At 61.3% G+C, this 114,927-nt stretch carries 102 protein-coding genes (1 of these 102 only partly in view); 45 read left to right on the forward strand and 57 right to left on the reverse strand.

What is annotated here, in order from left to right; all coding sequences use genetic code 11:
* Window positions 1-260: 260 nt before the first annotated feature.
* From B9A97_RS09065 to hsdR, 3 genes are all read right to left on the reverse strand, one after another.
* Window positions 261-1,562 carry a restriction endonuclease subunit S gene (locus tag B9A97_RS09065; protein WP_084364984.1) on the reverse strand — a complete coding sequence of 434 codons (1,302 nt, stop codon included), beginning with the start codon at window positions 1,560-1,562 and terminating at the stop codon, window positions 261-263.
* Window positions 1,559-3,094, reverse strand: coding sequence for a class I SAM-dependent DNA methyltransferase (locus B9A97_RS09070; protein ID WP_084364986.1), 1,536 nt, complete (start codon window positions 3,092-3,094; stop codon window positions 1,559-1,561). The genes B9A97_RS09065 and B9A97_RS09070 overlap by 4 nt, the downstream gene beginning before the upstream one ends.
* A 353-nt stretch (window positions 3,095-3,447) precedes the next feature.
* A complete protein-coding gene (gene hsdR / locus B9A97_RS09075; protein WP_084364988.1) occupies window positions 3,448-6,855 on the reverse strand; it encodes a type I restriction-modification system endonuclease in 3,408 nt (1,135 codons plus the stop codon).
* A gap of 443 nt (window positions 6,856-7,298) precedes the next feature.
* Between hsdR and B9A97_RS09080 the strand changes: the two genes are divergently transcribed.
* The 6 genes from B9A97_RS09080 to B9A97_RS09105 all read left to right on the forward strand — a co-directional run bounded on the left by B9A97_RS09080 (window position 7,299) and on the right by B9A97_RS09105 (window position 13,582).
* Window positions 7,299-8,273, forward strand: a complete 975-nt coding sequence (locus B9A97_RS09080) for an AraC family transcriptional regulator (RefSeq protein WP_084364990.1) — start codon at window positions 7,299-7,301, stop codon at window positions 8,271-8,273.
* 163 nt (window positions 8,274-8,436) lie between these two features.
* Window positions 8,437-10,419, forward strand: coding sequence for a vWA domain-containing protein (locus tag B9A97_RS09085; RefSeq protein WP_179145257.1), 1,983 nt, complete (start codon window positions 8,437-8,439; stop codon window positions 10,417-10,419).
* 100 nt (window positions 10,420-10,519) lie between these two features.
* Window positions 10,520-11,719: a coiled-coil domain-containing protein gene (locus tag B9A97_RS09090; RefSeq protein WP_143530383.1), complete on the forward strand. Its 1,200-nt coding sequence runs from the start codon at window positions 10,520-10,522 to the stop codon at window positions 11,717-11,719.
* Window positions 11,716-12,264, forward strand: coding sequence for a hypothetical protein (locus B9A97_RS09095; protein WP_084364996.1), 549 nt, complete (start codon window positions 11,716-11,718; stop codon window positions 12,262-12,264). The genes B9A97_RS09090 and B9A97_RS09095 overlap by 4 nt, the downstream gene beginning before the upstream one ends.
* Window positions 12,261-12,686, forward strand: a complete 426-nt coding sequence (locus tag B9A97_RS09100; RefSeq protein ID WP_084364998.1) for a hypothetical protein — start codon at window positions 12,261-12,263, stop codon at window positions 12,684-12,686. Before B9A97_RS09095 ends, B9A97_RS09100 begins: the two co-directional genes overlap by 4 nt.
* Before the next feature lie 35 nt (window positions 12,687-12,721).
* Window positions 12,722-13,582: a hypothetical protein gene (locus B9A97_RS09105; protein ID WP_084365000.1), complete on the forward strand. Its 861-nt coding sequence runs from the start codon at window positions 12,722-12,724 to the stop codon at window positions 13,580-13,582.
* 138 nt (window positions 13,583-13,720) lie between these two features.
* Here the strand turns inward: B9A97_RS09105 and B9A97_RS09110 are convergent, their stop codons facing one another.
* The 5 genes from B9A97_RS09110 to B9A97_RS09130 all read right to left on the reverse strand — a co-directional run bounded on the left by B9A97_RS09110 (window position 13,721) and on the right by B9A97_RS09130 (window position 17,736).
* Window positions 13,721-14,488: an ABC transporter permease gene (locus tag B9A97_RS09110; RefSeq protein WP_084365002.1), complete on the reverse strand. Its 768-nt coding sequence runs from the start codon at window positions 14,486-14,488 to the stop codon at window positions 13,721-13,723.
* Complete coding sequence (locus B9A97_RS09115; RefSeq protein WP_084365263.1) at window positions 14,475-15,200, reverse strand: ABC transporter permease; 726 nt, start codon at window positions 15,198-15,200, stop codon at window positions 14,475-14,477. Before B9A97_RS09115 ends, B9A97_RS09110 begins: the two co-directional genes overlap by 14 nt.
* Before the next feature lie 62 nt (window positions 15,201-15,262).
* Window positions 15,263-16,042 (reverse strand): ABC transporter ATP-binding protein, encoded by a 780-nt coding sequence (locus B9A97_RS09120; RefSeq protein WP_084365004.1) that lies wholly within the window; start codon window positions 16,040-16,042, stop codon window positions 15,263-15,265.
* A 40-nt stretch (window positions 16,043-16,082) separates the two neighbouring features.
* On the reverse strand, window positions 16,083-16,784 hold the full coding sequence (locus B9A97_RS09125) for a GntR family transcriptional regulator (protein ID WP_084365006.1): 702 nt from the start codon (window positions 16,782-16,784) through the stop codon (window positions 16,083-16,085).
* Window positions 16,785-16,803: 19 nt separating this feature from the next.
* A complete protein-coding gene (locus B9A97_RS09130; protein WP_084365008.1) occupies window positions 16,804-17,736 on the reverse strand; it encodes an ABC transporter substrate-binding protein in 933 nt (310 codons plus the stop codon).
* 241 nt (window positions 17,737-17,977) lie between these two features.
* Here B9A97_RS09130 and B9A97_RS09135 point away from each other — a divergent pair, with 241 nt between their 5' ends.
* Complete coding sequence (locus B9A97_RS09135) at window positions 17,978-18,841, forward strand: fumarylacetoacetate hydrolase family protein (protein ID WP_244564165.1); 864 nt, start codon at window positions 17,978-17,980, stop codon at window positions 18,839-18,841.
* Between the two features lie 11 nt (window positions 18,842-18,852).
* Window positions 18,853-19,626 (forward strand): cyclase family protein, encoded by a 774-nt coding sequence (locus B9A97_RS09140; protein ID WP_084365012.1) that lies wholly within the window; start codon window positions 18,853-18,855, stop codon window positions 19,624-19,626.
* A 141-nt stretch (window positions 19,627-19,767) separates the two neighbouring features.
* On the opposite strand, the gene menC is transcribed toward B9A97_RS09140, so the two are convergent.
* Complete coding sequence (menC, locus tag B9A97_RS09145) at window positions 19,768-20,892, reverse strand: o-succinylbenzoate synthase (protein ID WP_084365014.1); 1,125 nt, start codon at window positions 20,890-20,892, stop codon at window positions 19,768-19,770.
* Between the two features lie 24 nt (window positions 20,893-20,916).
* Window positions 20,917-21,795, reverse strand: a complete 879-nt coding sequence (locus B9A97_RS09150) for a MurR/RpiR family transcriptional regulator (protein ID WP_084365016.1) — start codon at window positions 21,793-21,795, stop codon at window positions 20,917-20,919.
* A 140-nt stretch (window positions 21,796-21,935) separates the two neighbouring features.
* Here B9A97_RS09150 and B9A97_RS09155 point away from each other — a divergent pair, with 140 nt between their 5' ends.
* Genes B9A97_RS09155 through argE form a run of 6 tightly spaced genes read left to right on the forward strand, consistent with a single transcriptional unit; the run spans window position 21,936 to window position 29,071 of the window.
* Window positions 21,936-23,498, forward strand: coding sequence for an ABC transporter substrate-binding protein (locus tag B9A97_RS09155; RefSeq protein ID WP_210189694.1), 1,563 nt, complete (start codon window positions 21,936-21,938; stop codon window positions 23,496-23,498).
* Between the two features lie 49 nt (window positions 23,499-23,547).
* A complete protein-coding gene (locus B9A97_RS09160; protein ID WP_084365020.1) occupies window positions 23,548-24,471 on the forward strand; it encodes an ABC transporter permease in 924 nt (307 codons plus the stop codon).
* On the forward strand, window positions 24,471-25,343 hold the full coding sequence (locus B9A97_RS09165) for an ABC transporter permease (RefSeq protein WP_084365022.1): 873 nt from the start codon (window positions 24,471-24,473) through the stop codon (window positions 25,341-25,343). Before B9A97_RS09160 ends, B9A97_RS09165 begins: the two co-directional genes overlap by 1 nt.
* Window positions 25,343-26,947 carry a dipeptide ABC transporter ATP-binding protein gene (locus B9A97_RS09170; RefSeq protein WP_084365024.1) on the forward strand — a complete coding sequence of 535 codons (1,605 nt, stop codon included), beginning with the start codon at window positions 25,343-25,345 and terminating at the stop codon, window positions 26,945-26,947. Before B9A97_RS09165 ends, B9A97_RS09170 begins: the two co-directional genes overlap by 1 nt.
* A complete protein-coding gene (locus tag B9A97_RS09175) occupies window positions 26,944-27,894 on the forward strand; it encodes a DUF6963 family protein (protein ID WP_084365026.1) in 951 nt (316 codons plus the stop codon). The genes B9A97_RS09170 and B9A97_RS09175 overlap by 4 nt, the downstream gene beginning before the upstream one ends.
* A gap of 13 nt (window positions 27,895-27,907) precedes the next feature.
* A complete protein-coding gene (gene argE, locus B9A97_RS09180; RefSeq protein ID WP_084365028.1) occupies window positions 27,908-29,071 on the forward strand; it encodes an acetylornithine deacetylase in 1,164 nt (387 codons plus the stop codon).
* Window positions 29,072-29,184: 113 nt separating this feature from the next.
* Here the strand turns inward: argE and B9A97_RS09185 are convergent, their stop codons facing one another.
* The 4 genes from B9A97_RS09185 to B9A97_RS09200 are packed head-to-tail and all read right to left on the reverse strand — an operon-like array spanning window position 29,185 to window position 37,201.
* Window positions 29,185-31,656 carry a hypothetical protein gene (locus tag B9A97_RS09185; protein ID WP_084365030.1) on the reverse strand — a complete coding sequence of 824 codons (2,472 nt, stop codon included), beginning with the start codon at window positions 31,654-31,656 and terminating at the stop codon, window positions 29,185-29,187.
* 40 nt (window positions 31,657-31,696) lie between these two features.
* Window positions 31,697-34,591: a hypothetical protein gene (locus tag B9A97_RS09190; protein WP_143530384.1), complete on the reverse strand. Its 2,895-nt coding sequence runs from the start codon at window positions 34,589-34,591 to the stop codon at window positions 31,697-31,699.
* Entirely contained in the window at window positions 34,588-35,907 is a 1,320-nt protein-coding gene (locus B9A97_RS09195; protein ID WP_084365033.1) for a trypsin-like serine peptidase, read from the reverse strand. Before B9A97_RS09195 ends, B9A97_RS09190 begins: the two co-directional genes overlap by 4 nt.
* Window positions 35,894-37,201, reverse strand: coding sequence for an NADPH-dependent FMN reductase family protein (locus tag B9A97_RS09200; RefSeq protein ID WP_143530385.1), 1,308 nt, complete (start codon window positions 37,199-37,201; stop codon window positions 35,894-35,896). The genes B9A97_RS09195 and B9A97_RS09200 overlap by 14 nt, the downstream gene beginning before the upstream one ends.
* Before the next feature lie 119 nt (window positions 37,202-37,320).
* On the opposite strand from B9A97_RS09200, the gene B9A97_RS09205 reads away from it, so the two are divergent.
* From B9A97_RS09205 to B9A97_RS09220, 4 genes are read left to right on the forward strand one after another with little or no spacing between them, the layout of a single operon-like run.
* A complete protein-coding gene (locus B9A97_RS09205; protein ID WP_084365035.1) occupies window positions 37,321-38,874 on the forward strand; it encodes a hypothetical protein in 1,554 nt (517 codons plus the stop codon).
* A complete protein-coding gene (locus B9A97_RS09210; protein ID WP_084365036.1) occupies window positions 38,864-39,814 on the forward strand; it encodes a hypothetical protein in 951 nt (316 codons plus the stop codon). Before B9A97_RS09205 ends, B9A97_RS09210 begins: the two co-directional genes overlap by 11 nt.
* Window positions 39,815-39,864: 50 nt before the next feature.
* Window positions 39,865-40,512: a hypothetical protein gene (locus B9A97_RS09215; RefSeq protein ID WP_143530386.1), complete on the forward strand. Its 648-nt coding sequence runs from the start codon at window positions 39,865-39,867 to the stop codon at window positions 40,510-40,512.
* Complete coding sequence (locus B9A97_RS09220; protein WP_084365038.1) at window positions 40,509-41,030, forward strand: hypothetical protein; 522 nt, start codon at window positions 40,509-40,511, stop codon at window positions 41,028-41,030. Before B9A97_RS09215 ends, B9A97_RS09220 begins: the two co-directional genes overlap by 4 nt.
* A 129-nt stretch (window positions 41,031-41,159) precedes the next feature.
* On the opposite strand, the gene B9A97_RS09225 is transcribed toward B9A97_RS09220, so the two are convergent.
* The 8 genes from B9A97_RS09225 to B9A97_RS09260 form a co-directional block, all read right to left on the reverse strand.
* Window positions 41,160-42,362, reverse strand: coding sequence for a fatty acid desaturase (locus tag B9A97_RS09225; protein ID WP_084365039.1), 1,203 nt, complete (start codon window positions 42,360-42,362; stop codon window positions 41,160-41,162).
* Window positions 42,363-42,716: 354 nt separating this feature from the next.
* Window positions 42,717-43,631 carry a phosphotransferase family protein gene (locus B9A97_RS09230; protein ID WP_084365040.1) on the reverse strand — a complete coding sequence of 305 codons (915 nt, stop codon included), beginning with the start codon at window positions 43,629-43,631 and terminating at the stop codon, window positions 42,717-42,719.
* Window positions 43,628-46,045: a GcvT family protein gene (locus tag B9A97_RS09235; protein ID WP_084365041.1), complete on the reverse strand. Its 2,418-nt coding sequence runs from the start codon at window positions 46,043-46,045 to the stop codon at window positions 43,628-43,630. Before B9A97_RS09235 ends, B9A97_RS09230 begins: the two co-directional genes overlap by 4 nt.
* Window positions 46,046-46,054: 9 nt before the next feature.
* The gene (locus tag B9A97_RS09240; protein WP_084365042.1) at window positions 46,055-48,496 is read right to left on the reverse strand and encodes a GcvT family protein; all 2,442 of its coding nucleotides are present in this window, start codon (window positions 48,494-48,496) and stop codon (window positions 46,055-46,057) included.
* Complete coding sequence (locus B9A97_RS09245) at window positions 48,493-49,401, reverse strand: choline kinase family protein (RefSeq protein ID WP_084365043.1); 909 nt, start codon at window positions 49,399-49,401, stop codon at window positions 48,493-48,495. Before B9A97_RS09245 ends, B9A97_RS09240 begins: the two co-directional genes overlap by 4 nt.
* On the reverse strand, window positions 49,398-51,422 hold the full coding sequence (locus tag B9A97_RS09250) for an ABC transporter permease (protein ID WP_084365044.1): 2,025 nt from the start codon (window positions 51,420-51,422) through the stop codon (window positions 49,398-49,400). The genes B9A97_RS09245 and B9A97_RS09250 overlap by 4 nt, the downstream gene beginning before the upstream one ends.
* Before the next feature lie 4 nt (window positions 51,423-51,426).
* On the reverse strand, window positions 51,427-52,443 hold the full coding sequence (locus tag B9A97_RS09255) for a quaternary amine ABC transporter ATP-binding protein (RefSeq protein ID WP_084365045.1): 1,017 nt from the start codon (window positions 52,441-52,443) through the stop codon (window positions 51,427-51,429).
* 127 nt (window positions 52,444-52,570) lie between these two features.
* Window positions 52,571-53,518 carry an ABC transporter substrate-binding protein gene (locus tag B9A97_RS09260; RefSeq protein WP_244564172.1) on the reverse strand — a complete coding sequence of 316 codons (948 nt, stop codon included), beginning with the start codon at window positions 53,516-53,518 and terminating at the stop codon, window positions 52,571-52,573.
* Between the two features lie 259 nt (window positions 53,519-53,777).
* Here B9A97_RS09260 and B9A97_RS09265 point away from each other — a divergent pair, with 259 nt between their 5' ends.
* Window positions 53,778-54,533, forward strand: a complete 756-nt coding sequence (locus B9A97_RS09265; protein ID WP_084365047.1) for a DeoR/GlpR family DNA-binding transcription regulator — start codon at window positions 53,778-53,780, stop codon at window positions 54,531-54,533.
* 17 nt (window positions 54,534-54,550) lie between these two features.
* Here B9A97_RS09265 and B9A97_RS09270 read toward each other — a convergent pair whose 3' ends face one another.
* The 10 genes from B9A97_RS09270 to B9A97_RS09315 all read right to left on the reverse strand — a co-directional run bounded on the left by B9A97_RS09270 (window position 54,551) and on the right by B9A97_RS09315 (window position 63,135).
* Window positions 54,551-55,087, reverse strand: a complete 537-nt coding sequence (locus B9A97_RS09270) for a MarR family winged helix-turn-helix transcriptional regulator (protein WP_084365048.1) — start codon at window positions 55,085-55,087, stop codon at window positions 54,551-54,553.
* Window positions 55,087-56,334: an NAD(P)/FAD-dependent oxidoreductase gene (locus B9A97_RS09275; protein WP_084365049.1), complete on the reverse strand. Its 1,248-nt coding sequence runs from the start codon at window positions 56,332-56,334 to the stop codon at window positions 55,087-55,089. The genes B9A97_RS09270 and B9A97_RS09275 overlap by 1 nt, the downstream gene beginning before the upstream one ends.
* A complete protein-coding gene (locus tag B9A97_RS09280) occupies window positions 56,331-56,654 on the reverse strand; it encodes a 2Fe-2S iron-sulfur cluster-binding protein (protein WP_084365050.1) in 324 nt (107 codons plus the stop codon). Before B9A97_RS09280 ends, B9A97_RS09275 begins: the two co-directional genes overlap by 4 nt.
* An 8-nt stretch (window positions 56,655-56,662) precedes the next feature.
* Window positions 56,663-57,892 carry a cytochrome P450 gene (locus B9A97_RS09285; protein WP_244564166.1) on the reverse strand — a complete coding sequence of 410 codons (1,230 nt, stop codon included), beginning with the start codon at window positions 57,890-57,892 and terminating at the stop codon, window positions 56,663-56,665.
* A gap of 21 nt (window positions 57,893-57,913) precedes the next feature.
* Window positions 57,914-58,633, reverse strand: a complete 720-nt coding sequence (locus tag B9A97_RS09290) for an ABC transporter ATP-binding protein (RefSeq protein WP_084365051.1) — start codon at window positions 58,631-58,633, stop codon at window positions 57,914-57,916.
* Window positions 58,626-59,375 (reverse strand): ABC transporter ATP-binding protein, encoded by a 750-nt coding sequence (locus B9A97_RS09295; RefSeq protein ID WP_084365052.1) that lies wholly within the window; start codon window positions 59,373-59,375, stop codon window positions 58,626-58,628. The genes B9A97_RS09290 and B9A97_RS09295 overlap by 8 nt, the downstream gene beginning before the upstream one ends.
* A complete protein-coding gene (locus tag B9A97_RS09300; protein WP_084365053.1) occupies window positions 59,362-60,363 on the reverse strand; it encodes a branched-chain amino acid ABC transporter permease in 1,002 nt (333 codons plus the stop codon). The genes B9A97_RS09295 and B9A97_RS09300 overlap by 14 nt, the downstream gene beginning before the upstream one ends.
* Before the next feature lies 1 nt (window position 60,364).
* Window positions 60,365-61,225: a branched-chain amino acid ABC transporter permease gene (locus B9A97_RS09305; protein ID WP_084365054.1), complete on the reverse strand. Its 861-nt coding sequence runs from the start codon at window positions 61,223-61,225 to the stop codon at window positions 60,365-60,367.
* Between the two features lie 80 nt (window positions 61,226-61,305).
* Complete coding sequence (locus B9A97_RS09310; RefSeq protein ID WP_143530387.1) at window positions 61,306-62,472, reverse strand: ABC transporter substrate-binding protein; 1,167 nt, start codon at window positions 62,470-62,472, stop codon at window positions 61,306-61,308.
* A 201-nt stretch (window positions 62,473-62,673) separates the two neighbouring features.
* Window positions 62,674-63,135: an Lrp/AsnC family transcriptional regulator gene (locus B9A97_RS09315; protein ID WP_084365055.1), complete on the reverse strand. Its 462-nt coding sequence runs from the start codon at window positions 63,133-63,135 to the stop codon at window positions 62,674-62,676.
* Window positions 63,136-63,418: 283 nt separating this feature from the next.
* On the opposite strand from B9A97_RS09315, the gene B9A97_RS09320 reads away from it, so the two are divergent.
* Window positions 63,419-64,159: an aspartate/glutamate racemase family protein gene (locus B9A97_RS09320; RefSeq protein ID WP_084365056.1), complete on the forward strand. Its 741-nt coding sequence runs from the start codon at window positions 63,419-63,421 to the stop codon at window positions 64,157-64,159.
* A gap of 146 nt (window positions 64,160-64,305) precedes the next feature.
* Here B9A97_RS09320 and B9A97_RS09325 read toward each other — a convergent pair whose 3' ends face one another.
* The 4 genes from B9A97_RS09325 to B9A97_RS09340 all read right to left on the reverse strand — a co-directional run bounded on the left by B9A97_RS09325 (window position 64,306) and on the right by B9A97_RS09340 (window position 68,204).
* Window positions 64,306-65,475, reverse strand: coding sequence for a lactonase family protein (locus B9A97_RS09325; RefSeq protein WP_244564167.1), 1,170 nt, complete (start codon window positions 65,473-65,475; stop codon window positions 64,306-64,308).
* Window positions 65,476-65,497: 22 nt separating this feature from the next.
* Entirely contained in the window at window positions 65,498-66,424 is a 927-nt protein-coding gene (kdgD, locus tag B9A97_RS09330; protein ID WP_084365057.1) for a 5-dehydro-4-deoxyglucarate dehydratase, read from the reverse strand.
* 36 nt (window positions 66,425-66,460) lie between these two features.
* Complete coding sequence (locus B9A97_RS09335; RefSeq protein WP_084365058.1) at window positions 66,461-67,432, reverse strand: mannonate dehydratase; 972 nt, start codon at window positions 67,430-67,432, stop codon at window positions 66,461-66,463.
* A gap of 73 nt (window positions 67,433-67,505) precedes the next feature.
* The gene (locus B9A97_RS09340; protein ID WP_084365059.1) at window positions 67,506-68,204 is read right to left on the reverse strand and encodes a FadR/GntR family transcriptional regulator; all 699 of its coding nucleotides are present in this window, start codon (window positions 68,202-68,204) and stop codon (window positions 67,506-67,508) included.
* 136 nt (window positions 68,205-68,340) lie between these two features.
* Here B9A97_RS09340 and B9A97_RS09345 point away from each other — a divergent pair, with 136 nt between their 5' ends.
* The 7 genes from B9A97_RS09345 to secD all read left to right on the forward strand — a co-directional run bounded on the left by B9A97_RS09345 (window position 68,341) and on the right by secD (window position 76,635).
* Entirely contained in the window at window positions 68,341-69,933 is a 1,593-nt protein-coding gene (locus B9A97_RS09345) for an ABC transporter substrate-binding protein (RefSeq protein ID WP_084365060.1), read from the forward strand.
* A gap of 18 nt (window positions 69,934-69,951) precedes the next feature.
* Window positions 69,952-70,980 carry an ABC transporter permease gene (locus B9A97_RS09350; RefSeq protein WP_084365061.1) on the forward strand — a complete coding sequence of 343 codons (1,029 nt, stop codon included), beginning with the start codon at window positions 69,952-69,954 and terminating at the stop codon, window positions 70,978-70,980.
* Window positions 70,977-71,882, forward strand: a complete 906-nt coding sequence (locus B9A97_RS09355) for an ABC transporter permease (RefSeq protein ID WP_084365062.1) — start codon at window positions 70,977-70,979, stop codon at window positions 71,880-71,882. Before B9A97_RS09350 ends, B9A97_RS09355 begins: the two co-directional genes overlap by 4 nt.
* Window positions 71,869-72,720 (forward strand): ABC transporter ATP-binding protein, encoded by an 852-nt coding sequence (locus B9A97_RS09360; RefSeq protein ID WP_084365063.1) that lies wholly within the window; start codon window positions 71,869-71,871, stop codon window positions 72,718-72,720. The genes B9A97_RS09355 and B9A97_RS09360 overlap by 14 nt, the downstream gene beginning before the upstream one ends.
* Window positions 72,717-73,454: an ABC transporter ATP-binding protein gene (locus B9A97_RS09365; protein WP_084365064.1), complete on the forward strand. Its 738-nt coding sequence runs from the start codon at window positions 72,717-72,719 to the stop codon at window positions 73,452-73,454. Before B9A97_RS09360 ends, B9A97_RS09365 begins: the two co-directional genes overlap by 4 nt.
* A 153-nt stretch (window positions 73,455-73,607) precedes the next feature.
* The gene (locus tag B9A97_RS09370) at window positions 73,608-74,033 is read left to right on the forward strand and encodes a hypothetical protein (protein ID WP_084365065.1); all 426 of its coding nucleotides are present in this window, start codon (window positions 73,608-73,610) and stop codon (window positions 74,031-74,033) included.
* Between the two features lie 82 nt (window positions 74,034-74,115).
* Window positions 74,116-76,635 (forward strand): protein translocase subunit SecD, encoded by a 2,520-nt coding sequence (gene secD, locus B9A97_RS09375; protein WP_084365066.1) that lies wholly within the window; start codon window positions 74,116-74,118, stop codon window positions 76,633-76,635.
* Between the two features lie 62 nt (window positions 76,636-76,697).
* Here the strand turns inward: secD and B9A97_RS09380 are convergent, their stop codons facing one another.
* A complete protein-coding gene (locus B9A97_RS09380) occupies window positions 76,698-77,546 on the reverse strand; it encodes a MurR/RpiR family transcriptional regulator (protein WP_084365067.1) in 849 nt (282 codons plus the stop codon).
* 104 nt (window positions 77,547-77,650) lie between these two features.
* On the opposite strand from B9A97_RS09380, the gene B9A97_RS09385 reads away from it, so the two are divergent.
* The 5 genes from B9A97_RS09385 to B9A97_RS09405 all read left to right on the forward strand — a co-directional run bounded on the left by B9A97_RS09385 (window position 77,651) and on the right by B9A97_RS09405 (window position 82,620).
* Window positions 77,651-78,388: a 5-formyltetrahydrofolate cyclo-ligase gene (locus B9A97_RS09385; RefSeq protein WP_084365068.1), complete on the forward strand. Its 738-nt coding sequence runs from the start codon at window positions 77,651-77,653 to the stop codon at window positions 78,386-78,388.
* Between the two features lie 74 nt (window positions 78,389-78,462).
* Window positions 78,463-79,437 carry an ABC transporter substrate-binding protein gene (locus B9A97_RS09390; protein ID WP_084365069.1) on the forward strand — a complete coding sequence of 325 codons (975 nt, stop codon included), beginning with the start codon at window positions 78,463-78,465 and terminating at the stop codon, window positions 79,435-79,437.
* On the forward strand, window positions 79,437-80,207 hold the full coding sequence (locus B9A97_RS09395) for an ABC transporter ATP-binding protein (protein WP_084365070.1): 771 nt from the start codon (window positions 79,437-79,439) through the stop codon (window positions 80,205-80,207). The genes B9A97_RS09390 and B9A97_RS09395 overlap by 1 nt, the downstream gene beginning before the upstream one ends.
* Window positions 80,208-80,291: 84 nt before the next feature.
* The gene (locus B9A97_RS09400) at window positions 80,292-81,854 is read left to right on the forward strand and encodes an ABC transporter permease (protein ID WP_244564168.1); all 1,563 of its coding nucleotides are present in this window, start codon (window positions 80,292-80,294) and stop codon (window positions 81,852-81,854) included.
* 13 nt (window positions 81,855-81,867) lie between these two features.
* Entirely contained in the window at window positions 81,868-82,620 is a 753-nt protein-coding gene (locus tag B9A97_RS09405; protein ID WP_084365072.1) for a 5-formyltetrahydrofolate cyclo-ligase, read from the forward strand.
* A 79-nt stretch (window positions 82,621-82,699) separates the two neighbouring features.
* Here B9A97_RS09405 and B9A97_RS09410 read toward each other — a convergent pair whose 3' ends face one another.
* Genes B9A97_RS09410 through B9A97_RS09425 form a run of 4 tightly spaced genes read right to left on the reverse strand, consistent with a single transcriptional unit; the run spans window position 82,700 to window position 86,500 of the window.
* Window positions 82,700-83,728, reverse strand: a complete 1,029-nt coding sequence (locus tag B9A97_RS09410) for a sulfate/molybdate ABC transporter ATP-binding protein (RefSeq protein WP_084365073.1) — start codon at window positions 83,726-83,728, stop codon at window positions 82,700-82,702.
* A gap of 12 nt (window positions 83,729-83,740) precedes the next feature.
* Window positions 83,741-84,610, reverse strand: a complete 870-nt coding sequence (gene cysW, locus B9A97_RS09415; protein WP_084365074.1) for a sulfate ABC transporter permease subunit CysW — start codon at window positions 84,608-84,610, stop codon at window positions 83,741-83,743.
* Entirely contained in the window at window positions 84,603-85,460 is an 858-nt protein-coding gene (cysT, locus tag B9A97_RS09420) for a sulfate ABC transporter permease subunit CysT (RefSeq protein ID WP_084365075.1), read from the reverse strand. Before cysT ends, cysW begins: the two co-directional genes overlap by 8 nt.
* 14 nt (window positions 85,461-85,474) lie before the next feature.
* Window positions 85,475-86,500 (reverse strand): sulfate ABC transporter substrate-binding protein, encoded by a 1,026-nt coding sequence (locus tag B9A97_RS09425; protein ID WP_084365076.1) that lies wholly within the window; start codon window positions 86,498-86,500, stop codon window positions 85,475-85,477.
* Window positions 86,501-86,877: 377 nt separating this feature from the next.
* On the opposite strand from B9A97_RS09425, the gene B9A97_RS09430 reads away from it, so the two are divergent.
* The 5 genes from B9A97_RS09430 to B9A97_RS09450 all read left to right on the forward strand — a co-directional run bounded on the left by B9A97_RS09430 (window position 86,878) and on the right by B9A97_RS09450 (window position 91,368).
* Window positions 86,878-87,336 carry an RrF2 family transcriptional regulator gene (locus tag B9A97_RS09430; protein ID WP_084365077.1) on the forward strand — a complete coding sequence of 153 codons (459 nt, stop codon included), beginning with the start codon at window positions 86,878-86,880 and terminating at the stop codon, window positions 87,334-87,336.
* Between the two features lie 208 nt (window positions 87,337-87,544).
* On the forward strand, window positions 87,545-88,456 hold the full coding sequence (locus B9A97_RS09435) for a glycine betaine ABC transporter substrate-binding protein OsmF (RefSeq protein ID WP_143530389.1): 912 nt from the start codon (window positions 87,545-87,547) through the stop codon (window positions 88,454-88,456).
* A 70-nt stretch (window positions 88,457-88,526) separates the two neighbouring features.
* On the forward strand, window positions 88,527-89,693 hold the full coding sequence (locus B9A97_RS09440; protein WP_244564169.1) for an ABC transporter permease: 1,167 nt from the start codon (window positions 88,527-88,529) through the stop codon (window positions 89,691-89,693).
* Window positions 89,690-90,628 (forward strand): ABC transporter ATP-binding protein, encoded by a 939-nt coding sequence (locus tag B9A97_RS09445; protein ID WP_084365079.1) that lies wholly within the window; start codon window positions 89,690-89,692, stop codon window positions 90,626-90,628. The genes B9A97_RS09440 and B9A97_RS09445 overlap by 4 nt, the downstream gene beginning before the upstream one ends.
* Entirely contained in the window at window positions 90,625-91,368 is a 744-nt protein-coding gene (locus B9A97_RS09450) for an ABC transporter permease (protein WP_084365080.1), read from the forward strand. Before B9A97_RS09445 ends, B9A97_RS09450 begins: the two co-directional genes overlap by 4 nt.
* A gap of 37 nt (window positions 91,369-91,405) precedes the next feature.
* On the opposite strand, the gene B9A97_RS09455 is transcribed toward B9A97_RS09450, so the two are convergent.
* The 7 genes from B9A97_RS09455 to B9A97_RS09485 form a co-directional block, all read right to left on the reverse strand.
* Window positions 91,406-91,993: an IMPACT family protein gene (locus B9A97_RS09455; protein ID WP_084365081.1), complete on the reverse strand. Its 588-nt coding sequence runs from the start codon at window positions 91,991-91,993 to the stop codon at window positions 91,406-91,408.
* A gap of 52 nt (window positions 91,994-92,045) precedes the next feature.
* On the reverse strand, window positions 92,046-92,402 hold the full coding sequence (locus B9A97_RS09460; RefSeq protein WP_179145258.1) for a hypothetical protein: 357 nt from the start codon (window positions 92,400-92,402) through the stop codon (window positions 92,046-92,048).
* Window positions 92,403-92,729: 327 nt separating this feature from the next.
* A complete protein-coding gene (locus B9A97_RS09465) occupies window positions 92,730-94,397 on the reverse strand; it encodes a flotillin family protein (protein ID WP_084365083.1) in 1,668 nt (555 codons plus the stop codon).
* Window positions 94,398-94,413: 16 nt separating this feature from the next.
* Window positions 94,414-95,043 (reverse strand): OB-fold-containig protein, encoded by a 630-nt coding sequence (locus B9A97_RS09470; protein ID WP_084365084.1) that lies wholly within the window; start codon window positions 95,041-95,043, stop codon window positions 94,414-94,416.
* A 5-nt stretch (window positions 95,044-95,048) separates the two neighbouring features.
* Window positions 95,049-96,182, reverse strand: coding sequence for a PspA/IM30 family protein (locus B9A97_RS09475; protein ID WP_084365268.1), 1,134 nt, complete (start codon window positions 96,180-96,182; stop codon window positions 95,049-95,051).
* Between the two features lie 330 nt (window positions 96,183-96,512).
* Complete coding sequence (locus B9A97_RS09480) at window positions 96,513-97,238, reverse strand: beta-ketoacyl-ACP reductase (RefSeq protein WP_084365085.1); 726 nt, start codon at window positions 97,236-97,238, stop codon at window positions 96,513-96,515.
* Window positions 97,239-97,337: 99 nt separating this feature from the next.
* The gene (locus tag B9A97_RS09485) at window positions 97,338-98,519 is read right to left on the reverse strand and encodes an acetyl-CoA C-acetyltransferase (protein ID WP_084365086.1); all 1,182 of its coding nucleotides are present in this window, start codon (window positions 98,517-98,519) and stop codon (window positions 97,338-97,340) included.
* A gap of 220 nt (window positions 98,520-98,739) precedes the next feature.
* On the opposite strand from B9A97_RS09485, the gene phaR reads away from it, so the two are divergent.
* A complete protein-coding gene (gene phaR, locus B9A97_RS09490) occupies window positions 98,740-99,315 on the forward strand; it encodes a polyhydroxyalkanoate synthesis repressor PhaR (RefSeq protein ID WP_084365087.1) in 576 nt (191 codons plus the stop codon).
* A gap of 85 nt (window positions 99,316-99,400) precedes the next feature.
* Here the strand turns inward: phaR and B9A97_RS09495 are convergent, their stop codons facing one another.
* The 4 genes from B9A97_RS09495 to mtgA all read right to left on the reverse strand — a co-directional run bounded on the left by B9A97_RS09495 (window position 99,401) and on the right by mtgA (window position 101,831).
* A complete protein-coding gene (locus B9A97_RS09495) occupies window positions 99,401-99,808 on the reverse strand; it encodes a hypothetical protein (protein WP_084365088.1) in 408 nt (135 codons plus the stop codon).
* A gap of 165 nt (window positions 99,809-99,973) precedes the next feature.
* Complete coding sequence (rpmF, locus tag B9A97_RS09500; RefSeq protein WP_007604390.1) at window positions 99,974-100,159, reverse strand: 50S ribosomal protein L32; 186 nt, start codon at window positions 100,157-100,159, stop codon at window positions 99,974-99,976.
* Window positions 100,160-100,310: 151 nt separating this feature from the next.
* The gene (locus B9A97_RS09505) at window positions 100,311-100,958 is read right to left on the reverse strand and encodes a glutathione S-transferase family protein (RefSeq protein WP_084365089.1); all 648 of its coding nucleotides are present in this window, start codon (window positions 100,956-100,958) and stop codon (window positions 100,311-100,313) included.
* Window positions 100,959-101,036: 78 nt separating this feature from the next.
* Window positions 101,037-101,831, reverse strand: coding sequence for a monofunctional biosynthetic peptidoglycan transglycosylase (mtgA, locus tag B9A97_RS09510; RefSeq protein ID WP_084365090.1), 795 nt, complete (start codon window positions 101,829-101,831; stop codon window positions 101,037-101,039).
* A gap of 77 nt (window positions 101,832-101,908) precedes the next feature.
* Between mtgA and B9A97_RS09515 the strand changes: the two genes are divergently transcribed.
* From B9A97_RS09515 to B9A97_RS09525, 3 genes are all read left to right on the forward strand, one after another.
* On the forward strand, window positions 101,909-102,823 hold the full coding sequence (locus tag B9A97_RS09515; RefSeq protein ID WP_084365091.1) for a polyprenyl synthetase family protein: 915 nt from the start codon (window positions 101,909-101,911) through the stop codon (window positions 102,821-102,823).
* A 1-nt stretch (window position 102,824) separates the two neighbouring features.
* Window positions 102,825-103,880 carry a histidinol-phosphate transaminase gene (hisC, locus tag B9A97_RS09520; protein ID WP_084365092.1) on the forward strand — a complete coding sequence of 352 codons (1,056 nt, stop codon included), beginning with the start codon at window positions 102,825-102,827 and terminating at the stop codon, window positions 103,878-103,880.
* A 79-nt stretch (window positions 103,881-103,959) separates the two neighbouring features.
* Window positions 103,960-104,601, forward strand: a complete 642-nt coding sequence (locus B9A97_RS09525; RefSeq protein ID WP_084365269.1) for a LysE family translocator — start codon at window positions 103,960-103,962, stop codon at window positions 104,599-104,601.
* 63 nt (window positions 104,602-104,664) lie between these two features.
* Here the strand turns inward: B9A97_RS09525 and B9A97_RS09530 are convergent, their stop codons facing one another.
* From B9A97_RS09530 to B9A97_RS09540, 3 genes are read right to left on the reverse strand one after another with little or no spacing between them, the layout of a single operon-like run.
* A complete protein-coding gene (locus tag B9A97_RS09530) occupies window positions 104,665-104,928 on the reverse strand; it encodes a glycine zipper domain-containing protein (protein WP_084365093.1) in 264 nt (87 codons plus the stop codon).
* 27 nt (window positions 104,929-104,955) lie between these two features.
* A complete protein-coding gene (locus B9A97_RS09535) occupies window positions 104,956-105,111 on the reverse strand; it encodes a DUF3309 family protein (protein ID WP_084365094.1) in 156 nt (51 codons plus the stop codon).
* Window positions 105,112-105,128: 17 nt separating this feature from the next.
* The gene (locus B9A97_RS09540; RefSeq protein ID WP_084365095.1) at window positions 105,129-106,127 is read right to left on the reverse strand and encodes an alpha/beta fold hydrolase; all 999 of its coding nucleotides are present in this window, start codon (window positions 106,125-106,127) and stop codon (window positions 105,129-105,131) included.
* Between the two features lie 732 nt (window positions 106,128-106,859).
* Here B9A97_RS09540 and B9A97_RS09545 point away from each other — a divergent pair.
* Together B9A97_RS09545 and B9A97_RS09550 are read left to right on the forward strand one after the other, a co-directional pair.
* Complete coding sequence (locus B9A97_RS09545) at window positions 106,860-109,982, forward strand: helicase-related protein (RefSeq protein ID WP_084365096.1); 3,123 nt, start codon at window positions 106,860-106,862, stop codon at window positions 109,980-109,982.
* 4 nt (window positions 109,983-109,986) lie between these two features.
* Complete coding sequence (locus B9A97_RS09550; protein WP_084365097.1) at window positions 109,987-110,385, forward strand: RNA-binding S4 domain-containing protein; 399 nt, start codon at window positions 109,987-109,989, stop codon at window positions 110,383-110,385.
* A gap of 18 nt (window positions 110,386-110,403) precedes the next feature.
* Here B9A97_RS09550 and thpR read toward each other — a convergent pair whose 3' ends face one another.
* Together thpR and B9A97_RS09560 are read right to left on the reverse strand one after the other, a co-directional pair.
* Window positions 110,404-110,997, reverse strand: coding sequence for an RNA 2',3'-cyclic phosphodiesterase (thpR, locus tag B9A97_RS09555; RefSeq protein ID WP_084365098.1), 594 nt, complete (start codon window positions 110,995-110,997; stop codon window positions 110,404-110,406).
* Window positions 110,998-111,068: 71 nt separating this feature from the next.
* Window positions 111,069-111,716 carry an arylesterase gene (locus tag B9A97_RS09560; RefSeq protein WP_084365099.1) on the reverse strand — a complete coding sequence of 216 codons (648 nt, stop codon included), beginning with the start codon at window positions 111,714-111,716 and terminating at the stop codon, window positions 111,069-111,071.
* Window positions 111,717-111,795: 79 nt separating this feature from the next.
* Here B9A97_RS09560 and B9A97_RS09565 point away from each other — a divergent pair, with 79 nt between their 5' ends.
* Window positions 111,796-112,509, forward strand: coding sequence for an ABC transporter ATP-binding protein (locus B9A97_RS09565; protein ID WP_084365100.1), 714 nt, complete (start codon window positions 111,796-111,798; stop codon window positions 112,507-112,509).
* Window positions 112,506-114,927 carry the 5' portion of an ABC transporter permease gene (locus B9A97_RS09570; protein ID WP_084365101.1) on the forward strand. The gene runs 122 nt beyond the window's last position, so the window shows 2,422 of its 2,544 coding nt (coding positions 1-2,422); the start codon lies at window positions 112,506-112,508; its stop codon lies off the right edge, out of view. The genes B9A97_RS09565 and B9A97_RS09570 overlap by 4 nt, the downstream gene beginning before the upstream one ends.

Consider the following 114,927-nt stretch of genomic DNA (forward strand, 5'->3'; position numbering starts at 1 on the left):
AATAGGCTCGCATGGCGCTGATTCTCCTTCAAGAATCAGGCCAGTACAATCCGAAACATCATCAAGAATGAGTCAGAGCCAATTTTGCACGCCGATAGGGGGTCAAGTTTGCGTGCCGATTGACAGCGTGTCGCGATCTTTCAGATTCGCTTCTACGCTTTAGTCCCTTGTTTTCCGCATGTCGTGGTCGCAAAACCGCTGCACACTTTTGCGCGACATGCTTTATCAGTTGCCGGGGGTCAAAGTGCTCTCGTAGACCGTCATCTCTTCGCTCCCCGTCCACGTCTGCCCTTCGGCACCGCCTCGCGCTCGGCGCGGATGCGGGCAAGCAGGTGTTCGGCGGGTTCGTCATTTTCGTCCTGGGGGACTAGGTCGCCGCGGAAGGCTTTGGCCAGGATCGCCTCGTCCAGCCGGCCCACCAGCTCCAGCGCGCGCTTTGCCTCTTTCGCCAGCCGGTCGATCCTGGCGAAGGCGGATTCGATGCGGCGGACGATTTCGTCTCGCAATTCAAAGTCTGCATATGGAATTGAAAGCGACAGCAGACTTTTCTGCCCGATGTTTCGCATTGAAAGCTGATTGCCAGACGAAATGTTCATTAGGGCCTCACGCCCCATGGGCGAGCGCAAGTACCACAGTAGCCACGTCTCTACCGGCTCGCGGAACTCAAGCCTGAGGATTTTATCGCTTAGGTACAGGTTGTCCAGTGTATCTCCCACGATGACAACAGCGCCCACCAAATCGATGGTGTTCGCTCGGGAGAAAAGAAAATCGCCTGACTTTATGCGCGTGTCTTCTTCGGGTTCGAAGTCTGACGGAAGCGTCTTTGACTGGTCCGGGCGAAATTCACCCCATGTTACCGCACTCACCTTCACGACGCCTTTCTCATCCCAATGCGGCGGTCTTTCCTCACAACGCAGGTTCTTCCCGGCTTTGATTCGAACGACAAGTTCGCTCAATTCCTTGCGGTCCAGCTCCCCGCTGAACGCCTTGCTGAGCACGGCCTGCTTGTAGCGGGAGACGAGGGTTTCGATGCGGGCGAGTTCGGTGCGGGCGCGGGCGGATTTCGCGTTCAGCGCATCCAGCTTGGCCACGATGCGCTTTTGCTCGGCCAGGGGTGGGAGGGGGACTGGAGCAGCAGAAAAACGCCCCTTATTGATAATTGCCACAGTTGTGGCGGACGAATTCTGCTCTAACCAGTCCTTGATTGTCCGAGACCAGTTGTAAACGAATTCCGGAGTCGCCGCACCGGAAGGCAATATTGCATTGATCTGTTGGTTACATGTGCCAGTCATTCCAACGATGGCTGATTTGCCAAGAATTCCAATGCAAGAAACCAATACCGTCCCCACGGGCAATTCAGGCGCAACGGTAAGCGCCCGCTCATTCACCCGATCCTCGGCTGTGGTGATCACGCCTCCGACGGTCAAGTCGCCAGGCTTGAAGAACGGAACGTCGCCTCCTTCGTAGAAGTTGGCCTCCGATTTCGACGGCGTTTTTCCAGTTACAATGTCTGCAATGCTACCGATTTCTACGACTGTCCACCCCTTCGGCAACTCACTCATTCCGCCGCCTCCGGCAGCTCGTCGCCCAGTTCCGCCACCAGCGCCTCGATCTCCAGCGTCGCGGCCTGAAGGTGGCCGAGGATGGCGGCGGCGATGTCGTCGGGTTCGATCAGGCCTTCTTCGGCCTCGTCCTCCGCCTCGCGCAGCCAGGCGATATCGAGATTATCGCCACGGGCGGCGATGGCCTCGCGGGTGAACTGGCGCCAGCGACCGGCTTCGCCTTCATCCGGGCCACGCTCCTTGCCATATGGGTCTTTGCCAAAGGCTTTTTCGAAGCCTTTGAAATGGGCTTCCGTCAACGGCGTCGTCTTGCCGAATTTCGGCATCTGGGCGCGCAGGTCATAGATCCAGACGGATCGGGTGTTGCCGTTCTCGGTCTTGGCCCTCGTCAGGAAGATGACATTGGTCTTGACGCCCTGGGCATAGAAGATCCCGGTCGGCAGGCGCAGGATGGTGTGAAGGTCACACCAGTCCATCATCATGCGGCGCAGTTCGCGCCCGCGCCCATCTTCGAACAGCACGTTGTCGGGCACAACGATCGCCGCGCGACCACCGGGCTGAAGCGCGCGGATGCAGTGTTCGACAAAGGGAAGCTGGTAGGAGGAGACGTTTGCGGTGACCGAGAGGTCATCGCGGGTCGGCGCGCCGCCTGCCGGGCCGAAGGGCGGATTGGTGAGGATGAGATTGGCGCGGCCAAGACCCTTGCCCTTGTCGGAGAGCGTGTCGCCGAGATCGACATGATCGCCGTCGATATCGTGCAGATAAAGGTTCATCAAAAGCAGGCGCAGCGTACCCGGCACGTTTTCCATGCCGTGAATGGCGTTGCGTTTCTGGAAGTCCTGTTCCTTCTCGCCCAGCGCCAGATAGTCGTCGGTGCGCGCCTTCATGTAGCGATCGGCGGCGATCAGGAAGCCACCCGTGCCGGCGGCGGGATCCTGGATGACTTCGCCGGGTTTTGGCTGCATGAGGCGGACCAGAAGCTCGATCAGCACGCGGGGGGTAAAATATTGCCCGGCGCCGCGCTTGGTTTCTTCCGCGTTCTTCTGCAGCAGGCCTTCATAGAGATCGCCGAACTGGTCGCGCTCCTCGGAGAACCAGTCGAGCTCGTCGATGGCGGTGACCAGCGTCGTCAGGTTCTGCGGCTCGCGCAGGAAGGTGGAGGCGTTGTCGAAGATCTTTTGTACCATCTCCGGCAGCGGACGGGCATCGGCATAACGCTTGCGCTCTTCCGGGGGCGCTCCTTCGCCGGGCGCTGGGATGAGCTCGTCGTCTTTCCCAAGGCGGGTGGCAGAGGAGCCGAGAGCAAGCAGGACGGTACGATAGTGACCGAGCCGGTCAAACGGGTTTTTCGCCATCAAATCCGCCCAGCGCATGCCCTTGGGCAGGCTGCCCGTCTCGCGGTTGCGCTCGGCCATCATCTTCAGAAACAGCAGATAGGTCAGCTCGGTGACATATTGCTGATAGGTGATGCCGTCCTTGCGCAGGACCGTGCAGAGGCGCCAGAGTTTCTGGACGATGGCATTGGCATTCATGGCGTGATTCTCATCTGATCCGGGATCGTGATTGCGGTTGTAGCGGGCATGGCCGGGGGGTCAATGGTGCGGTTGAGGCCTGAGATACAGGCAGCCCGAAACCCCCTCTGGCCTGCCGGCCATCTCCCCCCCACAAAGGGCAATTGCATATGGATTTTGAGCGGCGCACGAGGCGGGGCGCGAAGGGCTGAAGCTGTGCCGGGTGGCCCCCTCATCTCCTCGCATACGCTCGGCACTTCTCCCCGCTGGGGAGAAGAGGCAGCCCGGAACCGCCGCGGCTATCCATATGCGATAGCCCTCCCCCTTGTGGGGAGGGTTGGGAGGGTTCTCCATCCCATTGATTTCGACAGTCGTCATGCCGCGGGCGAGGCCCAGATTGCCTCGTTGAAGGTGTGCAGTACCTCATCCAGCTCGCCGTCGAACTCCTGCGCGATGCGCTTGAAGCCACCCTTGTCGGCAAAGGCGCCCTGGTCCAGCAGGGTCGGATCCGCCACCGGCTTGTCCTTCAAGGCGCGACCGATGCGGCGCAGCCATTCCTTCTGCTTTTGCGTCCAGGGCCTGGAGGCCTCGATCTTGACGATCGCGTTATCGACGCGGGTGGCATAGGGGATCAACGGATCGCCCAAAGCTGCCTGACGCACGAAGCCGATGATATGGGCGGCGATATCCGCATTGCGGGCGCGGCCATAAGCGGCGCGCAGCATGGCCTCGGAATAGTTCTTCTCGTCGAGCAGGCCTGCGAGTTCGGAGAGTTCCTTGCGGGTGAGATCACGCGGGCGCTGGGTGACGGCGATCAACGCCGGGACCTGGTTCATGTTCTCGCGTACGAAGCGTTCGAAACCGGTGATGTAATCTTCCGGCGTCGTGTTCTTGCCAAAAATTTCCTCGATGCGCAGCAGTTCGTCTTCATGGGTGGAGATGACCACGCCATCATTCTTGTCCGTACGCAGAGGGCGGCGTTCGAGCAGTTCGACTGTGCGGGGATGGTCCGTCAGCCACTGCTGCAACTCGGCACCGGAGCGGGTGGAGAGCCGCTGCAGCGCCATGTCGGGGCTTTCGCCCGTATGACGCTCGAAGCTCTCGCGGGTCTCGGCATCCATGCGCTTCACCAGACTGCGCATGCGCACGATGACCTGGGCCGCGACCCACTGCTTATCCTCCTCCGTTTCTGCATTCTGCAGATCCGTGACGAGTTGGCCGAGCGCGATATCCGGCTTCACGACGACCGGGCGCATATCGCTCATCTCCTGCAACTCGGCATAGAGATCGACGGCATCGAAGATGCGGAAATGTTCCTTGCCGATGTCAGGGCAGAGCCGCGTGGCGCGGCCGATCATCTGGTCATAAAGGATACGGCTCTTAACCCTGCGGACGAAGACGAGATTGCAGATGGCGGGCACGTCGACACCTGTGGTGAGCAGGTCGACGGTGACGACATATTTCGGATAGGGGTCGTTCTTGAACTTGAGGATCAGGTCGTCGGCCTTGTCGACCGTTCCGGTGATCTTCGTCACCATGCCATGCGGCACGTTTTCCTTGCCGTATTCCTCCTGAAGCTCCTCGACCAGAAGACGCACGATATCATCGGCATGGGCATCGCGGGCGGCGAAAATCAGCGTCTTGCCGGGCTTGGATGGCGGGATCTCGGTCGCAATCGCGCGGCAGACGATGCGGTTGAAGGCTTCGGAATAGACGCGCTTGTTGAAGTCGGCGAGGTCATAGTTCAGCGATACTTCGTCCGGCAGTTCGAAGAGATCAATCTGGCCCGTCTTGCGGTCGATGATCTCGACCTCCTCACCACCCTCGAAATGAATGCCGGCTTCCGACAGCGCCGTGGTGATGCGCTTCGGCGGCAGGTGATCGTTGAGATAACCTTCGACCACGGCCTGGCGATAGCCATAATGGAAGACGGGGTGGCCGAAGATCTCGCGGGTGTGAAGCGCGGGCGTCGCCGTCAGCGCCACCTTCACGGCGTCGAAGTAATCGAGGATCTGACGATAGGCCGACTGGTAGTCATCGATGTTGCGGAAGCCGATGTCGCTTTCGCGCAGCTCCGCATCCAGCGTGTAGCCGCGATGGGCTTCGTCCACGATGATGCAGTCGAAAGTGCCCGGCGTGGGCCGCTTGGCGGGGTCCGGCTCGTTGAGGATGCGGGCGATCAGCGACTGGACGGTCGCGACCTGCACCTGGTCCTCGTCCTCCGGCAGTTTCTGCTCCAGCCCGGCGACCTTGTAGATCTGGGCGAAGTTCAGCATGCCCTCGATCTCGGTGGTTTCGAGCGCGTCGCTTGTCTGCCGGCCAAGCGCCTTGCGGTCGACGAGGAAGAGGATGCGGCGGAAGCGCTTGTGTTTGAGCAGGCGATACATCAGCGCAATCGCCGTGCGCGTCTTGCCGGTGCCGGTCGCCATCGAAATCAGAATATCGCGCTGGCCTGCGACCACGGCATTCTCGATCGCCGCAATCGCCTCTTCCTGGTAGGGGCGCATCCGGCCCTTGCCAAAACTGTCGTCGGCCAGGCCCTGGGAGGCGGTATCGACATCGGTGGTGAGCTTGTCGATCAGATCCTTCGGCGAGAACCAGCTTGTCATCGGCACGGCGTGGTTGGTCTCGCGCCTGATATCCCGATACCAGATCCCGGATTTTGTCACCCATTGGCGCACATAGGGTCGGCCATTGGTGGCGAAGATAAAAGGCACGCGGAAGGGCTCATCCAGGCCGTGCTTCCAGGGGCCATGCGGATGCACGTCTTCCGGGGACAGCACAATGGTACGGGCATAGCGTTCGGCCTGCTGCAGGGTGGACGGCACATCAACACTCTCGCGCTTGGCCTCGATGACGCCGACGCAGGTGAGGCCGACGAAGAGGGCGTAATCCGCTCGGCCACCGTCCGAGGGCCATTCGGAAATGGCGAGATTGCGGCCTTCCTCCGGTCGGGCACCCTTCTGATAGGTGAGGTGGTCGCTATCGGCTTCCCAGCCGGCATCGACGAGCTGGACGTCGATCAGCCGTCGGGTCTGGCGCTCATCGAGCTCCAGGCTGCTCGCGGCCTCAAGACCGGCCTGCTTGAGCTCCATCTGGATCTGTGCGGGCTGGGCGTCGGCTGCCTTCTGCAGCTCGGCGAGCTTGCGGGCGAGTGCGGCCTGATTGGCCTCCATCTGGACAGCGGTCTGCTCCCAGACGGCACTGTCGGCTGACGCCTGGCGGGCGAGCTCTTCGGCAGCAGCGCGGGCCTTGGCCAGGTCTTCCGCCGAGGCATGGGCGGCCGCCAGCTTCTCCTCCGCTTCCCGGACCTGCGCGCGCAGGGCTGCCAATTCCGCCTGGGTCGCCTGGTCGAGATCCGCAGAGGCTCTGGGCGGGACAAACGGCCCCGGCTTGAAACCCGGATCACGCCCATAGGTTCGGCGATACCAGACGCCCAGCGCTCGGCAGAACTTCAGGGCAGAAAGCGCTTCGGCGGGTGAGCCGGCCAGATTGTGGGTTGCGTCATTGCCGCTTTTGCGGACTGCGTGGAAGATGTCGGCAACCTCACGCGGCAAGAGCTGCTGTATCGCGAGGCGCCGAAGGAGGTCGTTCGTCGTCTCGCGTGCGGCGGGGTCATAGACGCCGGAAAGGGCGGCGATCTCCTTGACCATGTATTCGCCGAACTGACGGCTCTTCATCAGCGAGGTGTTGGCGTCCTCGGCGAAGAAGCGCTCAGCTAGCGTGCCGAGGCGATGCAGCTCCGGGCTGATCTCCTGCAGATGACCAAAGTTTGCCGACAATGCCCCACCCAGATGCTTACCTCTTCGAGATGAACATGCCACACGTTAGGGGAGCAGGTAAACTGGAGTTCTATCAACTAAGTAACGGACTTTGCCCGATAAAGTTGCGGAAACTCTTTCCGAGGACCCCAAGTCAGCGTGCTTTCTTGTGCGACCTCATTCATCCAGCCATTGTGGTGACGATCAAATATTAAACTTGAGTGGCAACCGGCTGCCGCAGAGCTCGGAAACAATCCAAAAACCGGCTGCATCTGGACGCACTTCATGAAAATTGCGCAGACGCCCCATACAATTTTCAGGCTGGGTTCAGCGAGTGAATACTATGAGTATTCCTTCTGCTGGCATTTGCGCCCAACGAATTCATGTTATCCTAATATGCTGATTTCAACTAAAACGGATGCCGACAGTTCCTTCGTACAGTTTTAAGATGAGGCAGGGGTGGCATGAAGCTTCCGATACATGGCCCATATTCTCTGACATGCGATGATGTATTGGGCGTTGATGAACTTTACGAAGCTTATGGAAAGCTGATCGGACATGGATACGTGGTTCATGACCACAATTCTCGGGATCATGTCGGTGAGTTCGAGAACATTTCTGCTCTCGAAGCTTGTGCAACGCGGTTCCAAGGCGGCTCGCGGCGTTTTGACATGTCCGTCAATCACCACGGGCTTGATCTGGTCATTTTGTCATTCGGACTATCCGGACAAGCCTTGCTGTACCGGCAAAATGGCGTGGAATGCGTTGCAAGAAATGGCAGCGCAATCCTGCATACGACCGACGCACCCTTGCAAGCGCAAGTGGACCGCCTCGGAGAGATCATGGCGGTCGCCCTTCCCCGCGAAAAACTCAGATCCATCATCGGCGACAAGGATGCGCTGACACCACGCGTCCTGCCTGCCAACAGCGCGGCGTTCTCCCTCTTTGCAGGGCATGCACGAACCTTCCTGTCACTGGGCATTGCGCCTGATATAGGGCTTGCTCAGCTTGTGGGTGATCAACTCTGCGATCTGGCTGCGCTTGCGCTCGGCGTAAACAGCCGCGGAAGGGAAAAGGTCATGAGCGGAGAGACCTTGAATGACGTCCGCTACAACAAGGCGCTGAGCTATATAACACGCCATGCCTCCGATCAGATGCTCAGCGAAAAGGAACTTGCCCGTCAGCTCGGTCTGTCGACCTCGTCCGTTCGGCAGATATTCGCCCGCAAACAGACCACTCCGGCGCGGGTCATCCGCACGGTGCGCGTTGAGATGGCTGCGAGACTCTTGCTGGATAGCAAGCACAGATCCTCCAAAATAGTGTCCTTGGCATTCGATTGCGGGTTCCAAAGTGTCTCCGCCTTTTACGAGGCCTTTCGCGACCACTACGCCATGCAACCTAGCGAGTTCAGGGCCTCCGTTCGGCAAACTCAGGACTGACAGAATCCGGATTCGTTTTTGATGAAATCCGCACGCCAAGATCGCCGCTCAATGCTAGCGAATGAGAGGTATGCGCTCGCTGCTCGAAGCTGCCTTGGGGTTTCGCATGGAAGGAAGAACGACAAGGGTTTTTGCATTTGCCAAACGCCCGGCATGGCAAGACGTGCTAAGCCTGATAATTGTCGTCGCAGTCTTGTGTCTGGGCGCTCCATTGCGTGGTGCGGCTGCCGAACGAACGCTTCTTCCGGCGAACCGTGGTCCGGTCATCGTCGTTCTCGACGCTTCAGGCAGCATGGCTGCCGCACTTGGCAAGGAAACGCGGCTTGATGCCGCCCGGCGCATTCTTCTCGACACACTCTCACTCTTTCCTGCCGACCGTCAGGTGGGATTGGTCGCTTACGGCCACCGCAGGAAAAGCGATTGCCGCGACATCGAGACGCTCCAAAATCTCGGGCCCGTCGACATCCCCGGCATTCGCGCGGCGTTATCCTCCCTGCGCGCCAAGGGCAAGACGCCGCTTTCTGGTGCGCTGCGCCATGGGGCGCAGCTTCTGCCGCAGGGCGGTGGAACGATCATGCTGGTCAGCGACGGACTAGAAACCTGCCAGGAGGATCCCTGCGCGGTGGCTGCCGCACTTCGCAAGGCGAATGCAGCCCTGGTCATAAATGTCGTCGGTTTTGGCCTGGCGAAGGGCGAGATGAAAGGGCTGAGCTGTATTGCGGAGCAGGGCGGCGGACGGGCCATCGAGACAAGCAATGCCAATACTCTCAAGCAGGCGCTTGAGACCCTGACAGGGCCGGAGACCACGGATGGCACTGTCACGGATAAATCATCGGCCGAGCCCGAACAGAAACCAGTCGATCCGCCACCTGTGACGCCGAAGCCTGTGCTCTTGCGGGCGATGATCGGAAACAACGCCGTCCCCGGCGCTATTCTCTTCACAGTCGTAAAGGCAGGTGGCGAGATAGCCTATTCCGGTAAGGGAACCGAGGTTACGCCCAGCCTTGTTCCCGGCAGCTACACGGTCCGCCTTTCATCCGGAAACGTCCTGGCCGAGAAGGCACTAACGGTGACGGGGGATGTGGACGAACACCATGATATTCCGCTTGATGCCAGCCTTGTTCGCCTCTCTCTGATCGTGGCCAAGGGGCTTGAGATTGCCGATACGGATATAAAGGGTGATCCCGCGTGGACGCTCGTGCCGAAGGACGGACAAGCCCCCGCCGTGCTGGACGCCGTGATTGCGCCGGAAACGCTTCTGGCTCCCGGTCGCTATGAGGTGTTGGCGTCGATCGGAGAGTTCAGGACTTCGACGACAATCAATGCGGTCGCGGGAAAGGATGTGCAGGGGGTCGCAGATCTTAAGCTCGGCAAGATAACACTCGAGGCGGGTCTTCCTGGGGTGGACGCGGTGATTGAAAGCGGCACGGGCCTATCATGGACGCTAGCCAGCCAGGCCGGGCTTCCTGACAAGACGGCCGAGGCCATGCCCCGTCCGACATTCCTCGTTCCGGCCGGCAGCTACACGGCACGGCTGGCTATTGCAGGCGCGGTCATGGACATGCCGGTTCAGGCAGAGGCCGGTGCCACCAAGGTTGCCCGCCTTGATCTTCCCTCCGCAGAGCTTGCGCTGGAGGGCAGCCTCGGCCCCGGTGCACCGAGCTTCACGGACTGGCGCGACGCCACATGGACTGTAAAGCCAGTGCGGCTCATCGGCGATGCGAAGGCCGGTGCCGCGCTGGAAGGCAAGGCCGAAGCTTCGCCTCGCCTGACCCTTTTTCCCGGTGAGTGGGACGTGACCCTGATCTCCGGACAGGCTCAGGCGACGCGGACGCTCTTCCTGCCGCCGGGCGCGAAGATGCAGGAGCGTATCGAACTGTCTGCCGCCCGCCTGGCGATTTCTGCCGCCCCGGACGCTGGAGCGCCGCCGCCGGTGAATGTGCTGATCTCGATCTTCGCCGCGCAGGCCGATGGCGGCTTTGCGGAAAAACCGGTCGTGGAAGTTGGCACGTCACGGGATTATTCCCTCATTCTGCCTACAGGCCGATACCGTATTGATGCCGCCGACGAGCAGGGGCGCAAGGGAACGGCAACGGTCGACCTCGCGCAAGGTCAGTCCTTCGAGACCGGGATCACTCTCAAATGACGAGCGTGGTTGATACCCACTGGACTGCAAGAAACATGAAACTGGCGGACTGTCGTCGCCTCTGCCGGAGAACAACGACCGCCGAACCTGGAGCGATATCATGAAGCGCCTGCTTGTTTTGTTGTGCTCATTTTGCATAGGCGGCGTGGCTTTGGCCGAACCGTCACACCCTGTTCCAACGTGGCCAAAAACCGATTTTTTCGTCATCGAGGAGGATTTTCCTCAAATTCAAGGTGTTGTTGTTGAATATAGCAGCTTTGACGCGAATATGTTTTCTTATGGTCAGATGCTCCAAGACTGGATGAACGACGCAAATGAGAGTTTCGTCTCTCTGGAAGACAAGGTTGAAGCCCTGGAGAATGAAGTCTCCGACCTCAAGCAACGCGTGGCTCAACTGGAAGCGGCCCAGCCTGGCGGCAAGCCTGCGCCCGATCCGCGGATTGACGACCTGATTGCCCGGGTGGAAGCGCTTGAGAAGGCCAAGGGGGAAACCAAAGCGCCATTCAAGGTGGTCAGCGCCTCCGGCAAGACCCTCTTCCAGGTGGATGCCAACGGCTACAGCCTGTTTCAGGGCGCGACCGGTAAGGGCCTGATCGATATCAGCTTTGTCGGCGACGGGGCGGCGATTGCGGGGGCCAGCCCGGATGGCAGCGGCTTTGCGGCCAGTATCGGAGAGAGTGGCGGCATGCTGCAGATACAGAGTGCCGACGCCAAGACCAGTGCGTACGTCGTCGCCAGCGACAAGGCGGGCCTGCATATAAAGGCCGGAGACCGCACCACCGATCTCGCCGCGGATGACGATCTCTTCGGCCTGAAGCTCAGCCAGGGCGAGAAGCCTGCCGCTTCGCTCGGCACCCTGCCTGGCAAGGGCGTGGCGCTGCGTCTGTTCAACGATGCCGCCGAGCAAGTGGTGTCCGCCGGCGCCAATCCGGCCAAGGGCGATGCCGGTATTGTGAGCGTTGGCACGGGCGACAAGACTGCAGCCTGGATTTCAAGTGAGCCTGATGGATCGGGCCTTGCACAGGTATTTGCGCCCGACGGCACCGGCGCTGCAGCCCTGGTTGGCAAGGAGCGGAGCGTGGCCGCCTATAACAAGGCCGGCAATGCCGTCGCCACGATCGGCCAGAGCGACAAGTCCGAAGGCGGGACCTTGGTTGCGCGCAATCCCGGGGGAGAAGGGATTTTCGCTGCCGGTTTCGCATCCGAATATGGTGGGGGCGAAGCCTGCGTCTGGCGCGCCAAGCGCAGCAACACCTTCTGCCTGGGTCTCGGAATGCCCGGCATGGGCGTTGGCAAATGAACGATTTTCGCGACCAGAAAGAGGATCTTGAGCAGATGACAACAAACCGTCCGTCGGCATTTCATGTAGCCGTTCTTGTGCTGCTCGCTGCTCCCGCGGCGCATGCCGCCTCGGATTGCCAGGCTATCTTCGACGCCTATGCCGCGCAGGCGAAAGTTCCTGCCATGCAGAAGACAGTGACGACCCCGGGGATGACCGATGCTGTCCAACTGATCGTGACGCAGGACGCGATGTTCAGCAGGGTCGGTCCCAATGATGCGTGGACGAAAAACGTGATCGATGATGCGATGCGCAAAGTGATGGCCAAGGGCGCGCCGACACCCGAGACGGTCAACCAATGTCGCATAGTAGGGCCCCAGGCTGCCGAGGGCATGGCTGGAACAGCCTATGAGTTTGCCCCGTCTCAAGCCTCTGGCAATGTACCTGGCGAGATGATTACGGTGCTGATCGACGATGAGACCGGTCTTCCCGTATCCGAAAAGGCTTTGAAAGCCGGTACGGTCGCGACGATCGTCTATGACGGCGTGTCGGTGCCGGTACAGTGACCGATGATGTCGGGCAGGAGCGGTCAGAGCCGACGAAGCCGCTGATGCCATTCCATGCCGCATTTCTGGGATTGACGGTCCCGCCTGTGGCGGCAGCGCTTGTCCTTTTTCTTCTCGGCGCCTCGCCGACCGGTTTGCCACTGCTGACAAGTTCGCTGGCACCCGCCTATCTCATCGGGGGCGTGCCCGCTTTTCTGGCGGGGAGTCTTGATGTCGCTCTTGCCCAGAGCGGTTGGGGCGCGGCGGCCCGTCTGGCTGTTGCCGCGGGTTTGGGGTCCCTGGCCGGGATGTTCGTTCTGGCTCCCCTATACCTTGCCGGCATGGTTGCTGGATCTCTGCCGCTCTTGCTGCCACTGGCCTGTGCCGCTGCGGCCGTTTTGGGCCTCGGGTTTTCCATTTTGCTGGCGAGGCTGATCAATTGACATGACGGCGCAACGACGCCGAAAAGGAGGCCTTTATGAAGCTTTGGACGATACACGCACAACTGGCTTCGATGGCACTCGCCATCTGCGTGATGTCCATGGGTCAGCCTGTTCACGCGACCGAGTGCCGGACGGCGTTTCCGGCAGCTGGCGCGCTTCAACCGCCCACCGACACGGATCCTGCGCCATGCGCCGATGCGCTCCTCGCTATTCTTTTCAATCGGTCGGCTCCTCCCGCAGATGCGGAGATCCATGTCCTTAACACGAGCCACGCCCGCGATGCGAACGGGGAGGACAACGCATTCGTCGCCTTTCAGATTGCTTCGCCGGGGCGCCGCCGGTTGTGCACCGACTCGCCCGTGGCGGCAGACATGCAGGTGAGATTCGTAAGAGACCCTGTGGATGGCTGGATCGATCTCGACAGTCGTGGCGGCTTCGATCCGAAGGAATGTGACCAGTGGAGCTACTGGTCCGATCAGGATGTTGCCGACATGGTCCAGCCTCCAAGCTTCAAGGCGCTTTCCACCGCAGAACGTGCTGGTGTGCACGACGTCGGCAGGAATGACCCGGAAAGAAAGGTCCTTCTGGATGCAGTCCGGAACGCAAATGCCGACCTCAACGACCGCGTTCCGATCGTGTTCGTCGTCGACCTCCTGCGCAGCGATGGCAAGACCGCGTATTTCCGCGGAGCGGTGCGGCGCAAAGCGGATGGACGGCCTGTCGATGCCGCGAACTGGGGTCCTTGCGAACAGGATCCGGACACTGCCGTTCTGGAAGCTGTGCTCGAGAAGCGGGCCGGACAATGGCAGGCAGTTAAGGCCAACCGCTGCGCGGACGACGTACTGTTAACGGAGAAGGAACGCTCGCGCTATCGCGTCTTTCTATTGGATCCGTGAAACAACCAACTCTGCAGACCGCAATCCGGTCGTGCGCGATTGCTGACTTGAATCCGTCGGCTGAGGACCAGGGTTGTTCTCCTCTTCAGGCAGCCTGAAGGCAGCAAAACCTGTGCCTGCGCAGCTTGGGGCGTGTTTTCAACGCGCGCTTTGTCGCCATCTGAGAACCCGCGCTTCGAACAGTTGCAGGCACGTGTTTGCCGTGAAGCCGATCACTCCCAGGATGACGACACCGGCGAACAGATTGGGTGTTGCGAAGGATCGCGCGGAGACCAGCAGCCATTGGCCAAGTCCTGTGCGACCGCTCAGCATTTCCCCGACCACGGCAAGAACCAGGGCGACCGTGAGGCCGAGGCGAATGGCGGCCATGATTTCGGGCATGGCCGAGGGGAGCGCGATTTTCGTGAGAAACGCCAGGGTCGACATCTTCAGGCTCTTGGCAAGGTCCCGCAGGGCAGGATCGATGCCGGCGATACCATTGATCGTCGCGAGCATCATGGGCCAGATCGCCCCGAAGGCGATGGCGCCGAGGATCATGCCTTCGGACAGGCCGAAGATGGCAATGAAGACCGGGATCAGCGCCGATGTCGGCAGAGGTCGGATCGCCTCGAGCATCGGTGCCAGATAGGCGCGGGCCCTTTCCGACATTCCGATCAGGCAGCCGAGCGCAATTCCGACGAGACAGGCCAGTCCCCAGCCGACCAGCATGCGCCAGACTGTACTTGCCGTTGAAGCTGACAGTTGGCCACGCGAAAACCCGTTCGACAATGCCTTGTAGGTTGCGGTCGGCGACGGCAGGAATGTCGCGGGCACAAGCCGGGTCACGGACACAAAGTGCCAGAGCAGGATAAACAGCAGCAGGACAGCGACGCTCGCCATCATCATTCCCGGATTAAGCCTGCGCATGGCCAGAACCTTTAGCGCGGGCGGCGGGAATGAGGCGATCCTGACAGGCGAGAAGGACAGCATTCCAAGCATAACCCACCAGACCGATCCACACCAGCAGTGCCAGCATCAGTTCAGGCCGGAAGGTTTGTTGCGCTGCCATGATCGCAGCACCGAGCCCCATGGGGTTCGCGGCAATCTCGGTGGTGATCGCGACGATCAGGGCCACGCCGGCGGCCAGCCTGAGCGCCACGAAGACTCGCCCAGCGATGGCCGGCAGAACCAGTTTCGTTATGGTTTGCCTCGGCGTGAGCCTGAGAACCCTTGCCACATCGAACAGACGGGGCTCAAGATCCCTGACGGCAGAGCGTGACATGATCATCATGGGCCATATCGATGCGAAGGCAACGATTGCGATCTCCATGCGATAGCCGAAGCCGAAGATCATCATCGCGATTGGGAGGATGGCGATTGACGGGACCGGGCGTATCGCCTCGATTGTGACTTCGAGCAGTTGATCCATCAGGCGCGACAAGCCAAAGAGGACGCCAATCGCCAGGCCCAGGGCTCCGCCGATGGCCAGACCTCCAATGGCCGCCAGCAGCGTCTGCAAGGTGGCAATCAAAATCGTCCCGTCGAGAAGCGCTTGAAACAGCGCCCCGGCCACGGCATGCGGCGGAGCAAAGCTCTCACTGCTTGTCGGCCAGACGAGCAGCGAGGCTTCCCAAGTCATCACCAGAATGGCCGGAATCACCCATGGCCTTGGGTCGAAGCCTGAGATTTTGCCGAAATGCGTCAATGCTCCGCCCCCGTGACAAACTCATACAGGGCATGACGGATTTCGAGGAATTGCCGATCTTCCCGTGTCGTGAGTTGGTGACGTGGGCGGGGAAGGGCAATGTCGAAGACCTTTCCGATGCGACCAGGATTTGGCAGGAGCCCCACAACCCTGTCGGACAGATAAATGGCTTCCTCAAGGTCATGGGTCACGAAGTAGATGGTGACGCCGGTGCGGGCGCTCAGCGTCAGAAGCTCGTCCTGAAGGGTCTGGCGCGTCATGGCGTCCAGGGCGCCGAAGGGTTCGTCCATCAACAAGACCTTCGGTTCCTGCGCAAGCGCGCGGGCGATCTGCACCCGCTGCTGCATGCCGCCGGACATCTGGCCTGGATAGCTTTGCGCATGTTTTTCGAGCCCAATCAGGTCAAGCAGGGCGTGGATGCGATCGGGAAATTCAGCCTTGGGAACGCCCATGGCCTCCAGCGCCAGGGCCACGTTGCCATAGGCGGTTCGCCATGGCAGCAAGGCCTTTCCGTAGTCCTGGAAGACGATCGCGACATCTCTCTGGGGCTCTGTCAGCGGCTTGCCAGAGACGGCCACCGTTCCCGATGTTGGCTTCGTCAGGCCTGCCAGAAGCCGCAGACTGGTGGTCTTGCCGCAGCCCGAGGGGCCAACGACCGACAGGATTTCACCTGGTCGAATGTCAAGCGTCAGGTCACCGATGACCGTCCGGGACCCATAGGTCAGGCTGACAGACTGCAATTGCATGCTGCCATGCAATGCCGGGCTGATGTTCATCCTCGTCTCCTGATACTGGTCATGGGTGGGCCGCCGGCTTTCAGGCTGAACTGTCGTCAGCATCGTCGTGCTTGCCGGCGACGGCTTCGAGTGTCAGCGCCAGATGGTTCTCCAGCGCAGCGCTCGCAGCATGGACATCGTTTCCCAGGGCAAGCTCGCTCAGGTATCGGTGTTCTTCGACCGCCTTCACCGGATCCATGCCACCGCGCGCCATGAGGCGCCGATAGCGATAGGCCTGATCGTAGAGCTCCCTCTGCAAGGCGATGAGGCGCGCTGCACCGCAGCCTGCAACCAAAGCGGTGTGAAAGACCTTGTGCGCCTCCTCATAGATATCGATGTTGTCGCTGATCGAACCGGACATGCGCTCGATCGTCCTGATGAGGCGATGGGTTGCGGCAACAAGATTGTCCTCCCATTGCGGAAGCCGGGCTTCCATCGAGAGCTTGAGCGCTGCCGTTTCGATCACGACCCTTGTCCGCGTGAGGTCGACCAGGTCTTCCATGCTGGCCATCGCCACACGAAACCCCTTGTTTCCCTCATTGGTCACCAGACCCTGGGCAGAAAGGCGTGACAGGGCTTCGCGCATGGGTGTCAAGCCGATATTGTAGCGCTTCTCCAGGGTTGGCAGAGCCAGACGCTCCCTTGGCGCCAGTGCCCCGGAGATGATATCGGCCTGGATCAGTCGCTCTGCGCGATCCGCCAGGGTTGAAACGCGATCTTCATTCGGTTGCGGTTGTCGCACTTGGAAGCCCTTTACTGTCTTACCGCTGCAGGATCAGATCGCCGGCGGAGAACTCGTCCGAGATCAAATCCTGCTTCTGCATGACCTGCGCCCACCATTCCAGCTGTTCTGCTGTCAGTTTGGCGTCTGGTGTCGGCAATGCAACCGTCTTCAGTACCTCGGGCGGTAGCTTGACGAAATTGCCGATGGCTTCCCGGGCGTAGTCCGGTTGTGTCAACGTCATCTGGATCGCCTCGTCCATGGCCGCCCGGAAGGCCTTGATCGCCTCGGGATTGGCTTCTGCCCAACTGCTGCTTGCAGCAAAGAACTGGGCGAGTTGACCATCGGGAATACCCTCGAGAAGATTGGCGATCGGCTTGCCTATTCCGGCCCGTTCTATCCGGGACAGGAAGGGGTCGACGGTCACCACGGCGTCGACGGTGCCGTTTTTCAAAACATCGGCCTGAACCGGGAAGGGCGTTTCTGTGTAGGTGATCGCGTTGACGTCAATTCCGGCCTCGATGATCAGGCGTCTGGCCATGATATCAAGCACTGCGGCGATGCCGGGAACACCGAGCGTCTTGCCCTTGAGGTCTGCGAGCGAGGTGATGCCGGAGCCTTCGCGCGCCATGACCCCCACTCGAGATCCGTTTTGCGCTGTCACCGTCATGCCGGACACGCCGCGCAGTTCCAACCCATTCTGAACGGCCTGAATGAAGACTGTGGGCGATATCGTCCCCAGTTGGATGCTGTCGGAGATCAGCGCGGCGGGCAAGGTGGAGTTCACGGCGATCGGAACGAGTTCCACATCCAGCCCATGCTTGTCGAAAATCCCTGCCATCTTTGCAACATAGATGGGCGCTGCTTCGCTGTTCATGGTGTAGCCGATCGCCAACTTCGTGGCGGCTTCAGCGCTTGCGACCGTCAGGCACAATCCGACCAGCGCCGCGGTCAGGCGACGTATCAACTTCATGGCTCATCCTCCTCCGCCTGGCGCTTTGCCAGGGCCTCCCGACGAAACATAGCGGCAAGCTGGACAAATATCAATGTATGATTTATAAAATCATATACGATTTTGCGTGGGAGGAGATTTGATGAAGCTCGTGACATTCAGTTCGGGAGCCCGTGTCCAGCATCTTGGCTGCCTCACAGGCGCCGGAGATGGTATCGTGGATTTGACAGCAGCGGCGCCTGGGGCGGGGTGGAGTTCGTCCATGCTCCAATTGATCGAAGCAGGCGAGCAAGGGCTTGCAGAAGCCAGCGCGGCTCTCGCAGACACCGAGCGAACCGGGCGACATCTCGTGGCGTCCGATCTCGTGACGCTTCATGCGCCTCTTCCGGTCCCTGCCCAGATCCGGGACTTCTCGGTGTTCCCGGACCACATACGCCAGGCACCTTCCGGCATGGCGCGCATTGCCGCGCGACGGAGCGGGAATCTTGCCGCGTTGGAAACGATCAAGCCGCTCGCGGATATCCCGCCCGTTTATCTGCAGCAGCCGATTTACTACATCACCAACCGTTTCAGCGTCGTCGGTCCAGACGCAGACGTGGTTTGGCCGGCCTATAGCCGGATCATGGATTTCGAACTCGAATTTGCTGCCGTCATCGGCCGAAAGGGACGCGACATTGCCCGGGAGGACGCGCTCGCCCATGTGTTCGGCTACATGATTTACAATGATTTTTCGGCCCGAGACACGCAGAATATCGAAATGCAGGGAATGCTGGGGCCGGCCAAGGGCAAGAGCTTTGACGGGGGCAATGCGATGGGGCCATGGCTTGTCACGGCGGATGAAATCCCCGACCCGCAAAATCTGAAGATGTCGGTTCGGGTCAATGGCGAAATCTGGGCCGAGGGGAGTTCCGCAGACATGCTGCATGGCGTTGCCGACATGATTGCCTATGTCTCCCGCCACGAAACCATCTATCCGGGCGAGGTCTTCGGTTCCGGTACGATGGGCAACGGATGCGGTCTGGAAGTGGACCGCTATCTGGCGCATGGTGATGTTGTCACACTGTCCGTCGAGGGGTTGGGTGAACTGTCCAACCGCGTCGTTATGGCAGACGGCAGAGCCGCATAGGAGAGGCTTCCATGCCCAGAATTGTTGATATCTCCGTCGCCATCGACAACGAGACCTTTGCCGATCCGCCGCCGATGCGGCCACGCATCACTTACAAGGCGCATGCCGAAGGGGCGCTGGAGATCGCGGGTCTTTTCCCTGGCCTGAAGCCAGAGGACCTGCCTGACGGGGAGGGCTGGGCTGTGGAAGACCTACGTATCACCACGCATAACGGCACCCATCTCGATGCGCCCTGGCATTTTCACTCGACAATGGATGGCGGGAGCCGTGCGATCACCATCGACGAAGTGCCTCTGGACTGGTGCCTGCGGCCGGGGGTGAAGCTTGACTTTCGGACCTTCCCGGATGGCTATATCGTCCAGGCCGATGATGTCGAGCGGGAGCTTGAGAGGATTGGTCACGACCTGCAGCCTCTCGATATCGTCGTGATCAATACCGCAGCCGGCGCGGCCTATGGCCGACCGGATTATCTGGGACGGGGTTGCGGAATGGGGCGTGAGGCCACGCTCTATCTGCTTTCCCGCGGCGTACGCATCACCGGAACCGATGCATGGAGCTGGGACGCGCCCTTTTCCGCGACGCTCAATCGCTATCAGCAATCAGGCGATGCCTCCATCATCTGGGAGGGGCACAAGGCTGGTCGCGACATCGGCTATTGCCATCTTGAGAAGCTCGCCAATCTGGATCAACTCCCACCCACCGGCTTTACGATTTCCTGCTTCCCGGTGAAGATCAAGGCAGCGTCAGCCGGATGGACACGGGCCGTCGCCATCTTTGATGACTAATGGGACATAGATGGGTGTCGGGCGCCTGCCAATCAAAAGCGTCAATCTATCCGGCGGTCTGGAGGGCCCTGCCATGCCTCATGCAATCTTCAATCGAAAGGTTGTGATCGTCACCGGTGCTGGTCGCAACGATGGTTTGCTTCAAAAGTGGTCCGGCCGAGTTGAGCCGCTCGTGCTCCTACGAAGAGTGCGTTGAAGCATCTCCAGGTCGGGCTGGTATCCGCAACCCTTGCTGTCGGTCACCGTCATCTGACCGGCGGCGGACAATCTGATCGGCGGCGTTGCAAGTTCGCTTGCATAGAGCCGTCCGTCTGGAAAGATGTCTGCCGGATATCCTACCCCCGGCAGCGTGGCCAGGGCCATGGAGGGGCCTTGGCCGACGGCCGATTCCAGCATGCCGCCGATCCAGAAGGGTATGCCACGCTGATGGCACAAGCGGGCGATCTCGATTGCATTGGTAAGACCGCCGACACGGCCGTGCTTGATGTTTATGATGCGGGCCGCGCCCGTATCGATGGCCTTGCGTGCACGATCGACCGAGGTGATGCTCTCGTCGAGGCATATCGGCGTTTCCAGCATGGCCTGCAGTCGCGCGTGGTCTATGAGATCGTCGCTGGCCAGCGGCTGTTCGATCATCGCCAGATCAAGCCGGTCCAGCTCGCGGAACTCGGCGATATCATCCAGCGTGAAGCCCGAGTTGCAGTCGATATGCATCACGGCGTCCGGAAAGGCCTCGCGGACGGCGGCGACCATTGTGACGCCGCTGTCGCGCCGATATTTCAGTTTCACGCGTGGGTAACCTTTATCCAGCGCTGCCGCGACGAGGTCGATAAGCTGGCTTCGATCCGGCTGGACCGGGATATCGGCGCCGACGGAAATCGTCGGGTTCGCGCCGCCAATGGCCTGCCACAGGGGCCGATTTTGCATTCGGGTCGAAAGGTCCCACCAGGCGAGATCAATGGCCGCCTTGGCGAAGTGATTACCCTTGAAAGGGCCGAGACGGTCCTGCAACTCCTGCGGCGTGTTGATCTCCTGGCCCAGCAGAAGAGGCCGGAAGATGTTGGTAATGAGGTGAAAGCAGCCCTCTGCCCATTCCGAGCAGAAGTTCGGATGGGCGTAAGGCGCGCATTCGCCCCAGCCCGTTTCGTCTCCGAACCGCAAGCGAACCAGGACCGTGTCCACCTCGCGCATTTCACCAAAGGCCGTCTTCCAGGGATCGATGAGCGGCATCGCGACATGAAAGACCGAGAATTCGTCAATGCGCATCGTCAGGTTCCCCGCGTCTTGCTTTTAGTTTCCCGCATCCAGTTCACCCAGAAGTTCGCCCAGTTCCTCCAATTGTCTGAGACGCTGGCGCCCCGAATTGCCGGAGGCAATGCTGACCTGGGTGCAGATGTAGTTGATCAGGCTGACCACCCCGACATAGCTGTCGAACAGCGAGGTGCCGCGCACCTCGCAGGGCAGCACCCACTGCGCGAACTTGGTGTTGGTGACGGCCTGGCGGTCGGTGAAATAGGCGATCGGTATCCCACGCCCATGCATCAGTTCCATGAACTTGCGCAGCAGAAGCGGTCGCCTGCGAAAACCGAAGACAAGCAGAAGATCCTGCGGACCGAGATCGCCGGTGTCTTCGATCAGGGTCTGGCCGTCTGATGGCACGAGATCGGTCGAGGGATGCACCAACAGGATCTGCCGGCGCGCATAGGCGGCAAAGAAATAGCTGTTGCGAAAGCCGATGCAGACCACGCGCCGCGCCGCGGTGATCCGCGTCACGACGTCCTTCACGATCTCCGGATCCAGGCGGGCAAAGGTCTCGCGCAGCGTATGGACATCCCGCTCGAGATGCTGATGAAGCGGGTCCCGCTGTTTCTGCTTGGGTGCCAGGCCTGCCGTGAGAAAGATCGGATCGCCTGTCGACTGCGCCTCCCGGATCTCCCGCTGCATGTCCTTGAAGCCTTCATAACCCAGTCGCCGCACGAAGCGGGACACGGCCGCCTTCGAGGCTCCCGCCAGATCGGCCAGTTCCGTGGCCGAACAGAGCAGCACATCGCCCGGATATTCCAGAACCCGGTCTGCAAGCGCACGCTCGCTTCCCGGCATTTCCTCATAATGTGACTTGATACGTCGCTCGATGGAGCGTGGTGCGCTGTCTGCCTGCTCGCTGGTCATGTCCCGTCCCTTTTGTTGATTGAAACAAAAATTTTACTCGATTGACAAGTTAAAATTTCTGCATCAACCATATTGGCGCGAACCGTGCGCTGACTGACGCGCGGATGCAAGGGGAATACAGATCAACTGGGAGTATTCACGTGCAAGCAGATAAGCCGTTTCAGAAACTCACGCTCAGCCTCGCGCTGGGCATCGTCGTGGCCGCATCCTCCCTCCAGGCGGCAACGGCAAAGGATATCGTTTGGGCCCGTTATGGCGACATCGACTCGCTCGATCCGCACCGGGCCACGTCAACGCTCTCGCTCCAGGTCTGGAGCCAGATCTATGACACGCTTCTGGCCACCGACGCCTCGGGCGCGCCGGTGCCAAACCTCGCCAAGAGCTGGGACGTCAGCCCCGACGGGTTGCAATACACGTTCAAGCTGGCGGAGGGCGTAAAGTGCCATGACGGCAGTGCGCTCGACGCAACCGATGTGAAATACACCGTCGACCGGGCTTTCGATGGCGCCAATCCCAGCGTCACCAAGGCCAGCTGGGGTCCAATCTCCAAGGCTGAAGTCGTGGATCCCTTGACGGTGAAATTCACGCTGGCGTCGCCATTCGTGGCCATGATCCCGTTCCTGGCCGACAGCTTCTCCTCTATCCTGTGCGATTCCAATGCCGGCAAGGACGGCTTTGGCAGCACGGTTGCCATCGGCTCCGGCCCGTGGAAGCTGGAGAGCTGGACCAAGGGCGACAAGATCGTGCTCAACAAGAATGCCGACTACGTCAATCATGGCAAGCTGGCCAAGAATCCGGGCGCTCCCTACATGGACCGCCTGGTGATTTCGGTCGTTCCCGAACCGCAGACCCGTCTCGCCGGTCTCAAGACGGGCGCGATCCATATTGCCGAGCCTCCGCTCGACGATGTGCAGGCCCTCAAGGATTCCGGCGAGTTGAAGGTGATCAGCGCCGAAAATACCGGGCAGAACGTGTTCTGGGAATTCTCGGTCCATCGTCCACCCTTCAATGATGAGCGGGTCCGCACGGCGGTTGCTCATGCGACGGACGTCCAGACGGCGCTGACCCTGATCTATGGCGATCTGTCGATGCCCGAACAATGCCCGATTTCGCGCGGGGTTTTCGGCAACGATCAGGAGTTCTGCGCCTCTCACCGGGCCCAGTACGATCCGGAAAAGGCGAAGGCTCTTCTGAAGGAAGCCGGCGGCTGGGGTCCCGACAAGCCGCTCGAGGTCAACATGCTGGTCTGGACCGGCGGCAAGCGTGATCGCCTGGGGGAAGTGTTCCAGGCGCAACTGGCTGAAGTCGGCATCAAGGCCAATATCGAGATCATGGATATCGGCACGATGAACGCCCGCGTCCGTCAGGAAAACGAGAAGAAGGACGGCATCGGCAGCATGGATATGATGACGTGGTCCTGGTACGACCCCGACATCCTCTATGCCCTCTGGCATTCGCCCGGCGCTTATCGCGGCTACACCTCGCCCGAACTCGACGCGATGCTCGAAAAGACCCGGGTGCTGACAAACCCGGAGGAGCGCAAGGCCGAGGTGCAGAAGGTCATGGCCTACCTGTTGGACAAGTCGATCCACGTGCCGCTCTATACACCGGGCTGGGAATGGGTCTTCGCCTTCCGGCCGGAGGTCGAGGGGTTCCAGGTGGCGCCCTTCGTCTATCCGATCTTCAATGACGTGAAGTTTTGAGCATCCCTGCGCGGCACCCCGGTGCCGCGCATCCTCAAGGGGTTGTCCGATGCTAGCCTATCTCTCGCAGCGCCTGGCCATGGGTCTGGCGACCATCTTTGCCGCAACGGTGGCGGTGACGCTTCTCATCCATCTGGTGCCCGGCGATCCCGTGCAGATCATGTATACCCAGAGCCAGGGCACGACCCCTGAGCAACTGGAGGAGATCCGCGCGCGCCTCGGGCTCGATCGACCTGTCCTGGTCCAATATGCGAGCTATGTCGGCCGCTTGCTGCAGGGTGACATGGGCGTGACGATCCGCGGCGAGCAGCCGGTCTTCGACCTGCTATTGGCTCGCCTGCCGAATACATTGCTGCTCGCCTTCAGCGCGATGATGGTGGCGATGCTGATCGGCCTGCCCGCCGGATTCTGGGCCGCCTCCCGGCGCGGCACCTGGACGGACACCGTGATCATGATGACCGCCATTGGCGGGGTCTCCATTCCGCATTTCTGGCTGGGGCTGATCCTGATGATCTGGTTCTCGGTCGATCTTGGCTGGCTGCCGGTCGCGGGTGGCGGTCCGCTCAGCCTCGTGCTGCCGGCGCTGACGCTTGGGCTTTCCAATGCGGCCATCGTTGCGCGCATGACCCGGTCCGGCATGATCGACGTGATGGAACAGGATTTCGTCCGCACCGCCAATGCCAAGGGCCTGCCCAAGGCGATCGTGCAATACCGGCATGTGCTGCGGTCCGGGCTTGTCCCGGTCGTCACGATGATGGGCCTGCAGTTCAGCTACATGATGGGCGGCGCCATCGTCGTCGAGAATATCTTTGCCTGGAACGGCATCGGCCGGCTCGCCATCGAGGCGATCTTCCAGCGCGACTATCCCGTCATCCAGGGCTTTATTCTGGTCTTCGCGACGACAGTCGTGATCGTGATGCTGCTTCTCGACCTGCTCTATGCCTTCATCGACCCCCGGATCAGGAGAAGCTGATGGACGTCGTTGATATCGCCGATGTGCCGCGCCGAATGCCGCGACCGCTCTGGTTGAGGTTGATGCGCAATCCCGGCGGCGCGATCGGCCTGGCGCTCTTGGCTGTGCTGATCCTGGCTGCGCTACTGGCACCCTGGATCGCGCCCTACAGCCCGACAAAACTGGCAACAGGTCGTCCCCTGATGCCGCCGGGTGCGGCGCATCTGCTGGGCACGGACGAACTGGGCCGCGACGTCTTCTCCCGCATTCTCTTCGGCGCGCAACTGACGCTGAAGATCGGCACTGTGGCGGTCTGCATCTCCCTCGTCAGCGGGTTGGCTGTCGGTCTCGCAGCGGCCCATTTCGGCGGTTGGCTTGAAAAGCTGCTGATGCACTCGACCGATGTCCTGTTCTCGTTTAGCGATACGCTGATTGCGCTGGCCTTCGTCGCGGTGCTCGGGCCGAGCCTCACAAATGCCATGATCGCGGTCGGCGTGGCCGCAGTGCCGTTTTATGCGAGAACGGCCTATGCCAGCGCGCTGGCCGAAACCGCCAAGCCCTATTACGAGGGGGCAATCGCAGCCGGTGCCGGGCATGGGCGGCTGATCCTGCGGCATCTGCTTCCCAATATCATGCCGACGATGATTGTCGTGGCGACACTCGGCCTGTCCAATGCGATCCTCGCAGCCGCGGCCCTGGGTTTCCTCGGCCTTGGCGCACAGCCGCCGCAGCCGGAATGGGGGTATATGCTGTCCGCGGGCCGCGACTTCATGAACCGCGCGCCATGGCTGATGCTCTATCCTGGCCTTGCGATCGCGCTCACGGTCTTTGCCTTCAACATGCTTGGCGATGCGCTTCGTGAGGCCATCGATCCGAAATCGGAGGGTCGCTGATGGCCGTGCTGACCATTGAAGGCCTGTCCATTGCCTTCGGCGATACGCCTGTTGTTCAGGATTTGAACCTGAATATCGAGCGGGGGGAAACGCTGGCGCTTGTCGGTGAGAGCGGATCAGGCAAGTCCCTGACGGCCCTTGGCGTGATGGGGCTGCTGCCCAGGCGTGCCAGAAGATCGGAAGGCCGCATTTTCCTTGGCGGCACAGTCATATCGTCGCTGGATGAGAACGGCTTGCGCCGTATCCGCGGCGCACGGATCGGCATGATCTTCCAGGAGCCGATGACCAGCCTGACCCCGGTGCTGACAGTTGAACGGCAGATGACGGAAGCCCTTGTCGTCCACAAGGGACTATCGATCAGCGAGGCCCGGAGCCGCGCGCTGGATATGCTTGCCCGGGCCGGCATCACCGAGGTGGAGCGACGCATGCGGCAATATCCGCATGAATTTTCCGGCGGCATGCGCCAGCGCGTGATGATCGCCATGACCTTGGCGCTCGAGCCGGAGCTCTTGATCGCCGACGAGCCGACAACGGCACTCGACGTGACGGTGCAGGCGCAGATCCTGGACTTGATCAGGACACTCACGAAGGACAATGGCACCAGCCTGCTCTTGATCACCCACGATATGGGCGTCGTGGCTGACATGGCCGATCGCGTCGCCGTCATGCGGTACGGCAGGCTGGTGGAGACTGATACGACAGCCAATATTCTGGCGCGTCCGGAGCAGGCCTACACGAAGCAATTGCTGAGCGCGGTGCCCCGTATGGACGGCCCCGTACGGGACGACCTGGCACAGAGCAAGCCGGTCCCGGCGCTTGAGCTTCGACAGATCGGCCGCAGTTTCCGAGGGCGTGGTTTCCTCTCCGGTTCCGCCACGCATCGCGTCCTGCAGCATGTGTCGCTTGCCGTCGCGGCCGGCGAAACGCTCGCTCTGGTGGGCGAAAGCGGATCGGGAAAATCGACCCTCGGGCGGATCGCGTCCCGGCTCGACCTCGCGCATGAAGGCTCCGTGTGGATCGAAGGGGATGATATCACGGGTCTACGGGGCGGGGCGTTGCGCCGGGCGCGGGCGAAGGTACAGATGATTTTCCAGGATCCCTATGCCAGCCTCGACCCGCGTTTCACCGCCGCCCAGACCCTGTCTGAACCGCTGGCGCTGCATCGCGGCCTGTCGGGCAAGGCGCTACGCACCGAAGCGGCCCGGCTGCTCGATCTCGTCCGGCTTCCCGGCGGGTTGATAGACAGGCTGCCCCATGAGCTTTCCGGCGGCCAGCGCCAGCGCATTGCCATTGCCCGTGCCCTGGCCGCACAGCCGCGGGTGATCATCGCCGACGAGCCGACCTCCGCGCTGGATGTCTCGGTCCAGTCCGCCGTGCTTGACCTGATGCGCGAGATTCAGCGCCAGACCGGCATCGCCTATCTCTTTATCGCCCACGACCTCGCGGTCGTTCGATCGGTGGCGCATCGCGTCGCGGTCATGAAGGCGGGACAGATCGTGGAAATCGGTTCTAACCGCGATGTCATGGACCAGCCGCAGCACCCCTATACGCAAGCCCTGATCGGCGCTGTGCCGAAGCTCGAACCCCGGAGGACAGCCTCATGACGATCGGTATAGGCGCGATGGGACCCAATGCCGGGCTTGCGGTTTTCCGCACCCTGCAGATGGCAGAAAGGATCGGAGAGGGGGCAATCGGAGGCTATGCGGTGTTCGCAGCCATCGATAACGAGGGCAAGGTGCACCGCGCCGAGACGCAGCGCGGCGGAACGACGACACTCTTCACGCGGGGCGAAAAGACCGGTGTCTCGCCGCCGGACGTCATCGCGAGCGCGCCTTTCGCTGCGGTCATGTCCAGCGGACCGGATCGCCCCGCACCCCTGTCTCAGTTTCTGCCCGCCGATGGTGAGGTCGGCCTAGTAACAGGTCACCGATTGCCGAATGGGGCGGGCCTGGATGGTACAAGGTTGAATGACGCCGTCCTGGCCGCGATGGCACAGGGCTTAACGGCAAGTGCTGCGCTCAGGCAGGTGCTTGACGCCAACCCCCAATCGGATGCGGGCATGATTGCGTTGGGGCCACGGCGCGGCATCGATCTTATGAACAGTGCGCGGGTGGCGCAGCGCCCGGATCTCGGGACCGCGCTGCTTGCCGGACCGGACGGCTCGGCGATCGCCATCCTGCACAATGCCATATGGCCGGCCACCACGCTCGCGCCGCTGCTGGCAGAGACGGGCCTTGAATGCATGCTGCGGTCGCAAGCGCCGAGCGGCACCGTCGGCATTCCCGCTGGCATTCCGGTGATGGCTGGTGATCGCGATCGGCTGATCGTCGGTCGCGACGGCATTGCCGAAAGGGTGGAAACGACCGATGCGCGGATCGTGACCGGCCGGCACAATTGCGCTGCGATCTATATCGGGGCGGAGGTCGTCTGCGGCGGTGAGTTGCTTGGCGTCACTGCCGAAGAACCGAATGTTGTTGTGGAGGATGGCCGCATCGTCACCCTCAGTGGGCAGGACCACTTCTCCATCAATTACAGGACAAAAACAAAATGACGGGGAGGAGCCCATGTCCAATCATAAAACGCCTGAAATCCTGGAACGCCTAGTCGGTTTTCCCTCGGTTTTCACGGCGGCCGACTACTCGGCCATCACCGATTTCTCTGTGGCTTATCTCCAGGATCTCGGGTTTTCCGTATACCGGCTGCCGGGCAAGCTTCCGGGACGCGCCGGTCTGTTTGCCAGTCTCGGGCCCAAAGGACGCGGTGGTGTGCTTCTGTCTGCGCATCTCGATGTCGTGCCAGTGGAGGGACAGAACTGGACTTTCGATCCCTTCCGCCTGACGCGCCAGGACGGCAGGCTCTATGGTCGCGGAACGACCGACATGAAGGGATTTGCTGCAGCGGCACTTGCCGCCGCCGCCCGAGCGGCCGAGGGGCCGCCACTGATCAAACCCCTGAAGATTGCCTTGTCTTACGACGAGGAGGCGGGTTGCGTCGGCATGGCGGAGATGATCGGCAAGCTTGATGATACCATCGGCATCCCCGACCGCTGCATCGTGGGGGAGCCTACCTCGATGCGCGTCGCCATCGGGCACAAGGGCAAGAAATCCTATCGCATGCGCTTTTCCGGAAGCGCCGGCCATTCGGCTTCGGCGCCGAATTATGCCAATGCCATTCATCTCGCCGCGGAGGCTGTGGGCATTCTGAGGGGAGTACAAGCCAGGCTGGAGACAACAGGCGCCCGGGACGACGCCTATGACATCCCCTATACAACGGTGCATGTGGGCACGCTATCTGGGGGTACGGCGCTCAACATCGTGCCCCACCATGCCGAGCTTGAGTTCGAGATCCGACATCTGGCAACCGAGACGCACGGCATCATCGATGACATCGCCCGACAGATATCCGATCTGGTCTCGAGATGGCGCATGCGCCATCCATGGGTCGATGTCGCAATCGAGGAGATCAACGCCTATCCGGGCATCGAAACCCCTGATGATGCAGAGATCGTGGGTTGGGCCCTGGCTCTTGGCGGAAGCGGACCCGTGACCAAGGTCAGCTACGGCACGGAAGCCGGCTTCTTTGCCGATACCTGGAAAATTCCCACTGTTGTATGCGGCCCCGGCAATATGGATCAGGGACACAAGCCGGACGAATATGTAGAGGAAACGCAACTGGCCCAGTGCGACGCCATGCTCAGCGCCGTGATCAGGACACTTGCGGCGACATAGAGGCCTCGCCGATTCGGTGGCCGCGACCACCGGCTGACGGAGAGGAAGCCCCGTCCGGAACGCGGGTCGAACGCCAGGGAAGATATCGACGCTGGGAACGCGCTATCCCAGGCCTATAACGGGTCGCTTCCGTCCGCGGTCAGATCCATGATGTCGTCAGGCGGCGACTGCGGCTGCGTGTTCGCCGTATCCTCGCGCGACCCTTGCCTCTCTTCGCCTCTGCGCTGGGACAATAGAAATGAGGCATGGGCGACATGTTCGCTGGAGGGTGCGCCGAGCCGGCCGCTCGCATCCTCCTGGCGTGTGTTCATCCGCTTTTTTATCTCCTCGATCTCCGCCGTCAAAAGGTTTCGGTGCGTGATGTCCTCGTCGGTGGTCCCGAGGACCTTCGCGCGCTCTGCCAGCAGGTTTTCGTACTGGATCTTTAGAGAAGCACGTTCAAGTTGGTTCATGCGTACTGGATCAAGCAGAGAATCGCGCCTCTCGTTCTTGAGAAGCATGTAATCGTCTGACATCAGAACGCGAAGCTCGACGTCTCCGCAGATCAGGCCGAAGTTTTTCTTGATTGTGTTCTGGATTTCTCTCTTGAGCGCCGACCTCGTCGTGCCGTCATATGTGGAGCCTGCCTCCGTCAGACTTTCCATCAAGGAATTCAGCTCTTCCTGGCTGGCATTGAAGAGCTTCCTTTGGACGAAATTGGTCAGGTGATCGCATATCTGTGCAGTGAAGGCTTCCGGCGTCAGCTTGTCCAGGTCCTTGTAGAGCATCCAGACGATCCTTTCGGCGTCACCCGATTCCACGAAGACATAGCCTTTCAACTTGCGGTCGAGGGCAGCGTTTATGTGAAAATGGTCGTCGATCTGGCACTCGAACTCAATTGGTTTGAGGGCGGCGATCAGCCGGCGCAGTTTCTCAAGGTCATTGTCGGCCCTGTGAAAGTGAATGTTATGGAATGTCACGCCGGGATAGCGTTTTGCCAGTGTGTCGCAGATGCGCTCCCTGATCACGTTAGCGCCAGATCTTGTTCCGGGTGCCGAGAGCGTGGGAATGGCCACCTCCCATCTGTTTTGTGTCACGAAATCCGTGAAATAGTCATTGGGGTCGATATGCTGCATTTCGAAGGTGGCCGCTTCTACGGCAAGCTCGATGATCTTTTCCTGGATGAACTCGTCCGGCAAGGCATTCCACTCGCCGCTGTCGGAGCCTGATTGCGGCGTCCCGCCGTAAAGCTTCGACTGATGGTATTCGTTCATGAAAGTCTCGGCGGCCTTGCGGTCATCGAATGAAAGCTCGATGTCCATCGAAAAATGGCCGGCGATTTTTGGATCCGCCGTGCGATAAGCCCGACTTGCAATCGGAACGATGACCGGCTTGTTCCATTTCTGGTTTGGCAGATACGTCCTGCCAATGAAGAGGTCGAGATGAAGACCGATCTCCTTGGCGCGCGCGGAGATGCCTTTCTCAACCTCCTTGCTGTGTTCTGCAACGGCATTTTCGTCGAGATCGACGATGGAAACGCCGGCCAGCCGATGTTTCAGCTCTTGTGTGATTGCATCGTTGAACCAGGCACTTCGCTCGGGTCGGCCTTCCCGATCATAGAGACCGGCTCCATTTTCCGCTATGATAGCAATCGCCTCCGCCCGAAATTCAAGGTCGTAGCCGCGGTTGTCCCGCCAGACAATCGTCTGGTTGAGCTTTTCGCTTCGCGCCGGCGGACTGCTGGCTTCGCTCGTCGGTCGTGCAATCTGCAGATTTGCGACGGAATGCGCGTAGCTTTCCAGATAAGTGTCGAGACGCTGCTTGACCACATCATGCATTTTCTCCGCATCGAACCAGTAATGGCTCAGCAGGAGGTCTTCTTCGCAGGCACGCGCAACCATATCGAAGAGGTTCGTCTTCAGCTTGGCCTCCTCACGCGGCAGGGCAACACTCTCCAGCGTCGATGGTAGTTGGCGTAGCCGCAGGTCGATCATCAGTGGGTAGGTCTTATCGATGCGGTCGCGGAAATAGACGTGTCGATATTCGCCGGGTTCCGTGCGTACGATCTTGTCTGCGGCGACCTCTCGTTCGATATCGAATATGATTTCGACACCGACCCCGAAGCGACTTGATAGATTCGTCTCCAGTTGCTTCTGCCAGGGGCGGCGATTGGCGCCGATGCGCTTGTCTATACTGCCGGTTTCTTTCTTGGCGGACGTCTCAAGAAGGTCGAGAAGCAAGCGCGCGAATTCGCGAAAAAACAGGTCCTCCGGCTCAAGTACCTCGTCGAAATGCTTCTGCGCGATCTCAATAATGCGAGAGCGATCCACGGAGATGCGCAAATGCAGATTGAACTCGGTCTTCTCACGGGTGTGGAAGATCTGTGGTTCGAGGAAATGCTTCACCCGTTGGGCTGCGTTGGTAATCGACCGGTGAAAGCTGCGATGAATGGCTATGCGATGTCGCACTCCAGGTATCAATGCGGATAGGCCGGAGACCGGTTTTCCTTTGCGGTCGAGCGTTACGACATCGAAGCCGAGCGGTGCTTCCTCGCCGTCGCTCAGGGCCCTAATCGCGTTTCTGTATTCCACCTGGGTCTGTTGCATGAGGGCTTCCTGAGTTAGCTTGGTTCAAATCCGCAGCGACCTAGTCCATCTTCCGCCTGCTTCCCAGAAGCTGATGACCCTGAGATTGACCGGCAGCCACACGTTTGCGGAGGAATTCCTCCAGCCTCGCCGCCGCCTCGCGTTTCTGGCTATAAAAGGCGTGAGCCGCCGGATCGGTCTGTCGGACAATTGCGGCAAGCACCGTGCGGTCCAGTGCAGTGACCAGCAGCTTCATGCCGTCAGCCATTCTGGCAATCGTTCCAGGAGAGGCGGTGCGGCAGACACGTTCCAGAAACGCCCTGAACTGTGTGGTGTGTGGGTCGGTCGCGTCCAATGGCTCGACTCCGAAGAGCCGCAGCCGCCAGAAAAGCAGGAGCGCTGGCCAGAACAGCGAATAAAGCTGGACATAGGGTTTGCTCTTAAGCGGTGGGTCAAAATAGTCGGGGCAAGCGGCAAGTTTGGCGGCATAGTCGTCCAGCGAAGCAAGGCCTCTTGCGCCACATTCAACAAGCAGAGTGTTCAGCATGGTGTTGGCCATGCGCTCGAACCCGCGGGTCGCCCAGTACTGTGTTTTCGCCGGAGGTCCGTCGAGAAGCACCATGACAGTGTCGTACAGGCGCCGAGGTGCCTCTTTCGCAGCCCAGTCCTCCCAACTTTCCGCAAGCCAGTTCGATACATCCCGAGCGAAAAAATGGGATGTGACGATGTTTATTCCCTCGCGGAAAATTGCCGGCACACCGGTATCGCCCTCGCCAAAAACCACTGATTCAATCGCTATCCAACGGCGATGCAGCTCGTAGGGCAAAAGGGCAAAATTATTTGGAGGCCAGCGAATATCGTTGCTCAGCAGCATCGACAGGATTTTGTCACGTGCGGTGGCCCAGGCTGGGTGACTGTTCGGCCTGCTTGCCGCGCGAGAGAAGAATGCGAGTAAGCGACATGCCCCGGCACAGCGGGCTTCCGTGTCGCCAATTTTCGGTCGATTGAAGTAAAACAAGATCAGATCGAGGATGAAACTCATCTGCTGCTGTTTGGTGATGGCCTTCTGGACAATGCTTTCGAGCGCGTCATGCTCCTCGGGCCGCGCGTCCTTATCCATAAGGATCATGAACAGTGCCAGCATGACGGCAAGCTGCGAGTTGACGATCTGGTCGAGCACCGCCTGACGCAGATAGGCTCCCTCTTGCTCCATGGATGAGTGCAGTCCGGCGCTCGCCGCCGCCTTTCTGAACTCCGTAAGAAACTCGATAATCGCCTGAGCCACGGCCTGAGCGATTTCTGCCATCAGGTCGAGTGGCGGCTGCTGCGCCTCCCGCGTCGCGTGACCATTTTCCGCTATCTTTTCCTGAATTGCCCGCAGATGCTCTCGCGCGAAAGGCTTTACTGCGCATTCGAGAAGCCACTCGGCAAGTTGCGGGCGGCTGATGCCGGATGGCAGATGGCATTGCAGGGTCGCAATGATACGCACGAGCGGATTGATTTCTCCCGCGCCAAGATCATCAATATCCTTTGCGCCGGCAAGAAGCCGTTTGGTATACTCGATCGCCATGGATGGAGCTCTGGCGCAGATATAGCTTGCAAGCGGGAAGGCTCTCCAACTCTCCGCCAGTTCAATATTGCCTTTGGTGTCGGTTTGTATGTCGTAGGCTCGGCATATGCGGTCGACATGACGGTCGAAGTAGTCCCGAAGGGTTGGCAGTGGTGGCAAGATCTTGTGTTCAGACCCCTGCATGCTGGCAAGCAGCATGACTTCGTCGCGTTCGTCTTTCGTAAGATCAAACAGGCTGATTGGCTCGCCCTCGGGCAGTGATGCGCGGACAATTGCAAGAAAGCGGCCGCTTGCCAGTCCGGTCGCAAAGGCGGCCGAGCATAATAGGCCGCGTTTGATCATGGCGGGTGCCTTGATTCCCTCTCCAAGTACTGTCGCATGAAGTTCGAGGCCGATGGCGTCGTTGGCACGCGCTTCGCTCAACTGCCAAAGATGCTCAAGGCTGAAATTCGTTTCCTTCAATAGCACCTGTAACTTGCCGGTCATTTCGCCTGGCTCGCGGTATCTTGTCTTGGCACCGGCGAATTGAAGAGAACGTCCGACCTCCCGCTGGTCGTCCAAAAAATTCTCCCATGTGCTCTCCGCGTCCAGGCCTCTGACGAGCGCGCGATCGAAATGCGTCGCACGGAAGTTGTTCTGCGCCGCAAGTTGCGCCAGATACGGCAATCCCCAAGGCAGAGACGAAAGGCCAGTTTCACTGTTGACGAGTTGGGAGAGGTGCTGGAGCGGCGGCGGCTCTATGCCGATGATCAGCCGTTTGCCGGCTTGCCGGAGGAATTGCTTGAGCGGGGTGTCGGCATCGTCTCTTGGGATACTTTCCCAAGCCGGCGTGATGGCCCAGTTTGGCAGGACGAGAAGAATGAACTCGCCCTCAAGTTTTTTCGCTCTTACCTCTTCCTCAAGTCGGCCGGCCAGTAGCTCTGGCGTATTTCCGGCTGTTGAGCCAGCCGAAAGCGAGACCGTGTGCATGGGGGCCTCTGGCTCTGTGCCCATTTCTTCAGCAAGCACCGCAAGCGAAACGAAGTCGATTTCTCGCTGGACCACGGCGATGACCGGATCGGGTGCCTGAAGACCGAGACCGTCAGCGGCGGCGGCGATGGCCCGGAGATGCCGCCAGAAATGCAGATCGCGATCGCTGCCCGGCATCATCCGCAATTGCTGAAGCTGTGTGCTCGCATAACGGTCGAAAGTGTCTACCGAATAGAGCTGCGGGGCCGCAGGCTCGCTTTTGGTGGCTGTGTTTTCATCGGTAGGCCCGCCTTTGGGGCGCAGATCCTTGACGCCGAAGCTGAGCCCGCTTGTTTTTTCTGACGATTGTGGCGCGGACGAATCCTCCCCGTATCCCGGGGAAATCGCTGCTGCGCTGTTATCGGTTTCGCCCGTCATTGCGCGGTCGTCCAAACTGGTATCGTCAGCACAGGCCGCAGCAACGCCTTGTAACTTTTTTGAGCCAATGAACCGGGCAGGGCCGTGATGTCCCAACCGGGCCGCTCGGGGTCGGCAAAGGCGAGTCGGCTTCTCCCGTCATCCACGATCCATTCCGGTACACCGGCGGCTGGAAAGATGGCGCCATCATGGGGACGGTAGCGTCGGCTATCCCATTCCGGTGCAAGCACGAGTTCTGGCCGTGCATGATCCGCCAGGTGATGTCGCCCCACCGCGCCGCCGTTGATGTCGGATGGTGGCTGAAGACTATCCTGAGCCTTGCGGTCCGGGATGGAAAACCTCTCGCCCAGCCTCTCTGTGAAAAGCCGGACGACCTCAGATGCCTCATCTATCGTCACGGGCGCAAAAAAGCCCTCGCGATTGAGCCTATTCTGTTGCTTGACCCGATAACCGGTTACGGCATCCAGGTCGGCAAAGGTGAGGGGGCGCGACGCGATGAAACGAATGTGGTTATAGCCATAGCCATCACCATCGCGCTTCGTCTTTGGAAGCGGGATCCAGCGTGTCGCGGTTCGAGCTCTACCGGACAGCGCTTGCAATTCAGGCGTAAGGCCGAAGGTGGCGTTGCCTTGCGGCGCGAAGGCCTCTTCTCCGAGGTGGGATTTTAGGAATTCCAACAGCGTGTCGGCTCGAATGACGCCACACGAGGCTTGCGTACTGCCCCCTTTGGTCAACATGGCAGCTATCTTGAGCCTGCCACCGGCAAATTCCATCATGACCGGGCCACCGCTCATGCCTTCGCTCGCTTGACCGTGAAAGGTACTTCCTCGTGCGGCAAAGACTGCACTGTCGGAGGCCGTGAGTGTCAGTGTCTCGCAGCGTATCGAATAGGCGTTTGCCCGTGTGCGACGGAAGCCCAATCCCGCCGCCGGCAACGCGTTAGTCGCTTCATAGTCTGTCTGAAACTGCGGTATGCGGACCGCATAGGGGGCGGGCGTCGAAAGCCGCAAGAGCGCGAGATCTTCGTTGGCGTGGACGGCGAGGAGGCTCGCCTTACGGGTAATCCCGTCGTAAGGGATAACGTCGACGAAGCGGCGGGCCATTCGATTGCTCAGTTCGGCGTTGTGAAATGCCCCGTCGTTGATATTGGAGAGGGCGCCGGGATCACCGTCCGGATCGGCATAGTCGGCTTTGCTGTAATCCGGATCGACGACATGTGCGCAGGTAAGCACATGGCTTTGTCCGATGAGTATTCCCGAGCCAAAGGCCGATCCCGCACCCGGTTCTATTCTGACCATCAGTTCAATCGGCAGCATCGTCGAGTTTCCGGATCTCACGCATCTTGAGGCGAATACCCGCCGCGATCATCTCCGGACTCAAACCGAGATCGACGGTTTTCAGCATTTCGATCATGAGTGTAAGGCGTTCGCGCTCACTTCCCGCCCTCTCGAGGCGGAAGAGCAATTCATAGGCCTCGAACTGGTCCTGCGTGGCTGCGGTGGCGTCTGCTCCTCGCAGAAATTCGCCGTCTGCGCCTATCGGCATCGGTTGGCGAAGAAATGCCGACACCTTGATCAGTGTCTTGTTCCATACGGAAAGATGGTATTCAGCATAGCGCTGTGCGAGCGTTTCGACCGCATCGCCCGAATAGACCTTCAGGCGTTCGTCGACGCCGGCGAGTGCCTGCCAAACGCCCAGTTCGATGGCGTGGTCGAGGAGGTTCTCAAGGTCAGCGTCAATCTTGATGCGACGTCCGGCGCGGATGAGGAAGCCTTTATGGAGGCTTTTTTCCAGCTGCCTGCGAAAGTCATTCAGGCCGACGATGATCTCCGCCGCGATGGTTTCGATTGATCCGAGATCCGACAACACAAGCCCAAGTCGATGCTCGTCTTCGGGCGCGTTGCGCCGGTCGTCGTCCTGGTCCTTTTCATCCCGTGCGGCGTCAACTGTCTTGCTCTGTCCCCGGATCCACCGCGTGTCTATTGCGTTGGGATTGTGGTCATGGAACGCGTCGCTGACGAGCGCGCCTGCAAAGGAAGCACGATACAGCGTGTTCTTTGTCAGGTAGATATCGCGGTCCGCATTGGCGATGTCGGCAATAGCCTGCAAGTCTGGATTGGTCGTGCGGGCGGCAAGGTTTTCCGGCGAAAATCCGAGCGGATTGAACTTCGCAGCAAGGCCTACTCCGTCGTCAGTGTCATAGGCCTCAGGAAGTTTTGCCATGCTTTCCTTTGCCCAATAAGTCTGCAGTGGCGTGAGAAAGACAGTCGCATATCCGGCCGGCATGGCCGCGCACACGAGGGTCGCCGGCCGACCTCCTCCTGCGCGTTTCAACTTTTCGACGCCAAATTCATACTCGACGCGTTGGTAATACCTGTCTTCAGAACCGTCTATGCCGCGCGGTAAAATGCGTTGGCGGGTCGCGCGGTCGGCCTTCACCTCCTCGCCATAAACCCACCTACCCCGCTCATCCCTGGATATGATCGTCACATCAACGGGGGTCTTATCCAAATTGGAGCCGACAGGGCACATGCCCTGGGTCGATGTCCTGACAATATTGGGATTCCGTGCCGTGAAAAATTGACGGAATTCACCTCTCGAAACACCCATGACGCTCCCATCCTCTAGTTACAATTAAAAATAGATGATGAAAAAAACACAATCAATAGATTGCAAACACAAAATAAACGTTTTACTTGTGTCGAAGGTTTATTCTCGTTTTTGGGTATATGATGCGGCATTTCACCGGCGCGGCTCTCGCCGTGATCTTGGTACCCGTTATGGTGGTTTGGCTGATGTGGTTCGAGCCGTCGCTGGCCCCGACCATGCAGCCGTTGACGCAATCTCCTGCAGCGCTTTACTCCTCCGTCGCGATCTATGTCGTTTTCGTTGCCATGGCGCTCTTCGCTTTCTTCCGCGGATGGCAGAGGGTGCGGCGCGAAGATCAGGTCGTTGCCTTCCTGCGCGCCCAAGTCGACGCACTTGCCGAGGGGGCGTGGCAATATGTTCCCAGCGCAGACGACGCGGTCGCGTCGGGTATCTTCGGCAGCAGGGACGCCGAGCTTCGCCAGCGAACGTCGACGGGGCGGATCGTGTCGCTGCTTCACGCGGATGCACGCTTCTTCCGCTTTGAGCCAGTCCATCTGGCTCTGCGAACTGAGCTGCCAGCCTTGCACGCCCACTCGACGCGCATCGGATCCTATCAGACACTGGCTGTTCGCGCGGGCATCCTAGGCACGTTCTTCGGATTGATCCAATCGCTCAGCAACGTCCAGAACGTATTTATGTGGCGAGGCACCGAGCTTGCCAACAGTCCTAACGCGGCATCACTCAATGCCGAACTCGAAGGCATTCGCGATAACATCGCGGGTCTTATGGGTGAGGTCGTACAAGGCCTGGCCATAGCATTCGGAACGTCCATCGCCGGCCTGATCGCTGCCTTTGTCATATTTTTTCTCGCCGCGCAGGCACGGGAAGATGAACGTCGCCTTGCCGAGGACATTCACGCCATTTGCCAGAGAGTACAGAAGCTCTTCCGCAACCACACCAACCAGAATACCGAGTTGGTGCACACTGCCGACGCGCTACGCGGCGTGATGAAGGAAAACCTCGCCATGCTCTCGTCGGCAAACAAGAGCCTGAACGAGAACGCCACGCAACTATCCGAAACGTCAGGAAAGCTCGGGACGGCGCTCACGGAACCCGTGCAGCTCTTTGCCAGCAACGCGGCAGCGCTCAAGCAATTGCTGGAACAGTCCGCCATTGCCGCCGATGCCGCCCGGGAGGTTTCGGCCTCGCTTTCCACCGCGGAAAAAGGGGCCGCTAAGCGGATGGAGGCAATTGCCACGGAGCTTACAGGGCTCGTCGAGCGTAACCACCGAGATCTTGCCACCGCAATAGAGACCAACAACAAGATGGCGGCCGAAACGGGCAATGCGATAGCCGGTTCGGTGGTCGATGCCATGCGCACGCTTTCGAGCGAGCTTGCCTCCGGCCTGCCGCAAAAACTCGGCGGCGAATTGCAGCAGGAGGTGCTCGCCGGTCTTCTCGCTGAACTGGGCAAGATGCACGAGGCGCATGCAGCTTCTATACGCCAGATCAGCAGCGAAGGTCGCCGTCAGACCCGTATTGCGCTGGCGATGACAGCCATGCTGTTGCTGACCGCTGGCGGACTAGGCTTCTCTCTCCATGGCTATGACGTCGCTGCGCTGCTGCAGGAGGCGATGAATGGGTCAGGCCTTTCCGCACCGGCGGCACCGGAGGCTTACGGCAATGTCCAATGAGGCATTTGACAGTGAGGATCCCTACGGGCCGGGCTCCGACCTGATGATCTCGCTATTTTCGATCGCAATCCTGCTTCTGGGGGTTGTCGGGGTGGGCCAGCAGTTCGGGGATGCCCAGCAGGCGGTTGATGCGCTATCGGCCGCTTCGCCGGCCCCGCCGCCTGTCGTGAACGAGCAGCCGCAACAGAATCCGCCCCTGAAGCTGATATCCCCTGCCGATTTGGCTGAGGAGGCAAGAAAACGTATCGCGGCGGAAACCCGCGCAGCTCAGTTGACGATGGCAGATGCGCAAAACCAGAAGATCATCCATGACATGAACGCCCGTATGGCCAAGATGCAGGATGCGCTGGATGAGGGCCAGAAAAAGCTGGAGGCCTTGCGTGTCCAAAAGCCGGAGGGCCGGCTTGAAATCCTCGCGCATGATTTTCCCATTGCCGGATTGGCTGAGTTTCTGGAAAACCCTTCGGCACTATCGATCTCGCTAAACGCAGCTGATGTCACGACCATACGTTCGTTGACGAGCCCGTTCGTGCCGGGCGCCAACCAGGTCTTCATCGAGACTGCGGTACCGCCGGAGCTCTTTGCATTCATGCCGGCCTCCGTCGACGACCGATTGGCTATCAACCAGATCTATCTTCTGAGTGCCGCAATCGCGCAGGCATATCAGCAGGCTTTCGCCAGGAACGGCGTTCCGCTCGCTTGCATCAGTCTCATTGTGCGCAGTTTCGAAGAGTCGCCTGACGTGCGCCGTCAGGCGCTGGTCGAAGCCTCCGATGCAATCGAAGCATTCTCCGAACTTGCCGCCTTTTACAAACCCATGAGTCAGAGCGAGGCAGGGCGGGCGCTTGCAACCGTCCGAGTTCTGCTGGGTGCGGCAGATGAGCGTCCGTGCGAGGCCGGGACGTTGGAAAATCGGCTCTCCAATCTACAACCTGAATGAGGGGCGAAATGCAGATCAGAAGACTCTTGAAGCTAGCATTGTGTGCGGCCTTGTCGTTGACGCTCGTGTCCTGTGAGACAACAGGGGGCGGCAGTATCAGCAGCAAATCGGGGACACGTTCGCGTCTTGTGGCCCAAACGGACGATTACCGCCGCACGATCGTCGAAGCAGTGTCGGTCGGCGCTGTCGTTGGCGGAGTGGCCACGGCATTGATCACGGCAGCGGCGGGAGGCAGCGGCCGCGACGTAGCGCGAAACGGACTGATCGGCGCGGCCATCGGCGGTGCTGTCGGCGGAATTGCCGGCAAGGATATCGCCGACAGGAAGCGCAGTTACGTGGAGAGGGAGGACTCGCTCAATGCCGTAATACGCCAGGCTAGAGCCAACAACGCCAAGCTTTCCGGGATGGTCTCGACAGCCTCCGCGCTTGTGCGACAGCGCCGCACGGAAGCGGCGGCGCTCAAGAAGGCATCGGCGTCCCAGAGGCAGACCCTCGCCTCCTCGATCAGCGACGACGAGTCGGCTCTTTCTGCCGCGATCGCGGCATCCGAGCGTGAAATCGCTCAGCTGAAGTCGTTGAAAGCGCGCTACAATAACAGTTCTGCCTTCAATTCTCAGATCGGTACGGCCGAAGCGAAGCAGAGGGAATTGATCAATGCCCGGCGGTCATTGACCGACATCAGAGGGCAGGTCCGATGAGGGCAATCTTCTGGAAATTTTGCCTGGTTGGTTTAACCGGCCTCATCCTTTCGGGCTGCTGTAGCAACGTGACCACCGATCCGCGCGAGGGCGGGCTCGCCGGCGGCGTTTGTGGCACGACGACCGGCGCGTATGACCGGCGCCTTGCTGCTCTGGGCGCGCGTGCCGGTTCCCTGCAATCCGCCAATGCCGGACTGCAAGCGCGGCTGGCCAGCACCAACCGCGAAGCAACGTCGTTGGCGCAGGAGATTACGGCCAAGCGGCGGCAACTTGCAGCGGTACAGTCCGAACTGGACAAGCTGCAACGGCTGGCGAGTGAAAAGGAGACGTTGCGGGCCGAAATCACAGGGCTGAAAGCCGAAGCCAGAGCACGTGAAGCCCGGATCATGCAGATCGAAAAGGGGATGCGGTCGGCTGCCAACGACCGAATCCGTGAAGATGCGCGGCGGCAGGCGGAGGGTGTCCCTGTAGACGATCTGCTGAAGCGCATCCGCGATATCCGAGCCGAAGCCCAATAGGGCCTGATATCATGATCTCCGCCAACGGCGGAGGTCAGACTGCTGAAAAACCCGTCGATTTTTGTCGACGGGCCTTTCAGCGACTGAGGGGCGGCTCTCACCGCCCCTTCTGGATTTTGCGTCGTCCCGTCAGGCGCGGGTCTGGAAGCGGGCCTGACGCTCGAGGGTTGTTTCCGGCCCCAGAAGGACCGGCGTTGCCGCCGCAGCGGGTGCCTCTGGCGCGCAGCGATATTCCATCATCCGGAAGATCGTGTTGGTCCAGTCGTCAAACTTGCGGTCGGCGGGCCATGCAAGGTGGTGCCACCCATGCCCGGCCATGCTGCGGTCGAGCACGGCGAGACGCGCCGGCACATCAATGAAAGCGATCTGCGCCACCCATGCCAGCCAAGCCAGCGGAGTGGCCTCTGCCCCCTTCGGCATCAGGTGATAGGCGATGCGCTCGTGGCAGCGTCGGGCCTGATCCTGCAGCTTCGGCGCACCGCCCTTGTGGCCGTAGGTGTGCTTGGTCAGAACCTGCAGCAGGGAGGCCATGTTGTACATCACCGTCCATGGCAGGGCGATCGCGGCAAGCCATGCCGGAAGCGGCAGGATGAAGGCGCTCCCGACAAGCACTGTGAGCATGGCCAGTGCCGCGGCGCGGCGCGGCCAGGACCCGCGCAGCAAATTGCTGTGCAGCCGCGCGCCGAGCTTCTTGATGTGCCAGACCGGATTGAACAGCGTCAGGGCCAGCTTGGTATAAAAGTCACGCTTGGTCCTGAAAACGCCGGTCCAGAAACCGTCAGCCTTCATGTCCGCGCCGTCAGGGTCGCGTTCCGTACCAAGATTTTTCACGTCGTGGTGCTTGTCGTGATCGTGGGCATAGTCCTCACCGTTGCGGGTGATGGAAAAGATGCTGGCGACGTCCTGAATGACATGTGTGGCGCGTTCCGCCGCTGTCTTGCTCCAGCCCTTCTTCATCAGATGTCTCGTCACGACGTCGTGGCCGGCCTCATGCACATGGCCGACACTCATGCGCCGCAGCCGGCCCGTGACGCCCAATGCGGCGTAAAAGGCAATGCCGCCGGTGATGAGCGGAAACGTACCCTCCGCGGCCATCTGCGCGCTGACGCCCGCCACGCCGGCGAAAGCACCGGTCCAGACGATGTCGCGCACCAACGCGAGAAACGGCCGGAACGCAGGAACGGTGGAGCCGGGCGCGGGCAGCCCCGTCAGTTCGTAGGCGAATGCCCTGGCGGCGCGAGGCATACGGGCGATATCGTCGTAAATCGCCTTGAGGGTCTTGTTGCCTTTGCGGCCGGATACCAGGTTTTCGGGGTTAAATGCGGTTGCCATGTTGACCTCCTGTGGTGTGGTTGGCAACCTGCCCCGCCATAGCCCCCGCGTTTTGGATGGTCCGAAATGAAATTTTTTTGAGCGCGCCAACGCGTCGCCGTTGATCTGCCACGTGGTTTCCACCACGCAGAAGGGCGGCAAGGTCAGACCGGAAGATATCGGCTTAAGGGAACATGGGGGCGCGACGGTCTCCTGGTTGGAGAACCGGTTTCACCATTGGCCTTTGAGCGTCTTGAGGTGTCACCCAGCAGACTAAATTCGTTGATGCGCGACGAGCTTCCTCCGCATGTCACCGAGTTGGGCCGCTCGGACTTTTCCGAGCCAGCCCTCCGCGCGACAGAAGGCTACAGGAGATCAGCCCGCCTTCACCGTCCTGACCGCCTGGGCAAATTCAGGGGTCTGCATCAGCGCGCGGCAGCGGGCGAAGCGGGTGTCGGCATAGGCGCGGAAGTCGTCGGCGGGGTTGTCGTTGGCGAGCTGGATCAGGCCCCATAGTGTCCAAAGCAGATCGCACATGGCCTTGTAGATGGTGATGCGGCCGCGCTCCGCAGGGGTCGGGGTGCCGGAGAAATAGGCGCGGATCATCTCGTCTTCCTGCTCGGGGCCGAAGCCGCCCTCGACGCAGAGGTCGCCGAGATCCCACATGGGATCGTTCATGCCGGAATATTCCCAATCGACGATCCACATGCGCTCGCCGGTATCGAGGAAGTTTTCGCAGAGCGGATCGCAATGGCAGGCGACGGTGGGCAGTGGATGGGCGGAAAGGGCGGCGCGCACGGCTTCGGCCTCTTTCAGCACCTCGTGATAGCCTTGGGGCAAGGCGACATCTTTGGTGGAGAGGACGCCGAGATAGCTGTCGATCATCGCGAAGAGTTCGAAGCGTGCCGGGAAGACGGCGCCGCTGTCGTGCAGGCGCCGGAAGGCTTCACCGGCACGGGCGGGAGCGCCCGCGACGGTGCGAAACCCCTCCGGCGTCATGGTCCTTGCACCCTCCGCGAAGCGGGAGACGAAGACGCCGCTCGAGGCATCCGCATAGATGACCTGCGGGGCGACCAATGCATCGGCGGCTGCTGCCGTCGCGACCATCTCGTTGGCCCGGTCGATATATTCCTCGGTCCCTTTGCCGGGAATGCGCAGGCAGACATCTCCGAGCCGAAAGACCAGATTGGTCAGGCCGCCGAGCCTCTCGATTGGACCATCGTAACGGTCAAGCAGCGGGATCGTCCTGATTGTTTCGCGGGCAAGCGCGATCTCGGCGGTGCTGTTCATGCCTTCAGCCTCTCCATCTTGGCGTCATAGAGGGTGCGGGCGCCGCGGCGCGCCCGATAGGTCTTGCCGAAGGCCTCGATCTCGAAGTCTTCATGAGCGGCGATCTCTGTCGGCAGGTAGCCGAAGGCGATGGTCTTGCCGAGCGTGTAGCCATAGCCGGTGCTGGCGGTCGAGCCGACGACCTTGCCATTGTATATGACCGCCTCGCCGCCATGGAATGGTGCAAAGCCGTTGACCGTGTAGGAGACGAGTTTGCGCGTCACGCCTTTCGCCTTGATGTCCGTCAGGGCGTCGCGACCGATGAAATCCTCCTTGTCCAGGGCGACGCAGAACCCAAGCCCGGCCTCATAGGGGTTATAATCCGGTGTGATGTCGCCGGACCAGTAGAGATAACCCTTCTCCATGCGGGCCGCGTCGATGGCGCGGTAGCCGGCATCGGCGATGCCGAAGGGGGCTCCCGCCGCCTTCAGCGTGTCGTAGACATGGGCGGCATAGTCCTGCTCGATATAGAGTTCGTAGCCCAGTTCACCGACATAACCGATCCGCACGGCCAGCGCCGTTGCCGCGCCGATCTCGATGTGCCGGGCGGCGAGGAAGGGAAAGGCGGCGTTGGAGAGATCGTCGTCGGACACGCTTTGCAGGATGTCGCGGGCGCGCGGACCGCAGATGTTGAGCGTGGCAAAGCGATTGGTAACGTCGCGCAGGCGAATTCCCTCGGGCAGGTGGCGGGAGATCCAGTTGGAATCCCGCACACCGAAGCCGGAGCCGGTGATCAGGTAGAGCAGATTATCCGCCAGATGCACGATCGTGACATCGGCCTCGATGCCACCCCGTTCGTTGCATAGCTGGGTATAGACTGCCTTTCCTGGCGGACCGGAGAGATCATTGGCGGCGATCCTCTGCATGGCGGCCAAGGCCCCTGAACCACTGATTTCGAATTTCGAGAAGGAGGACTGGTCGATCAGGGCGGCGCGCTCGCGGATCGCCTTCACCTCGTTGCCAACAGCGTCGAACCAGCTCGGCTTGCCCTCGAAGGAAGGAATGTCCTTGGCCTCGGTGCCGGCAGGCGCAAACCAGTTCGGGCGTTCCCAGCCGAATTTGGAGCCGAAGACGGCGCCACTTTTTGCCATGGCATCGTGGAGCGGCGAGCGCCGCAGACCGCGCACGGCTTGGGCCTCCTCGCCCGGCCAATGCACCTTGTAATAGGCGCCATAAGCCTCGATGGCGCGCTCCTCCAGATAGCGCCCCTGGGCGTGGACCTTGCCGAAGCGCCTGACGTCGAACGGCCACAGGTCCATGCCGGCATCGCCATGCAGGATGAGATTGGAGAGAGCAAGGCCCGCACCGCCCGATGCCGCGATGCCGGCGGTGAAGCCGCAGGCGACGTAAAAGTTGTCCAATTCCGGCGCTAGGCCCATAATCGGCTCGCCATCGAACGAGACGGGAATGGGACCATTGATGACCGTCTGGATGCCGATTTCGTTCAAGGCCGGGATGCGCGAGGCAGCCGGCAGCGCAAAAAGCTCCAGTCGCTCCCAGTTCGGCTCGAACAATTCCCGCCCGAAATCGACCGGCGGCTTGCCGCGCCAGCAGCCCTTCGAACCGTCCTCCCAGCCGCCGATGGCGAAAGAACCCGTGTCGGGCTTGAGATAGAAATTGTTGTCGGGGTCGCGTAGCGTGGTGAGATCAGGCGGCAGGGTGAGTTTCTTCTCGGTGAGGAAATACTGATGCTCCACCACGCCAGCCGCCAGCGCCACGCCGGCCATCTCGCCCACGCGCTTGGCCCAGAGACCGGCACAGTTGACGAGAATATCGCAGGATATGGTTTCGCCATTCGTCGCCACCCCGACGACGCGGCGGTTCTCGATGACGATCTCCTCGACGGTGACGCCCTCTTCGATCCTGGCGCCGTTCATCCGTGCGCCCTTGGCATAGGCCATGGTTAATGAATAGGGGTCTATGTAGCCGTCGCCGGGGATGAAGGCGGCACCCTCGATGCCGTCCTTGACGATATAGGGGAAGCGACCCGCCGCCTCATCCGCGGAGAGCGAGTAGCATTCGACGCCGAAGCTCTTCGCCTGAGTCATCGACCGGCGGATTTCGCTCCAGCGTTCCGGGCTGCCGGCGAGCCGCAGCGAGCCGACCTTCTTCCAGGCGATATGCTGGCCGGTTTCCTCCTCAAGCCGGTCAAAGACCGCGACCGAATTCTGCATCAGCCGGGTGAGGTTGCGCTTACCCCGGAGCTGACCGACGAGGCCGGCGGCATGCCAGGTGCAGCCATGGGTGAGCATGGCCTTTTCGACCAGCAGGACATCCTTGGCCCCATCGCGGGCAAGGTGGTAGGCGACCGAGGTGCCGATCGCACCGCCGCCGATGATCAGGATATGGACGTGACGGTCTGCGCGGAATGTCATCTTGAAACCTCAGGCCTTGATCTTGTCCATGGCCGGGTCGACCATCGGCCCGAAGTGGATGGTGGCGGGCGTCTTTTCCGCCGCGACGACGAGCTCGTAGCTGCCGCTCTTAAGATAGTCGTCGCTGACGCCATCGGGATTGCGGACATAGCCGTAGCCGATATTCTTTCCGAGCGTGTAGCCATAGCCGCCGCTGGTGAGATAGCCGACCGGCTGGCCATTGCGGAGGATCGTTTCGCGGCCGGCGAGCACGATCGCCTGGTCATCGACGGTGAAGCCCATCAGCCGCTTCTTGAGTGGTTGTCCGGCAAGCGCTTCAAGCGCGCGACGGCCGAGGAAATCGGTATTCTTGCGCAGCTTGACCGCCCAGCCGAGGCCGGCTTCGAACGGCGTGTCGTTCGGGGTGATGTCTGAGCTCCAGGCCCGGTATCCCTTTTCCAGACGCAGGGATTCCAGGGCACGGTAACCGATCGGGCGGATGCCATGGCTGGCACCGGCGGCCATGAGCGCATCGTAAACCTGTCCCAGTGCCTTGATCGGAATATGCAGTTCCCAGCCGAGTTCGCCGACATAGGTGACGCGCAGCGCCCTGACGGTCGTGCCGGCGATCTCGATTTCGCGGACATGGCCGAAGGGGAAGGCCGGATTGGAGACATCAGCTGATGTGACGGCGGCCAGCACGTCCCGTGCCCTCGGACCCATCAGCGAGAGCGTGCCCCAATCCTCTGTCATGTCCGAGAGGGTGCAGTTCAGGCCGTCAGGAATATGGTCTGATATCCATCCGAAGTCATGGGTGCGGAAGCCGGTGCCGGTGACGATGTAGAATCGGTCCTCGGCGATGCGGGCGACGGTGATATCGGCCTCGATGCCGCCGCGGGTGTTCAGAAGCTGCGTATAGGTCAGCCGGCCGACCGGCTTGGCGACGTCGTTGGCACAGATCCAGTCGAGTGCCTTCTGGGCATCGGGGCCAGCCAGCTCGTACTTTGCGAAGGATGACTGGTCGAACACGCCCACGGCCTCGCGCACGTGGCGGTGTTCGTCGCCGACCGCCCCGAACCAGTTCTGCCGGCCCATGGAGTAGATGTCCTTTGGCTCCGTGCCTTCAGGGGCGAACCAGTTGGGCCGCTCCCAGCCAAGTTTGGACCCGAACACGGCGCCCGAGTCTTTCAGCCGATCATAGAGCGGCGAGACGAGCCGCGGGCGGCCGCTTTCATATTCCTCATGCGGGAAGGCGATGGTGTAGTGCTTGCCATAGGCCTCCACCGTGCGGTCGCAGACCCATTGCCGATCGCGGTGCATGCTGGCAAAGCGCCTGATGTCGACCACCCAGAGATCGAGCGGGGCCTCTCCATCCACCACCCATTGCGCCAGCACCCAGCCGGCGCCGCCGCCCGAGGCAATGCCGAAGGCGTTGAATCCGGCGCCGACGAACATGTTCTTGCACTCGGGCGCTGCGCCCAGGATGAAATTGCCGTCGGGCGTGAAGCTTTCCGGACCATTGATCATCTGCTTGACGCCGACATGTTCCAGCGCCGGAACGCGCTCGATGGCCTGCATCATATGCTGTTCGAAATGGTCGAAATCGTCGTCGAACAGGCGGAAGGCCCAGTCGTCGGGGAGGTCGCCGGTCAGCCAGGGCTGCGGATTGGGCTCATAGCCGCCCATCACCAGACCGCCAACCTCTTCCTTGAAATAGGTGCGCCGATCCGGATCGCGGATGGTCGGGGCGTCGGTGGAGAGGCCCTCGATCTTCTCGGTGATGATGTATTGGTGCTTGACCGCCTGCAGCGGCACGTTGATGCCCGCCATCGCGCCGACCTGGCGCGCCCATTGCCCGGCGCAGTTGACGACCTTTTCACAGGCGACATCGCCGTCGCTGGTCTTCACGGCGGTGATGCGCCCGTCCTTCATCTCGAAACCGGTGACGCGCACGTTCTCGACGATCCTGGCGCCATGCATGCGCGCACCTTTGGCAAGCGACTGGGTGATGTCGGAGGGGCTTGCCTGTCCGTCGGTGGGCAGCCAGCTGGCGCCGACGAGATCCTCGACATTCATCAGCGGCCACATCCGCTTCACTTCTTCCGGTGAGACAAGATGCATCTCCATGCCGAAACTGCCGGCCGTCGTGGCCAGCCGCTTGAACTCGGTCCAGCGGTCCTGGTTGGTGGCAAGCCGTAGGCAGCCGGTCATCTTCCAGCCGGTTGCCAGCCCGGTCTCGGCCTCAAGACCCTTGTAGAGCTCGACGGAGTATTTCAGGACGCGCGTGATGGAGGCCGAGGAGCGCAGCTGGCCGACAAGGCCGGCTGCGTGCCAGGTCGAGCCGGAGGTTAGCGTGCCCTGTTCGATCAGCAGCACATCGGCCTTGTGATCCCTGGCCAGGTGATAGGCCGTGGAGCAGCCGATGATGCCGCCGCCGATGACGACGATCTGGGCATGGGAGGGCAGGGTCATGAGACGTGTTTCCCGTAGACTGAGTGATAGTGATCGAGCGCTTCTTGCAGGCGCTTTAGGTTTTCGGCCGTGTAGCCGACGTAATCGGCACCGGGCGCATTGAGGTAGAGTTCGGAGGTCATGCTCCACATTGCCTCGCGCAACAGCGAGGCACATTGCATCGCCGCAAGCGAGCGGCGGATATCGAGCGACGGAGCGCCGCCGAAATAGGCGACGAGGAAATCCTCGGACTGGTCGGGCGTGAGGCCGGCATTCGAGGTCGCGCCGGCCAGATCGAACATGGCGGTCGAGAAGCCGGCATATTCGAAATCGATCAGCCAGAGCTTCTCGCCATCATCCAGGAGGTTCGACGGAAGAAGATCGTTATGGGCAAAGACGATTGGGAGAGGCACCTGGACCGCCTCCAACTCCTCAGCGAGGACGAGGTAGCGCGCGAGTTCCGGGATCATCCGGCTGCCGCCGGCCTGAAGCGTTCGGGCATAATCGCGCACCACATGAAACGGCCAGAACATGAAGCCGGGGCCGGAGACATGGCGCGGCATTTCCTTGTGGAAGCGGCGCAGGAGCAGGGCGATCCGCTCGCGTTCGGTGGCGACATCTTCGGCAGAGAAGGTCTTCGCATCCAGGAAGGCAGATACCATCACGCCAGGTTCTGCATATTCCACCTGCGGCGCGAAGCCGGCTTCGTGGGCGGCCTGCGCCGTCATCAGTTCGCGATCGCGATAGACCTGGTGAAACGGAAAATCGATGCCGAAGCGCACGACATGGCGGCCGGAGGCATCGCGGACAACGAAGCTCTCATTGCTGAGGCCGCCCTTGAGGACGGAGATTTCAATCGCACCGTTCCAGCAAGGGAGGGCGGCGATGCGGTCTTCAAGGGTCGGGCTGACGGACACAGCGCTCATGCGATGCGCTCCCTGATGCGCGCCGCGCCGGCCGATATCATCCGGTCGGCGATGATGGCGATGAAAGCCACGGCAAGCCCGGCGACGAGACCACGCCCGGTATCGGCCTTGGTGAGCGCGATATAGACCTCCTGGCCGAGGTCACGGGTGCCGACAAGCGCCGTGATCACCAGCATGGAGAGGGCGAACATGATGGTCTGGTTGAGACCGAGCAGCATTTCCGGAAGGGCGAGCTTCAGCTTGATCTTGGTGAGGATCTGCCAGGGCGTGCAGCCCATGGCGCGACCTGCTTCGACCACCCGGGGATCGACGCGCTGCAGTCCCAGCACGGTGTATCGGATAGCCGGTGCCACGGCGTAGGCGACGATGGCAATGAGCGCGGTGAAATCACCCACCCGGAACAGCATGACCGCCGGCATGAGATAGACGAAGGAGGGCAGCGTCTGCAGCGTGTCGATCACCACCTGCAGCCAGCGCCATAGCCGATCGCGTTCCGAAGCGATGATGCCCAAGGGTATGCCGATCAGGCTGGCGATCACCACCGCTATGCTGCAGAGATAGACCGTCACCATGGCCTTTTCCCACTGGCCTGTTGCGGCAATGAGAAAGGAGAGCAGCCCTGCCAGGAGCCCCAGTCGCAGGCCGCCCAGCCGGTAGCCGGCGATGGCCAGCAGCGCGACGACCCCGACCCATGGCAGTTCCGCAAGGAAGCGTTTGAACGGCACCAGCAGATGCAGCAGCAGGGTCGTGCGGATGGCCTCGAGCGCGTCGAAGAAGTTGATATTGATCCATCCGACGACCTCGTTCCAGAAGGTTCCGGTCGACAGCGTCCAACTGTCCGGCATAGCGGCAAGCGCGGGCGACAGCCAGCTTGCCAGCAGGCTGAGAAGGATGACGGCAAGGGCGGCCGACAGATAGGGATGGCGCTGCACCAGGTTTCGCCCTTCCGCGGCGCCGACCGCGGGAACACCGGATTTCCGGGCAAAGGCCTGGCTTAGCCGATCGAGCGCGACGGCGAGCGCCACGATGGCAAAGCCCGCCTCAAAACCGGCGCCGATATCGAGCCGGCGCAGGGCGGCGAGCACATCGAAGCCGAGACCTCCGGCCCCGATCATCGAGGCTATGATTACCATGTTCAGCGACAGCATGATGACCTGGTTGACGCCGACCATCAAGGCGTCGGCCGCAGAGGGCACCATGACGTTCCAGGTCATCTGGCGGCGGGAGCAGCCGACCATGTGCCCGAGATCCCGGATCTCGGAGGGTACTGCGCGCAATCCGAGGATCGTAATCCGGACCATCGGCGGCATGGCATAGATCAGGGTGCCGACGATCGCCGCCGTCGGCCCGAAGCCGAAGAGGAACAGGATGGGCACCAGATAGGCAAAGATCGGTATGGTCTGCATCAGGTCGAGAAGCGGCGTAATCGCCCGCTCGACCAGCGGCCAGCGATAGCCGGCGAGACCGAGCAGCAGGCCCAGGACGACGCCGATCGGCACGGCAACCAGGATCGATGCCAGCGTGACCATGGCGCTTGTCCATTGGCCGAAAACGGCGAGAAAACCAAAGCACACCACGACAAGGGCCGCCAGGCGCCGCCCGCCCGCATGATATCCCATCAGGCCGACCAGGATGATGACGCCGAGATAGGAGAGCGGCGGCACCACCTGCACCGCCGCCGAGCCCTGGCCGGAGAGGAAGCCGGTAGAAAGCAGGCTGAGCGCCAGCGTGTAGGGAATGTCGATCAGCCCGGCGATGAACCGCGTGAGGTCGGTGAAGGAGAAGAGGCCGAGGCTTGCCTCGTTGACCAGCCATTTCATCCATTGGCTGATATGGCGGGCTGCGGGTATCTGCCAGCCGCGAGGATAATCGAACGCCCATTTGCCGAGGGATGGGCCGAGCCACCAGGCCAGAAGCACCAGGGCGCCGACGACGGTCAGGGCCAAGGTGGCGAAGCGGGTCGAAGGCGCCGGAGCGGTGGTCGCAACAGAGCTGAACGGTGATGCGGAAACCTCGCTCATCGCGTCACCCCTGCATCATCACATCGACGACATCGCTGCGCCGCAAAATTCCGACCGTCTGGCCAGTGCAATCCATGACAGCGAGCGTTTCTCCCGCTGCTGCAAACAACGGCGCCGCTTCCGCAACCGATGCCGTGTCGCGGATCGTGATCGGCGGAAGCGAGCCGCCCAAGGCCTGCTTCAGCGAGGCAACCTTGATCACCTTGGCGCGTGCGACGTTGCGGGTGAATTCGGCGACGTAGTCCGTCGCCGGCGCTAGCACCAGTTCTTCCGGCGTGCCGGCCTGGACGATCTCCCCGTCCTTCATGATGGCGATACGATCGGCCAGCCGGATCGCTTCGTCGAAATCATGGGTAATGAAGACGATGGTCTTCTTCAGCACGGATTGCAGACGCATGAATTCGTCCTGCATTTCCCGCCTGATCAACGGGTCGAGCGCCGAGAAAGGTTCGTCCAGGAACCACAGTTCCGGCTCGACGGCGAGCGAGCGGGCAATGCCGACGCGCTGCTGCTGGCCGCCCGAAAGCTGGCGCGGAAAGACACTCTCCTTGCCGGCAAGCCCGACCAGTTCGATCATGCGCCGCGCCCGTTCGTCGCGTCTTGCTCGGTCGATGCCCTGCACCTCCAGCGGGAAGGCGACATTGTCGAGCACCGTCAGATGCGGCAGCAGGGCAAAATGCTGAAACACCATGCCCATCTGGTGGCGGCGGATCTCGATCATCCGCGCCTCGCTGGCGGATAGCAGATTTTCGCCATTGAACAGGATTTCGCCCGAGGTGGGCTCGATCAGCCGGGAGAGGCAGCGCACCAGTGTGGATTTGCCGGAGCCAGACAGGCCCATGATCACGAAGATCTCGCCGGTTCGAACCTCCAGATTGACATCCCTGACGGCGCCGACGAGACCCGCACGAAGGAAGTCCTGCGGCGCCGGCGTTCCCCCCGCGGCGAGCAAGGCTTCCCGTGCGCCTGTACCGAATATCTTCCAGACATTGCGGCAGACGAGTTTGGCTTCAGTCGACATGGCAGTTCCGCAGGGCACTTCCGCTGATGACAGGACGAATGACGGCCGGTCCGTTTCCAGGGGCCGGCCTGTCCGGGGAACGGTCACCCGCGCAGCAGCGCAACGCGGGAGACCTCAGCCAGGCTTGTTACTTCTTGATCCAGCCGGACCAGCGGGCCTCGTTGGCGCTGACCCATTCGGCCGCGACCTCGTCAACCTTCTTGCCCTCAAGGTCGACCTTGGTGATCATCGCCCCCATCTCGTCATTGTTGAGATTGAAGGCCTTGATGGCCTGGTAGGCACCCGGCCACTTGTCCTTCACGCCGGACCAGCCGACTTTCCAGATCGGTCCGAAAGGCTTGCCGCAATCATAGGCCATGTCGGGATTGGAACCCCAGGCAGGTTCGTTGTAGCATTCCTTGGTATAGGTCGGGAATTCGACCCATTCGCCCTTGTACTTTGCCGGCGCCCAATGCGGCGCGTAGATCCACAGCATGATCGGCGCCTTGCGCTGATAGGCGCTTTCCAGCTCTGCGAAGAGTGCTGCATCCGTGCCGGCGTGAACCACTTCGAACGGCAGTTCCAAGGCTTCGACACGCTCGTCGTCGAAGCCGCCCCAGGTCACCGGGCCGCCGAGATAGCGACCCTTCGGTGCCGTTTCCGCTGTCGAGAAGGCTTCGGCGCAAGCCTCTTCCTTCAGCGCTTCCCATTTGGGCAGGCCGGGGCACTTCTCCTTCATGTATTCGGGGAACCACCACTCTTCCTTGGCCTGCATCCCGGTTTCGCCAAGGTTTTCCACCTTGCCGGTTGCGGTCGCGGCATCCATGGCCTCGCGCCCTGTCGTTTCCCAGATTTCCATGGCGACATGCAGGTCGCCGGATTCCAGGCCTGCAAATTGTGCGAGATAATCGGCCTGTACGTATTCGATGGAGTAACCGGCCTTCTTGAGCACTTCTCCCATGATCTGGGTGGTGATCAACTGGCCCGTCCAGTCATGCAGCGTCAGCTTGATCGGATCCTTAGATTCCTGCGCCGAAACCGGTGTGGCGAGCCAGGAGGCGGTGATCAGCAGCGTTGCGGCGATTGTCCTCGGCATGCGGTCAAGATAAGGCATTCGAGTTCTCCCAGTAGAGCCCGTTGAAAATCCACAGAACTGGCAAGGCACCCGGTCGTCGTTCCCCGTACTTTTCGTATCTGATGACGAACGTGTGTATGGCCACAGTGTCGGGTCAAGGGAGAGGACTTGTCAATCTCGTTTTGTGGTATTTTGTGATTATCTGACCGATTATGTGGTAATCGGTTGCGGGCGCGGTCGTCATGCTGGACAGGCCGACCTTGGGAGACTGGAGAGTTAGATGCCCCCTTCTAAGCGGCAGAGAGAGATCTTGCGGGTGCTGGAGCACGAGGGAACGGTGGCCCTTTCGACGCTCGCGCGCAAGCTCGACGTCTCGCTGGAAACGATCAGACGGGACATCAAGCCGCTGGCCGATAGCGGCAGCCTGATCAAGATGCACGGCGCGATCGGCCTGGCTTCCACGATCGGCGAGGCGCCGTTCGAGCGGCGGATGCGCGAGAATAGCGAGGCGAAGCGGGCTATCGCGGCGGCGGTTGCCGCGACGATCCGGGATGGTGATTCGATCATGATGGATACCGGCACCACCACGAGCTTTTTGGCGCGGGAACTGATCGGCCATCGGCGCCTCACCGTCGTCACCAATTCCTCCGACATCGCCCGTACGCTCGCCACGTTGAACGACAATAAGGTCTACATGGCCGGCGGCGAATTGCGCAGCGACAATGGTGCGGCCTTCGGCAGCACGGCGATTGATTTCATCAACCGCTTCTCCGTCACCCATGCCATCATCTCGACCGGTGCGGTCAATGCGCAGGGCATGATGGATTACGACCTGGAAGAAGCGGAATTCGCCCGCACGGTGCTCATGCGCGGACGCCGCACATTGGTGGTGACCGACCACAGCAAGTTCGGACGGGAGGGGCTGGTGCGCGTCTGCGGATTCGACGCTATCACCGAACTCGCGACCGACAAGGCCCCACCAACCGAAATTGCTGAGGCCATCGAAACGGCCGGAGCACGCTTGTTGCTAGTTTAGGAAGATTGCTCTGCCGGCTACATCCGCCTGACATTGCTCATCATGATGCGCATGGCGCGGATCGCGGCCTCGAGATCCTGGGGATCAACGCCCTCGATCAGGGCTTTCTCACGGGCCAGCGCGATTTCGATGATGGTCGCGTGCAGTTCGTAGCCCTTGTCATTCAGCCACCAGGTGCGCTTGCGCGGGTCCGTCTCGGCCGAGACCGAGCCGAGATAGCCCATCTCGTCCAGGGTTGCCAGCGCCCGGCTGGCGGCGGCCTTGTCGAGGTTGACGACTTCGCAAATGCGGGCCGCGGTGATTTCCGGCTCGATGGCCAGCATGGAAATCGTGCGCCACTCGCTGATGCCAATCCCGAACCGTTCGCGATAGATCGCCGACGCGCCGCGGGACAGCGCGTTGTTGATGCTGGACAGGAAGAAGGGGATGTAGTTGCTGATGTCGAGGATCTCGACGCCGTCCCGCGTCGTGATGGAGCTCGAAATCCGGCCTTCCGGGCATGTTTCGGCTGCCGTGGCGTCGCCGCCTTTGCTTGGCCCGTTGGATGGGGTCATCAACTCAACTCTTTCAGCGCCTTTGCCAGACCGCCAAGATCGAACTTCCACTCCTCCAACATGGCGCGCGTTATCGGTTGCGATCGTCGCAGAAGCTGTCGGGCGGCCATGTGTTCGCCAGCGGAATTGATCGTTTCCACGGCCAACAACTGGCCCATTTTGAAGCGAAACACAAGCTTGCGGGCGCCGATCTGCTCCACGGCGACATCCTCGTCGGCACCGGTGCCCAGCCCTGCGATCTGCAATTTCCAGTCCGCCTGATCGCTCCAGAACCAGGGGACGGCATCATAGGATGTGTGTTTGCCGGTCAGCCGCCGGGCAATGAGGCGTGCCTGGTCGCTGGCGGCCTGCACGGATTCGAGCCTGATCAGACTGCCGCCGACCGGATCGGGAAAGGCCGCGCAATCGCCTAGCGCCGAGATCGCCGGATCGTCCGTCAGAAGCGTGGAATCGACCACGATGCCGTTGTCGACGGTCAATCCCGCGGTCTGCGCCAGTTCGACATTGGGCCGCACGCCTGCCGCTAAGAGGATCATGTCGCAGGGCAGTTCCGTTCCATCAGTGAGCCTAACGCCATGGGCCGCCCCGTCCGACCCAAGGATCACCTCCGCAACGCCGGTGCCGAGAACAATCCGTGTGCCAAGCGCTTCGTGGAACCGCCGGAAATGCTCGGACATCGCCGGAGAGATGGCGCGGGCCATCAGCCGGGAGGCGGCCTCCACCACCGTCACGTCATGACTGCCCGAAATCGCGACGGCTGCGAATTCCAGTCCGATGAAGCCGCCACCGATGACGACAATCCGACGCCTGACGGCCAGCCGATCGCGCAGCCGGTCGGCATCGACCGATGTGCGCAAGCCGAAGATATTGGCGGCGTCCAGCCCTGGTATCGGCGGCACGGCGTTGCGAGCGCCGGTCGCCAGGACCAGGTGATCGTAGTCGACAAGGCCTCCTGTCAGCGTTTCCACCAGGCCTTGCTCGCGGTCTATGCGGATCGCGCGCTCCGGCACCATCATCCGGATCGCGTTACGTTCGTAGAAACTTCCGGGTCTCAGCTGGATCGTCTCGACGCGGCCGTCCTTGAGATAAGCCTTGGACAGGGGCGGGCGTTGATAGGGCAGGCCCGGCTCGTCGCCGATCATGGTGATCGGGCCCTCAAAGCCTTCCTGGCGTAGGCATGCGGCCAGTTGAAAGCCGCCCTGGCCCGTGCCGATAATGACGACCCCGTTGCTGCTATCCGGCGTCATGTCTGGCTCTCCGGCAGATGGATGACCAGGCCATCCAGGTCGGCGGCAATACGGATCTGGCAGGATAGCCGGCTTGTCGGCCTGACCTCGCAGACCGCGCTTTCCAGCATGTCGTCCTCGCCATCGGCACGCGGCCCGACCTTGTCCGCCCAGGCATCATCGACATAGCAGTGACAGGTGGCGCACATCATCGAGCCGCCGCATTCGCCGATGATGCCGTCGACGTCATTGGCCAGCGCCGCGCGCATGACGTTGTCGCCGTCGTCCGCCTCAACTTCGGTCCTTGCGCCATCATGGGCGACGAAAACAATCCGTGTCATGGGAGCTCCTACTTTCCGACAAACCGCAGCGGCATGCGATCGAGCGCGCGGATGGCATTGTTCGGCCGCCAGACCGCCTCTCCGGCGAACTCGATTCGATCCACTTTCTCCGTGAGCACCGTCAGAACCGTTTCCAGTTCCAGCCGGGCGAGGTTCTGCCCCACGCAGCCATGCACGCCCGCGCCAAACGCCATGTGCCCTACAGGTTTTCGATCGATGCGGAAGACTTCAGGTTCACCCCATTTGTTCGGATCGAGATTGGCGGAGGCCAGGGCACACAGGATCTTGGTTCCCTCGGCAATGCCGAGACCGCCCACTTCAGTGTCCTGGTTCGCGGTCCGGGCGAAGGTGTGGACCGGGGAGGTGAAGCGAAGCACTTCTTCGAAGCACGGGCGCGCCAGCGTCGGATCGGCCTTCAGCCGTTCGTATTCGCCAGGGTTTGATGCCAGGCACCACAGCGCGCTGCCAATGCCGGTCACGGTCGTATCCACACCAGCCGACAGGAAGGAGCGAACCAGCATGGCGGCCTCTTCCGGCGTCACCTCGCCATCATCTGCGGCCCCGTAGATCAGCGCTCCCAGGCCATCGGTAGTCAGACGCTCGCGGGCGCAGGCTGCGGTGATCCAGGGAACGATGTCGGCTGCCTGGTCCATGGCGGCGCGGCGGAACTTGTTGTCCGGACCGAGGGCGTTGAACACCATGGCACCGTAGTCCACCAGTCGGCGACGGTCGCTATCCACCATGCCGACGGCCTTTGGAAAGACCGCGACCGGGAAGGCTTCCGCCAGATCCACCACGGCCTCGAAGGTGCCGCGCTCGATCAACTGGTCGATGATCTCTTCCGCCGCTGCCCGAAAATCCTCCTTCAGCCCCGCGATCGCCTTCGGTGAAAGGGCGCGAGCCATCACCTTGCGGGTCTTGGTGTGATCCGGCGGATCGACCTCGAGGATAATCGATGGCGGGCGCCAGGGTTTTCCGTATTTGAAGTCGTTGAGGCCGACACCGCGAGACGACACGAACCGGGCATGGTCGGAAAAGATTTCCCGCGTCTCGTCATAGCGACCCGACGCCAGCACCGACCATTTCGGGATATAGACCAGCGGGCCGCGGGCGCGCAGTTCGGCGTAATAAGCCTGGGGGTCGAGGAGGATTTCCTCGGCATAGGGATCGATATCCCATACAGGGATGCCTGATGCGGGCTCGAATACCTTGTGGCCTTCAATCATAGTGATATTCATGGGCTTGTCTCTCCTCGCCGGTCAGCCGTGGGCCACGCCGATATGGCGCTCCAGCAAGTCCGGTTGTTGTTTGAGGGCGTCGGCGCTGCCGTCATAGACGATGGCGCCGTTGGTGATGACGATCGCGCGTGTGGCGAAGGCGAGGGCTGCAGCGGCATGCTGCTCCACCAGCACCACGGTGCGTCGTCCGTCGGCGGCAAGCTGCTCGAAAGCGCGCATCAATTGCTCGCAGATGACTGGGGCCAGGCCTTCCAGTGGCTCGTCCAGCAGGATCACCTCGGGCTCGGTCATCAGGGTGCGGGCGATTGTCAGCATCTGCTGTTCGCCGCCCGAGAGCTGGGTGCCGCCGTTTTTGCGGCGTTCCTTCAGGCGCGGGAAAAGCGCATAGGCCTCGTCGAGCGAGGCGCTGCCGCGCATGACGGCGGTGAGATTTTCCTCGACGGTCAGCGACGGGAAGATGTCACGGGTCTGGGGAACGAGACCCAACCCGCGCATGGAGCGCTGATGCGGCGAAAGCCGGGAAATGTCTTCCTCGCCAAGGCGAATACGCCCCTCATGCAGCCGGGACAGGCCCATGATGGTGGACAGCATGGTGGTCTTGCCCGCGCCATTGCGCCCGATCACGGCAATCCGTTCGCCGCGGGTGATCGCCAGCGAAAGGCCGCGCAGGATATGGGTCTGGCCATAGCCGGCAGTGACATTCTCCAGTGTCAGGGCCATCGGGGTTGCGGCTTCAACCATGGTGCGCCTCCCCGAGATAGAGTTGGCGTACGCGCGGATCGCCACTGATCTCCTGGGGGCTGCCTTCCATCAGGATGCGCCCATTGACCAGGACAACGATGGAGCGGGCGACGCGGAAGACGAGATCCATGTCGTGCTCGATGATCAGCACCGCCAACTCGGCCGGCAGTCGCTCGATGGCTTGAAGGATGAGATGGCTCTCACTGGAGGGCACGCCGGCCGCCGGCTCGTCCAGGATGACGACACGCGGCCTGAGCGCCAGCGTCAGGGCTAGTTCCACGAGCCGCTGCTGCCCGTAGGCCAACAGATGGATCGGCCTGTCCGCCAAGGACATCAGCGCGAACTGATCGAGAAGGGCCTCGATCTCGGCCTCGACCGAGGGATCACCGGCCGCCCGGCCGAAGATCCGCCCGCCGCGTCCCAGCCGCTCCAGAATCGGCAGGCGGATGTTCTCGCGCACGGTCAGTGTGCGGAACAGGGTTGTGATCTGGAATGTCTTGGCGATGCCTCGCTTCACCCGTTCGGCTTCACCGAGATTGCCGATATCGACGCCATCGAAGCGGATGGCGCCGGAACTGGGGGTGAGTTTCCCCGTCACCAGATTGGCAAAGGTGGTCTTGCCTGCCCCGTTCGGCCCAATCAGCGCCTTTCGTGCGCCGGGCGGCAGATCGAAATCGATATTCTCCGCCACTGTCAGGCCGCCGAAGGATTTTTTGAGCCCGCGAACTTCAAGACCTTGCATTGTTGTTCCTCCTGATCAGCGAGGAAAGTGCCTTTGGCAGGTCCAGGATGCCCGTGGGCACGAAGAAGACGATGGCGAGTACCATGGCGCCGATCACGAATAGCCAATTGAAGGGGTCGACGGCCGCGGCCACGTGATGGACCGTCATGAAGATGACGACGCCGATCACGGCCCCATGAAGCCGCCCGGCACCGCCGAGGATGAGCATGATCAGCGCCTCTGCCGAGAGATTGAAGGCATAGGCTTCCAGGCTGACGAGCTGGGTGACCTGCGCCGCGAGCGCCCCTGCAATACCGGCGATGGCGCCGCCGATTGTATAGACCGTGACCAGCCGCCAATAGACCGGGCTTCCGATCGCGACCATGCGGGCGGCGCTGTCTCTCACCCCGCGGATCGACAGGCCGAGCGGCGAGGCGGTGACGATCTTCAAGACGACATAGCAGAGACAGACGACGACCAGCGCATACCAGTAGCCGGTGCGGCCGACGAAATCGAACTTGAAGAGCCCGAGCACCGGCTCCATGCGGATGCCGCGCAAACCATCGGCGCCACCGGTCAGGTCGCGGGCCTTGTTGGCAATCTCCTGGCAAATGAGCGTGATGGCGATGGATAGCATCAGCAAGGTAAGCCCATGGGTGCGCATCAAAAGCAGCCCCGAGACGAAGGCGAGAGCCGCGCCTGCTGCCGCACCCACGGCAAGACCGATGATCGGATCGCCTGAGACATGGACCGCGAAAAGGCCGGCTGCATAAGCCCCCGTTCCATAGAGGGCGGCATGTCCCAGCGTGGCGATGCCGGCATAGCCAAGGACCAGATCGAGCGAGAGCACGAACAGGATCATGATCAGGAAGCGGGTGACCAGCGCCAGATCGTAGGGGAAGGCAAAATAGGCCGCGATCGCCAGTGTCAGCATGACAATTTCTGGAAGCAGCGGCAGGCGGCGACCAAAACGGCTTGGCTTGGCGGCGGTGAGGTCGTGAAGGGTCATGTCACGCCTTTCCCAACAGGCCGGCGGGGCGCACGGCGAGAAGCGCCATCACGGCGGCGAAGAAGATGATGGTGCCAAAATCCGGGATCAGGTAGCGCGAGGCGGTCTCAAGGATGCCGAGCGCGATCGCGGCGGCAAAGGAGCCGGAGATCGACCCCAGGCCGCCGACTGCGACGACAATCAGGAACAGCATCATGTAGCGCAGCGGGTAATAGGCATCGACCGGCAGAAGCTCTGATCCCAGGATGCCGCCAAGGGCAGCCAATGCCGCACCCAGGCAGAAGGTGGCGGCATAGATGGTGTCTGTGTTGATGCCGAGCGCGCTGGCGATGTTGCGATTGTCGACGGCGGCGCGGAGCCGCGTGCCGAACCGGCTGCGCTCCAGCATGAGATAGAGCCCGACGATGACGGCAAGGCCGATGGCTATGACGATGAGCCGGTGCGCCGGCAAAACCCGGAAGCCAAGATCAACCGATTGCTGCAGGAATGCCGGCAGCGGAATGGCGAGGAGACTGGACCCGAGCAGCTTGTTGACGATGGCTATGACCATAAAGGTGATGCCGATGGTCGCCAGGACCTGCTGCAACTCGCCCAGGCCATAGATGCGGCGAAACAGCAATCGCTCGCTGACGAAGGCAAGTGTGATCACGCCTGCGATGGCAAGTGGCACGGCCATGAGGTAGCCAAGGCCGATCTTCAGAATGAGAACATGGGCCAGCGCGCCGCCGATCAGGGCAAAGGCACCATGGGCTAGGTTGATCACGCGCATCAGGCCCATGGTGACGGACAGGCCGACGGAGATCATGAACAGGATCATGCCGTAAGCGATGCCGTCGATGGCGATGTTGAGAATGAGGGACATCGTCTGCTCCGGGAAGGCGAGGGGAGCCGTCCATCCGCGCCGTTGCGCGGATGGGGCATGCCTCGTGACGAAGTGGGTGCTTACTGGGTCCAGCCGAGATCGCCGACGGTGGCGATCACGCCTTTTTCGCGGTTGACGAGCAAGCCCGTTTCCTTGTCGCGCTCGACCTCGCGGATATAGACATTCTGCTTGACCGTGTGGGTTTCCGGATCCATCTCCAGCGGACCGCGCGGGCTATCCCATTTCAGGCCCTGCACCGCTTCCAGGGCTTTTGGACCATCGCTGCCGGCGGCCTTCACCATTTCGTAGATCAGATGCGTGCCGTCATAGGCGCCGACCGAGGCCCAGTTGGCGACCGCCCCGGGAAATTTCGCGGCGAGAGCCTTGGTGAATTCGCGGTTGAGGTCGGACTCATGGGCGCCGGAATAGTGATAGGCCGTGGTCAGCCCGATCGCGGCATCGCCCAGTGCCTGCAAATTGGATTCCTCGGTTTCGGCCGTCCCGAGAAAGCGGATGCCGGCCGCGGCGAGGCCATTTTCGTTATAGGTCTTGGTGAAGCCGAAGGTCGGCGGCCCGCCCGGCAGGAATGCAAAGACCGCATTGGGTGACTGGCCGCGCACACGCTGGATGAAGGGGGTGAAATCCGTCGTGGCGACCGGCATGCGGATGGTGTCCACAACGGTGCCGCCCTTCTTCTCAAAGGCCGACTTGAAGGCCTTCTCGGCATCGATACCGGGGCCATAGTCTGAAACGGCCGTCACGACAGTCTTTATGCCCTGGTCAAAGGCCCAGTCTGCCAGCGGCACGGAAACCTGCCACAGCGTGTAGCTCGACCGCAGGAAGTACCGCGATCCCTTGTTGATCGCCGATGTCGCGGCGTTGAAAATCACGGTTGGGGTTTCGGACTGGTCGATTAGGGGTGCCACGGCGAGTGCGTTGGGCGTGAAGGTGAATCCAGCGAGATAGTCCACCTCTTCGCGGATCAGCAGTTCCTGCGCCAGGGTCTTCGCCAGATCCGGATTGGCGCCGCCCACATCCTTGTAGATGAACTCGATCGTATGTTCGCCGGCCTTGTTGCCGTGCTTGGCGACATAGACCTCGATCGCTTCCTTGTATTGCTTGCCATAGATGGCAAACGGACCGGAAAACTCGGCAATGACACCCACCTTGATGGTGTCGGCCCAACTGACGCCGGCGCACAGCATCGCCATCGCTGCACCGAGGACAGCGCTCTTCAAATTCGGCATGTGATCCTCCCAAACCACTGTTGCGCATGGTCCGCTCCTCCGGACCACCTGCACGAGTTGATATCACAACTCGATCGCTATAATGAGCAAACGAGTTGCGATGTCAACTGACTTTCTCAGCTGCGCCTTTTGGGGGGTAGAAGGAAGGACCGTTGCGCCTCCGTGCACATACGTTGACGTGCAGGACCTGAATATATCCAGTCACATGTATTTCGTGGGAAGCGCTGTGGTAAACTTCATCTCTTCCATCGCAATCGATGAACTCAAGTCGGAGAACTCCACGCGGCTGATCAGGTTCTTGTAGACCTGGTCATAGACATCGATATCGGGCACCACGGTTCGCAGGAGGTAATCGGTATCCCCGGTCAGGCGATAGGCCTCAAGGATCTCCGGAATGTCTCGGATTTCCTTGCGGAAGGTATCGAGCCAAGCAGTGGTGTGGCGCGGCACCTTGACGGAGATGAAGATCGTCATGGGCACATTGGCCATGCGCCGATCGACAAGGGCCACTCGGCTGCGGATCAGCCCCATGTCCTCCATGCGCTTGATGCGGCGCCAGCATGGCGTATGCGACAGGCCGACGGCCTCGGCGATCTCAACGACGGATTTCTCCGCGTTGACCTGGAGGATTTCGATGATCTTTCGGTCGATGTGGTCGAACATGGATGCTCCGGAATGGTTCTTCAGGTTTTGATTGGCGGGCTGGGCGCTGGTCGAGGGCAAGGTACCGCTGCGAATCGAAGGACCGTGTGTTGTCGAAGATGTCCCCGACCGGCGTAACCATATTTTATTCACTAGACAATTTTTGTAAATTCATCCTAGCATTAATCCATAGTGCAGGATGATTATGCGACATCTGGCGCATATCTGTAGAAAAAAGCACAGCGATTGTTCCGTTGGTTCCCTATGGTTTTGACAGTCAAAAATTGCCTGATGGGGTTGGAACATGAAGAGGATTGGAATGATCGGCGGCATGAGCTGGGAAAGCACTGCTGTCTATTACAAGCGGCTGAATGAGCAGGTCCGCGACGCGCTTGGCGGATTGAATTCTGCCGACATCGTGCTGCGTTCTGTCAATTTCAACGATATCGTCGCCCATCAAAAGGCCGGGGCCTGGGATGACGCGGCCCGGGAACTGAGCAAGGTTGCGATCGATCTGGAGAATGCCGGGGCCGAGATGATCCTGATCTGCACCAACACCATGCATCTGCTGGCACCGCAGGTGCAGGCGGCGGTGGGCATTCCGCTTGTCCACATTGCCGATGTCACGGGCGAGGCTGTCGCCGGTGCCGGTTGCCGCCGGCCCTTGCTGCTCGCCACGCGCTACACGATGGAGCAGGATTTTTATCGCAAGCATATCGAGTCGAGCTTCGGGATCGAAGTGCTCGTGCCGGATGCCGCCGATCGTCAGGACGTACACGACATCATTTTCAGCGAATTGTGCTGTGGGATCGTCAAGGGCAGTTCGCAGCAGCGCTACAAGGACGTGGTTGCGAAGGGCAAGGCCGCTGGCGCCGATAGCGTGATCCTGGGCTGCACCGAAATCGGGCTGCTGGTGAGCGCGGCTGACTTCGACATTCCGACCTTTGATTCGACGCTGCTGCATGCCGATGCGGCGGTCAGGATGTCGCTGGCACCGGCCATGCCGGTCTCGGGCGAAACGGGCTTTGCGTCGCCCATGCACTGATCTTCCCAAACGAGGCGCTTGCCACGCTGGCGCTGGAGGTTGTCGCGGCTTGCGAATACGAATGGCTTGCCGTCTCAGAAGCGACGGCAAGCCTGAGACGTTTCCGGAGTGAACCGGCTGCGATGCTGGGTCACTCCGGTCGTCGTTTATGGCAGGGTGACGATTTCGATCCAGTTTGCGCCGGCATCGACGGGTGCCTCGGCGACCGGCTTCAGGGTGCCGTCATTGGAATCGATCGAATAGACCCTGAGCTTGTCCGATTTTTCGCCTGAGGCGATCAGAAATCGGCCCGTGGGATCGATGCGGATACCCCTTGGCTGCTTTTCCGTCTCGTAGTTGGCAACATAGGTCAGCTTGCCATCGCCCTGGGCCACTTTGAACAGCGCGATCCGGCTTGTGGTCCGCTCCGTGGTGTAGAGATAGCGGCCGTCGGGTGTGATGGCGATGTCGGCGGCCCAGATCTTCGGCTTGCCATTGTCTGCGGGCTTGGCCGGCGCAGTCGTCGCATTGAAGGCGGGCGGAGGCGGAGGAGCCACGCCTGGCTCCAGACCGGCGGCTGCTTGAACGGAGCCGACGACGTCCACTTCGCTCAGCGTGCCCTTTTCCGGGTCCAGCCGGTAGTGAATGACTTCGCCGGTGAGTTCCGTCAGGACATAGACCGAGCTGTTGTCTGGAGACAGCACGAGATGGCGCGGGCCGGAGCCTGCTTTTGTGTTGATCGCCGCTGGATCATTCGCTTCCAGCAGGCCGGTTTCCCCGTTCAGCCGGAATTGAAGGACGAGATCGGAACCAAGATTGGTGGCGAACACGAACTTGCCGCTACGATCGCTAACGATCGCGTGGGCATTCCGCCCCGTTGCCAGCACCTGTCGGGCACCTTCGGTGACGAGGCCGTCCTTGCCGATCGGCAGCACGGCGATCTTGTTGCCGCCATAGGAGGCGGTGAACAGCAGGCGCCCGGATGGATCGGTCGAGACATAGGGCATGCTGTCCGGCAGCGCCGCGACGGCGGACTGTTTCAGGCTGCCGGTCTGCGGATCGATGTCCAGGGACAGAACGCGAAACGGCTGCGAGCGGATGACGGCGTAGAGATGCGCCTTGTCCGGGCTGACCGTCATCGGCATGACCTTGCCGTCGGCCTTGAATGGCTCAAGCGGTGACAGCGCTCCGGTTGTCTCATCCATGCTATAGGCGTTGATGGTCGCAGCGTCGGCCGCCGAGACATAGACGAAGGTTCGCGCCTTGGCCAAGGACGGTGTGCCGCCGATGGCCATTGCCGCAAGGGGTGCGACAACCGTTGCGATCAGTTTCTTCACGCTGGTTTCTCCTCATCCCAGATTATGCGCTCTCCCTCCCGGAGAGCGCGGTAGCAATGTCGATCAGCCGCTTCAGCTGATCGGTTTCATCGGTCGTCAGGTTGACCAGCGGCGGGCGCACCGGCCCGGCCGAGCCGCCGCGGGCATTGACACCGGCCTTGATGATGGACACGGCATAGCCCTTGCGCCGGTTGCGCAATTCGGTGAGCGGGAAAAAAAACTCCTTGAGGATGCGGTCCGTCACATCCTTGCGGCCGGCCTTCAGCGCGGAGTAGAAGGTCTGGGCGAGTTCCGGGACGAAGTTGAAGACCGCTGACGAATAGGTCGTAACACCAGCGGCGAAATAGGCCGTGGCATAGAGTTCGTGGGTCGGCATGCCGCCGATATAGGTCAGGCGGTCGCCAAGCCGCGTGGTGATCTCGATCACGCGATCGACTTCACCATGGCCGTCCTTGAAGCCGATCAGATTGGGGCACTGCTCGCAGAGCCGCATCAGGCTTTCGGCGCTCAGCACGATGTTGTCCCGGTTATAGACCACCACGCCGATGCTGACGGCATTACAGATCGCCTTGACATGGGCGACCAGTCCTTCCTGCTCGCAGAACATGAGATAGGGCGGCAGAAGCAGGATGCCGTCGGCGCCCGCCTCTTTCGCGGCCTTGGCCATTTCGATGGCGAGCGCCGTGCCATAGGCGGCTCCGCCGAGGATCGGGGTGTTGCGCGAACTCTGCTTGGCCGCCCGGGTCACCCTTGCGGCCTCGGCCGGTGTCAGCGAGAAGAGCTCGCCCGTGCCGCCGGGCGCAAACAGGGCCGAGGCGCCGAACCCATCCAGCCAGTCGATATGGGCCCTGTAGCCGTCTTCGTCGAAGCTCAAGTCGGATTTGAAGGCGGTCGTCGGAAAGGAAAGCAAACCGCTGCCAAGGGCGGCCTTGAGTTCGTCGGGAGTCATCGTGTCATCCTGAAATGTAGAGAAATGCAATAGGGATCAAGCGTCGAGCGACTGCAGGAGCGCGGCGATGTAGCCGTAGCAGAAGGCGAAGGCGACGCCGGTCGGATCACGGCCGCTGATGGTCGGCACGTGATCGGGCATGACCATGTATTTGTAGCCGATTTCCTTGTAGATCTTCAGCGAACGCACCATGTCCATGTCGCCTTCCTCAGGGAAGGTTTCCATGAAGGACAGCTTGCCGCCGCGGATATTGCGGAAATGCAGGTTGAAGATCTTGTTGCGGCTGCCGAACCAGCGAATGATGTCGTCGATTTCTTCGCGCGGATTGTCGAGCATTTCGCCGACCGATCCCTGGCAGAAGTTCAGCCCGTGATAGGGGCTTTCGCGCATCAGCACGAATTTCTTCAAGCCCTCGACGGTGCCCAATACGCGGGTGACGCCACGATAGCCTGGCGGCGTATAGGGGTCATGGGGGTGGCAGGCGAGGCGGACCTTGGCACTTTCCGCCACGGGCACCACACGCTCCAGGAAGTAATCGATCCGCTCCCAGTTCTCGTCTTCCGACAATACACCGGCCAAACCGGGTGCGGCGCCCTGATCGGCCTTGTCCCAGCGGAAGGCCTCGTTGAGCGAGCCGCCGCGGCCGGGCTCCATCTCCGTGCGGGGAATGCCAATCAGGTTGAGATTATACTTGGCGGCGGGGATGCCGGCGCGGGCGCAGTTCTCGATCATCCGGCAGACGGCATCGATCTGGCGGTCACGTTCCGGTCCTGCCAGCAGGATATCGGGGTAGGAGGCCTGCTCGACGGGCCGCGAGGGAAGCGGCAGCTGGATCATGTCCAGCACCAGGCCGAAACTCTCGACGTGATCGCGATGCCGCTCCAGGTCATCAAGCGTCCAGCTGGCAGGCGGACCTGGCGGGTCCGCCGAGATATTCTTCACGCCAAGCTGCGCGAACACCCTGTAGTCGTCATCGTCGCGGGCAGCGACTTGCGTTCCCAGATACACGATAGGCTCCTCACCCTTCCAAACTCATCTATATCATATGACATAATATGAATTTTGGAGGGTGTCGAGAGCTTTATTGTTCTGCGAGTTGCCGGTATCGGCGCTGGCTGCCCAAGATATGCTTTCGCATGGCCTGGCGCGCGGCCTCCGGGTTCTGGTCGGCAATGGCGGCGAGGATATCGCCATGCTCGGTATGGACGCCCAGCAAATAGGTCTTGTCGGTGGCGTCTGGCAGGGTGGGAAACTGGCTGCGCGGTATGGCGCGCGAGCCGAACTGGCGCATTACATCTAGGTAGAACCGGTTGTTGGTGGCGGCGGCAATGGCCATGTGGAATTCGAAATCCGCCTCCACCGTCGGTTTGCCCGCTTCGATCATCTGCGCCATCTTGCGGTTGGCCGCGGAGATCGCCGCTTCCTGCTCTGCCGTGCGGCGATAGGCGGCAATGGCGGCTGCCTCGCTTTCCGTCGCCAGACGAAACTCAAGTAATTCAAGGGTTTCCGGTATGCTTTTGATTTCAACGGGGGTCAACGCCAGTCGCTGCGTTGCGCTGGGATCGCTGACGAAAACACCCTTGCCCTGCACGGGCCGCACGAAGCCGGCGGCGCGCAGATCGGCAATCGCCTCGCGCACTACAGTGCGGCTCACGCCAAAGCTCGCCTCCAGTTGCGGCTCGGTCGGCAGTTGGTCGCCTTCCTTCAGCTTGCCTGATTCGATCTGGTGGCGCAGTTCGTCGATCACCTGTTGCGCCAGTCTTTGTCTGCCCCTTGTCATCTTCCCCTCATTCACTCGCTCGCTTTTTTCGCGCGCCTTTAAATGCACTTGCCAAGGTCCCCGGATTTCGATAATTCATAATACGACATACGGACGACATAATACGTTTCCTATGATAGACCAGGGAGGAGTTACAATGAAGCATTTTTCGAAAACTTTGCTCGCCGGCGTCGCCGCGAGCTTTCTCGCCTTTGGTGCCTTGCAGGCGGTGGCGGCCACGCCCAAGGACCAGCTCGTTATTGGAACCTCGCTGGCCCAGGTCCTGTCGCTTGATCCACAGCAGGCGACGGAAGCCAAGGCGCTGGAGATCATGTCCAATCTCTATGACCGGCTCGTCATGACAGACAATTCCGGCAAGCTGCAGCCGCATCTGGCGGAACGTTGGGAGGAGGACGAAAAAGGCATCACCTTCCATCTGCGCGAGGCGAAGTTCGCCTCCGGCAATCCCGTGACGGCCGATGACGTCGTCTATTCGCTCGCTCGCCTGCTGAAGCTCGATCAGGCCGCGGCGGCCAATTTCAAGCGCATCGGCTATACCGCTGAGAATGTCGACACCCTGGTCAAGGCGGTCGATCCCAAGACGGTAAGAATCGAGCTCTCCGACCAGACGACCGGCGAACTGCTGCTCTATCGCCTGGCTATGGTTGTCGCCAGCGTCGTGGATAGCGTCGAGGTGAAGAAGCATGTGACCGCCGACGATTTCGGCAATGGCTGGCTGCGCACCAATTCCGCCGGCTCCGGCCCCTTCTCGCTCAATCGCTGGACGCCCAATGAAATGGTGATCCTGGAGGCGAATGGCGACTATGTCTCGGGTGCGCCGACCATGCGCCGCGTGATCCTGCGCCACGTGCCGGAAAGCCAGGTGCAGCGGCTGATGCTGGAGCGCGGCGATATCGACATCGCCAGCGCGCTGTCGGCCGCTGATCTCAAGGTGTTCGAGGGGAACCAGAAGTTCGAGGTCCAGCGCGTGCCAACAGGCGGTTTCTATGTGCTGGCCATGAATGCCGGCAACCAATATCTCGCCAGCCCCAAGGTGCGCGAGGCGATCGCCTACGGCATCGACTACAAGGGCATCGAGCAGACGATCATGGGGCCCTATGGACGTGTGCGCAATGTACCGGTGCCGGAGAATTTCGACTACGCCATTCCTAATCCCGATTGGCAGTTCGATGCGGCAAAGGCGAAAGCCTTGCTGGCCGAGGCCGGGTTTGCCGATGGTTTCTCGCTGACGCTCAAGACCATCGCCCAGACGCCGCGCATCGACCTCGCGACCGCCATCCAGGCCTCGCTCGGCCAGATCGGCATCAAGGTCGAAATCCAGCAGGGCAATGGTTCCGATATCATCGCCGATCACCGCGCCCGCAATTTCGACCTGCTGATGCCGCAGACCGGCTCCTACATGCCGAATGTCCTCGGTTCCATGGAGCAGTTCGCCTCCAATCCCGACAATTCGAAGGAAGCCAACAATGCCGGAAACTTCGTATGGCGTTCGGCCTGGGACATTCCCGAGCTGACGCAATTGACGGCCAAGGCCTCGCTGGAGCGGGATCCGGCCAAGCGCGGTGAGATGTTCAAGCAAATGCAGGAGATGTTCGTCTCGCTCAAGCCTGCGGTGCTGCCACTGTTCGAACGGTTCGAGCCGATCGTTCTCAACGCCAATGTCGAGGGCTATCTTGGTCACCCCAACCAGGTGACGCGCCTTGAAGGCGTCACCAAGACTGCAGATTAACGGTATCCGGACACGGTCATGAAGGAACTTTCCGCAGGCGAACTGGCAAGACGCGTCTTGCAGCTGTTCGTCAGTTTGTTCATCCTGCTATGCGTCACGTTCCTTATCGGCCGTGTCCTGCCGACCGATCCGGTCGGCGCGATCGTCGGCGAGCTGGCTGACCCCGCCGCCTACAAGGCGATGCGGGAGAAGCTGGGTCTCGACCTGCCGCTTTACGAGCAGTTCTTCATCTATCTGAAAGGCCTGCTGCAGGGCGATTTCGGTCAGGCGATCCTGACCGGCAATTCCGTCGTCCAGGACATGTGGCAGGCCTTTCCGGCCACCTTCGAACTGGCGACGCTGGCCGTCATCATATCCACCTTCGTCGGCGTGCCGCTGGGACTTGCAGCCGCCCTGTTCCGCGACAGCTTCATCGACAAGTTCGCCCGCGTGGTGGCGCTGGTCGGCCATTCCATTCCGGTCTTCTGGTTTGGCATCGTCGGACTGGTGGTCTTCTATGCCATGCTGGACTGGGTCGGTGGCCCGGGCCGCATCGATGTCTTCTACGAGGGCATGGTCGATCCCGTGACCGGCATGTTGCTGATCGACAGCCTCATTGCGGGCGAGACCGATATCTTCTGGAATGCGCTGTCCCACATCATCCTGCCGGCGAGCATCCTGGCCTACATGGCCATGGCCTATATCACCCGCATGACTCGCAGCTTCACGCTGGAGCAATTGAGCCAGGACTATGTGATCGCCGCGCGGGCCAAAGGCGCGGGGCCGGCCCGCACCGTCATCCATCATGTCCTGCCCAATATCGCCGTGCAGCTCATCACGGTGCTCGCCATTTCTTACGGCAACCTGCTGGAGGGTGCGGTGGTGACAGAGATCGTGTTTTCCTGGCCGGGGATCGGCCAATACATGACAAACGCGCTGATGATCGGCGACATGAATGCCGTGCTGGCGGCCACGATCGTTGTCGGCTTCGTCTTCATGCTGCTCAATTTCATTGCGGATATCGCCTATGCCCTGCTTGATCCGCGCACCCGGGAGGCCACCCGATGAACAATGTCCTTCCGTCAGACGCAGCGACGCTCGTTGCTCCGCCGCTCGCCACGCGTTTCTGGCTCTCGCTGCGCCGGACGCTTGCCAAGCTGGCTGAAGAGCCGCTCGGCCTCGTCGGCTTCATCATCATCGGCATCCTGCTGGTGGTCGCGCTTTTCGCGCCGCTGATCGCGCCTTTCGATCCGGCGGCCCAGACGCTTTCCAATGCGCTGCAGCCACCGAGCTGGACGCATCTTGCTGGGACGGACGAGTTCGGCCGCGACATCTTCAGCCGCCTCATCCATGGCTCGCGCATCACCATCCAGACGATCTTCTCCGTGTCGATCATCGTCGGACCTATCGGGCTTGCGATCGGTGTCGTGGCCGGCTTTTTCGGCGGACGCATCGACGCGATCCTGATGCGGGCCACGGATATCGTGCTGTCCTTCCCCTCGCTGATCCTGGCTCTGGCCTTTGCCGCAGCGCTCGGCGCCAGCCTGTCGACTGCGATCATCGCCATTTCGCTCACCGCCTGGCCGCCGATTGCACGGCTGGCGCGTGCCGAGGCGCTTGTGGTGCGCAATGCCGATTATGTGGCGGCGGCGCAGCTCTATGGCGCAAGCCCGATGCGCATCCTGTTCTTCTATATCGCGCCGATGTGCATTCCCTCCGTCATCGTGCGGCTGACGCTGAACATGGCTGGTATCATCCTGACCGCGGCCTCCCTCGGCTTCCTCGGGCTTGGCGCCCAGCCGCCGGCGCCCGAATGGGGCGCGATGATCTCCAGCGGCCGCAAGTTCATGCTCGATTACTGGTGGGTTGCGGTCATGCCCGGCATCGCCATCCTGCTCACCAGCCTCGCCTTCAATATCGTTGGAGATACGCTCCGCGACATCCTGGATCCGCGACATGCAAGATCGTGACACTTCCCCGATTCTCTCCGTCCGCAATCTCGATGTCCGCTTTGGACGCAATGCGATTGCCGCTGTCTCCGGCGTGAGCTTCGACGTGGGACGCGAACGTGTCGGCATCGTCGGCGAATCCGGTTCCGGCAAGTCGACGACCGGCCGCGCCGTCATGCGGCTCCTGCCGCCCAAGGCCGTCGTCACGGCCGACAGGCTGGATTTCCTCGGGCAGGACATGCTGGCAAAGACCGGCCGCCAGATGGATGCGCTGCGGGGCAAGGATATGGCCCTGATCATGCAGGACCCGCGCTATTCGCTCAATCCCGTGCTGACGATCGGCAAGCAGATTGCCGAATCGGCGATGCTGCATCTCGGGCTTGGTGGCAAAGCCGCCCTGGATGCCGCCCGCGCCATGCTGACGAGGGTGCGCATCGCTGATCCCGACCGGGTGATGGCCCAGTATCCGCACCAGATTTCCGGCGGCATGGGTCAGCGCGTGATGATCGCCATGATGCTGATTGCCAAGCCGAAGCTGGTGATCGCCGACGAGCCGACCTCGGCGCTCGATGTCAGCGTGCGCAAGGACGTCCTCGTGTTGCTCGATGAATTGGTCCGGGAAAACAGTTCCGGCCTGATCCTGATCAGCCACGATATCCGCATGGTCGCGGCATTCTGCCAGCGCATCATCGTCATGTATCGCGGCAAGGCTGTCGAGGAACTAGTGAGCCTTGAAGCGGCGCAGCACCCTTATACGCGGGCGCTGATCGCAGCCATGCCTGATCCCCGCCACCCGGTCCGCCGTCTTGCCGTCATGGATCGGGCTGCTCTCGACGCGGCGGCGGAGGTGACACGATGATCAAGGTTGAAAAGCTGCGCGTCACCTTCGGCAGGGATGCCGCCATGCATACTGTCGTTCGCGACGTCGATCTTGAGGTGCGGCGAGGTGAAACGCTTGGCATCGTCGGCGAATCCGGCTGCGGCAAGTCCACGCTGTTGCGATCGCTGGCCGGGCTGGAACGCGGCTGGACCGGCCGCATCTCGTTTGACGGCAGGGAGGTCGGCCGGCAGCGCAGCCGCGAGGAGTTGAAACTGGCGCAGATGGTGTTCCAGGACCCCTATGGCTCCCTGCACCCGCGCCACCGCATCGGCACGGCGCTTGCCGAACCGCTGCGCGCCATGGGTCTGGGCGACGACCAAGCCCGTGTGCTGCAGGCGCTGAGGCAGGTGGGCCTGCCGCTGGAATTCGCCCATCGTTTCCCGCATGAGCTTTCCGGCGGGCAGCGCCAGCGCGTGGCGATTGCCCGTGCGCTGATCCTTGCGCCACCTATCCTGTTGCTCGACGAGCCGACATCCGCGCTCGATGTCTCCATCCAGGCGGAGGTGCTGAACCTGCTGGCCGACCAGCGCGAAGAGCGAAACCTGACACTGGTGCTTGTCAGTCATGACCTGGCGGTGATTGCCCATATGTGCGATCGCGTTCTGGTCATGAAGGATGGCGTGTTCGTGGACGAGCTGACAAAGGAAGACCTGCGGCAGGGCATAACCCATCACGCCTATGCCAGGGAATTGTTCGAGGCGACGGTTATGTAGATATCCCGGAAGGGTCAGCGTGCCTGAGGCGGCCATGCCGGCTCCTGCAGCGGTGCCATCGGCGATAGGGCGTTGATCACAAAGGCGATCCGGTGGCCGGTGCCATGACACAATTGTCGTGTGCAAGTATGGCCTAACGGTCAAAAACATGCGATGCGTGTCGCCGAAAGGTTGGCGATGAAACAAATCCGGTCGAGACAAGGTCAGTGCACATGGTACGCCCGATGGGTCGATGCCTTCGTTTTGACTGTCTTCGTCTCCATATTGTCGCTTGTTGGCGGCACTATTGGCCGCGATATCGGTTTGGCCGCCGCGAACCCATCTTCCATTGCAGGCCCTGAAAGCGGCAAGATTCACGCGTCGGCGCAGACCGACAGTCGGATGCTCATGGCGTCCGATCAGTCCAACCGGCACAAGGCGCGGCCCCAGCCGCCGCTGGACGACTGTCTGCTGCCTGATGATTTTGCTCTTGTCTTGTGCCGGCACGGACAGGTTCGGCAACAGGCGCCATCGTTCGTATGGGTCCAATACCCGGCCCTGGCCTACCGGTCGCGCGCGCCGCCACTTTTCAGCATCTGATATCTCTGCCGGCCATCCCTGATGGCTCCGATGAATGGCGCCGTGGTTTTTCTCCGCGCGTGCCGATTGCTGGAATCCTTTGATGAAAAACTCTCCGTTCAAGATCGCGAGCTACCTGTTCGTGATCCTCCTGGGGCTGCTGATAGCCCTGCCAAACATTTTGCCGGATGGCGCTCTTTCCAAGCTGCCAAGCTGGTTGCCCCATCAAAGAGTGTCGCTCGGTCTCGACCTGCGCGGTGGCTCTCACCTCGTGCTTGAGGTCGATCAGCAATCCCTCGAAGACGAATGGCTGCAAAGCCTGGTGCAGGAGGCGCGTACCGGCCTGCGCGAGGCGCAGGTTGATACAAAATCTGTTCGCCGTGACGGAAAAGCCGTGGTGATCGTGCTGGCCGATGGCGCGGCTCTCGATACCGCGCGCGAGGCCATGGCGAAGCTGAACAGCCCGATCAGCACCGGGCTTGGCGCCGGTCGGCAGGAACTCGACATCACCACCTCAGGCGGCAACACCCTGCGGATGGCGCCCAACGAGAGCGGTATTGCCGCGCGCATGAGCAATGCCGTCGACCAGAGCCTGGAGGTCATCCGCCAGCGTGTCGACCAGGTCGGCGTTGCCGAACCCACCATCCAGCGTGTCGGCACGGACCGGGTGCTGGTTCAGCTTCCGGGCGAGCAGGATCCGTCCAATCTGCGCGCGCTTCTGGGTTCCACCGCCAAGATGAGCTTCCACCTGCTTGGCCAGGAAGGCGAGCCGGGCGTGCGCGTCATGGAAGACGAGGAGGGGCAGCGCTATCCGGTGCAGGCACAGGTGCTCTTGTCGGGGGACCGGCTGACCGATGCGCGCGTGGCCTTTGACCCGCAAAACAACCAGCCGGTGGTGTCCTTCCGCTTCGACCAGGCCGGCGCCAGCCGCTTTGCCCAGGTGACGCAGCAGAATGTCGGCCGGCCGTTTGCCATCGTGCTTGATGACAAGGTGCTGAGCGCGCCTGTCATCCGTGAACCGATTACGGGTGGCTCCGGACAGATTTCCGGCTCGTTCAGCGTCGAGCAGGCCAATACGCTGGCCGCGCTGCTGCGGGCAGGGGCGCTACCGGCAAAGCTCACTGTAATCGAGGAGCGGACCGTCGGCGCCGATCTCGGTGGAGACGCCATTGAGATGGGCATCGTCTCGGGTCTTGCAGGCTTTGGCCTTGTGGTGGCCTTCATCCTGGCGCTCTACGGCACCTGGGGCCTGCTCGCGGTACTGGCACTGACGCTCAACGTGATCCTCACCTTTGCCGGCCTCACCCTTCTCGGGGCGACGCTGACGCTTCCCGGCATCGCCGGCATCGTGCTCGGCATCGGCTTGGCGGTGGATGCGAACGTCCTGATCAATGAACGTATCCGGGAAGAGGTCGGCAAGGGTCGGGGTGCCTTCGCCGCCATCGACCAGGGTTTCAACAAGGCCTATTCGACCATCATCGATAGCAACGTGACGGCGCTGATCGCAACCGTGCTTCTGTTCTACTTCGGCTCGGGTCCCGTCCGCGGCTTTGCCGTCACCATGGGTCTCGGCATTGCGATCTCCATGTTCACGGCCGTTTCCGTCGTTCGGGTCGCGATGGTCGCGATTGCCGGACGCTACCGGCTGAAGAGCATCAACATCAGGCCGTTGTTGCCGTTCAAGCTGATCAAGGACGGCACGAAAATCGACTTCATGAAGGCGCGGCTGTTCGGCATCGGCGTCTCCGCCGTGCTGTCGATCTCGTCCATTGTGTTGTTCATCACCCCCGGCCTGAATTACGGCGTCGATTTCAAGGGCGGCATCCAGCTTGAAGTCGTGACGCAAGGCCCGGCGGATCTCGGCGGATTGCGTTCGGGTCTGGAAACGCTGGGGCTGGGCGAGGTCGCCTTGCAGGAGTTTGGCGATTCCAACCACGTCATGCTGCGTCTTGAGCGTCAGCCAGGCGGCGAAGAGGCCCAGACGGCTGCCGTGACCAAGGTGCGGGAGACCATCCAGACTATTGATGCTTCCGCCAAGATCGAAAAGACCGAAGTGGTCGGACCGAAGGTGAGCGGGGAACTGGCGCAGGCCGGCTTCATGTCCGTCGTGCTCGCGTCGCTTGCCATGCTGGTCTATATCTGGGTGCGGTTCGACTGGCCGTTTGCGGTGGGAGCAATCGCGACCCTGGTTCTCGACGTGACGAAGACAATCGGCTTCTTTGCCCTGACCGGCCTCGACTTCAACCTGACGGCCATTGCCGCCTTGCTGACCCTGGTCGGATATTCGGTCAACGACAAGGTCGTCGTTTACGACCGCATGCGCGAGAACATGCGGCTCTACAAGGCGATGCCGTTCCGCGACCTGATCAACCTCTCGATCAACGAGACCTTGGCGCGAAGCCTCTACACATCGGCGACGGCGCTTCTGGCGATGGTGCCGATGGCGATCTGGGGCGGCAGCGCAGTGGAGAGCTTTGCTGTTCCCATGGTGTTCGGCATCATCATCGCGGCGTCCTCGTCGGTGTTCATCGCCGCTCCGATCCTGCTGTTCCTTGGCGATTGGCGTACGAGGCGGCAGAAGAGTCGCGAGGAACAGGCGGCTGAGGTGCTGCCCGCGCAGTGATGCGATAAGATCCTTGAAGACAAGAACCACGCCGTTGCAAAGCGGCGTGGTCAGACGTGCGGTCACTCGATATCGCCGAGTTCCTCGTGGATCCCTGCGATGATCTCCGCCCGCTGCTCGGCCGATTTGCCCACCTGCGCGGCGAACGTCAGCGCCAGCAGGCGGATCGCGCTCATGACCGTGGTATGAGAGGCTCCAAGCGCGAAGCTCGCAACGTGGCAGGGTAGCACGACACGGGAATAGCGTTGTGCCTCCAGCATGGAGGTCCGATCCGTCACCGTGATCACCGACAGCCGGCTGGTGGCGGCATAGCTCAGTATCGGCTTCAGAATGGGCTGATGGGGCGGAAGCGTCACCAGCAGCAACACGTCCTTCGGCCCGGTCATGGCCAGATCCTCGGCCCAGGAACCCTGGTTGATGCCCAGGATCATCACGCTATGCCGCAGCCGTGAGAACATCAGGCGCGTGTATCGCGCGACGCCCTCTTCCGTGCCGAGCCCCAGCACCCAGACCCGGGGAGCGGCGGCCAGAAGCTCGGCCGCCTCGCGCACCTTGTCGGAGCGCATCTCCTCAAATGTTTTGGTGAGGTTGCGCAATTCGAGTTCGAGATGCGCGCCGATGGTGCGTCCCAGCGCCACCTGTTCCGATTTCGCCAGGGAATATTCGTAGGGTTCGGTCCGGTTCCGCTCCTCGCGGGCCTGAAGCTTGACCTCGTTGAAATCGGCGTAACCAAGATGCTGGAAGAACCGCGCTGCCGTCGCCTTGGAAACACCGGCCATTTCCGCGATTTCCGTCGCCGAATGGGTGAGGATGTCGTCCTGGCGGTCGAGGATCAGCTGGGCAAGCTTCTGCTCCCCGGCTGTCAGCCGGGCATAGCGTTCCTGGATGCGCAACACGAGACGCGATGCCATTTTCCCTCCCGTTTCCGGTTCAGCATAAAAAAGATTAGCAGCCCTCTTGCAATAATGAAACTGCTGTTTCACAGTTATGAAACGTTGAAACGAAGGGGCGGCAGTTGTCACAATCGCGTATCATCCGGCAGCGCATCTGGGATCGCCTGAAAGAGGTGGCCCGGCCGGACACGCGGTTTCACCTGCGTTTCAGCGAATTCATTCCGGACTTCGAGGGGGTGGAAGCGGCCACCGATCGGCTGACGCAATTGCCGGCCTATCGAGACAGCAAGCTGGTATTCGTCACGCCCGACAATTCGATGACCGAACTGCGTCGTCGACTGATTGTCGAGGGCAAGCCGCTCGTCATGTCCACCTACAACATGCAGCGAGGTTTTCTCTATCTTGCGCCCGGCATAGTGCCGCCGAAGGCCGCGGTTTTTGCCGCGTGGCTGGATGGCATGGAGCATTTCGCAAGACCGGTCGACCTGGCGGAACTCACCCGAATCGGCCGTTTCGATTTCCTGGCAACCGGTGCATCGGCGGTCACGCTGGATGGCATCCGCTTCGGCAAGGGCCACACCTATTTCGACATGGAATGGGGCATGTTCACCGATCTCGGCCTGGTTGACGAGGCGACGCCGGTGGCTGCCGTGGTCCATGACGTTCAGGTGGTTGACGACCAGCTCAGCCCGAGCGCCACCGATATCCAGGTGAACTATATCGCGACGCCACAATGCCTGCACCGGGTCGAACGGACCGGCCGGAGACCCCGGGGGATCCGCTGGGACCTGATGAGCGAGCGGGAAATATCAGAAACGCCACCCCTGAAAGAACTTGCACGCATGCGAGGCCTTCTCTGAGGGGCGGTGACAGCGCCTTGAACTTCCAACCCAAGACCAAGACCAGCAAAACCAACAATAGGGAACAGCGACCGATGAACCTTACCCTTCACAGACGCAAATTTCTGGGCCTCATGGGGGCGGCTGCCAGCCTGCCCCTGATCTCAGGCCGGGCCAGCGCGGCGACCCCGTTCAACTTCCAGGCATCCTGGATCAACGATGCCGAATTCATGGGCTATTTCCTGGCCGCCGACAAAGGCTACTACACGGAAGAGGGTCTGGATCTGACCTATCTTTCCGGCGGTCCCGACGTCATCCCCGAAAGCACCATTGTCGCCGGCAAGGCCGACCTGACCTTGACCACACCGGACACCACGATCAAGGCAATCGTGGAGCAGGGCGCTCCCTTCAAGATCATCGGCGCCCAGTACCAGAAGAATCCGATCGGCATTGTTTCCCTGGCGAAGAACCCGATCAAGGAGCCGAAGGACCTGATCGGCAAGACGCTCGCGGTGCCGCCGGTCAATGTGATCTCGGTCGAGGCCATGCTGAAGATCTCCGGGGTCGACCGGTCGAAGGTCAACATCGTGCCCTATGCCTATGATCCGACGCCGCTGATCAAGGGTGAGATCGATGCCTCGCTCGATTTCACCACCAACGTGCCCTACACGATCAAGCAGTCCGGCGGCGAGGAGGCGGTTTCGTTCCTGCTCTATGACTTTGGCTTCACGATCTTCAACGACACCGTCGTCGTGACCGAAGAGGCTCTCAAGACCAAGCGCAAGGAAATCGTCTCCTTCCTCAGGGCGAGCCGCAAGGGCTGGGTCGACAATTTCAAGGATCCGGCCGCCTATCCGCCGAAGCTCGCCGACACCTGGTTCAAGGGGACGGGCCGCTCCATCGAAAACGAGGTCTATTTCAACACCGCCCAAAAACCGCTGATCGAGACTACGGATGGAATCTTCTCGATGAGCGAAGCCGCAATCGCCGCCAATATCGAAGCCCTGGCTTCGGTCGGCATCGCGGCCAAGCGGGAGCATTTCGACACCACGGTTCTCCAGGAAATCTGATGGGTTCGGTCTCCGGCATCAAGCTCGATAGCGTGTCGCGCGTCTTCAAGGGGCGCGGCGCGACGGTTCAGGCACTGCAACAGGTCTCGCTGGACTGCCCGGCCGGATCGTTTACGGCGCTGATCGGTCCGTCCGGCTGTGGCAAGTCCACCATGCTGCGGCTGGCGCTCGGGCTCGATACCGCGGATTCGGGGGTCGTGTCGATTTCCGGCATGACCCCCGGTGATGCGGCCAAGGCCGGGATAACCGGCGTCGCCTTCCAGGATGCGGCCCTAATGCCCTGGCGGACGGTGGAGGACAATATTGCCCTGCCGCTTGACGTGCTGGGCCGATCTCGCGGTGAAGCGGGCGGCAAGATCGCCGAGTTGATCAAGCTGGTTGGGCTCTCCGGTTTCGAGAAGGCCTTGCCCGGCGAACTCTCCGGCGGCATGCGGCAGCGCGTGGCGATTGCCCGCTCGCTGGTGACCAATCCGCAAGTTCTCTTCCTCGACGAACCCTTCGGCGCGCTCGATCAGATCCTGCGCCGGCAGATGAATATCGAGCTGCAGCGCATCTGGATCGCCAGCCGGGCGACCACGCTGCTGGTGACGCATGGCATCGACGAGGCCGTGTTCCTGGCGGATCGGGTCGTGGTCATGCAGAGCCGGCCTGGGCGCATCTCCCGGATCATCGATGTTGACCTGCCGCGACCGCGAAAGCCTGACATCTTCACCAGTCCGGAATTCCACGCCCTTGAGGATGCCGTGGCGGAGGCGCTCGATGGGCACTGAGACCCGCATCGGCAACAATGTGACCGCTTGGTTTGATTGCTTGCCGCTGCAACAATGGGCGGGGCTGTCAGCGAGGCCGAACCCGTGAACGGCAGCATCCGCCTTGCGACCCTGCGCAACTGGTTCATCGCCCTGGCCGTCTGGGAGATCTGCGGCCGGCTGAGACTGATTGCCGATGGCGCCCTGCCGGCGCCGAGCCTGGTGCTGGCGCGGTTCTGGCGGGACCGGGCCGATTATCCCGATCATATCCTGGCAACACTTCAGGGCGCGGGCACCGGCTTCCTGATCGGAAACCTGATGGCCATCATCGCGGGAACGCTGTTTGCGCTGTTTCCGATTGCCGCTCGGCTTTTCCGTGGGCTGAACGTTGCGATCTTCGCCTTGCCGCCGATTGCCATCTCGCCCATCCTGGTGCTCACTTTTTCCGGCATGACGCCGCGCGTGCTTCTGGCGGCAATCGGCTGCTACTTCGTGACCATGACGGCCACGGTCATCGGAATTTCCCAGACCGACCGGCGGATGATCGATGTCGTCCAAGCCTGTGGGGGAAATCGCTGGACCGTGCTTCGGCTGGTTCAGATGCGGTCGGCGGTGCCGCCGATTCTATCAGGCCTTCGCGTCGCAGCGCCCAATGCCGTGCTGGGCTCCATCCTCGCGGAATTCGGTGGCGGTGGCCGCTTCGGCCTCGGCGCCTACCTGATCGGCTCGCTTGGGCGTGCCGAGCCTGAGCGGCTTTGGGGCATCGGGCTTGCGGCCACAGCCCTGGCGCTTGCGGCCTATGGCCTGTTTTCCTGGATTTCCAATCGGTTGCTGGGCGCCAGCCGTGCCATCAGCATGGCGACAAGCCCGCCGCCGGCGCCTGATCTACCCTCCGGCCTCTCGCGCATCCTGGTCCTCATCGGATCCGTGGCTCTGCCGTTTGTCTGCTGGTGGGTGGTCCTGAAGGCCATGGGCACGCCGTCCATGATTGCCAAGACGCCCGCCGGCGTGTTCGACTATCTGTTCATGGCACCTTCTGCCGCTGCGGCGCAGGGAAAGCTCCTGGCGGCGCTGGCGCAGACGCTGCCGATGACGCTGTTCGGCATGGCGGCGGGCCTGGCATTTGCTTTTGCGCTGGCGCTGCTTTCCGTTCTGCGTCCCGCCTTCATCCGCGGCTTCATGCCGATTGCGGTGGTCACCCAGACTATGCCGCTGGTGGCGCTGACCCCGCTTCTGGTGTTGATGCTGGGGCGAGGTCCCCAGGTCATTATCTGGATCACGGTCTCGGTCACGTTCTTTCCAGCCTTCGTGACGCTGGCGCAGGGGCTGGCGCTGGTCTCGCGCAGCGGGCTGGACGTGGTGCGCGCCTATGGTGCTGGCCCGATGACGCAGTTGCGGCTCGTCTCGATCCCCGCCTCGCTGCCCTATCTGTTTGCCGCCATCAAGCTTGCCGCGCCGCGTGCCTTGCTCGGCGTCATGATCGCGGAATGGCTGGCAACCGGCACCGGGCTCGGCAATCTGCTCAACCAGTCACGAGGCTATCTCGACTACGGGATGATCTGGTCGATCGCGCTCGTCTCGGTGCTGGTTTCCGTCGCCTTCTATCAATCCGTCGTCTTCATCGAGCGGCTCGTGCTGGCAAAGCGCGGCTTGCGGCCCACCGAATAGCAAAGGAGTTGCCATGTCCACTGATCACTCGATCGCCGATCACAAGGCTTCCGTACGCGAGCGCGTCTGGAGCGAATTGCGCAAGGTGGCGGTGCCAGACAGCCGCTTCCACTATGATTTCGGCGAGTTCATCGCCGATTTCGAGGGCGGGGAAGATGCCGTTGCCCGGCTGACCGCGCATGCCTTCTACCGCGACGCTCAATTCATCTTCATCACGCCGGACAATTGCCTGGACCGCCTGCGGCTACAGGCGCTCAAGGATGGCAAGACCGTGCTGATGACCACCTATTCGATCAAGCGCGGGTTCTGGGTGCTGGATCCCAAGACCATCTCGCCGGAGCTTTATCTCTACGCTTCGACGCTGGATGGCATGGAGCGCGTGGGGCGGCCCGTGGATTTGAACGATATCGCCGGCATGCCAGCCGTCGATTACATGGTCACGGGCACGGGGGCGATCAATCACGAAGGCGTTCGCTTCGGCAAGGGCCACGGCTTCTTCGATGCGGAATGGGGCATGCTCTACCAGTTGCAGCGCATTTCCACGCAGACGCCCTGCGCGGCCGTTGTGCATGACTGCCAGGTGCTGAGCGAGACTCTGACGCCCGACGTTTACGACACCGTTGTCGATGTGATTTTCACCCCGACCCGGACCATTTCCGTCAAGGATCCGCATAAGCCGACCTGCGGCATCATCTGGGATCGGCTGGATCAGCACATGTACGACACCATTCCGCCGCTGCAGGAACTCAAGGCCATGGGGCTGTAGGAATGGCGGCGTGATCAATGTGTCTGCTCCCGGATGTGCCGCGCCGGCGCATCCGGGATCAGGTTCTCATTATACAGAACTAAGCAAACAGCGCCCAGTGGCGAGGCTTGAACGAGAGGGCGGTCCCAATGGTTGCGGGATGTTCGAGCGGCAGGTCGATTTCCACGCGGTGGTGACCGCCGGCCAGTTCAAGCTCGGTCCTGCGAACACCGGCAAGACGACGGCTGCCGACGATGACGCCGGCAATACCGCCTTCGCTATCGCTGACCAGGTCCAGGTCATGGGGTCGGAAGAACAGGGAGCCGTTTCCGTCCTTGTCCGATTTCAGACCGATCGGGCGGTCGTCGAGCCACATGTCGCCGTTCTTCACCACTACCTGCAGTTCGGAGGCCTCGCCGATGAATCGGTGCACGAAGGGCGTACCGGGTCGGTCATAGACATCATCGGCCGAACCCACCTGCTCAATGCGGCCCTGGCTCATGATGACCACGCGGTCGGCCAGTTCCAGCGCCTCTTCCTGGTCGTGGGTCACGAAGACGGTGGTGTGACCGGTGCGGTCGTGGAACTCCCTCAGCCAGCGGCGCAGTTCCTTGCGCACCTTGGCGTCCAATGCGCCGAACGGTTCGTCCAGGAGCAGGACCTTGGGCTCGATGGCCATGGCGCGTGCCAGTGCGACGCGCTGCCGCTGACCGCCGGAAAGCTGATTCGGATATCTCTTTTCGAGCCCCGATAGCTGCACCATTTCAAGCAGTTCGCTGACACGGCGGTTTATCTCATGCTTCGGCGGTCTCGTGGCGGCAGGCCGAACCTTCAATCCGAAGCCGATATTCTCGGCAACCGTCATATGGCGGAACAAAGCATAGTGCTGGAACACGAAGCCGATATTGCGGTCCTGCACGCTCTTATGAGAGGCATCTTCGTCTCCGAAGAAGATCTGCCCGTCGCTCGGCTCGTCCAGCCCGGCAATCAGCCGCAACAGCGTCGTTTTGCCCGAGCCGGAGGGGCCCAAGAGGGCGATCAGTTCGCCGGAGCGGATATCGAGCGACACGTTGTCCAAAGCGGGAAAACGGCCGAACTCCTTGCGAACATTGGTAATCGAAACATCCATGGAGTTGGCCTTTCAGTGACGGCGGCCGCCGGCGCTGCCCGCACCGAACCGCATTTCCAGAATAGTCTTGAGAACGAGCGTGACCAGGGCAAGGGCCGCCAGCAGCGAGGCCACGGCAAAGGCGGCCAGCATGTTGTACTCGTTGTAGAGGATCTCCACGTGGAGCGGCATCGTGTTCGTCAGCCCGCGGATATGGCCCGACACCACCGAAACGGCGCCGAATTCACCCATGGCACGGGCATTGCAGAGCAGGACGCCATAGAGCAGGCCCCACTTGATATTGGGCAGCGTGACATACCGAAAGGTCTGCCAGCCCGATGCGCCGAGAGACAGGGCTGCCTCCTCGTCGCCGGTGCCCTGGTCCTGCATCAGCGGAATCAGCTCCCGGGCGACGAAGGGAAAGGTCACGAAGATGGTGGCGAGCACGATACCCGGAACCGCAAACAGGATCTCGATCCCATAGCTTTTCAGCCAGGGGCCGAGCACGCTCTGGCTGCCGAAGAGAAGCACATAGACGAGGCCGGAAATGACCGGCGAGATCGAAAACGGCAGGTCGATCAGGGTGATCAGGAAAGCCTTGCCCTTGAATTCGAACTTGGCGATGGCCCAGGCGGCGGCAATGCCGAAGACAAGGTTCAAGGGAACGGCAATTGCCGCAACCGTCAGCGTCAGCCGGATCGCTGCCAGCGCATCCGGTTCCGCTAGGGCGTCCCAATAGGCTGAGGCGCCCTCGCGGAACGCCTCGATAAAGACGGCCACGAGCGGCAGGAACAGGAAAAAGACCAAGAACAAGAAGGCTATTGCAGTGAGCAGCAGCTTCGTCAGCCGAGTTTCGTCGGCGGGATTGCGGAACCGCGACTTGGCGAGGGAATGATCAGACAAGGCCGTACCTCCGTCGGCTCCAGGCCTGGATCAGATTGATGACCAGCAGCATCGCAAAGGAGATGACCAGCATGATCGTCGCGATCGCGGTTGCGCCTGCATAGTTGAACTCTTCCAGCCTGATGACGATCAGCAGTGGCGCGATTTCAGACACATAGGGAATGTTGCCGGCGATGAATACGACCGAACCATATTCCCCCACCCCGCGGGCAAAGGCGAGCGCAAAGCCTGTCAGCACCGCAGGCGTCAGGCTTGGCAGCAGGACCCGAAAGACGGTCTGGAACCGGTTGGCGCCGAGGGTCGCGGCAGCCTCCTCGACCTCCCGATCGATTTCTTCCATCACCGGCTGCACCGTGCGCACCACGAAGGGCAGACCGATGAAGATCAGCGCGATGACGATCCCGATCGGTGAGTAGGCAATGCGGATACCGAGGGGGGTGAACCAGGAGCCGATCCATCCCTGCGGCGCATAAAGCGCCGTCAACGCAATGCCTGCGACCGCCGTCGGCAGGGCAAAGGGCAGATCCACCATGGCATCGATGATCCTGCGACCGGGGAATTCATACCGGACCAGCACCCAGCAGATCAGAACGCCGAAAACGGCATTGATGCAAGCTGCAATCAGAGCTGTGCCGAAACTGATCCTCAGGGCCGCGAGGGTGCGCTCATCCAGCAGAATGTTGATGAACTCAATCCAGGTGAGCGAACTGGCGCGCCATATCAGGCCCGCAATCGGGATCAGGATGATAAGCGATAGGTAGACGATCGAGAAGCCGAGCGTCAACCCAAAGCCTGGGATGATGCTCGGCTGCTTCAATCGCCTTCCGGATGGAATGGCGGATGTTATCATTCAGGCGGGCCCCCTCAGCGCGCAGGCTTGTAGATCTGGTCGAAGATGCCGCCGTCACCGAAATGCTCGGGCTGGGCCTTCTTCCAGCCGCCGAAAATCGGATCGTCAATCGTCACCAGCTTGATATCCGGCAGGGCCTTCAACAGGTCTGGCTGCACCAGTTCGCGCTTGGCGGGGCGGTAAAAATGCTTGGCTGCAAGGTTCTGCCCCTCTTCGGAATAGAGATAGGCGAGATATGCCTCGGCAGCCTTCCTCGTGCCCTTGGCATCGACATTGGCATCAACAACGGCAACCGGCGGCTCTGCCAGAATGGAGATCGGCGGTACGACGATTTCGAAGGCATCCTGGCCGAATTCCTTGCCGGCCAGATAGGCCTCGTTCTCCCAGGCTAGCAGGACGTCGCCAATCTGTCGCTGGGCGAAGGTGATGGTGGAGCCGCGGGCGCCGCTATCCAGCACCGGGGCGCGCTTGTACAATTCGGATACGTAGGCTTTGATCTTCTCCTGATCGCCAGCGAATTCTTCGTTGGCCCAGGCCCAGGCTGCGAGATAGTTCCAGCGGGCGCCGCCGGAGGTCTTGGGGTTCGGCGTGACGATCTGCACATCGTCCTTCACCAGGTCGCCCCAGTTCTTGATGTTCTTGGGGTTGCCCTTGCGCACCAGGAAGACGATCGTCGAGGTGTATGGCGAGGAGTTGTTGCCCAGGCGTGAGCGCCAGTCAGGCTTGATCTTGCCGCCATTGTCGACGATCGCGTTGATGTCGCTTTCAAGCGCCAAGGTCACGACATCGGCTTCAAGTCCGTCGATGACTGAACGGGCCTGCTTGCCGGAACCGCCATGGGACTGCTGGATCGTGACGGTTTCGCCGGCCTCGGCCTGGTAGTGCTTGATAAAGGCTGCGTTGAAGTCCTTGTAGAATTCGCGCGTGGGGTCGTAGGAAACATTGAGGAGTGTGGTGTCGGCCATTGCTGCCGGCGTAGAGGCAAACGCGGCAAGCAGACTGATCGTGGCAATACCGAGTAGTCGAGCGGATCGGGACATCTTGGCTTCCTCCGTTGGGTACGATCAGACTACCGTTCAAGTAGACTAAGTCAACGAACCCAGGCGCAGGAAGAAAAGTGTTTCACTTTGGGTGGATGCGCACGCAAAGCCCGCGTTGCGCAACTCGCTATTGCCGCAATGGGAGTGATGCGCTCACCGTCATTGACGCAAGAACCATCCCCGACGATTAACCATTTCTGGCTGCGACACAGCTAAAAATGCGCCCCCGTCGTCCCGAAAAAACAAAAGTACGTACACTCTTTAAACTGGATTGAGGCCGTTCCGGGTCACCACATCGGATAGACTGGCATTGGTCGAAGGCGCCCGCTATATGGGGAAGCACTCTCTCTGCATGTCGCCCAAAGGAATTCAATTTTATGCTGTCCATGAAGGGCAAATACGGCCTGAAAGCGCTCTGCCATCTGGCCGGGTTGCCTCCGGGGCGGATGGCCCAGTCCATCGAGATCTCCGAGAAATATGGAATCTCCAAGAAATTCCTGGATGCCATTCTCGGCGATCTTCGTCACAGCGGTTTCGTGCATGCCCGCAAGGGCCGCGGTGGTGGCTATTGTCTGGCCCGCTCTCCCGACACCATCATGGTCGGCCAGGTGATGCGGGTCCTGGATGGACCGCTTGCCCCGATTCACTGCGCCAGTCGCACGGCCTATGACCGCTGCCGCGATTGCCCAGATGAGAATGCCTGCGTTGTCCGGCTGACGATGCTGGAAGTCCGGGAGGCGATTGCCGATGTGCTTGATAACAAGTCCCTGACGGCGATGCGCCAGATGGTGGACGATGAGCGGGATGATATCGCGGAAGCGCTGCTAACAAGCTGACGCTCGGGCCCATTCCGGCATGCCGTCACGCTTCATTTCGCTGACGCGGCAATGTCTCCGACTGATCCTACCATGCGCCGCTGCCTTCGCAGCATCGTAACAGCTTGGGCTATTTTTCTTTGCCGACCGCCATATATGGCGTTTTATGCCCGGACGGATGTGCTGGTCCGTGGGACAAATCGATCATCGTTTCAAGGAGAACTCAGCCGTGCGTCTCGACAGATTTATCATCGGAACCGCCTTTGCCGTTATCGTTTCGGCTGCCTCGGCCTCTGCCCAGGTGGTCGTCTCGTCCAAGATCGATACCGAGGGTGGTGTTCTCGGCAATATCATCCTCTCGATCCTGAACGCGAACAACATCCAGACCACCGATCGCGTGCAACTGGGTGCCACGCCTGTCGTTCGCCAGGCGATCACGGCGGGCGAGATCGACATCTATCCGGAATACACCGGCAATGCCGCCTTCTTCTTCCAGAAGGCCGATGACCCGTTGTGGAAGGATGCAGCCAAGGCTTATGAGGAAGCCAAGAAGCTGGATTATGAGGCCAACAAGATCGTCTGGCTCACCCCATCGCCCGCCAACAACACCTGGGCCGTGGCGCTTCGCAAGGACGTGGCCGAGGCCAACAAGATCGCAACCTTTAGCGACTTCGGCAAATACGTGGCCGGCGGCGGACAGGTCGTGCTGGCGGCTTCCTCGGAATTCGTCAACTCGGCGGCTGCCCTTCCCGCCTTCCAGACGACCTATGGTTTCCAGCTGAAACCGGAGCAACTGATCACGCTGTCGGGCGGTGATACGGCCGCAACGATCGCCGCGGCGGCCAATCAGACCAACGGTGCCAATGCCGCGATGGTCTACGGCACGGATGGCGGGATCGCCCCGTCAGGACTTGTGGTGCTGGAAGACGACAAGGGCGTGCAGCCGGTCTATCAGCCCGCGCCGATCATCCGCGAGGCGGTTTTGAAGGAACATCCGGAAATCGAGAGCCTGCTGAAGCCCGTCTTCGAGAAGCTGGATCTTGTCACGCTTCAGGATCTCAACGGCCGGGTGCAGGTTGGCGGTGAGCCGGCAAAGGCTGTGGCCGAGGACTTTTTGAAGAAGAACGGCTTCCTGAAGTAAGTCTGGTGCGGCGGGCTTCCATCCCTGGAAGTCCGCCCATCGCTCGATAGAAGAGGCGCGGGGGATCGCGGTGCGGACTGGCATTGACAAACTGGGCCTGGTCATTGGCCTCCTGGTTGCCTATGGCGCGCTGGTCGCGCCTTTTGCCCTGTTCCGTGCCAACCGCATCGTAGCCGGTGAGCCGCGGCCGACCTGGGAAGCGCTGCCGGTGGTGCCCGCCACGGTTCTGCTGGCGCTTTTGGCTTTGGCCAGCGTGGTGATCGTTTTTCGGACCTCGACATGGTGGCGGCTTGGCCTCGCCGCAGCGACCTTGGCGATACTCGCCATCTCGATTGGAATCTCCGGCCGCTTTCTCTCACCCGAAGGCAATAGCTATGCCCGCGTTTCGCCGGCCTCCGGCTTCTGGATCCTGACGGTGGCATTCGCGCTGGTCGCCGCTGACGCCATCACACGGCTGCGACCAAGGCCTGCGGTCCGGGTCGTGTTGCTGGCCGGCGCGCTTGGCGGGCTTGCAGCGATCCTGATGTCCGGCTGGTGGGATGATCTGTCTCTGCTCAAGGAATATGCCAATCGCGCCGATGTGTTCTGGCAGGAGGCGGGCCAGCATGTGTCGCTGGCGCTCGGCTCGCTTGTCGCCGCCGTGCTCATCGGTTTGCCGCTCGGCATCCTCTGCCATCGGGTGGAGCCGTTGCGCGCCGGTGTTCTGAACACGCTGAACCTGATCCAGACCATCCCCTCCATTGCGCTTTTTGGCATCCTGATCGCCCCGCTCGGCTGGATCGCGGTGCATGTGCCGGGGGCTGCGGCGCTCGGCATTCGCGGCATCGGAGCCGCACCGGCCTTCGTGGCGCTGTTCCTCTATTCGCTGCTTCCCGTGGTGGCCAACACGGTCGTGGGGCTGGCCGGGGTGCCGCGCGAGACCAACGAGGCAGCGCTGGGCGTGGGCATGACCGGCGCCCAACGTCTTCTCGGCATCGAATTGCCGCTGGCCATGCCAGTGATCCTCACCGGTATTCGTATCGTCCTGGTGCAGAATATCGGGCTTGCCACCATCGCAGCGCTGATCGGTGGCGGGGGCTTCGGTGTCTTTGTCTTCCAGGGCATCGGGCAGACGGCCATGGACCTGGCGCTTCTCGGCGCCGTTCCAACGGTGATACTGGCCTTCGCCGCCGCCACGGTTCTCGATGCCCTTATCGAAATGAACGCTCCAGCACGCCAGCGAGGCCGGACAGCATGATCGAGATCGACGCCATCACCAAGCGCTATGACGGCAATACCGTCGTCGACAATGTCTCGATGGTCATCGAGCCGCATACCGTCACTGTCATTGTCGGCACATCCGGTTCGGGCAAGACGACGCTGCTGCGCATGATCAACCGGCTGGTGGAGCCGAGCTCAGGCCGGATCAGGATCGACGGCGAGGCCAATGACGCCATCCCAGGCTTCGAGCTCCGGCGGCGCATCGGATATGCGATCCAGGGGCACGGACTTTTCCCCCACCGGACGGTCGCCCAGAATATTGCCACCGTCCCGACGCTGCTTGGCTGGGACCGGCGGCGGATCGATGCCAAGGTGGAGGAACTGCTGACCTTGTTCCAGCTCGATCCCGGCACCTTTGCCAAGCGCTTCCCGCATGAATTGTCCGGTGGGCAGCAGCAGCGGGTGGGCGTTGCCCGCGCGCTTGCCGCCGAGCCGAACATCCTGCTGATGGACGAGCCCTTCGGCGCGCTCGATCCCATCATCCGCATGAAGGCCCAGGCCGATCTTCTCGCCATCCAGAAACTGCTCGGCACCACGATCGTCCTCGTCACCCACGACATGGACGAGGCCTTCCATCTGGCCCATCGCATCGCCGTCATGGATAAAGGGGCACTGGTGCAATATGGCGCGCCGGCAGAGCTGGTGAACCAGCCCGCCACGGAATTTGTGCAGACGCTGATCGGCGAAAGCGAGCGTCCGTTCCGGCTGCTGTCAATCGAAACAGTCCGGCAGGCGGTCGAGCCCGGTACGGCTGAGGGTCAACCCTTGCCCGATAGCATCAGCCAGCGGGAAGCATTGGCACAACTGCTCTGGAGCGGTCGCACCGCCTTGCCGGTGGTAGGGGCGGATGGCAGCGTGATCGGCAGGGTGACGCTGGAAGGGCTGTCCAGACGCGCGGCGGGATCACCATGAAGGGCTGGATACCGCTGATCTTGCGCGGGTCTTTGCTCGCACTGCTTCTTGCCTTCCTCGCTTTCCCCGGCTGGTTCGAGCCGGTTTTTCGGCCGCTGGTCCAGGCAAATGCGCCTGCTATCTACGCCCAGGGAAGCCTGCTCAGCCTGACGCTCCTGCATCTGCGGACCGTGGCCATCGCGACCGCGGGCGCAATCGTGGTCGCAGTCTCCATGGCGATTGTTGTGACACGGCCGTTTGGCGCGGAATTCCTGCCTTTGTCGCGAACCCTGGTGAATATCGGCCAGACCTTTCCGCCTGTTGCCGTTCTGGCGCTTGCCGTTCCGATCCTGGGCTTTGGAGAAAAGCCGACGCTGGTTGCCCTGTTTCTCTATGGGCTCTTGCCGATCTTCGAGAATACGCTGACGGGGCTGACGACGCTCCCGCCCGCCGTGCTGGAGGCGGCGCGCGGCACAGGAATGACGGCAAGCCAGCGGCTGTTTCGAGTGGAATTGCCGCTTGCGATGCCGGTGATCCTGGCCGGTATTCGCCTCTCCCTGGTCATCGGCCTTGCCACGGCGACGATCGGTTCAACCGTGGCGGCCAAGACGCTGGGCGAGGTGATCATTGCCGGCCTGCAATCGAACAACCTTGCCTTTGTGTTGCAGGGGGGGGTGATCGTCGGCGTCTTGGCGATCCTGATCTATGACGGCCTGTCGGCCGTCGAACGGATGGCGGCGCGGCGCGTGGGGCGTGCATAGAAAAGCAGGCCTGCCCAGGCTATTCGCTGCCGCAGCGTTAGGGCGTCTCCTCGATCATCGCCCGACCACTGGTCATGTCGGTCACAAGGCGACGAATGTCCCTTGACCCCTCAAGCGGCAGCCGGACCTCCAGAACAGCACCTGTCGCGGTGAAACGCTCGTTGGCGATGTCGACGTCGGGCGTGGCGAGCAGCCTGGATTTCACCAGGGCGAGGTCGGAAAACTGTAGCTGCAGGAATACCGTTTCCGTCGGGATGATCCGGACTTTTGTGCCGGATTGAAGACATTGCGCGGCGGTGCCGCCATAGGCCCGCATCAGTCCGCCACTTCCCAAAAGGATGCCGCCAAAGTGGCGGGTTACGACCACCACGACCTTGTCCAGATCCTGGCCGTCTATCGCTTGGAGGATCGGTTTGCCAGCCGTGCCGCTCGGTTCGCCATCGTCGCTGAAGCGATACGCCTGCCCGTCACGCCATGCCCAGCAGTTGTGATTGGCGTCGGGCGAACTGTGCAGGGCAATGAAATCCCGCGCCGATTGTTCGTCTACTATCGGCCCGGCGTGAGCGATGAATTGGCTGCGCTTGATGTCCTGGGCGAATGTGCAAGGAGCGGAAAGGGTGAACATGGAGCCTGCTGGAGAAGCGCGGAGGCGGCAAAATTGACCTGGAGCGGAGACCTTATCGATCCCCGGAATGGGTGGCCAGCCACTTTTCCAGGGCTTCGATGATCACAAGTCGCAAGCCGTAGCTGCGGGTCATGGCGCGGTGCAATGACGGATCCTCGGGGTCGAAACCGAGTTCACCCATGACATCACCCGGGTTCAAGCGGCGTGCGACCATGACCTCGCGGATCCGCCTGACGGCATCGGGACGCAGGTAGCGACCCGATGAGACCGGGACAAAAGAGGCGTTGGTGCTGTCGATGGCGCCGCTTTCGGTCAGCCATTCAAGAAACTCCGCCCGTTCTGACGCATCGGCCCGTTTCCAGGCTTTGCGCAGCTTCTGCAGCGGGGTCTTCTTTCCGGTCTCGCTCACCGCCACCTCGTTGTTGTCTGCCGGTTTTTCTCGGCAATCTATTTGCCAGCGCAATGGATGTCGCATCGAGAAACGTCCCGGCTGTTTAGAGCCTTTCAGGGTTAAATAGAAGCGTTCTGCTGGCTCAAACGGAGTCGGTCGGTCGACCAGGCGGCCCGTTTCAGCCAGCCCGAAGGGCCGGGCATCTTTCCGCCAGGGTCAGAGGCGATCGGCTCGGACGTACCCTGGGTATGCCCGTCGCCAATCGCCTCTGCCCTGACGAAAACCTGCTCCGGCAGAACGCTCCTAGTTAACCCTGAAAGGCTCTAGCGCCGGGACATCAATTAATTAATCCGCCTTGGGCTTGGGTTGAGGACCCTGCTGCAGATTGGCGAGCAGAGAGGAAACCGCATTGTCCCCCTCGAAGCCTGCTTCCTTGAGCAGCTGGTCGAGGATCGGCTTGTTGGCCTGATAGGCAAGCAACTGGCCGGCCAGGCCTTCACCCATGCCGATGCCACCGCCCGAGCCATCTCCGCCGCCCCGACCGAGCATGCCGCCGGTATCGAAGATGCGGATGTCGGAAATCTTCTCGATCGGCTTGACTGCCTCGGCCAGCGCCTGCGGGATGATGCGGATGCGCTCGCGCAGGATTTCGAACTCGATGATGGCAGGGCTCAGCTTGTTGCGCGCTTCGTTGAGCAGGGCCTCGCTCTCGGCTGCTGCCTTGCCGGTTTCCAGCACGCCCTTGGCCTTGATGATGGCCGCCTCCGCCTCGGCTGTCGCCAGGGTCTTGATCGCATCTGCCTGGTCGAGTGCGGCCTGCTTTTCCGCTTCCGCACCCACGGTCACCGCAGTCGCCTCGGTTTCGGCCTTCTTGCGTGCATCGATCACGGCGATCTGGCGGTCGCGTTCCGCTATTTCAACGGCCTTGGCGGTGCCTACCTTTTCTTCCGCTGCGATGGCCAGGGCGCGGGCGTTTTCGGCCTGGGCCTTGGCTTCCGATTCCTCGCGGCTCTTGTTGGCCACCGCGATCGCGCTTTCCTGGGAGACGATCTGCAGGTCTCGCTTGGCTTCCGTGTCGCGTTGCTGCACGGCGCGCGACGCATCGATATTGGCGCTTTCGCGGGCCTGCTTGGCTGCCGCTTCGCGCTCGGCGATTGCCTGTTCGGCGGCGATACGGGCCTCCTCCTCCGCCCGCTTGGCGGCTTGCTCCTGCTGGGCAGTTTCGGCGCGGGTGGCGGCCGATTTGTTGGCGATATCGCGTTCCTGGTTCAGTTCCGCCTCACGCTTGGTGCGCTCGATCGAAAGCGACTGCTGCCGGGCCTCAAGGTCTTTCTGCGCAATGGCAACTTCCGTATCGCGGACGATCTCGTTGCGCTCCTTCTTGCGAGCTTCCGTAATACGGGTCAGCGTCGCCAAGCCCTGGGCATCGAAGAAATTGTTGGCGTTGAAGTGCTTGATGTCAGTCTGGTCGAGGCGGGTGAGCGAGACGGATTCCAGCTCCAGACCGTTGGACTGGAGATCGGCACCAACAGCTTCCTGCACCGCCTTGACGAAATCCATGCGCTGCTCCTGCAGGGCATCGAGATTCATCGTCGCGGCGACGGAGCGCAAGCCGTCCACGAATTTGGCCTCGATCAGCATGCGCAGCTGTTCGGCATCATTGGTGCGATCGCCCAGCGTCTGGGCGGCCAGGGCAATGGAAGAGGCGTCGGGCTTCACCCGGACATAAAATTCAGCGCCGATATCGACACGCATGCGATCCTTGGTGATCAGCGCATCGCCCTCGCCGCGGCGAACTTCAAGCCTGAGCGTCTTGAGATTGACGCGGGCGATGGAGTGAAAGATCGGCAGCACGAGCGAGCCACCGTCCAGCACCACCTTCTGGCCGCCGAGGCCGGTTCGGACATAGGCTTCGTCGCGGCTGGAGCGGGTATAAAGCGAGGCAAGAACAAAGCCGATGCCAAGTATCAGCACCACGCCGATGCCGGCGGGCAAGAGAAGATCATATATCATGGGTTGCTCCCTGGCGTTATGGATTGGGCGGCGTCAGCAGATCCGACGGCGCTGATATGGCAATGAAGACGTTGGAAACATGATCGACGAGAAGCACCTGGGCGCCGATGGGGATCGGAGCCTCGTTGCGGGCGGCACGGGCACGCAGAATATGCCAGTTGCCATGCTGGTCCTTGAGCCTCACCCGTCCGGGAAGCCCCTGATCAAGGGGACCAACGGTGACCTCACCACTGCGACCGATAAATTCCGTCGTCTCGACGGCATAGCTCTCGTCGCGCGGGACGATCCGTGCCACCCACCGGCTCGACATGCGCATCGTGGGCACGGTCAGAACGGCAGCCGGGATCGCGGCGACCGCCGCAGGCAGCGGTGACCACAGCGACGCGGCGACCGCCTGGATGACAAAACCTGATATGGCGAAGAGGCCAAGCCCAAGCATCAGCAGCACCAATAGCGGTACGCCACCGATATTGAGCCAGGACATCAGCCCGGCCATGCCGCCGTGATCACCGGCCCAAGCCTTGTCGATCGTCTCGCTCAAGGAGAAGCCGAGCAGAAGGCAGAGCATCTCGATGGCCGTCAGCACGATCAGCATGACGGAGGCTATGGCGAAGGGCAGGCATTCCGGGGCGAGGAACAGCTGCATGGCGATCAGTTCTGCTGATTCTTGAACTTGGCGAGACGGGCCTCGATCGCCTGTTCACGATGCAGGCGGTCAAGCTCATCGAGTTCCCCATTTGCAGCCCTGTCACCGGAGGGAACGCCCGTGACCCTGGACACTGCCGCCGCCGCACGGGCGGCGCCATCAACGGGATTGGCACGCGCACCCGGCGAACCCGGCTGGTCGGGAAACTGGATCATGCTGCGCTTGAGATCCGCCAAACGCGCGTCTGCCTCGCGCCGGGTGGCCAGCACTGCCTGCAAGGCCTGCTGGCCTTCTTCGAGGTGCAGCCGGGCATCGGCCAGCGCCTTGTCGAGCGCTGCAAGTTGCGATTCCAGATCGATCTGGCGGGCCACGCCGGCCTTTGCAAGATCATCCCGACCCGCCGAGACAGCCATGCGGATCTTGTCATCAAGGGCGGCGAGATCGGCCGAGATCTCGTCACGTCGACTGAGAATGCGGTATTCCTCCGCCTTGGCCTTGCCGATGTCGGCGCGCGCCTCATCGGCGGCGGTATCGATTTCGCGCAGCGCCTGTTCGACAACCGCAATCTTGTTGCTTCCTTCCGCCTTGTCGACGGCAGCATTGGCGAGGCCAGCGATCAGGCGGCCCATGCGGGACAATATGCCTTCGTTCATCATCATGCTCTCCTCCGTGCGTTCGGCATGCGGATTGACGCCGATATGGATCTGATATCCGCCGTTGCTGGCAACCAGTTGGGCGGAGAATATGTTGAGCGTACCCTTGCTGTAGCCGGCAACGTCATAGGGAATGGCGACGCGACCGCGAAGGGTGGCGATCGTCAGGTCCGTCGGGCCCTTTATGGCAAACAGTTTGTCGTCCAGCGGCAGGCGGTCCGGCGCGACCTTGCGGCCGCGATTGGCGGCAAAATCCCTCAGCCCCAGCGTTACCAGGCGCGCGGGCAGGCCGGTGCGCTCCCGCACTGTTTCATAGGCGATATCGTGAAGCGCCACGAGATTTGCGCCGCCTTTGTCTCCCGTCAGCTCCTCCAGGATCGAAATCATGTCGGCATAGGCGGCAAAGGTTTCCTCCAAAGCCTGCCGCGCCTCCAGGTCCGGCGCGAGTTGATACCGCAATATCGATGTGTGCGTCGTCTGAGCCATGGAATAAATTAAAGCACCACTTTCGTGCTTTTCAAGATGCAACATGGTGATTTTTCAATTTTACGATGAATGCGCTGCGGGAGACGATACTGCTTTGCATCCACATCCGGGCACCAGCCCGTCTTTTCGGATGTTGGAACGGGCGCGTGTTAACGTCTCGATCAAAGGCTGAACAAAGCAGCGACGAATCGCTATCGACGACATCTTCCGCCTTTGTTCACGGCAGTATCTGGTATAAAAACAAATTGTTAACCATAGGAAACAGAAGAAGCCGCCTTGGTTGGCGGCCTCTCTGTCTGCGGATCTTAACGATTGTCGAACCGGTAGCGGTCAGACGAAGAACTGGCCACCATTGGCGGAGATGGTCGAGCCGGTGATGAAGCCGGCATCGTCGGAGGCGAGGAACACCACGCAGCGGGCCACTTCTTCCGGCTCGCCCAAGCGGCCAACCGGGATCTGCGGCAGGATACGATCCTTCAAAACATTTTCCGGGATGGCGCGGACCATTTCCGTGCCGATATAGCCGGGGCAAATGGCGTTGACGGTGATGCCCTTGGCTGCGCCTTCCTGAGCAAGCGCCTTGGTGAAGCCGAGGTCGCCGGCCTTGGCGGCGGAATAGTTCGCCTGGCCCATCTGGCCCTTCTGGCCATTGATCGAGGAGATGTTGATGACCCGACCGAAATTGCGCTCGCGCATGCCGTTCCAGATCGGATGGGTCATGTTGAAGACGCCATTCAGATTGGTGTTGATCACCTCGTTCCACTGCTCCGGCGTCATCTTGTGGAACATGCCATCGCGGGTGATGCCGGCATTGTTGACGAGAACCTCGATCGGTCCGAGCGCGGCCTCCACCTTGGCAATGCCTTCAGCGCAGGACTGGTAGTTCGACACATCCCATTTGAAGACCGGAATGCCGGTTTCGGCCTCGAAGGCCTTTGCCTTCTCGTCATTGCCGGCATAGTTGGCGGCTACTTTGTAGCCTGCTGCTTTCAGCGCCGTGCTGATCGCTGCCCCAATCCCACGGGTTCCCCCGGTCACCAATGCCACCCTGCTCATACTGTTCTCCCCTTGGGTTATGGAATGTGATGGGGCTTTTCTGTTGAAGCCCTAAAGCGAAAAGCCCCGCGCAACGGAGTTGAGCGGGGCATTGGTCGATCACATGGCTTCCAGGCACATGGCGACGCCCATGCCGCCGCCGATGCAGAGGGTTGCCAGACCCTTCTTGGCGCCACGACGCCGCATTTCGAACAGCAGCGTGTTGAGGATGCGTGCGCCCGATGCGCCGACCGGATGGCCGATGGCAATCGCACCGCCATTGACATTGACGATCGAGGTATCCCAGCCGAGATCCTTGTTGACGGCGCAGGCCTGGGCAGCGAAGGCCTCGTTGGCCTCGACCAGTTCCAGATCGTTGACCGACCAGCCGGCCTTCTGCAGCGCCTTGCGGGACGCCGGGATGGGGCCGGTGCCCATGATCTGCGGATCGACGCCGGCGGTTGCCCAGGAGGCAATGCGGGCGAGCGGCCGGATGCCACGGCGAACGGCTTCCGCCTCGGTCATCAGAAGCGCTGCAGCAGCGCCGTCATTGATGCCCGACGCGTTGCCGGCGGTAACCGTGCCTTCCTTGTCGAAGGCCGGCTTGAGCTTTGTCATGGATTCGAGCGTGGCGCCCAGACGAATGTATTCGTCCTGTTCGACGATCACGTCGCCCTTGCGGCCCGGCACCACGACGGAGACGATCTCGTCCTTGAAGCGGCCTTCCTTCTGGGCAGCTTCGGCCTTGTTCTGCGAGGCGAGCGCGAAGGCGTCCTGGTCGTCGCGAGAGAGCTGCCACTGACGCGCGACGTTTTCTGCCGTCGTGCCCATGTGATAACCGTAGAATGCGTCGGTGAGACCATCCTTGATCATGGTGTCGACCATCTTCATGTCGCCCATCTTGGTTCCCGAACGCAGGTGGGCGGCATGGGGCGCCATGGACATGGATTCCTGTCCGCCGGCGACGATGATGGTGGCATCGCCGGTTGCGATCTGCTGCATGCCGAGGGCGACCGCACGAAGGCCGGAACCGCAGAGCTGGTTGAGGCCCCAGGCGGTTGCTTCCTGCGGAATGCCGGCCTTCATGGCGGCCTGGCGGGCAGGGTTCTGGCCCTGGCCAGCGGTCAGGATCTGGCCGAGAATCACTTCATCGACTTCCTTGGCATCCACGCCGGCCCGCTCCAGCACAGCCTTGATTGCGACTGCGCCCAGTTCATGCGCCGGCAGGTTGGCAAAAGCCCCATTGAAGGAGCCGACGGGTGTGCGCGCTGCACTGGCGATGACGATGGACGAACTGCTCATGGATGTCTCCTCGTGTTTTGCTTTGCAGCGAATCTGGCAAAGCTTGGCGCTGGAGTCAAACACGAAGACGCTGCTATCTCTCGTTCCTTGGTTGCGCGACAAAGGTCGCAGCATCGCAGGGTGCCGCATCGCACAAAGAGATTGTCACCGCCCTTCCTTTGCGATTACACTCCTGATGGGAAGAGCAAAAACAACGATATGACGGGGTCAGGAGACAATCATGGCAAAAGCCGATGGCGAAATCGTGATAAAGAAATATGCCAATCGCCGCCTCTACAATACCGGGACCAGCACCTATGTGACGCTGGAGGACCTGGCCAAGATGGTGAAGAAGGGAGAGGAATTCACCGTCCAGGATGCCAAGTCCGGAGAAGATATCACCCATTCCGTCCTGACGCAGATCATCTTCGAGCAGGAGTCTAAGACCGGCAACACGCTGCTGCCGATTTCCTTCCTGCGCCAGCTCATCGGATATTACGGCGACCAGATGCAGATGGTGGTGCCGAGTTTCCTCGAGCACTCCATGAAGGCCTTCACCGAGCAGCAGGTTCAGATGCGCGAGCAGATGACACGCGCCTTTGGCGAGACGCCGCTGACCAAGAACCTGCAGGCGCCGATCCAGTTGATGGAAGAGCAGGTGAAGCGCAACACCGAGATGTTCCACCAGGCCATGCAGATGTTCTCGCCCTTCATGGGCCAGCAGGCTCCGAAGGAGCCTCGCAAGGCCGAGGCCAAGGACATCGAGGAGCTGAAAGAGCAGCTGCGGACGCTGCAGAACAAGCTCGACAATCTCTGAGCTCGTCCTCGGGCCAGTGTGCCCGTTTTTATTCCTGACCTGACCAGATGCCGCCCCTGAAGGCGGCATTTTTCGTCGTGGCGGATCAGAGCCCGATGGAGACGTCGCGGTTCGCCGCCTTGATCGAGATGGTAAAGCCGCTGATCACATCGATGAACGCCACCACCATCAGGATGAAGAAGATGTGGGTCGCAGCATCGCGCACCAGCAGGAACTCGACCAGGAAGGCGATGAAGACCAGCATGGACAGCATGTGATTGATCAGCGCGCTATTGCCGCGCCAGGCCGACTTGATGATTTCGAAGAACAGCAGCAGCAGGCTGATGAGAATGAAGAGGTCGCCCAGCGACAGGGTCCAGCGCGCCCCTGACAGCATGGACAAAGCGAAGATTTCGCCATCAAGGGCCGGAATGCCGCCCTGGCCAAATAGCCCCAGCATGGCGAGGTTATAGAGGACGAAGGGAATGATCATCAGCGGTATGGCAGCAAGCATGACTGTCTCCGGCTAGGTCCGGAAGCGCCGATGACGCTTCCCATCAGTGTGGTCGATCAACCGACCGTCATTGCCATTAACGCATGTTGCGCGGCGACAAAATGACCAGCAAAAAAGAAAAAGCCCGGCGAACCGGGCTTTTTCAGGGATAATGCAGAAAAACGCTTATGCGCTTTCCTTCGGGGTCAGAACCTGACGGCCGCGATACATACCGGTCTTCAGATCGATATGGTGCGGACGGCGCAGTTCGCCGGAGTTCTTGTCTTCGACATAGGTCGGAGCCTTGAGACCGTCAGCCGAGCGGCGCATACCGCGCTTGGACGGGCTTGTTTTTCTTTTCGGTACAGCCATTTCAACTACTCCACATGACGGGCAAAACCTGCACGTCGGCCACCTGAGAGGCCGGTCCGTACATGTCTCGATCTCGGAATTTGGCGCGCTTATACATGTCCGTCAGGGGTTTGACCAGTCCCCATTACGTTTTTTTGACATGGGGGCCGTGTCAGGCCTCATCGGCAGCGACGATCCAGGTTTCGGCAAGCGCCGCGTCGCGCCATTTGATCCAGGCGGGGTCGGTCTTCATCGCTGCCATATAGTCCAGCGTTTCCGGGTCGTCCGTCAGTTCGTAGGTGTCGAAGCGGTTGACCACAGGCGCAAACATGGCGTCTGCGCCGGAGAAAGCGCCGAACAGGAACGGGCCGCCAGAACGCTGCCGCATCTCCCGCCAGATCGTGGAGATGCGCGCAACATCGTCCATGACACCCTCGGGGAGCGCGATGGAGCGCCGGTGCCGGCGGATGTTCATCGGGCAGGCGCCGCGCAAGGCACGAAAGCCCGACAGCATTTCCATGGAGATGGAGCGCGCCAGGGATCGGCTTTCCCTGTCAGCAGGCCAGATCCCGGCGTCAGGGAAAAGCTCGGCCGCATATTCGATGATCGCAAGGGATTCCCAGACCCGGAACTCGCCGTGCTGCAGCAGGGGAACGCGGCCCGTCGGCGAAAACTCCCGGAACAGCGGATTGCCGCCGGTGTCATCGAAGGGAATGAGCTTCTCGTTGAAGGCGATGCCGCAGGCGGTCAGCGCGATCCAGGGTCGCATGGACCAGGACGAATAGTTCTTGTTGCCGATGTAAAGGGTAAGATCGCTCATGTCTGGCCCGCTCCGTACAAGTGATGGTTCGAAGATTTACGAGAAGGCGTCAGTCCGCACCAACGAATTTTGCGAACCTCAGTCATAAAGACATGTGATGTAATCGCCGGCACCACGGGCGCGGCGCTCCACGACGGCAGCCAGACGATTGAGGCCACGACCGGGCTTGCTGGCAACCCGCGTGATGGGATTGGGCAGGGAGACGGCGAGCAAGGCGGACTGGCGCGGCGTCAGCTTCGATGCGGGCACCTTGAAATGATGGCGGGCGGCCGCTTCGATGCCGTAGATGCCGGGGCCCCATTCGGCGATGTTGAGATAGATCTCCATCATCCGCTGCTTTGACCAGACGAAATCGGCGGCGATTGCCAATGGCAACTCCAGGCCTTTGCGAATGAAGGACCGGCCATTCCACAAAAACAGGTTCTTGGCGGTCTGCATGGGGATAGTGCTGGCGCCGCGGGTGGCCTCGCCCGCAAGCGCGTCGTCCACCACACCCTTCATCTGTTCCCAATCGACCCCGCCATGGGCGCAGAACTGACCGTCCTCGGACATCATCACCGCGATCACGACATTCTTGGAGATGTCGTCGAAGGCCACCCATTGCCGGTCATAGCCACCGGTAACGAGATCGGCCAGCATCAGCGTCGAGACGGGCCGGAGCACCGGCGGCGCATAGAGAAGAATAAGCACATAGGGCAGCAGCAGAAATGCCAGGATCAGCAGAACGATCCGCCGGATCAAGGGCCAGCGCCGCTTCTTCTCGGCAGGGGGCGTCGCCTCCTCGCTTTCGTCCTGCTGCTGCTCCTCGTCGATCGACACGCTGCCCCGTCCCTGGTTGGTCTTGAGGCTTTCATAGCGCCGGTTGCCGGCCATGGCCAGAGGCTGTCGCAACGCCAATTTCGTGGGATTGCCCCGTTGCCACCCGGTTCGGCCCGTGCCACACAGCGTGCATGACTGTCACGACCCCTGATTTCGACCTTCGTCTCCGACAGGTAGCCGCCGATTTGGAGGCTCTCCTGACGGACCTGCTCTCCGATAGCCCGCGCGCGGGAGAGATCGCCCGTCCCGTGCCGCTTCTGTCTGCCATGCGCCATGCTGCGCTTGATGGCGGCAAGCGGCTGAGGCCGTTCCTGGTGGTGGAAACTGCGGCTCTGTTTGGCGGCAATGAAAAGGCAGCGCTCAGGGTGGGGGCCGCCCTGGAATGCCTGCATTGCTATTCGCTCGTGCATGACGACCTGCCGGCCATGGACGACGATGATCTGCGGCGCGGCAAGCCGACGGTGCATATCGCCTTCGATGAAGCGACCGCCATCCTCGCCGGTGATAGTCTTCTCACCTATGCCTTCGATATCATTGCCGCAGCGGAGACCGAACTGCCGGATCACGCCAAGGTGGCGCTGACGCTGGAACTGGCGCGCGCTGCCGGGGTAGGCGGCATGGCCGGCGGCCAGGCGCTTGATCTTGCTGCGGAAAAGCAGACACCGGATGAAGCCGGCATCATCACGCTGCAATCGATGAAGACGGGTGCCCTAATCCGCTATGCCTGCGAGGCCGGCGCCGTCATCGGCGGGGCATCTGCAGAGGAGCGGGGCCGGCTGCGGCAGTTTGGGGCGCTGATCGGGCGTGCGTTTCAATTGGCGGATGATCTGCTGGACCTGACCAGCGATGCTGCAACCCTCGGCAAGGCCGCCGGCAAGGATGCCGCCCGTGGCAAGGGCACGCTGGTGGGGCTTAAGGGACAGGCCTGGGCCGAGGCGGAGCTGACGCGGCTCGTTTCGGAGGCGGGTGCAATTCTTGCGCCCCACGGAGAAAAAGCCGCTGTCCTGCTTGAGACAGCCGCCTTCGTTGCCAACAGGAAGAGTTGAGATGAGCAAGTTCTGGTCTCCGATGGTCGCCGGCCTGAAACCCTATGTGGCGGGCGAGCAGCCGCGCATGGCGAACCTGGTGAAGCTCAACACCAACGAGAATCCTCGCGGTCCTTCGCCCAAAGTCCTGCAAGCCATTCGCGCTGCTGCGACCGATGATCTCAGGCGCTATCCCGACCCTTCGGCGCTGGCGCTGCGGGAAACGATTGCCCGCTATTGTTCTGTTGGTGCTTACGAAGTCTTCGTCGGAAATGGCTCGGATGAGGTGCTGGCCTTTGTGTTCGCAGCTTTGCTTCGGCATGACCGGCCGCTGCTTTATCCCGACATAACCTACAGCTTCTATCCAACATATAGTCAGCTATTTGAGATCGAGACGGTGCAAATCCCGCTGGCGGATGATTTCACCGTCCGTCCTAAAGATTATCGCATAGCCTGCGGTGGCATTATCATTGCCAATCCCAATGCGCCGACCGGCATTGCCATGCCGCTTGCCCAGATCGAACAGCTGCTGCTTGATCATCCGGAACAGGTTGTCGTGATCGATGAGGCCTATGTGGATTTCGGCGCCGATAGCGCCGTATCGCTCGTGCCGCGCCATGACAATCTGCTTGTCGTGCAGACCTTCTCGAAATCCCGCTCGCTGGCTGGCATGCGGATCGGCTTTGCCATCGGCCAGCGCCCGCTGATCGAGGCGCTGGAGCGGATGAAGGACAGTTTCAATTCATATCCGCTCGACATGCTGGCGCAGGCGGCCGGGGTGGCTGCGATCGAGGATGAGGCGTGGTTCCAGTCCTGCCGTCGCGAGGTGATGGACAATCGGACGATGCTGACATCCGAACTTGTCAGTCGTGGTTTCGAGGTGCTGCCCTCCAGCGCCAACTTCGTGTTTGCCCGTCATCGCGACAGGGATGGAGCCGATCTGGCCAAAGGTTTGCGCGATCATGCCGTCATCGTGCGGCACTTCGCCAAGCCCAGGATTTCACAGTTCCTGCGGATCACCATCGGCACATCGGAAGAAAGTCGGAGGCTTCTGGAGGCACTGGATCAGATCCTCTGAGCGCTCTGTGTGGCCTCTTTACTTCCGGATGGCCGGGCTTAGGATGGCGCTGACTTACCGCCAATCAGCCGAGACCTCCATGCAGGACGTATTAAACAATCTGCCGCAGATCATGGCGGCCTACATGGTGTATCTGGTTGCGGTGCTGAGCCCAGGACCTGCCAATCTGGCGATCATCGGCACCTCGATCAGTCAGGGGCGCCGCGCCGGCATGACGATTGCCGCAGGTGTCTTCGCCGGTTCCTTTACATGGGCCATGTCTGCAGCGCTGGGGCTTGCGGCTCTGTTGAACACCTATGCCTCCTTGCTCGAAATCCTGAAGATCGTCGGCGCGCTCTATCTCATGTATCTCGGCTACAAGGCGCTGCGTTCGGCCATGCGCAAGGACGAAACCAGCATCGGTTTCGGTCCGGCAGCCCCGCAGACAGCCTGGCAGACATTTCTGCGTGGCTATGGCATCCACCTGACGAACCCCAAGGCCATCTTCGGATGGGTCTCCTTCATCTCGCTCGGCCTGCCGACTGGCGCCTCGCTTGAGGCCGTGGCCATTCTCGTCGGGGGCTGCCTGCTGACGGGCTTCACCACCTTCATGACCTATGCGATCCTGTTTTCAACGCCGGCCGCCTTGAAAGGCTACAAGGCGGCACGGCGTTGGATCGATGGCATAATGGCGCTTCTGTTCGGCGCTGCCGCTTTCAAGCTGATGACGGCCCGTCTCTAACCTAACAATAAAAAAGCGCCCGGTCGTTCGACCGGACGCTGTTTTCAGGCCATTTCATACGGCTTAGCGGCAACGCGCTTCGTAGGTGCGGCCGTAGCGGTCACGGTAGAGGCAGTAGCCTGAACGTTCCTGCGACTGGCCGATCAATGCCCCTGCCGCACCGCCGACGACCGCGCCAACAGCAGCACCGCCGACCGAATTGGTGGCCACGCCACCGATGACCGCACCCGAAGCTGCGCCGATCGAGGCGCCGCGTTCTGTGGCGGTGCAGGAGGCCAGGGAACCGGCCGAAGCGATCAGGAGAAGCGAGATCAGAACCTTTTTCATGACGATTAATCCTTGGAAGTTGAGGTTTTAGATACGGCCCATCAGAAGCAGGATGATGAGGATCAGGACGACGAGGCCGAGACCGCCGGAAGGACCGTAACCCCATGCGCGGCTATGACCCCAGGTCGGCAAGGCGCCGATCAGAAGCAATATGACGATGATAAGCAGTACTGTGCCGAGCATGTGGACCTCTCCTTGGCTTAACCAGGCTTTATTGTCGGACTAGAAACGCCAAGTGGGCGATTTTGTTCCATCTTCTTGACAATGCGGTTTTCAGAGCCCCCGCTCCGGCCGTTTCGCCCGCCATCTTTGGCTCCTTTCCCGTATGTGCCATGGTCGCCTTTGCAGCCGGGCGCATGGCCAAAAAGCGGGTTGCGGATGAAGCGGGAGAAGAGGCGGTCGACTTCCGCCTGCTGCTCGACCATGACGAGATGGCCTGCCTTGCCGAACAGCACCGTCTGTACATTCGGAATGAGACGGGACAGGCGCAACTGATGCGATGGCGGGACAATGGCGTCGCGTGCGCCGACCATATTGAGGACTGGCGCCTGGATATGGCGCAGTCGGTCGATATGCGAATTCTGCTGGATCCAGTTCACCAGGGCGCCGATGTCCTGCGGCCGCGCACGCTGCAGATGGTTGCGGACGTCTTCCATCATCGCGATGGCCTCGGGATTTTCCCAGGGGCAGGTCTTGTCGTAGACGCAATCGATCGAACCCCAGCGGAATTGTTCCGAGGTCGATATCCAACGCCGGAAGAGATAGACGAACAATTGCGGGCCGATGCGCGGCATGCGCAAGAGGCGTGCGGCTACCCGCTCGCGGCCTTCGAAACGTCCACAGGCAAAGGCGCCCATCAGAACGACGGCACGCACGAGATCCGGACGATGGGCGGCGAGCAACAGAGAGATGAATCCGCCGGTGGAATGCCCGACGAGCGTCACCGGGCGTCCGGAAAAATCCTGTTCGATGGCGGTCGCATAGGCATCGACGATCGCTTCGGTCGTCAGCGGCAGTGCTTCCGGGGTCAGAGGCCAGGGATGATGACCGGGGAGGGGATAGGCGACCGTATTGTGCTGAAACACTTCTGAAGGCGCATAAAGGCGCCAGAAAACCGGTGCCATGGCCAGGCCGTGGATGGCGACGAAGTTCTGACCTGATTTGCGAGAGAGCCATTCGGCCGGGGGACGGGTCAGCATGTTGATTGTACCTCGGCCCGATCAACGCGGTCCGCGAGGACAAGTTCCTTTGACGCGTGGGAGCAGTGACAAAATTCAGGACGCATTGAGGTGCTGCATGCTCACGACAGGCATTAATCTGTCGCTCGGTTGCTTGCCCGATGTGCTACTAGATATAGTAGGGAACAGATCGGGAAAGCCTCGGAGTCAGCGATTCGTCCGTGATTCGTTCTGGCTTTGACCACAGGAATTTCAGGCGCAGCGTTTAACGCTATCAAACGGATAATATTAAATTTCATTAATATTTACATATTGTTAATCGCGTGCGGGATTTCTCTCTGGCGTTCGTGTTTGGGGCAGAGCCCGGGCTCAACGCGTTGCAAAACCGTCGAGTTGGCGATTCAGCATCTCGTGGGCGAGATTAACGTATCAATCTATATATAGCGGCGAACAAATGCGGAATCAGAGCGAGTCAGTGATTCGTCTCTGATTCGTTCGCTTGGTGTTCTGACTCATAACGGGTGCTGGCCGAGGGCGGCAGTTTTGAGTTGAAATAACCCCATCGACCAACAAAATCGGGACCTTCGCCGGCTTATGCTTGCCTTTGGGGCAGATCATCGCCATGTGTTCGCTAGGCCGTTGGGTACCGGTCGCCCATCCGGCGCAGTTGCGCACCGGATGGGCGACCGGCACAGGTCCGCATCGCGGAAACGTCCTTGTGCTGTCTGGAGCGGGAATTTGAATTCGCAACCCATGATCTTGAGCGGCCGCGGCGTCATCGCTGTGCTGGGGCCGACCAACACCGGCAAGACCCACTATGCGATCGATCGCATGGTGTCACACGGCTCCGGCATTATCGGACTGCCGCTTCGCCTGCTGGCGCGCGAAGTTTATACGCGGGTTGTCGAGCGGGTGGGTGCCGCGCATGTGGCGCTGGTGACCGGCGAGGAAAAGATCTCTCCACCCAATGCGCGCTTTTCCGTCTGCACGGTCGAGGCCATGCCGCGGGAAACCAAGGCTGCCTTTGTTGCGATCGACGAAATCCAGTTGGCGGGCGATCTGGAGCGCGGGCATATCTTCACCGACCGGCTAATGCATCTTCGGGGACGCGAGGAGACGCTGCTTCTCGGGTCGGCCACCATGAAGCCGATCCTGCAGCACATCCTGCCGGGTATTACGGTCATTGAGCGGCCACGCCTCTCGCAGCTGTTCTATGCTGGGCAGAAGAAGATCACCCGCCTGCCGCAGCGCACGGCGATCGTCGCCTTTTCCGCCGACGAGGTCTATGCCATTGCCGAGCTTATTCGCCGCCAGCGCGGTGGGGCAGCCGTGGTTCTCGGGGCGCTGAGCCCGCGCACGCGCAATGCGCAGGTCGGTCTCTACCAATCTGGAGACGTTGAATATCTTGTCGCGACCGATGCAATCGGCATGGGGCTCAATCTCGACGTCGATCACGTGGCCTTTGCCCAGGACCGGAAGTTCGACGGCTATCAGTTCCGCAATCTCAATCCAGGTGAACTGGGGCAGATCGCTGGCCGGGCCGGGCGGCACCTCAAGGACGGCACCTTCGGCGTCACGGGTCGGGTCGATCCGATGGACGAGGAGCTTGTCGAACGGCTGCAGTCGCACGAGTTCGACCCGGTGAAAGTCCTGCAGTGGCGCACGGCGCGATTCGATTTTTCCTCGATCGATGCGCTGCGGCGAAGCCTCGATGCCGCTCCGAAAGTCCAGGGGCTGGCCCGTGCCTTGCCGGCTATCGATCAGCAATCCCTGGATTATCTGGCGCGCTATCCTGAAATCATCGACATCACCACGACGCCGCAGCGTGTCGAAAAGCTCTGGGAAGCCTGCGCGCTTCCCGACTATCGCCGCATTGCGCCGGCCCAGCATGCCGACCTGATCTCGAGCCTTTATTCCGATCTCGTGCGTTATGGCACCGTGAATGAGGATTTCATGGCCGAGCAGGTGCGTCGGGCGGATCGGACCGATGGCGAGATCGACACACTCTCGGCGCGAATCGCTCAGATAAGAACATGGACTTATGTGTCGAATCGCCCCGGCTGGCTTGCCGATCCGACACACTGGCAAGAAAAGACGCGGGAAATCGAAGATCGATTGTCCGATGCGTTACATGAAAGGTTGACGAAACGCTTTGTTGATCGCAGGACATCTGTGCTCATGAAGCGCTTGAGAGAGAATGCGATGCTGGAAGCTGAAATCAGTGTGAATGGCGATGTCTTCGTGGAAGGACATCAGATGGGGCAACTGGCCGGTTTCCGGTTTACGCCTATCTCGGGCACAGAGGGGCCCGACGCCAAGGCGATCCAGGCTGCGGCCCAGAAGGCGCTTGGTCTGGAGTTCGAGGCCCGCGCCGCGCGTCTTCACGCCTCCGGCAACAACGACCTTGCGTTGTCGTCTGACGGTCTGGTGCGTTGGCTCGGCGATCCCGTCGCACGGCTGACCGGCAGCGACCACGTGCTGCATCCCCGGGTGATCCTGCTGGCTGACGAGCAGCTGACCGGAAATGCCCGCGATCATGTCGCGGCCCGCATCGAGCGCTATGTCAATCATCACATCTCCACCGTGCTGAAGCCGCTGGACGATCTGTCGCGCGCCGAAGACCTGCAGGGCCTTGCCAAGGGCCTGGCCTTCCAGCTCGTCGAGAATCTGGGCGTGCTGTTCCGTCGCGATGTTGCCGATGACGTGAAGTCGCTGGACCAGGAGGCCCGCGCCTCGATCCGCCGCTATGGCATCCGCTTCGGCGCCTATCACATCTTCCTGCCGGCCCTGCTGAAGCCGGCGCCGGCTGAGCTGATCACCATGCTCTGGGCGCTGAAAAATGACGGCCTGGACAAATCAGGCTATTGCGACCTGATCCCGATCCTGGCTGCCGGGCGCACCTCCGTGGTCACTGACCCGACCTATGAGCGCACCTTCTACAAGCTGGCTGGTTTCCGTTTCCTCGGAAAGCGCGCCGTGCGCATCGATATCCTCGAGCGTCTGGCCGATCTCATCCGTCCGCTGCTGCAGTGGAAGCCCGGGCAGAGCGCTCGTCCTGATGGCGCTTATGACGGTCGGCGTTTTGTCACAACGACGGCCATGCTCTCCATTCTCGGCGCAACGCCCGACGACATGGAAGAAATCCTCAAGGGTCTCGGCTATCGCGCCGACAGCGTCACGGCCGAGGAGGCGCAGGCTTTCCTGGCTGGGCAGGCCGCGAGCGCCCCGACGACCGCACCGGCCGAAGGTGTGGCTGCCGAGCCGGCTGAAAAGGCTGATCACGACGATGCGGATGCATCGGGTGAAGAGACATCGTCCGATGCTGTAACCGAAAACGCTGCTGATGCCTCCGTTTCCGTGGAAGCGCCCGAAGCTGCCCCTGTGGCTGCCGAAGCCGCTGCTGCGGATGCCGCGCCGGTCGAGGCAAAGCCGGTGCTTCTGTGGCGTCCGGGTGGCGGACGCAGCGAAAACCAGCGTCATGGTCGTCCGCAGGGCGATCGCAACAATCGTGGTCAGGGCCAGGCCCGCAATCGTGGCGGCGAAGCTGCAAGCGGTGAACCGCGTCGCGACGACCGCCGCCGTGATGGCGGTGCTGGAAGGCCCGCGCATGCCGGTCAGCCCGGCAAGCCGCGCCGTGACGAGGAGCAAGGGCAGGGCGCACGTCGCCCTGACAAGGGCGGGTCGGAGCATCGTGGCGAACGCCAGGATCGCGGCGACCGCAAGGATAATCGTCCCGGCCGCAACGATCGCAATGACCGGGGTGGCAAGTCGCAGCCCATGCAGTTTGAGGCGCGTCCGCCGCGCAAGGAAAAGGCAATCGATCCGGATTCGCCCTTTGCCAAGCTGGCCGCTCTCAAGGAGCAGATGAAGAAGTAACGCGATGGTCGAAAAACAGCCAGAGAACGGTTCGCGCCAGCGCATCGACAAATGGCTGTTTTTCGCCCGCTTCTTCAAGTCACGCTCGATTGCCCAGGAACAGGTCAGCCAAGGCCGTATTCTTGTCAACGATACCAAGGTCACCCAACCAAGCCATCTTCTTAAATCCGGCGACCGGCTGATCATTTCCCAGGAACGCCGAGATCTGATCATCGTGGTGCGGCAAGCCGGGACGCGCCGTGGGCCGTATGAAGAGGCCAAGCTTCTCTACGAGGATCTGACACCGCCCGAGACGCCGGAAGACAAACTCTCGCGCTTCGATCAGGCGACGCGAGAGCCGGGTGCCGGTCGGCCGACCAAGAAAGAACGCCGCGCGATCGATCGCTTGATGAGCGACGAGTGAAAGGCTGGACGTTCAGCCTCAGATCAGGCTCTTTTCCAATCCGCTGTCATAGGCTGTCATGCCGCCTGAGCCGGGACGCTCGTGCAGGGAAAAGACTTCTTCCGTCAGATATGGTCCGCCACCCACCGACTCCCGCGACGACAGAAGCACGAAGCGGCTGACGGTGAAGGGCGTGGTGTGGAAATCGCTCCGGCCTGAGAGATAATGGACCACCTCATCGACGCGGGAGGATTTCAGCCGGGCAAGGGTCACATGCGGCGTGAACTTGCGCGGGTCGGACGGCAGGCCGATACGTTGGCAGATCCGCTCGATTTCCCCCTGCAGGGCGAACATCTCGGGTGATGGCGTCACGCCGGCCCAGATGGAATGGGGCTTTTTCGATCCGAAGGAGCCGACGCCGTTGAGGCTGATCTGGAATTCCGGTCGGTCGATCCGGTCAAGCCGGTCAACGATTTCATCTGCGGTGCGGCCATCGACATCGCCGATGAAGCGCAGGGTGATGTGGTAGTTCTCCACATCGATCCATCGGGCCCCGGGGAGGCCTCCGCGCAATAAGGACAGGCTCAAGGCCGCATTGCGCGGAATTTCGAGGGCGGTAAACAGTCTCGGCATCGCGAGCTCCCCGAATCTTTTGCAGATGCTAGCAGCGAATCATGCAATGCACATCCGCGCAAGCTGTTATTTCATTTGCGCTGGATCGACTCCACGAACTCTCTGGCGAGAGGCAGCATGCGCTCCGCCATGACGCCGACGCCCTTGGCATTGGGATGCATGCCATCTTCGAGCTGCAGCCCCGCCTGGGTCACCACCCCATCCAGCACAAAGGGGTAGAGCAGCAGGCCATGCTTTTCCGCCAGGCGCTTGTAGAGCGGGTTGAAGCGCTCGGCATAATCGCCACCCATATTCGGCGGCGCGAGCATGCCGACCAGCAGCACGGAAATGCCGCGCGCCTTCAGCCTGGTGATGATGTCATCCAGGTTTTTCTCCGTCTGCTCCGGCTGTATGCCGCGCAGGGCGTCATTGGCGCCCAGTTCCAGGATGACGCCATCGGTGCCATCCGGAACGGACCAGTCGATGCGGGCAAGGCCGCCCTGGGTCGTGTCGCCGGAGACGCCGGCATTGTCGATTTTCACGTTCACGCCCGCCTCACGCAATTTTGACTGGAGCTGTGCTGGAAGGCCCTCATTCTCGGCCAACTGGTAGCCGGCCATGAGACTGTCGCCGAATCCAACCAGGTTCACGGTCTTTTCCTGGGCGGATGCAGGGATGGTGATCGCGAGGAAAGCGGCGAGGCCGACAGCAAATCGCATGAGTACCGGTTTAAATCGCATGGGACCTTCCCTAAATTGTGCCGCAGCTAAACGACCGGGGCGTCTCTCCCCGTGAACCATAGATATAGGGCGATCGGGCTTGAGAAACACCATCATCGAATTGAAGAAAGCGGATTTGACCCTCGGGAACCAAGCCGCGACCGTCCATGTGCTCAAGGGAATAGACCTTGAGATCGGCAAGGGTGAGGCGGTCGGTATCGTCGGACCCTCCGGCTCGGGCAAGTCGACCCTCTTGATGGTGCTGGCCGGTCTGGAACGCCTCGATAGCGGCGAGATCTGGATCAACGGCGCACCGCTGCATACGCTTTCGGAAGACAAGCTCGCGGATTTCCGCGGCCGGAACATCGGCATCGTCTTCCAGTCCTTCCATCTCATCGCCAACATGACGGCTCTGGAAAACGTGGCCGTTCCGCTTGAGCTTGCCAATGCGAAGAACCCGTTCGAGACGGCCCGCCGAGAACTCGAAGCGGTGGGCTTGGGCGAGCGGCTAAACCACTATCCCGGCCAGCTTTCTGGCGGCGAGCAGCAGCGCGTAGCAATCGCCCGGGCGCTTGCGCCCTCTCCCTCTGTTCTGATCGCGGACGAGCCAACCGGCAACCTGGACAGCGATACCGGCCGGCAGATCGCCGATCTCCTGTTCTCCAAGCAGGCAGAGCGCGGAACGACGCTGGTGCTCGTGACCCATGATCCGTCGCTTGCAGCGCGATGCACGCGGCAGGTGAAAGTGCGATCCGGCATGCTGGAAGCCAACACTGTTTCGGCGGCCTCCGTGGCGGATGTCGTGCCCGCATGAGCTCTTTTGCCACCCGCTTCTCCACCGCCCTGACCATTGCCCTTCGCGAATTGCGCGGCGGTTTGCAGGGCTTCTACATCTTCCTGGCCTGCATCGCGCTTGGCACCGGCGCCATTGCTGCCGTCAATTCCGTGTCGTCCTCCATCGTGGAAGCGATTGCGACGCAGGGCCAGTCACTGCTGGCAGGCGACATCCGGTTCGAGCTTAATAATCGCGAGGTGACCGAAGAGGAGCGGCAGTTCCTGGAAGGTGCCGGCACGCTGTCTCGTTCCACCGAGCTTCGGTCCATGGCACGACTGCCAGATGGCTCCGACCAGTCCCTGGTCGAGGTGAAGGGTGCTGACGACCGTTATCCGCTCTATGGCACCGTCGACACGGAACCGCAGGCGCCGCTCTCGCAGCTGTTTGCGCGTGAGGGAGACGTGTTCGGCGCCATCGCGGCACCGCTGCTTCTGGATCGGCTGGGTCTATCGGTCGGCGACGAGATCCTGCTCGGCAATGCGAGGCTCAAGATTACCGCCCGACTCGTCAAAGAGCCAGATGCGATTTCTGATGGTATCGGCTTTGCCCCGCGGTTGCTGACAAGCCGGGACGCCCTGCAGGCTTCTGGCCTTGTCCAGACGGGCAGCCTTGTGGAGCATGTCTACAAGCTTCGGCTTGCTGATCCGGACTCGGCTGCCACCTTGGCAACGACTGCGCGGGAAAAGCTGCCGAATGCTGGCTGGTCTATCCGCACCAGCCGTCAGGCCGCACCGTCTCTCACCGAAAACGTCAATCGCTTCTCGCAATTCCTGACCCTGGTGGGTTTGACCGCGCTGATCGTTGGCGGTGTCGGCGTTGCCAATGCCGTGCGCGCCTTCCTGGATTCGAAGCGCACTGTCATCGCGACGCTGAAATGCCTGGGAGCGCCGGCGTCGATCGTGGTGATGGTCTATCTGATCCAGATCTCGCTGATCGCCTCCGTCGGCATATTGGCTGGCCTCGTCATCGGTGCCGTTTCGCCGATGATTGCCGCGCAATACCTGGCGCAGGTGCTACCGATTTCGGCTGCGCCGACATTGCATCCCGGTGCCCTAGCGCTGGCGGCATTCTTCGGCGCGCTGACGACCCTTGCCTTCGCCGTCATGCCACTTGGCCACGCAAGGGAAGTTCCGGCAACCGCGCTGTTTCGCGAGCAGGGTTTCGAGGCGCGGCGCCTGCCTTCCTGGCCTTACGTGCTGGCGGCCGGACTGGCGCTTTCGCTTCTGGCCGGTGTCGCGATCTGGACCGCCTTCGACCGGCGTCTGGCGATGATCTTTATCGTCGCGATGGCTGCGGCCTTTGCCATTCTCCGGGTGGTCGCCGTCGTCGTGGCGGCCTTGGCGCGGCGCAGTCCGCGTCCGCCGTCTGCCGCCTTGCGGCTGGCCGTGGGCAATATCCATCGGCCGGGTGCGCTCACACCATCCGTCATCCTGTCGCTCGGCCTTGGGCTTGCCCTGCTGGTGACGTTGTCGCTGATCGACGGCAATCTCCGGCGCGAGCTGACGGGTAGCATTCCCGACAGGGCACCGAATTTCTTCTTTGTCGACATCCAGTCGGCGGAGGTGGAAGGTTTCCGCACGCTGCTTCGGTCGAAATCGCCTGAGGGCAAGATTTTTGAAGTGCCGATGTTGCGCGGCCGCATCCTTGCCTTCAACGGCGCGGATGTCACCAAGATGGACGTGCCGCCGGAGGGCCGTTGGGTGCTTCGGGGCGATCGTGGCATCACCTATGCCAAGAACAAGCCCGAGAACTCCACTGTGACCGCGGGCGAATGGTGGCCTGCTGACTATAGCGGCGAGCCGCTGGTCTCCTTCTCTGACGAGGAGGCACGGGAACTCGGCCTGAAAATCGGTGACACGGTGACGGTCAACGTGCTCGGCCGCAACATCACCGCCAAGATTTCCAATTTCCGCAAGGTGGAATGGGAATCGCTGTCGATCAACTTCGTCATGGTGTTTTCACCCAACACATTTGCCGGCGCGCCGCATGCCTGGCTTGCCACGCTGACGGATCCCGCCGCGACACCACAGCTCGAAGGCGACATCCTCAAAACGGTGACCAACACCTATCCGACGATCACCAGCGTTCGCGTCAAGGATGCGCTCGATGTGGTGAACGACCTCGTGGGGCAGTTGGCAACCGCCATCCGTGCGGCCGCCGCCATCGCGCTGATCGCCTCGGTGCTGGTGCTTTCCGGAGCGCTTGCCGCGGGCAACAGGGCGCGCACCCATGATGCCGTGATCCTGAAGACGCTCGGGGCAACGCGTGCAACGCTGATCCGCGCCTTCACATACGAGTATCTCTTGCTGGGCGTGACGACGGCACTGTTTGCGCTGTTGGCGGGTTCTGCCGCCGCCTGGTTTGTGGTCTCCCAGATCATGAAGATACCCTCCGTCT

The organism is Rhizobium sp. RU36D, from assembly GCF_900176345.1.
Taxonomy (GTDB): domain Bacteria; phylum Pseudomonadota; class Alphaproteobacteria; order Rhizobiales; family Rhizobiaceae; genus Allorhizobium.

Coding starts and splice junctions, on each gene's coding strand:
- B9A97_RS09065 (WP_084364984.1), bottom strand. CDS start 1,562: ATGAGTGAGTTGCCGAAGGGGTGGACAGTCGTAGAAATCGGTAGCATT.
- B9A97_RS09070 (WP_084364986.1), bottom strand. CDS start 3,094: ATGAATGCCAATGCCATCGTCCAGAAACTCTGGCGCCTCTGCACGGTC.
- B9A97_RS09080 (WP_084364990.1), top strand. CDS start 7,299: ATGAAGCTTCCGATACATGGCCCATATTCTCTGACATGCGATGATGTA.
- B9A97_RS09090 (WP_143530383.1), top strand. CDS start 10,520: ATGAAGCGCCTGCTTGTTTTGTTGTGCTCATTTTGCATAGGCGGCGTG.
- B9A97_RS09095 (WP_084364996.1), top strand. CDS start 11,716: ATGAACGATTTTCGCGACCAGAAAGAGGATCTTGAGCAGATGACAACA.
- B9A97_RS09105 (WP_084365000.1), top strand. CDS start 12,722: ATGAAGCTTTGGACGATACACGCACAACTGGCTTCGATGGCACTCGCC.
- B9A97_RS09110 (WP_084365002.1), bottom strand. CDS start 14,488: ATGCGCAGGCTTAATCCGGGAATGATGATGGCGAGCGTCGCTGTCCTG.
- B9A97_RS09115 (WP_084365263.1), bottom strand. CDS start 15,200: ATGACTTGGGAAGCCTCGCTGCTCGTCTGGCCGACAAGCAGTGAGAGC.
- B9A97_RS09120 (WP_084365004.1), bottom strand. CDS start 16,042: ATGAACATCAGCCCGGCATTGCATGGCAGCATGCAATTGCAGTCTGTC.
- B9A97_RS09130 (WP_084365008.1), bottom strand. CDS start 17,736: ATGAAGTTGATACGTCGCCTGACCGCGGCGCTGGTCGGATTGTGCCTG.
- B9A97_RS09135 (WP_244564165.1), top strand. CDS start 17,978: ATGCTCCAATTGATCGAAGCAGGCGAGCAAGGGCTTGCAGAAGCCAGC.
- B9A97_RS09140 (WP_084365012.1), top strand. CDS start 18,853: ATGCCCAGAATTGTTGATATCTCCGTCGCCATCGACAACGAGACCTTT.
- menC (WP_084365014.1), bottom strand. CDS start 20,892: ATGCGCATTGACGAATTCTCGGTCTTTCATGTCGCGATGCCGCTCATC.
- B9A97_RS09150 (WP_084365016.1), bottom strand. CDS start 21,795: ATGACCAGCGAGCAGGCAGACAGCGCACCACGCTCCATCGAGCGACGT.
- B9A97_RS09160 (WP_084365020.1), top strand. CDS start 23,548: ATGCTAGCCTATCTCTCGCAGCGCCTGGCCATGGGTCTGGCGACCATC.
- B9A97_RS09165 (WP_084365022.1), top strand. CDS start 24,471: ATGGACGTCGTTGATATCGCCGATGTGCCGCGCCGAATGCCGCGACCG.
- B9A97_RS09170 (WP_084365024.1), top strand. CDS start 25,343: ATGGCCGTGCTGACCATTGAAGGCCTGTCCATTGCCTTCGGCGATACG.
- B9A97_RS09175 (WP_084365026.1), top strand. CDS start 26,944: ATGACGATCGGTATAGGCGCGATGGGACCCAATGCCGGGCTTGCGGTT.
- argE (WP_084365028.1), top strand. CDS start 27,908: ATGTCCAATCATAAAACGCCTGAAATCCTGGAACGCCTAGTCGGTTTT.
- B9A97_RS09185 (WP_084365030.1), bottom strand. CDS start 31,656: ATGCAACAGACCCAGGTGGAATACAGAAACGCGATTAGGGCCCTGAGC.
- B9A97_RS09190 (WP_143530384.1), bottom strand. CDS start 34,591: ATGACGGGCGAAACCGATAACAGCGCAGCAGCGATTTCCCCGGGATAC.
- B9A97_RS09195 (WP_084365033.1), bottom strand. CDS start 35,907: ATGCTGCCGATTGAACTGATGGTCAGAATAGAACCGGGTGCGGGATCG.
- B9A97_RS09200 (WP_143530385.1), bottom strand. CDS start 37,201: ATGGGTGTTTCGAGAGGTGAATTCCGTCAATTTTTCACGGCACGGAAT.
- B9A97_RS09205 (WP_084365035.1), top strand. CDS start 37,321: ATGATGCGGCATTTCACCGGCGCGGCTCTCGCCGTGATCTTGGTACCC.
- B9A97_RS09210 (WP_084365036.1), top strand. CDS start 38,864: ATGTCCAATGAGGCATTTGACAGTGAGGATCCCTACGGGCCGGGCTCC.
- B9A97_RS09220 (WP_084365038.1), top strand. CDS start 40,509: ATGAGGGCAATCTTCTGGAAATTTTGCCTGGTTGGTTTAACCGGCCTC.
- B9A97_RS09225 (WP_084365039.1), bottom strand. CDS start 42,362: ATGGCAACCGCATTTAACCCCGAAAACCTGGTATCCGGCCGCAAAGGC.
- B9A97_RS09230 (WP_084365040.1), bottom strand. CDS start 43,631: ATGAACAGCACCGCCGAGATCGCGCTTGCCCGCGAAACAATCAGGACG.
- B9A97_RS09235 (WP_084365041.1), bottom strand. CDS start 46,045: ATGACATTCCGCGCAGACCGTCACGTCCATATCCTGATCATCGGCGGC.
- B9A97_RS09240 (WP_084365042.1), bottom strand. CDS start 48,496: ATGACCCTGCCCTCCCATGCCCAGATCGTCGTCATCGGCGGCGGCATC.
- B9A97_RS09245 (WP_084365043.1), bottom strand. CDS start 49,401: ATGAGCGCTGTGTCCGTCAGCCCGACCCTTGAAGACCGCATCGCCGCC.
- B9A97_RS09250 (WP_084365044.1), bottom strand. CDS start 51,422: ATGAGCGAGGTTTCCGCATCACCGTTCAGCTCTGTTGCGACCACCGCT.
- B9A97_RS09255 (WP_084365045.1), bottom strand. CDS start 52,443: ATGTCGACTGAAGCCAAACTCGTCTGCCGCAATGTCTGGAAGATATTC.
- B9A97_RS09260 (WP_244564172.1), bottom strand. CDS start 53,518: ATGCCGAGGACAATCGCCGCAACGCTGCTGATCACCGCCTCCTGGCTC.
- B9A97_RS09265 (WP_084365047.1), top strand. CDS start 53,778: ATGCCCCCTTCTAAGCGGCAGAGAGAGATCTTGCGGGTGCTGGAGCAC.
- B9A97_RS09270 (WP_084365048.1), bottom strand. CDS start 55,087: ATGACCCCATCCAACGGGCCAAGCAAAGGCGGCGACGCCACGGCAGCC.
- B9A97_RS09275 (WP_084365049.1), bottom strand. CDS start 56,334: ATGACGCCGGATAGCAGCAACGGGGTCGTCATTATCGGCACGGGCCAG.
- B9A97_RS09280 (WP_084365050.1), bottom strand. CDS start 56,654: ATGACACGGATTGTTTTCGTCGCCCATGATGGCGCAAGGACCGAAGTT.
- B9A97_RS09285 (WP_244564166.1), bottom strand. CDS start 57,892: ATGAATATCACTATGATTGAAGGCCACAAGGTATTCGAGCCCGCATCA.
- B9A97_RS09290 (WP_084365051.1), bottom strand. CDS start 58,633: ATGGTTGAAGCCGCAACCCCGATGGCCCTGACACTGGAGAATGTCACT.
- B9A97_RS09295 (WP_084365052.1), bottom strand. CDS start 59,375: ATGCAAGGTCTTGAAGTTCGCGGGCTCAAAAAATCCTTCGGCGGCCTG.
- B9A97_RS09300 (WP_084365053.1), bottom strand. CDS start 60,363: ATGACCCTTCACGACCTCACCGCCGCCAAGCCAAGCCGTTTTGGTCGC.
- B9A97_RS09305 (WP_084365054.1), bottom strand. CDS start 61,225: ATGTCCCTCATTCTCAACATCGCCATCGACGGCATCGCTTACGGCATG.
- B9A97_RS09310 (WP_143530387.1), bottom strand. CDS start 62,472: ATGCCGAATTTGAAGAGCGCTGTCCTCGGTGCAGCGATGGCGATGCTG.
- B9A97_RS09315 (WP_084365055.1), bottom strand. CDS start 63,135: ATGTTCGACCACATCGACCGAAAGATCATCGAAATCCTCCAGGTCAAC.
- B9A97_RS09320 (WP_084365056.1), top strand. CDS start 63,419: ATGAAGAGGATTGGAATGATCGGCGGCATGAGCTGGGAAAGCACTGCT.
- kdgD (WP_084365057.1), bottom strand. CDS start 66,424: ATGACTCCCGACGAACTCAAGGCCGCCCTTGGCAGCGGTTTGCTTTCC.
- B9A97_RS09340 (WP_084365059.1), bottom strand. CDS start 68,204: ATGACAAGGGGCAGACAAAGACTGGCGCAACAGGTGATCGACGAACTG.
- B9A97_RS09345 (WP_084365060.1), top strand. CDS start 68,341: ATGAAGCATTTTTCGAAAACTTTGCTCGCCGGCGTCGCCGCGAGCTTT.
- B9A97_RS09350 (WP_084365061.1), top strand. CDS start 69,952: ATGAAGGAACTTTCCGCAGGCGAACTGGCAAGACGCGTCTTGCAGCTG.
- B9A97_RS09355 (WP_084365062.1), top strand. CDS start 70,977: ATGAACAATGTCCTTCCGTCAGACGCAGCGACGCTCGTTGCTCCGCCG.
- B9A97_RS09360 (WP_084365063.1), top strand. CDS start 71,869: ATGCAAGATCGTGACACTTCCCCGATTCTCTCCGTCCGCAATCTCGAT.
- B9A97_RS09365 (WP_084365064.1), top strand. CDS start 72,717: ATGATCAAGGTTGAAAAGCTGCGCGTCACCTTCGGCAGGGATGCCGCC.
- B9A97_RS09370 (WP_084365065.1), top strand. CDS start 73,608: ATGCGTGTCGCCGAAAGGTTGGCGATGAAACAAATCCGGTCGAGACAA.
- secD (WP_084365066.1), top strand. CDS start 74,116: ATGAAAAACTCTCCGTTCAAGATCGCGAGCTACCTGTTCGTGATCCTC.
- B9A97_RS09380 (WP_084365067.1), bottom strand. CDS start 77,546: ATGGCATCGCGTCTCGTGTTGCGCATCCAGGAACGCTATGCCCGGCTG.
- B9A97_RS09390 (WP_084365069.1), top strand. CDS start 78,463: ATGAACCTTACCCTTCACAGACGCAAATTTCTGGGCCTCATGGGGGCG.
- B9A97_RS09395 (WP_084365070.1), top strand. CDS start 79,437: ATGGGTTCGGTCTCCGGCATCAAGCTCGATAGCGTGTCGCGCGTCTTC.
- B9A97_RS09405 (WP_084365072.1), top strand. CDS start 81,868: ATGTCCACTGATCACTCGATCGCCGATCACAAGGCTTCCGTACGCGAG.
- B9A97_RS09410 (WP_084365073.1), bottom strand. CDS start 83,728: ATGGATGTTTCGATTACCAATGTTCGCAAGGAGTTCGGCCGTTTTCCC.
- cysT (WP_084365075.1), bottom strand. CDS start 85,460: ATGATAACATCCGCCATTCCATCCGGAAGGCGATTGAAGCAGCCGAGC.
- B9A97_RS09425 (WP_084365076.1), bottom strand. CDS start 86,500: ATGTCCCGATCCGCTCGACTACTCGGTATTGCCACGATCAGTCTGCTT.
- B9A97_RS09430 (WP_084365077.1), top strand. CDS start 86,878: ATGCTGTCCATGAAGGGCAAATACGGCCTGAAAGCGCTCTGCCATCTG.
- B9A97_RS09445 (WP_084365079.1), top strand. CDS start 89,690: ATGATCGAGATCGACGCCATCACCAAGCGCTATGACGGCAATACCGTC.
- B9A97_RS09450 (WP_084365080.1), top strand. CDS start 90,625: ATGAAGGGCTGGATACCGCTGATCTTGCGCGGGTCTTTGCTCGCACTG.
- B9A97_RS09455 (WP_084365081.1), bottom strand. CDS start 91,993: ATGTTCACCCTTTCCGCTCCTTGCACATTCGCCCAGGACATCAAGCGC.
- B9A97_RS09465 (WP_084365083.1), bottom strand. CDS start 94,397: ATGATATATGATCTTCTCTTGCCCGCCGGCATCGGCGTGGTGCTGATA.
- B9A97_RS09470 (WP_084365084.1), bottom strand. CDS start 95,043: ATGCAGCTGTTCCTCGCCCCGGAATGCCTGCCCTTCGCCATAGCCTCC.
- B9A97_RS09475 (WP_084365268.1), bottom strand. CDS start 96,182: ATGGCTCAGACGACGCACACATCGATATTGCGGTATCAACTCGCGCCG.
- B9A97_RS09480 (WP_084365085.1), bottom strand. CDS start 97,238: ATGAGCAGGGTGGCATTGGTGACCGGGGGAACCCGTGGGATTGGGGCA.
- B9A97_RS09485 (WP_084365086.1), bottom strand. CDS start 98,519: ATGAGCAGTTCGTCCATCGTCATCGCCAGTGCAGCGCGCACACCCGTC.
- phaR (WP_084365087.1), top strand. CDS start 98,740: ATGGCAAAAGCCGATGGCGAAATCGTGATAAAGAAATATGCCAATCGC.
- B9A97_RS09495 (WP_084365088.1), bottom strand. CDS start 99,808: ATGCTTGCTGCCATACCGCTGATGATCATTCCCTTCGTCCTCTATAAC.
- rpmF (WP_007604390.1), bottom strand. CDS start 100,159: ATGGCTGTACCGAAAAGAAAAACAAGCCCGTCCAAGCGCGGTATGCGC.
- B9A97_RS09505 (WP_084365089.1), bottom strand. CDS start 100,958: ATGAGCGATCTTACCCTTTACATCGGCAACAAGAACTATTCGTCCTGG.
- mtgA (WP_084365090.1), bottom strand. CDS start 101,831: ATGGCCGGCAACCGGCGCTATGAAAGCCTCAAGACCAACCAGGGACGG.
- B9A97_RS09515 (WP_084365091.1), top strand. CDS start 101,909: ATGACTGTCACGACCCCTGATTTCGACCTTCGTCTCCGACAGGTAGCC.
- hisC (WP_084365092.1), top strand. CDS start 102,825: ATGAGCAAGTTCTGGTCTCCGATGGTCGCCGGCCTGAAACCCTATGTG.
- B9A97_RS09525 (WP_084365269.1), top strand. CDS start 103,960: ATGCAGGACGTATTAAACAATCTGCCGCAGATCATGGCGGCCTACATG.
- B9A97_RS09530 (WP_084365093.1), bottom strand. CDS start 104,928: ATGAAAAAGGTTCTGATCTCGCTTCTCCTGATCGCTTCGGCCGGTTCC.
- B9A97_RS09535 (WP_084365094.1), bottom strand. CDS start 105,111: ATGCTCGGCACAGTACTGCTTATCATCGTCATATTGCTTCTGATCGGC.
- B9A97_RS09540 (WP_084365095.1), bottom strand. CDS start 106,127: ATGCTGACCCGTCCCCCGGCCGAATGGCTCTCTCGCAAATCAGGTCAG.
- B9A97_RS09545 (WP_084365096.1), top strand. CDS start 106,860: ATGATCTTGAGCGGCCGCGGCGTCATCGCTGTGCTGGGGCCGACCAAC.
- B9A97_RS09550 (WP_084365097.1), top strand. CDS start 109,987: ATGGTCGAAAAACAGCCAGAGAACGGTTCGCGCCAGCGCATCGACAAA.
- thpR (WP_084365098.1), bottom strand. CDS start 110,997: ATGCCGAGACTGTTTACCGCCCTCGAAATTCCGCGCAATGCGGCCTTG.
- B9A97_RS09560 (WP_084365099.1), bottom strand. CDS start 111,716: ATGCGATTTAAACCGGTACTCATGCGATTTGCTGTCGGCCTCGCCGCT.